100 protein-coding genes, 1 tRNA gene and 5 pseudogenes (2 of these 106 running past the window's edge) are annotated in these 114347 nt (G+C 70.5%); 40 read left to right on the top strand and 66 right to left on the bottom strand.

Annotation, left to right across the window (positions count from 1 at the left end; all coding sequences use genetic code 11):
- Positions 1-411: the 3' portion of a MarR family transcriptional regulator gene (locus GL259_RS26625; RefSeq protein ID WP_159535842.1), read on the top strand. It extends 66 nt beyond the left edge of the window; the window shows 411 of its 477 coding nt (coding positions 67-477); the start codon falls outside the window, past its left edge; the stop codon is at positions 409-411.
- Positions 412-460: 49 nt separating this feature from the next.
- On the opposite strand, the gene GL259_RS26620 is transcribed toward GL259_RS26625, so the two are convergent.
- Positions 461-1915, bottom strand: a complete 1455-nt coding sequence (locus GL259_RS26620; protein ID WP_159535841.1) for a HAMP domain-containing sensor histidine kinase — start codon at positions 1913-1915, stop codon at positions 461-463.
- Entirely contained in the window at positions 1912-2631 is a 720-nt protein-coding gene (locus GL259_RS26615) for a response regulator transcription factor (protein WP_159535840.1), read from the bottom strand. The genes GL259_RS26620 and GL259_RS26615 overlap by 4 nt, the downstream gene beginning before the upstream one ends.
- A gap of 116 nt (positions 2632-2747) precedes the next feature.
- On the opposite strand from GL259_RS26615, the gene GL259_RS26610 reads away from it, so the two are divergent.
- Positions 2748-3437, top strand: coding sequence for a PepSY domain-containing protein (locus tag GL259_RS26610; RefSeq protein WP_159535839.1), 690 nt, complete (start codon positions 2748-2750; stop codon positions 3435-3437).
- A gap of 162 nt (positions 3438-3599) precedes the next feature.
- Here GL259_RS26610 and meaB read toward each other — a convergent pair whose 3' ends face one another.
- Both meaB and GL259_RS26600 read right to left on the bottom strand, forming a co-directional pair.
- Entirely contained in the window at positions 3600-4556 is a 957-nt protein-coding gene (gene meaB / locus GL259_RS26605) for a methylmalonyl Co-A mutase-associated GTPase MeaB (protein WP_159535838.1), read from the bottom strand.
- A gap of 51 nt (positions 4557-4607) precedes the next feature.
- Entirely contained in the window at positions 4608-5822 is a 1215-nt protein-coding gene (locus GL259_RS26600; RefSeq protein ID WP_159535837.1) for an acetyl-CoA C-acetyltransferase, read from the bottom strand.
- A gap of 148 nt (positions 5823-5970) precedes the next feature.
- On the opposite strand from GL259_RS26600, the gene mce reads away from it, so the two are divergent.
- The 7 genes from mce (at position 5971) to GL259_RS26565 (ending at position 15720) form a co-directional block, all read left to right on the top strand.
- A complete protein-coding gene (mce, locus tag GL259_RS26595; protein WP_159535836.1) occupies positions 5971-6411 on the top strand; it encodes a methylmalonyl-CoA epimerase in 441 nt (146 codons plus the stop codon).
- Between the two features lie 232 nt (positions 6412-6643).
- Positions 6644-10525: a polarized growth protein Scy gene (gene scy / locus GL259_RS26590; protein WP_159535835.1), complete on the top strand. Its 3882-nt coding sequence runs from the start codon at positions 6644-6646 to the stop codon at positions 10523-10525.
- A 184-nt stretch (positions 10526-10709) separates the two neighbouring features.
- A complete protein-coding gene (locus GL259_RS26585; protein WP_159535834.1) occupies positions 10710-11648 on the top strand; it encodes a cellulose-binding protein in 939 nt (312 codons plus the stop codon).
- Between the two features lie 85 nt (positions 11649-11733).
- Positions 11734-12687 carry an ABC transporter ATP-binding protein gene (locus tag GL259_RS26580; protein WP_159535833.1) on the top strand — a complete coding sequence of 318 codons (954 nt, stop codon included), beginning with the start codon at positions 11734-11736 and terminating at the stop codon, positions 12685-12687.
- Positions 12688-12689: 2 nt separating this feature from the next.
- Positions 12690-13460 carry an ABC transporter permease subunit gene (locus GL259_RS26575; protein ID WP_208026526.1) on the top strand — a complete coding sequence of 257 codons (771 nt, stop codon included), beginning with the start codon at positions 12690-12692 and terminating at the stop codon, positions 13458-13460.
- A gap of 122 nt (positions 13461-13582) precedes the next feature.
- Complete coding sequence (locus tag GL259_RS26570) at positions 13583-14830, top strand: ABC transporter ATP-binding protein (RefSeq protein WP_159535832.1); 1248 nt, start codon at positions 13583-13585, stop codon at positions 14828-14830.
- On the top strand, positions 14827-15720 hold the full coding sequence (locus GL259_RS26565; protein WP_159535831.1) for an ABC transporter permease subunit: 894 nt from the start codon (positions 14827-14829) through the stop codon (positions 15718-15720). Before GL259_RS26570 ends, GL259_RS26565 begins: the two co-directional genes overlap by 4 nt.
- Positions 15721-15747: 27 nt before the next feature.
- Here the strand turns inward: GL259_RS26565 and GL259_RS26560 are convergent, their stop codons facing one another.
- The gene (locus GL259_RS26560) at positions 15748-16080 is read right to left on the bottom strand and encodes an ATP/GTP-binding protein (RefSeq protein WP_159535830.1); all 333 of its coding nucleotides are present in this window, start codon (positions 16078-16080) and stop codon (positions 15748-15750) included.
- 240 nt (positions 16081-16320) lie between these two features.
- Here GL259_RS26560 and GL259_RS26555 point away from each other — a divergent pair, with 240 nt between their 5' ends.
- Positions 16321-17349 (top strand): LLM class flavin-dependent oxidoreductase, encoded by a 1029-nt coding sequence (locus tag GL259_RS26555; protein WP_159535829.1) that lies wholly within the window; start codon positions 16321-16323, stop codon positions 17347-17349.
- An 83-nt stretch (positions 17350-17432) separates the two neighbouring features.
- Here GL259_RS26555 and GL259_RS26550 read toward each other — a convergent pair whose 3' ends face one another.
- A complete protein-coding gene (locus GL259_RS26550; protein ID WP_159535828.1) occupies positions 17433-17825 on the bottom strand; it encodes an SCO5389 family protein in 393 nt (130 codons plus the stop codon).
- Between the two features lie 288 nt (positions 17826-18113).
- On the opposite strand from GL259_RS26550, the gene nucS reads away from it, so the two are divergent.
- The gene (nucS, locus tag GL259_RS26545) at positions 18114-18785 is read left to right on the top strand and encodes an endonuclease NucS (RefSeq protein WP_159535827.1); all 672 of its coding nucleotides are present in this window, start codon (positions 18114-18116) and stop codon (positions 18783-18785) included.
- Between the two features lie 77 nt (positions 18786-18862).
- Here nucS and GL259_RS26540 read toward each other — a convergent pair whose 3' ends face one another.
- The 3 genes from GL259_RS26540 to GL259_RS26530 form a co-directional block, all read right to left on the bottom strand.
- The gene (locus GL259_RS26540; RefSeq protein ID WP_159535826.1) at positions 18863-21379 is read right to left on the bottom strand and encodes an ATP-binding protein; all 2517 of its coding nucleotides are present in this window, start codon (positions 21377-21379) and stop codon (positions 18863-18865) included.
- A gap of 309 nt (positions 21380-21688) precedes the next feature.
- On the bottom strand, positions 21689-22012 hold the full coding sequence (locus GL259_RS26535; protein ID WP_159535825.1) for an STAS domain-containing protein: 324 nt from the start codon (positions 22010-22012) through the stop codon (positions 21689-21691).
- A gap of 154 nt (positions 22013-22166) precedes the next feature.
- Positions 22167-23015: a 3-hydroxyacyl-CoA dehydrogenase family protein gene (locus GL259_RS26530; RefSeq protein WP_159535824.1), complete on the bottom strand. Its 849-nt coding sequence runs from the start codon at positions 23013-23015 to the stop codon at positions 22167-22169.
- A 260-nt stretch (positions 23016-23275) separates the two neighbouring features.
- Between GL259_RS26530 and GL259_RS26525 the strand changes: the two genes are divergently transcribed.
- The gene (locus tag GL259_RS26525) at positions 23276-23938 is read left to right on the top strand and encodes a 1,4-alpha-glucan branching protein (protein ID WP_159535823.1); all 663 of its coding nucleotides are present in this window, start codon (positions 23276-23278) and stop codon (positions 23936-23938) included.
- Between the two features lie 7 nt (positions 23939-23945).
- Here GL259_RS26525 and GL259_RS26520 read toward each other — a convergent pair whose 3' ends face one another.
- Positions 23946-24581 (bottom strand): TetR/AcrR family transcriptional regulator, encoded by a 636-nt coding sequence (locus GL259_RS26520; protein WP_159535822.1) that lies wholly within the window; start codon positions 24579-24581, stop codon positions 23946-23948.
- Positions 24582-24671: 90 nt separating this feature from the next.
- Between GL259_RS26520 and GL259_RS26515 the strand changes: the two genes are divergently transcribed.
- Genes GL259_RS26515 through GL259_RS26505 form a run of 3 tightly spaced genes read left to right on the top strand, consistent with a single transcriptional unit; the run spans position 24672 to position 26798 of the window.
- Positions 24672-25454, top strand: a complete 783-nt coding sequence (locus GL259_RS26515) for an ATP-binding cassette domain-containing protein (protein ID WP_159535821.1) — start codon at positions 24672-24674, stop codon at positions 25452-25454.
- Positions 25455-25462: 8 nt separating this feature from the next.
- Positions 25463-26212, top strand: a complete 750-nt coding sequence (locus GL259_RS26510) for an ABC transporter permease (protein WP_159535820.1) — start codon at positions 25463-25465, stop codon at positions 26210-26212.
- A 13-nt stretch (positions 26213-26225) separates the two neighbouring features.
- Positions 26226-26798, top strand: a complete 573-nt coding sequence (locus tag GL259_RS26505; RefSeq protein ID WP_159535819.1) for a cob(I)yrinic acid a,c-diamide adenosyltransferase — start codon at positions 26226-26228, stop codon at positions 26796-26798.
- Positions 26799-26862: 64 nt separating this feature from the next.
- Here the strand turns inward: GL259_RS26505 and GL259_RS26500 are convergent, their stop codons facing one another.
- On the bottom strand, positions 26863-27447 hold the full coding sequence (locus tag GL259_RS26500; RefSeq protein WP_159535818.1) for a hypothetical protein: 585 nt from the start codon (positions 27445-27447) through the stop codon (positions 26863-26865).
- A 152-nt stretch (positions 27448-27599) separates the two neighbouring features.
- Between GL259_RS26500 and GL259_RS26495 the strand changes: the two genes are divergently transcribed.
- The 3 genes from GL259_RS26495 (at position 27600) to GL259_RS26485 (ending at position 31406) form a co-directional block, all read left to right on the top strand.
- On the top strand, positions 27600-28817 hold the full coding sequence (locus GL259_RS26495) for a histidine kinase (RefSeq protein ID WP_159535817.1): 1218 nt from the start codon (positions 27600-27602) through the stop codon (positions 28815-28817).
- Entirely contained in the window at positions 28814-29455 is a 642-nt protein-coding gene (locus GL259_RS26490) for a response regulator transcription factor (RefSeq protein ID WP_159535816.1), read from the top strand. The genes GL259_RS26495 and GL259_RS26490 overlap by 4 nt, the downstream gene beginning before the upstream one ends.
- Before the next feature lie 124 nt (positions 29456-29579).
- Positions 29580-31406 (top strand): glycosyl hydrolase family 18 protein, encoded by a 1827-nt coding sequence (locus GL259_RS26485; protein WP_159535815.1) that lies wholly within the window; start codon positions 29580-29582, stop codon positions 31404-31406.
- Positions 31407-31533: 127 nt separating this feature from the next.
- Here the strand turns inward: GL259_RS26485 and GL259_RS26480 are convergent, their stop codons facing one another.
- The 26 genes and pseudogenes from GL259_RS26480 to GL259_RS26355 all read right to left on the bottom strand — a co-directional run bounded on the left by GL259_RS26480 (position 31534) and on the right by GL259_RS26355 (position 59901).
- Complete coding sequence (locus tag GL259_RS26480) at positions 31534-31980, bottom strand: DUF2550 domain-containing protein (protein ID WP_159535814.1); 447 nt, start codon at positions 31978-31980, stop codon at positions 31534-31536.
- A 161-nt stretch (positions 31981-32141) separates the two neighbouring features.
- Positions 32142-32519: a F0F1 ATP synthase subunit epsilon gene (locus tag GL259_RS26475; RefSeq protein ID WP_159535813.1), complete on the bottom strand. Its 378-nt coding sequence runs from the start codon at positions 32517-32519 to the stop codon at positions 32142-32144.
- 130 nt (positions 32520-32649) lie between these two features.
- Positions 32650-34086, bottom strand: a complete 1437-nt coding sequence (gene atpD, locus GL259_RS26470) for a F0F1 ATP synthase subunit beta (RefSeq protein WP_159535812.1) — start codon at positions 34084-34086, stop codon at positions 32650-32652.
- Positions 34086-35003, bottom strand: coding sequence for a F0F1 ATP synthase subunit gamma (locus GL259_RS26465; RefSeq protein ID WP_159535811.1), 918 nt, complete (start codon positions 35001-35003; stop codon positions 34086-34088). The genes atpD and GL259_RS26465 overlap by 1 nt, the downstream gene beginning before the upstream one ends.
- Positions 35004-35024: 21 nt before the next feature.
- Positions 35025-36632: a F0F1 ATP synthase subunit alpha gene (atpA, locus tag GL259_RS26460; protein WP_159535810.1), complete on the bottom strand. Its 1608-nt coding sequence runs from the start codon at positions 36630-36632 to the stop codon at positions 35025-35027.
- Positions 36633-36766: 134 nt separating this feature from the next.
- Positions 36767-37582, bottom strand: coding sequence for a F0F1 ATP synthase subunit delta (locus GL259_RS26455; RefSeq protein ID WP_159535809.1), 816 nt, complete (start codon positions 37580-37582; stop codon positions 36767-36769).
- A complete protein-coding gene (locus tag GL259_RS26450) occupies positions 37579-38127 on the bottom strand; it encodes a F0F1 ATP synthase subunit B (protein WP_159535808.1) in 549 nt (182 codons plus the stop codon). The genes GL259_RS26455 and GL259_RS26450 overlap by 4 nt, the downstream gene beginning before the upstream one ends.
- 41 nt (positions 38128-38168) lie before the next feature.
- Entirely contained in the window at positions 38169-38405 is a 237-nt protein-coding gene (gene atpE, locus GL259_RS26445) for an ATP synthase F0 subunit C (RefSeq protein ID WP_159535807.1), read from the bottom strand.
- A gap of 79 nt (positions 38406-38484) precedes the next feature.
- A complete protein-coding gene (gene atpB, locus GL259_RS26440; protein WP_159538994.1) occupies positions 38485-39255 on the bottom strand; it encodes a F0F1 ATP synthase subunit A in 771 nt (256 codons plus the stop codon).
- 273 nt (positions 39256-39528) lie between these two features.
- On the bottom strand, positions 39529-39966 hold the full coding sequence (locus tag GL259_RS26435) for a hypothetical protein (RefSeq protein WP_159535806.1): 438 nt from the start codon (positions 39964-39966) through the stop codon (positions 39529-39531).
- Between the two features lie 363 nt (positions 39967-40329).
- Positions 40330-41697 (bottom strand): MraY family glycosyltransferase, encoded by a 1368-nt coding sequence (locus GL259_RS26430; RefSeq protein WP_159535805.1) that lies wholly within the window; start codon positions 41695-41697, stop codon positions 40330-40332.
- A gap of 140 nt (positions 41698-41837) precedes the next feature.
- Positions 41838-43075, bottom strand: a pseudogene (locus tag GL259_RS26425) (serine hydroxymethyltransferase).
- A 116-nt stretch (positions 43076-43191) separates the two neighbouring features.
- Positions 43192-43869, bottom strand: a complete 678-nt coding sequence (locus GL259_RS26420) for a protein-tyrosine-phosphatase (RefSeq protein WP_159535804.1) — start codon at positions 43867-43869, stop codon at positions 43192-43194.
- Positions 43866-44513: an L-threonylcarbamoyladenylate synthase gene (locus GL259_RS26415; RefSeq protein ID WP_159535803.1), complete on the bottom strand. Its 648-nt coding sequence runs from the start codon at positions 44511-44513 to the stop codon at positions 43866-43868. The genes GL259_RS26420 and GL259_RS26415 overlap by 4 nt, the downstream gene beginning before the upstream one ends.
- Before the next feature lie 48 nt (positions 44514-44561).
- Positions 44562-45407 carry a peptide chain release factor N(5)-glutamine methyltransferase gene (gene prmC, locus GL259_RS26410; RefSeq protein ID WP_159535802.1) on the bottom strand — a complete coding sequence of 282 codons (846 nt, stop codon included), beginning with the start codon at positions 45405-45407 and terminating at the stop codon, positions 44562-44564.
- A gap of 37 nt (positions 45408-45444) precedes the next feature.
- The gene (gene prfA / locus GL259_RS26405; RefSeq protein WP_159535801.1) at positions 45445-46524 is read right to left on the bottom strand and encodes a peptide chain release factor 1; all 1080 of its coding nucleotides are present in this window, start codon (positions 46522-46524) and stop codon (positions 45445-45447) included.
- A gap of 104 nt (positions 46525-46628) precedes the next feature.
- Positions 46629-46850, bottom strand: a complete 222-nt coding sequence (gene rpmE / locus GL259_RS26400) for a 50S ribosomal protein L31 (RefSeq protein WP_093720256.1) — start codon at positions 46848-46850, stop codon at positions 46629-46631.
- 149 nt (positions 46851-46999) lie between these two features.
- Entirely contained in the window at positions 47000-48133 is a 1134-nt protein-coding gene (locus tag GL259_RS26395; RefSeq protein ID WP_159535800.1) for an LCP family protein, read from the bottom strand.
- A gap of 210 nt (positions 48134-48343) precedes the next feature.
- Positions 48344-50140: a trypsin-like serine protease gene (locus GL259_RS26390; RefSeq protein ID WP_159538992.1), complete on the bottom strand. Its 1797-nt coding sequence runs from the start codon at positions 50138-50140 to the stop codon at positions 48344-48346.
- Positions 50141-50300: 160 nt separating this feature from the next.
- The gene (gene rho / locus GL259_RS26385) at positions 50301-52367 is read right to left on the bottom strand and encodes a transcription termination factor Rho (RefSeq protein ID WP_159535799.1); all 2067 of its coding nucleotides are present in this window, start codon (positions 52365-52367) and stop codon (positions 50301-50303) included.
- A 402-nt stretch (positions 52368-52769) separates the two neighbouring features.
- Positions 52770-53687: a homoserine kinase gene (thrB, locus tag GL259_RS26380; protein WP_159535798.1), complete on the bottom strand. Its 918-nt coding sequence runs from the start codon at positions 53685-53687 to the stop codon at positions 52770-52772.
- Between the two features lie 606 nt (positions 53688-54293).
- Complete coding sequence (gene thrC / locus GL259_RS26375) at positions 54294-55352, bottom strand: threonine synthase (protein ID WP_159535797.1); 1059 nt, start codon at positions 55350-55352, stop codon at positions 54294-54296.
- A 6-nt stretch (positions 55353-55358) separates the two neighbouring features.
- Positions 55359-56651, bottom strand: a complete 1293-nt coding sequence (locus GL259_RS26370; RefSeq protein WP_166461561.1) for a homoserine dehydrogenase — start codon at positions 56649-56651, stop codon at positions 55359-55361.
- Between the two features lie 152 nt (positions 56652-56803).
- Entirely contained in the window at positions 56804-58195 is a 1392-nt protein-coding gene (gene lysA / locus GL259_RS26365; protein ID WP_159535796.1) for a diaminopimelate decarboxylase, read from the bottom strand.
- Between the two features lie 16 nt (positions 58196-58211).
- The gene (nrtL, locus tag GL259_RS26360; RefSeq protein ID WP_159535795.1) at positions 58212-59318 is read right to left on the bottom strand and encodes an ArgS-related anticodon-binding protein NrtL; all 1107 of its coding nucleotides are present in this window, start codon (positions 59316-59318) and stop codon (positions 58212-58214) included.
- Positions 59319-59412: 94 nt separating this feature from the next.
- Positions 59413-59901, bottom strand: a complete 489-nt coding sequence (locus GL259_RS26355) for a response regulator (protein WP_159535794.1) — start codon at positions 59899-59901, stop codon at positions 59413-59415.
- 146 nt (positions 59902-60047) lie between these two features.
- Here GL259_RS26355 and GL259_RS26350 point away from each other — a divergent pair.
- Positions 60048-60122, top strand: a tRNA-Arg gene (locus GL259_RS26350).
- Positions 60123-60629: 507 nt separating this feature from the next.
- Here the strand turns inward: GL259_RS26350 and GL259_RS26345 are convergent.
- Positions 60630-60812, bottom strand: coding sequence for a hypothetical protein (locus tag GL259_RS26345; RefSeq protein ID WP_101278034.1), 183 nt, complete (start codon positions 60810-60812; stop codon positions 60630-60632).
- Positions 60813-61229: 417 nt separating this feature from the next.
- Between GL259_RS26345 and GL259_RS26340 the strand changes: the two genes are divergently transcribed.
- Positions 61230-62039 (top strand): IS5 family transposase, encoded by an 810-nt coding sequence (locus tag GL259_RS26340; RefSeq protein ID WP_159535791.1) that lies wholly within the window; start codon positions 61230-61232, stop codon positions 62037-62039.
- Here the strand turns inward: GL259_RS26340 and GL259_RS26335 are convergent.
- Positions 61978-62487, bottom strand: a complete 510-nt coding sequence (locus GL259_RS26335) for a hypothetical protein (RefSeq protein WP_159538988.1) — start codon at positions 62485-62487, stop codon at positions 61978-61980. The genes GL259_RS26340 and GL259_RS26335 overlap by 62 nt on opposite strands.
- A gap of 285 nt (positions 62488-62772) precedes the next feature.
- Here GL259_RS26335 and GL259_RS26330 point away from each other — a divergent pair.
- From GL259_RS26330 to GL259_RS26320, 3 genes and pseudogenes are all read left to right on the top strand, one after another.
- A pseudogene (locus GL259_RS26330) lies at positions 62773-63450 on the top strand (replication initiator); the annotation flags it as partial.
- Positions 63423-63617 carry a helix-turn-helix domain-containing protein gene (locus tag GL259_RS26325; RefSeq protein ID WP_159535793.1) on the top strand — a complete coding sequence of 65 codons (195 nt, stop codon included), beginning with the start codon at positions 63423-63425 and terminating at the stop codon, positions 63615-63617. The pseudogene GL259_RS26330 and the gene GL259_RS26325, both read left to right, overlap by 28 nt.
- On the top strand, positions 63614-64987 hold the full coding sequence (locus GL259_RS26320) for a tyrosine-type recombinase/integrase (protein ID WP_159535792.1): 1374 nt from the start codon (positions 63614-63616) through the stop codon (positions 64985-64987). Before GL259_RS26325 ends, GL259_RS26320 begins: the two co-directional genes overlap by 4 nt.
- Before the next feature lie 189 nt (positions 64988-65176).
- Here GL259_RS26320 and GL259_RS26315 read toward each other — a convergent pair whose 3' ends face one another.
- A complete protein-coding gene (locus tag GL259_RS26315; protein WP_159528761.1) occupies positions 65177-66361 on the bottom strand; it encodes an IS701 family transposase in 1185 nt (394 codons plus the stop codon).
- Between the two features lie 94 nt (positions 66362-66455).
- On the opposite strand from GL259_RS26315, the pseudogene GL259_RS26310 reads away from it, so the two are divergent.
- Both GL259_RS26310 and GL259_RS26305 read left to right on the top strand, forming a co-directional pair.
- Positions 66456-67267 (top strand): annotated as a pseudogene (locus GL259_RS26310) (IS5 family transposase).
- A 265-nt stretch (positions 67268-67532) separates the two neighbouring features.
- Positions 67533-68042: a hypothetical protein gene (locus GL259_RS26305; protein WP_159538988.1), complete on the top strand. Its 510-nt coding sequence runs from the start codon at positions 67533-67535 to the stop codon at positions 68040-68042.
- On the opposite strand, the gene GL259_RS26300 is transcribed toward GL259_RS26305, so the two are convergent.
- The gene (locus GL259_RS26300) at positions 67981-68790 is read right to left on the bottom strand and encodes an IS5 family transposase (protein ID WP_159535791.1); all 810 of its coding nucleotides are present in this window, start codon (positions 68788-68790) and stop codon (positions 67981-67983) included. The two genes, GL259_RS26305 and GL259_RS26300, sit on opposite strands and share 62 nt — an antisense overlap.
- Before the next feature lie 596 nt (positions 68791-69386).
- Here GL259_RS26300 and GL259_RS26295 point away from each other — a divergent pair.
- Positions 69387-70589: an IS110 family transposase gene (locus GL259_RS26295; protein WP_159535790.1), complete on the top strand. Its 1203-nt coding sequence runs from the start codon at positions 69387-69389 to the stop codon at positions 70587-70589.
- 216 nt (positions 70590-70805) lie between these two features.
- On the opposite strand, the pseudogene GL259_RS26290 reads toward GL259_RS26295, so the two are convergent.
- From GL259_RS26290 to dndB, 11 genes and pseudogenes are all read right to left on the bottom strand, one after another.
- Positions 70806-71001 (bottom strand): annotated as a pseudogene (locus GL259_RS26290) (IS5/IS1182 family transposase); the annotation flags it as partial.
- Positions 71002-71207: 206 nt separating this feature from the next.
- Complete coding sequence (locus GL259_RS26285; RefSeq protein ID WP_159535789.1) at positions 71208-73058, bottom strand: DUF262 domain-containing protein; 1851 nt, start codon at positions 73056-73058, stop codon at positions 71208-71210.
- A gap of 256 nt (positions 73059-73314) precedes the next feature.
- Complete coding sequence (locus GL259_RS26280) at positions 73315-73782, bottom strand: DNA phosphorothioation-associated protein 4 (protein ID WP_159535788.1); 468 nt, start codon at positions 73780-73782, stop codon at positions 73315-73317.
- Positions 73782-75836: an AAA family ATPase gene (locus tag GL259_RS26275; protein ID WP_159535787.1), complete on the bottom strand. Its 2055-nt coding sequence runs from the start codon at positions 75834-75836 to the stop codon at positions 73782-73784. Before GL259_RS26275 ends, GL259_RS26280 begins: the two co-directional genes overlap by 1 nt.
- The gene (locus tag GL259_RS26270) at positions 75833-75997 is read right to left on the bottom strand and encodes a hypothetical protein (protein WP_159535786.1); all 165 of its coding nucleotides are present in this window, start codon (positions 75995-75997) and stop codon (positions 75833-75835) included. The genes GL259_RS26275 and GL259_RS26270 overlap by 4 nt, the downstream gene beginning before the upstream one ends.
- Positions 75998-76024: 27 nt before the next feature.
- The gene (locus GL259_RS26265) at positions 76025-78169 is read right to left on the bottom strand and encodes a DNA phosphorothioation system restriction enzyme (RefSeq protein WP_159535785.1); all 2145 of its coding nucleotides are present in this window, start codon (positions 78167-78169) and stop codon (positions 76025-76027) included.
- Positions 78169-80046 carry a histone-like nucleoid-structuring protein Lsr2 gene (locus GL259_RS26260; RefSeq protein WP_159535784.1) on the bottom strand — a complete coding sequence of 626 codons (1878 nt, stop codon included), beginning with the start codon at positions 80044-80046 and terminating at the stop codon, positions 78169-78171. Before GL259_RS26260 ends, GL259_RS26265 begins: the two co-directional genes overlap by 1 nt.
- A gap of 1475 nt (positions 80047-81521) precedes the next feature.
- Positions 81522-81902, bottom strand: a complete 381-nt coding sequence (gene dndE / locus GL259_RS26255; RefSeq protein ID WP_159535783.1) for a DNA sulfur modification protein DndE — start codon at positions 81900-81902, stop codon at positions 81522-81524.
- On the bottom strand, positions 81892-83919 hold the full coding sequence (gene dndD, locus GL259_RS26250) for a DNA sulfur modification protein DndD (RefSeq protein WP_159535782.1): 2028 nt from the start codon (positions 83917-83919) through the stop codon (positions 81892-81894). The genes dndE and dndD overlap by 11 nt, the downstream gene beginning before the upstream one ends.
- Positions 83906-85486 carry a DNA phosphorothioation system sulfurtransferase DndC gene (gene dndC, locus GL259_RS26245; protein ID WP_208026525.1) on the bottom strand — a complete coding sequence of 527 codons (1581 nt, stop codon included), beginning with the start codon at positions 85484-85486 and terminating at the stop codon, positions 83906-83908. The genes dndD and dndC overlap by 14 nt, the downstream gene beginning before the upstream one ends.
- On the bottom strand, positions 85483-86622 hold the full coding sequence (gene dndB / locus GL259_RS26240; RefSeq protein WP_159535781.1) for a DNA sulfur modification protein DndB: 1140 nt from the start codon (positions 86620-86622) through the stop codon (positions 85483-85485). The genes dndC and dndB overlap by 4 nt, the downstream gene beginning before the upstream one ends.
- A gap of 245 nt (positions 86623-86867) precedes the next feature.
- On the opposite strand from dndB, the gene dndA reads away from it, so the two are divergent.
- The gene (gene dndA, locus GL259_RS26235) at positions 86868-88022 is read left to right on the top strand and encodes a cysteine desulfurase DndA (protein ID WP_159535780.1); all 1155 of its coding nucleotides are present in this window, start codon (positions 86868-86870) and stop codon (positions 88020-88022) included.
- 6 nt (positions 88023-88028) lie between these two features.
- On the opposite strand, the gene GL259_RS26230 is transcribed toward dndA, so the two are convergent.
- The 5 genes from GL259_RS26230 to GL259_RS26210 form a co-directional block, all read right to left on the bottom strand.
- Complete coding sequence (locus tag GL259_RS26230) at positions 88029-89465, bottom strand: DNA phosphorothioation-associated putative methyltransferase (RefSeq protein WP_159535779.1); 1437 nt, start codon at positions 89463-89465, stop codon at positions 88029-88031.
- Between the two features lie 107 nt (positions 89466-89572).
- Entirely contained in the window at positions 89573-90202 is a 630-nt protein-coding gene (locus tag GL259_RS26225; protein WP_279578631.1) for a DUF6308 family protein, read from the bottom strand.
- A gap of 371 nt (positions 90203-90573) precedes the next feature.
- Positions 90574-90981, bottom strand: a complete 408-nt coding sequence (locus tag GL259_RS26220) for a hypothetical protein (protein ID WP_159535777.1) — start codon at positions 90979-90981, stop codon at positions 90574-90576.
- A gap of 162 nt (positions 90982-91143) precedes the next feature.
- A complete protein-coding gene (locus tag GL259_RS26215; RefSeq protein ID WP_208026524.1) occupies positions 91144-92454 on the bottom strand; it encodes an MFS transporter in 1311 nt (436 codons plus the stop codon).
- A gap of 278 nt (positions 92455-92732) precedes the next feature.
- On the bottom strand, positions 92733-93254 hold the full coding sequence (locus tag GL259_RS26210; protein ID WP_243762389.1) for a hypothetical protein: 522 nt from the start codon (positions 93252-93254) through the stop codon (positions 92733-92735).
- A gap of 280 nt (positions 93255-93534) precedes the next feature.
- Here GL259_RS26210 and GL259_RS26205 point away from each other — a divergent pair, with 280 nt between their 5' ends.
- A complete protein-coding gene (locus tag GL259_RS26205; protein ID WP_159535775.1) occupies positions 93535-93906 on the top strand; it encodes a hypothetical protein in 372 nt (123 codons plus the stop codon).
- Between the two features lie 176 nt (positions 93907-94082).
- Positions 94083-94967 (top strand): hypothetical protein, encoded by an 885-nt coding sequence (locus GL259_RS26200; protein WP_159535774.1) that lies wholly within the window; start codon positions 94083-94085, stop codon positions 94965-94967.
- Positions 94968-95137: 170 nt separating this feature from the next.
- On the opposite strand, the gene GL259_RS26195 is transcribed toward GL259_RS26200, so the two are convergent.
- The 3 genes from GL259_RS26195 to GL259_RS26185 form a co-directional block, all read right to left on the bottom strand.
- On the bottom strand, positions 95138-95434 hold the full coding sequence (locus tag GL259_RS26195; RefSeq protein ID WP_159535773.1) for a hypothetical protein: 297 nt from the start codon (positions 95432-95434) through the stop codon (positions 95138-95140).
- 251 nt (positions 95435-95685) lie between these two features.
- The gene (locus GL259_RS26190) at positions 95686-96534 is read right to left on the bottom strand and encodes a hypothetical protein (protein WP_208026523.1); all 849 of its coding nucleotides are present in this window, start codon (positions 96532-96534) and stop codon (positions 95686-95688) included.
- Positions 96524-97039 carry a SigE family RNA polymerase sigma factor gene (locus GL259_RS26185; RefSeq protein ID WP_159535772.1) on the bottom strand — a complete coding sequence of 172 codons (516 nt, stop codon included), beginning with the start codon at positions 97037-97039 and terminating at the stop codon, positions 96524-96526. The genes GL259_RS26190 and GL259_RS26185 overlap by 11 nt, the downstream gene beginning before the upstream one ends.
- Positions 97040-97143: 104 nt before the next feature.
- On the opposite strand from GL259_RS26185, the gene GL259_RS26180 reads away from it, so the two are divergent.
- Both GL259_RS26180 and GL259_RS26175 read left to right on the top strand, forming a co-directional pair.
- On the top strand, positions 97144-98325 hold the full coding sequence (locus tag GL259_RS26180; RefSeq protein ID WP_159535771.1) for a sigma factor-like helix-turn-helix DNA-binding protein: 1182 nt from the start codon (positions 97144-97146) through the stop codon (positions 98323-98325).
- Positions 98322-100049, top strand: coding sequence for a transglycosylase domain-containing protein (locus GL259_RS26175; RefSeq protein WP_159535770.1), 1728 nt, complete (start codon positions 98322-98324; stop codon positions 100047-100049). The genes GL259_RS26180 and GL259_RS26175 overlap by 4 nt, the downstream gene beginning before the upstream one ends.
- Positions 100050-100182: 133 nt before the next feature.
- Here GL259_RS26175 and GL259_RS26170 read toward each other — a convergent pair whose 3' ends face one another.
- Positions 100183-101217, bottom strand: a complete 1035-nt coding sequence (locus GL259_RS26170; protein WP_159535769.1) for a Ku protein — start codon at positions 101215-101217, stop codon at positions 100183-100185.
- A 96-nt stretch (positions 101218-101313) separates the two neighbouring features.
- The gene (locus GL259_RS26165; protein WP_159535768.1) at positions 101314-102117 is read right to left on the bottom strand and encodes a nuclease-related domain-containing protein; all 804 of its coding nucleotides are present in this window, start codon (positions 102115-102117) and stop codon (positions 101314-101316) included.
- Between the two features lie 119 nt (positions 102118-102236).
- On the opposite strand from GL259_RS26165, the gene GL259_RS26160 reads away from it, so the two are divergent.
- The 9 genes and pseudogenes from GL259_RS26160 (at position 102237) to GL259_RS26120 (ending at position 111579) form a co-directional block, all read left to right on the top strand.
- On the top strand, positions 102237-102743 hold the full coding sequence (locus GL259_RS26160) for a dual specificity protein phosphatase family protein (protein ID WP_159535767.1): 507 nt from the start codon (positions 102237-102239) through the stop codon (positions 102741-102743).
- Positions 102744-104177: 1434 nt separating this feature from the next.
- Positions 104178-104543: pseudogene (locus GL259_RS38940) on the top strand (SH3 domain-containing protein); the annotation flags it as partial.
- A 43-nt stretch (positions 104544-104586) separates the two neighbouring features.
- Positions 104587-105948, top strand: a complete 1362-nt coding sequence (locus GL259_RS26150) for an FtsW/RodA/SpoVE family cell cycle protein (protein ID WP_159535765.1) — start codon at positions 104587-104589, stop codon at positions 105946-105948.
- Positions 105945-107402, top strand: a complete 1458-nt coding sequence (locus GL259_RS26145) for a penicillin-binding transpeptidase domain-containing protein (protein WP_159535764.1) — start codon at positions 105945-105947, stop codon at positions 107400-107402. The genes GL259_RS26150 and GL259_RS26145 overlap by 4 nt, the downstream gene beginning before the upstream one ends.
- 77 nt (positions 107403-107479) lie before the next feature.
- Complete coding sequence (locus tag GL259_RS26140; RefSeq protein ID WP_159535763.1) at positions 107480-107989, top strand: DUF3291 domain-containing protein; 510 nt, start codon at positions 107480-107482, stop codon at positions 107987-107989.
- 232 nt (positions 107990-108221) lie between these two features.
- Positions 108222-109160 carry a diiron oxygenase gene (locus tag GL259_RS26135; RefSeq protein ID WP_159535762.1) on the top strand — a complete coding sequence of 313 codons (939 nt, stop codon included), beginning with the start codon at positions 108222-108224 and terminating at the stop codon, positions 109158-109160.
- Between the two features lie 110 nt (positions 109161-109270).
- The gene (locus GL259_RS26130) at positions 109271-109924 is read left to right on the top strand and encodes a TetR/AcrR family transcriptional regulator (RefSeq protein WP_159535761.1); all 654 of its coding nucleotides are present in this window, start codon (positions 109271-109273) and stop codon (positions 109922-109924) included.
- 64 nt (positions 109925-109988) lie between these two features.
- Positions 109989-110303 (top strand): hypothetical protein, encoded by a 315-nt coding sequence (locus GL259_RS26125; RefSeq protein ID WP_159535760.1) that lies wholly within the window; start codon positions 109989-109991, stop codon positions 110301-110303.
- 103 nt (positions 110304-110406) lie between these two features.
- Positions 110407-111579: a C40 family peptidase gene (locus GL259_RS26120; protein ID WP_166461559.1), complete on the top strand. Its 1173-nt coding sequence runs from the start codon at positions 110407-110409 to the stop codon at positions 111577-111579.
- 138 nt (positions 111580-111717) lie between these two features.
- Here the strand turns inward: GL259_RS26120 and GL259_RS26115 are convergent, their stop codons facing one another.
- The 4 genes in view from GL259_RS26115 to GL259_RS26100 are tightly spaced (at most 13 nt apart) and all read right to left on the bottom strand, a layout consistent with a single transcriptional unit that may run on beyond the window.
- The gene (locus tag GL259_RS26115) at positions 111718-112980 is read right to left on the bottom strand and encodes a styrene monooxygenase/indole monooxygenase family protein (RefSeq protein WP_159535759.1); all 1263 of its coding nucleotides are present in this window, start codon (positions 112978-112980) and stop codon (positions 111718-111720) included.
- 13 nt (positions 112981-112993) lie between these two features.
- A complete protein-coding gene (locus GL259_RS26110; protein ID WP_159535758.1) occupies positions 112994-113632 on the bottom strand; it encodes an ATP/GTP-binding protein in 639 nt (212 codons plus the stop codon).
- The gene (locus GL259_RS26105; RefSeq protein ID WP_159535757.1) at positions 113613-114032 is read right to left on the bottom strand and encodes a DUF742 domain-containing protein; all 420 of its coding nucleotides are present in this window, start codon (positions 114030-114032) and stop codon (positions 113613-113615) included. Before GL259_RS26105 ends, GL259_RS26110 begins: the two co-directional genes overlap by 20 nt.
- On the bottom strand, positions 114029-114347 hold the 3' portion of the coding sequence (locus tag GL259_RS26100) for a roadblock/LC7 domain-containing protein (RefSeq protein ID WP_159535756.1). 185 nt of this gene lie beyond the right edge of the window; 319 of the gene's 504 nt are visible here — the last part of the coding sequence; its start codon lies off the right edge, out of view; the stop codon is at positions 114029-114031. Before GL259_RS26100 ends, GL259_RS26105 begins: the two co-directional genes overlap by 4 nt.

The raw sequence follows: 114347 nt of genomic DNA, 5'->3' as shown, positions 1-114347 counted from the left end.
GAGGTCAACAGGCTGTTGACCTACCAGCTCGAGAAGGACCTGCAGCCGTTCGGCCTGACAATGAACGACTACGAGATCCTGGTGAACCTCTCCGAGTCGGAGGACCGGCGGATGCGGATGAGCGACCTCGCCTCCGCCACCCTGCAGTCCAAGAGCCGCCTCTCGCACCAGATCACCCGGATGGAGAACGCGGACCTGGTCCGGCGGGAGAACTGCGAGTCCGACCGCCGGGGACTCTACGCGGTCCTCACCGACCACGGCATGCAGACCATGCAGAAGGTCGCGCCGCACCACGTGGCGTCCGTGCGCCGGCACTTCATCGACCTGCTCGCCCCCGAGGCCCTCACCGAACTCGACAAGGCCCTCAAGCCCATCGCGGAACACCTGCGCGGGCAGCGCGGACGCCCCTGAGGACCCGCCCCCCTGACCGGACGGACCCCGACAACCCCGACGGGGCCCGTCACCCCCGCCCGGCGGGCGGCAGGCGGAGCTCGAACAGGGCTCCGCCCGTCGGCGCCGACCCGACCGTGAGCGTCCCGCCGTGCCGTACGGCGACGTCCCGCGCGATGGCGAGGCCCAGCCCGGCGCCGCCCTCGTCGCGGCTGCGGGCGGCGTCCAGCCGGACGAACCGCTCGAAGATCCGCTCCCGGTCGGCCTCCGCCACCCCCTCACCGTCGTCGGCCACGCCGAGCACCACCCGGTCCCCCTCCCGCCGGACGGTCACCGTGACCCTCTCCCGGGCGTGCCGCCGGGCGTTGTCCAGCAGATTGGCGAGCAGCCGTCCCAACTGCCCCCGTGATCCGGTCACTTCCGCCGGCTCCGTGTCCACCGTCACGCCCGTCCGGCCCGCGGCCTCCTCCCGGGCCAGCGCGGCCAGGTCGACGAGGGCGTCGGCGGGCCGCTCCCCCGCGTCCAGCCGGGCGAGCAGCAGCAGGTCGGCGGCGAGGTGCTGGAGCCGCACGGTGTCCTCGACGGCACCGTCCAGGTCGAGCAGCTCGGGGTGGGCCGCGGCCACCTCCAGCTGGGTGCGCAGGGAGGCGATCGGGCTGCGCAGCTCGTGCGAGGCGTCGGCGACGAACCGCCGCTGCCGCTCCACGGACGTCTCCAGCGCGGCGAGCGTCTCGTTGGTGGTGCGGGCGAGCCGGGCGATCTCGTCGTGCGTGCCGGGTTCCGGGACGCGGCGGGCGAGGTCCTCGGAGGCGGTGATCGCGGCCATCTCCCGGCGGATGCCCTCCACCGGCCGCAGCGCCCGCCCGGTGACCATCCAGGTCACGCCGGCCACCACGCCCAGCAGCAGCGGGAGGCCGAGGAGCATCGCGGTCTGCGCGGTGTCCACGGCGCTGTGCTCGGCGGCGAGCGGGGCGCCCGCGTAGACGGTGAGACGGCCCCGGTCGCGGGTCTCCACGCCGACGGCGGCGAACCGGTAGTCCTCGGTGTCGCCGTCGATCGTCGCGGAGCCGTTGCCGAAGGTGGTCTCGCGGGCGATCTCACCGGGGTCGAGGTCCTCGCCGGAGCCGTCGGAGCCGTCGGAGTCCCCGTCACCGGAATCGTCCGAGCCGTCGGAGTCGTCGTCCTCACCGCCCGGGACGGACGGCCGCGGCCTCACCTCGGCGGTCGCCGTGCCGCTGATCCGCTCCAGGTCCTCGCTGGCCGCGACCAGCCCGCCGTCCTCGTCGAGGATCTGCACCGGGCCGTCGTCGCCGTCCAGCCCCGACAGGCCGCCGTACGGCGTCCCGGCGGCCAGCTCGGAGGCGACCGCCCGCGCGGAGCGCTCCGCCTGGGTGCCCGCCTCGGCGGTCAGGTTGGAGCGCAGCGACAGCAGGACGGCGATCCCCGCCGTGACGAGGGCCACGGCGACCACCAGGGTCGCGCCGAGCGTCGCCCGCGACCGGACCGAGCCGAACAGCCGGCTCACGGCGCCGTCTCCAGCCGGTACCCGGCGCCGCGCACGGTCCGGATCAGCCCGGCGCGCAGCTTGCGGCGCAGGGCGCTGACGTAGACCTCGACGATGTTCGGGTCGCCCTCGTAGGCGAAGTCCCAGACGTGCTCCAGGATCTCCGGCTTGGAGACCACCTCGCCGGCCCTCAGCACCAGCTGCTCCAGGACGGAGAACTCCTTAGCGGTCAGCGCCACCTCGTCCTCGCCCAGGAAGACCCGGCGGGCGGCGGTGTCCACCTTGAGGTCGCCGTGCACGTGCACCGGGGAGGCGCCCGCGCCCCGGCGGCGGCGCAGCAGCGCCTTGATCCGGGCGACGAGGACGACGTACGAGAACGGCTTGGTGAGGTAGTCGTCGGCGCCCGTGTCCAGGCCCTCGGCCTCGTCGTACTCGCCGTCCTTGGCGGTGAGCATCAGGATCGGCACGTCGTGTCCGGCGGCGCGCAGGGCGGCGCAGACCCGGTAGCCGTTCAGGCCGGGCAGCATGATGTCGAGGACGACCAGGTCGTACGTCTCCTCCGTGGCCCGGTGCAGCCCCTCCCGGCCGTCGTGGACGACGTCCACGGCGTAGCCCTCGGCGGTCAGCCCCTTGGCGAGCGACAGGGCGAGGCGCTTCTCGTCCTCCACGATCAGGATCCGAAAGGGGCGGCGCGAAGCGCCTCCGGCGGGGTGGTGGTGGGTGACGGGTGGGCGCATGCCCCCAGGGTCGCAAAGGAAAGCTGAAGATCCCTTCAGGCGGTTTCAGGCTCCCCTCAGCGTCGGTCGGCGAGATTGGGAGGCGTCGAGAACGCAACGACCCGGGAGGAACCCGCATGAAGCGCAACATCGTGATCGCCGTCGTCACGGCCGCCGCCCTCGTCGGAGGAGGCACGGCGACGGCCCTCGCGGTCTCGGGGGACGACGCGCCGACGACACGGGCGACGCAGACGCGGGGCACGGACGACGACACGGCCCGCGACGACGACCGGGACGACGACCGCGACGACCGCGGGCGTGAGGACGCCGACGACCGGGACGGTGACGACGACGCCCGTGTCGCCGTCACCTCCGACGTGACCGCCGCCGACGCCATCGCCGCCGCGCTGAGGCACACGCCGGGCACGGCCGTCTCCGCCGAACTGGACGACGAGGACGACGACGGCAACGGCGGCAAGGCGGTCTGGGAGGTCGGCGTCCTCGCCGGCGGCGACACCCGGCACAGCGTGCGCGTCGACCCGGCCACCGGCGAGGTCCTGGGCGCCCAGAAGGACGGCGACGACGACGTCGCCGAGGTGCGGGCCGCACTGAAGGGCACGTCGGTGACGGCCGGGGAGGCCGCGAGGGCGGCGGCCGCCAAGGGGACGGTGACGTCGGTGGACCTGGACGACGACGGTGACCGGGGCTGGGAGGCCGAGACCCGCGCGACCGGCGGGGACGAGCGGGACTGGCGCGTCGGCCCGGACGACGCAAAGGTCACGGCGGACCGTGACGACGACGGGGGCGACGACTCGGACGACGACTGAGGGCGCGGATGAGCGGGGCCGGGGACGGACGGCGTCCGCCCCCGGCCCCCCTTCCCCTTCCGCCGGGGGCCGCCGCTCCCGGACCCCCGGTCCCGCCCCGGACGGGCCCCGTCCTCGAACGCCGGACCGGCCGGCGGACCGGGCCGGTGCCGGCCGGGGCCGTCAGCCCTGCGTCAGCCCCGCCACCAGTTCGTCCGCCGCGCGGTACGGGTCCAGTTCGCCGGCGATGATCCGTTCCGCCAGGGCGCCGAGCCGGCGGTCGCCGTGGAGGTCGCCGATGCGTTCGCGCAGGGCGGTGACGGCGATCGTCTCGACCTCGCGGGAGGCGCGGGCCAGCCGGCGTTCCGCCAGGACGCCCCGCTCCTCCATCCAGGCGCGGTGCTTCTCCAGCGCCTCGACGACCTCGTCGACGCCCTCCTGGCGCGCGGCGACCGTCTTGACGATCGGCGGGCGCCAGTCGCCGGGGGCCCGGGACTCGCCGAGGCCGAGCATGTGGTTCAGCTCGCGGGCGGTGGCGTCGGCGCCGTCGCGGTCGGCCTTGTTGACGACGTAGACGTCGCCGATCTCCAGGATCCCGGCCTTGGCGGCCTGGATGCCGTCGCCCATGCCGGGGGCCAGGAGGACGACGGAGGTGTCGGCCTGGGAGGCGATCTCCACCTCCGACTGGCCGACGCCGACCGTCTCGACCAGGACCACGTCGCAGCCGGCCGCGTCCAGCACGCGGATGGCCTGCGGCGCGGCCCAGGCGAGGCCGCCCAGATGGCCGCGGGTGGCCATGGAGCGGATGTAGACACCGGGGTCGGAGGCGTGCTCCGACATCCGGACGCGGTCACCGAGCAGGGCGCCGCCCGAGAACGGGGAGGACGGGTCGACGGCCAGGACGCCGACCCGCTTGCCCTGTTTGCGGTACGCGGTCACCAGCGCCGAGGTGGACGTCGACTTGCCGACGCCCGGCGAGCCGGTCAGACCGACCACGTACGCGTTGCCGGTGAGCGGCGCCAGGGCCGCCATGACCTCCCGCAGCTGCGGGGACGCCCCCTCCACCAGGGAGATCAACCGGGCCACGGCCCGCGGCCTGCCCTCCCTGGCCTGGGCCACCAGGGTGGAGACGTCCTGCATCACAGCTCCGTTCACGAGAGAAGACCCTGCACACCTGCGAAGAAAACCGGCTCAGGCCCTGGGGACCCGCACGATCAGCGCGTCGCCCTGGCCGCCGCCGCCGCACAGCGCCGCCGCGCCGACCCCGCCGCCGCGCCGCTTCAGCTCCAGCGCCAGGTGCAGCACGAGCCGCGCGCCGGACATGCCGATCGGGTGCCCCAGGGCGATGGCACCGCCGTTGACGTTCACCTTTTCGGCGGAAACCCCGAGGTCCTTCATTGACTGCACGGCGACCGCGGCGAACGCCTCGTTGATCTCGATGAGGTCGAGATCGGAAACCTCCAGGCCCTCCTTCTTGAGGGCGTGCAGGATCGCGTTGGACGGCTGCGACTGCAGGGAGTTGTCCGGGCCGGCCACGTTGCCGTGGGCGCCGATCTCGGCGATCCAGTCCAGTCCGAGCTCCTGCGCCTTGGCCTTGCTCATCACGACCACGGCCGCCGCACCGTCCGAGATCTGCGAGGAGGAGCCGGCGGTGATGGTGCCGTCCTTGGCGAAGGCGGGGCGCAGCTTGCCCAGCGACTCGGCGGTGGTGTCGCCGCGGATGCCCTCGTCCTTGCTGAACAGGACCGGGTCGCCCTTGCGCTGCGGGATCTCGACCGGGGTGATCTCGGCCTCGAAGACGCCGTTCTTCTGGGCGGCGGCGGCCCGCTGGTGGGACAGGGCGGCGATCTCGTCCTGCTCCTGTCGGCCGATGCCCAGGCGGGTGTTGTGCTTCTCGGTGGACTCGCCCATGGCGATGTTCTCGAAGGAGTCGGTCAGACCGTCGTGCGCCATGGCGTCGAGCATCTGGACCGCGCCGTACTTGAAGCCCTCGCGGGACTTCGGCAGCAGGTGGGGGGCGTTGGTCATGGACTCCTGGCCGCCGGCGACGACCACGTCGAACTCGCCGGCCCGGATCAGCTGGTCGGCCAGCGCGATGGCGTCGAGGCCGGAGAGGCACACCTTGTTGATCGTGAGCGCCGGGACGCTCATCGGGATGCCGGCCTTGACCGCGGCCTGGCGCGCCGGGATCTGCCCCGCCCCGGCCTGGAGCACCTGCCCCATGATCACGTACTGGACCTGGTCGCCGCCGATCCCCGCACGGTCGAGGGCGGCCTTGATCGCGAAGCCGCCGAGGTCGGCTCCGGAGAAGGACTTCAGCGAACCGAGCAGCCGCCCCATCGGGGTGCGGGCGCCCGCGACGATGACGGACGTCGTGCCGTTCGTTGCGGAAGATGCAGAAGACATGAGCTGCGATCCCCTTCCGGCCTGCACAGCCGAGGAGTGAACGAGGGTTTACTTCGAATGTACTGACGCCCGACGGACCGCGTCATCGGCCTTTCGGTGTGATCGCGCGCACGTTGCGTAACCACCGCGGGAGCGCTGCACTGAATTCATGCTGACGCGAATCGACCACATCGGAATCGCCTGTTTCGACCTCGACAGGACCGTCGAGTTCTACCGTGCCACCTACGGCTTCGAGGTGTTCCACTCCGAGGTCAACGAGGAGCAGGGCGTGCGCGAGGCCATGCTCAAGATCAACGACACCTCGGACGGCGGCGCCTCCTACCTCCAGCTGCTGGAACCGACCCGGGAGGACTCCACCGTCGCCAAATGGCTGGCGAAGAACGGCGAGGGCGTCCACCACATCGCCTTCGGTACGGCGGACGTGGACGCGGAGGCCGCCGGCATCCGCGACAAGGGCGTACGCGTCCTGTACGAGGAGCCCCGGCGCGGCTCCATGGGGTCGCGCATCACCTTCCTGCACCCCAAGGACTGCCACGGCGTACTGACGGAACTGGTCACTTCGGCACCGGTTGAGTCACCTGAGCACTGACCCACGTACATAGGGGCCGGTAGGGTTGGGTGTGGTCGCCGCTCGATCCAGGGTGACCGGGTCCTGCCGTCAACGGCGGCGGGACCGACCGGGGTCCGGGTTTCGGGGGGCGAGCGCCGGGGCAGCAGCCCATGCTCCGCCGTTGATCTGACACCATTCCCCGGTGAGCCCCGTTCGCCGGACGGACGGAGCTCGGCCAGACTTGTGACCAGGGGACGGATGGGACCGCGCAGTGCGGGGCTACGAGAGCCAGGAGCGAGAGCCGGCGGCTGACGTCGACCACCTCTCTCGGTTCGAAGCCGAGATGAAGCGGCTGAAGACCGAGCGGGAAAAGGCGATCCAGCACGCCGAGGACCTCGGCTACCAGGTCGAGGTGCTGCGCGCCAAGCTGCACGAGGCGCGGCGCACCATCATGTCCCGGCCCGCCTACGACGGCGGGGACATCGGCTACCAGGCCGAGCAGTTGCTGCGCAACGCGCAGATGCAGGCCGACCAGCTGCGGGCGGACGCCGAGCGGGAGCTGAGCCAGGCCCGGGCGCAGACCCAGCGGATCCTGCAGGAGCACGCGGAGCAGGCGGCCCGGCTCCAGGCCGAGCTGCACCAGGAGGCGGTGACCCGGCGCCAGCAGCTCGACCAGGAGCTGGCCGAGCGCCGGCAGACCGTCGAGTCGCACGTCAACGAGAACGTGGCCTGGGCGGAGCAACTGCGCGCCCGCACCGAGCAGCAGGCCCGCCGGCTCCTCGAGGAGTCCCGCGCGGAGGCGGAGCAGGCCATGGCCGCCGCGCGCGCGGAGGCGGAGCGGCTGACCGCCGAGGCGCGGCAGCGGCTGCAGAGCGAGGCCGAGTCGGCCCGCGCGGAGGCCGAGCAGCTCCTGCGCCGGGCCCGCGCGGACGCGGAGCGGCTGCTGAACGCCGCCTCCACGCAGGCGCAGGAGGCCACCGACCACGCCGAGCAGCTGCGGACGTCGACCGCCAGCGAGTCGGAGGCGGCGCGCCGTCAGGCGCAGGAGCTCGCCAGGGCCGCCGAACAGCGGATGTCCCAGGCCGAGACCGCGCTGCGCGAGGCGCGCGCCGAGGCGGAGAAGGTGCTCGCCGAGGCGAAGGAGGCCGCGTCCAAGGCGCTCGCCTCCGCCGAGTCCGCGAACGAGACCCGCACGCGCACCGCCAAGGAGCAGGTGGCCCGACTGGTCGAGGAGGCCACCAAGGAGGCCGAGCGGACCAGGTCCGAGGCCGAGCAGCTGGTCGCGGACGCCCGCGCGGAGGCCGAGAAGATCGTCGCCGAGGCCGCCGAGAAGGCCCGCGCGATCACCGCCGAGGAGTCGGCCACCCAGCTGTCCAAGGCGGCGCGGACCGCCGAGGAAGTGCTCAACAAGGCGTCGGAGGACGCCAAGAAGACCACCCGGGCCGCCGCCGAGGAGGCCGAGCGGATCCGCAAGGAGGCCGAGGCCGAGGCGGACCGGCTGCGGGCCGAGGCGCACGACATCGCCGAGCAGCTCAAGGGCGCGGCGAAGGACGACACCAAGGAGTACCGCGCCAAGACGGTCGAGCTGCAGGAGGAGGCCCGCCGGCTGCGCGGCGAGGCCGAGCAGCTGCGCACCGACGCGGTCGCCGAGGGCGAGAAGATCCGCGCGGAGGCCCGCAAGGAGGCCGTGGCGCAGATCGAGGAGGCGGCGAAGTCCGCCGAGGAGCTGCTCGCCAAGGCCAAGGCGGACGCGGACGAGCTGCGCTCCACCGCGCAGGCGGACAGCGAGAAGGTCCGCACCGAGGCCATCGAGCGCGCCACCACGCTGCGCCGGCAGGCCGAGGAGACGCTGGAGCGCACCCGCAAGGAGGCCGAGCGGCACCGCGCGGAGGCCGCCGAGCGGGCCGAGGCGCTCAGGGAGGACGGCGAACGGGCCGCGCGCGAGCTGCGCGAGGAGACCGAGCGGGCCGTCGAGGCCCGGCGCGCGGAGGCCGCCGAGGAACTGACGCGGCTGCACGCGGAGGCCGAGGAGCGGCTCGCCGCCGCCGAGCAGGCGCTGCGCGACGCCCGTGAGGAGGCCGCCCGGATCCGCCGGGAGGCGTCCGAGGAGAGCGAGCGGCTGCGCACCGAGGCCGCCGAGCGGATCCGTGCGCTCCAGCAGCAGGCGGAGACGGAGGCCGAGCGGCTGCGCGACGAGGCCGCCGCCGACGCGTCCGCGTTCCGCGCGGAGGGCGAGGCCGTCGCCGTGCGGCTGCGGTCGGAGGCCGCGGCCGAGGCGGAGCGGCTGAAGTCGGAGGCGCAGGACAGCGCCGACCGGGTGCGGGCCGAGGCGCAGGCCGCCGCCGAGCGGCTGGCCACGGAGGCGTCGGAGACGCTGGCCGCCGCGCAGGAGGAGGCCGCCCGGCGCCGCCGCGAGGCCGAGGAACTCCTCGGCTCGGCGCGGCAGGAGGCCGACCGGGAGCGCGAGCGGGCCCGCGAGCAGAGCGAGGAGCTGCTGGCCTCGGCGCGCACGCGCGTGGAGGAGGCGCAGGCGGAGGCCGTGCGCCTGGTCGAGGAGGCCGACCGGCGCGCCACCGAGATGATGGCGGCCGCCGAGCAGCACGCGGCGCAGGTGCGGGACTCCGTCGCGGGGCTGCACGAGCAGGCCCAGGAGGAGATCGCCGGGCTGCGCAGCGCCGCCGAGCACGCGGCGGAGCGCACCCGCCGCGAGGCCGAGGAGGAGGCGGACCGGGTCCGCGCCGACGCCTACGCGGAGCGGGAGCGGGCGTCCGAGGACGCGGGCCGGCTGCGGCGCGAGGCGCAGGAGGAGACCGAGGCCGCCAAGTCGCTGGCCGAGCGCACGGTGTCCGAGGCGATCACGGAGGCCGAGCGGATCCGCACGGAGGTCGCCGAGCACGCCCAGCGGGTGCGCACGGAGGCGTCGGACACCATCGCCGAGGCCGAGCAGAGCGCGGCGCGCACCCGGGCGGACGCCCGCGAGGACGCCAACCGGATCCGTTCGGACGCGGCGACGCAGGCGGACACCCTCATCACCGAGGCGCGCAGCGAGGCCGAGCGGCTCACCGCCGAGACGATCACCGACACCGACCGGCTGCGCACGGAGACGGTCGCCGAGGCCGAGCGGGTGCGGGCCGAGTCGGTCGCCAAGGCGGAGAAGCTGATCGCGGACGCCACGGGCGACGCGGAGCGGCTGCGGGCCGAGGCCGCGGAGGCGGTGGGGTCGGCGCAGCAGCACGCGGAGCGGACCCGCGCCGAGGCCGAGCGCGTCAGGGCCGACGCGGAGGCGGAGGCCGAGCGCCTGGTGTCGTCCGCGCGCGAGGAGGCCGAGCGGACGCTGGACGAGGCCCGCAAGGAGGCCAACAAGCGGCGCTCCGAGGCCGCCGAGCAGGTCGACAAGCTCATCACGGAGACCGCCGCCGAGGCGGACAAGCTGCTCGCCGAGGCGCAGCAGCAGGCGCTGAAGACGACCGCGGACGCCGAGGCGCAGGCGGACACGATGGTCGGCGCGGCCCGCAGCGAGGCCGAGCGGATCGTCTCCGAGGCGACCGTCGAGGGCAACACGCGCGTGGAGAAGGCCCGTACGGACGCGGACGAGCTGCTGGTCGGCGCGCGCCGGGACGCGACACAGATCCGCGAGCGCGCGGAGGAGCTGCGCGAGCGCGTCACGAGCGAGATCGAGGAGCTGCACGAGCGGGCCCGCCGGGAGGCGGCCGAGACGATGAAGTCCACGGGCGACCGCTGCGACGCGCTCATCAAGGCCGCCGAGGAGCAGCTCGCCAAGGCCGAGGCGAAGGCCAAGGAGATCGTCTCCGAGGCCAACTCCGAGGCGGGCAAGGTCCGCATCGCCGCCGTGAAGAAGGCCGAGGGCCTGCTGAAGGAGGCGGAGCAGAAGAAGGCCACGCTCGTCAAGGAGGCCGAGGAGCTGAAGGCCGAGGCGGTCCGCGAGGCGCGGCGCACGGTCGAGGAGGGCAAGCGGGAGCTGGAGGTCCTGGTGCGGCGCCGGGAGGACATCCAGGCCGAGATCTCCCGGGTCCAGGACGTCCTGGAGGCGCTCGAGTCGTTCGAGGCGCCGTCGTCGGGCAAGGACAACGGGGTCAGGGCGGGGGCCACCGCGGGCGCCGCCCGTTCGGGTGGCAAATCGTCGGATAACTAGCAAACCGGACGGGATTTCCGTGTCGCCGGAGGGCTTTGACCAAGGCTTTGGCAAGTCCTCCGGCGATCAGCCACTCAAAAGGGGTGTCATTCTCCGTATCAAACGTGCATCCGCTCGATGACACACCGCTTCGGCCCCTAGGATTCCACCTATCACCTCACCGGTCTCTTTCGACAGGAACCCCATGAGCGACACTTCCCCCTACGGCTTCGAGCTTGTGCGGCGTGGGTACGACCGCGCTCAGGTGGACGAACGTATCTCCAAGCTCGTCTCCGACCGTGACAGCGCTCTCGCCCGCATCACCGCTCTGGAAAAGCGCATCGAGGAGCTCCACCTCGAGACGCAGAACGCCCAGGCCCAGGTCAGCGACGCCGAGCCGTCGTACGCCGGCCTCGGCGCCCGGGTCGAGAAGATCCTGCGGCTCGCCGAGGAAGAGGCGAAGGACCTGCGCGAGGAGGCCCGGCGCGCGGCGGAGCAGCACCGCGAGCTCGCCGAGTCGGCCGCCCAGCAGGTGCGCAACGACGCCGAGTCGTACGCCGCCGAGCGCAAGGCGAAGGCCGAGGACGAGGGCGTACGGATCGTCGAGAAGGCCAAGAGCGACGCCTCCCAGCTGCGTGCCGAGGCGCAGAAGGACGCGCAGTCCAAGCGCGAGGAGGCGGACGCCCTCTTCGAGGAGACGCGCGCCAAGGCCGCGCAGGCCGCCGCCGACTTCGAGACGAACCTCGCCAAGCGCCGCGAGCAGTCCGAGCGCGACCTGGCGTCCCGTCAGGCCAAGGCCGAGAAGCGGCTCGCCGAGATCGAGCACCGCGCGGAGCAGCTGCGCCTGGAGGCCGAGAAGCTGCGCACCGACGCCGAGCGCCGCGCCCGCCAGACGGTGGAGACCGCGCAGCGCCAGGCCGAGGACATCGTGGCCGACGCCAACGCCAAGGCCGACCGGATCCGTTCGGAATCGGAGCGCGAGCTCGCCGCGCTGACCAACCGCCGCGACTCCATCAACGCCCAGCTGACGAACGTCCGCGAGATGCTCGCCACGCTCACCGGCGCCGCGGTGGCCGCGACCGGCACGCCCGCCACCGACGACGAGCCGATCTCCCGCGGGGTTCCGGCCCAGCAGTCCCGGTAACGTCCCGCCGTACGGCGGGCGAACATCGGCGAAGCCCTCTGCCACTGAGGTGGCAGAGGGCTTTGTCCCGTTTTAGCGTGGCCGCATGATCGAGCTCGAGGGGCTGACCAAGCGGTACGGCGAGAAGGTGGCGGTCAACAACCTGACCTTCGCGGTCAGACCGGGCATCGTCACGGGCTTCCTCGGTCCCAACGGCGCGGGCAAGTCGACCACCATGCGGATGATCCTGGGCCTGGACCGGCCCACCGCCGGGGACGTCCGGATCGACGGCACGCACTACGACCGGCTCGAGGACCCGCTGACGTGCATCGGCGCCCTGCTGGAGGCCAAGGGCGTGCACCCCGGCCGCAGCGCCTACCACCACCTGCTGTGCCTCGCCCAGAGCAACGGCATCCCCCGGCGGCGGGTGCACGAGGTGCTGGACACGGTCGGGCTGGCGGCGGTCGCGCGGAAGAAGGCCAAGGGGTTCTCGCTCGGCATGAGCCAGCGGCTCGGCATCGCGGCCGCGCTGCTCGGCGACCCGCGGATCCTGATGTTCGACGAGCCGGTCAACGGCCTCGACCCCGAGGGCATCCACTGGATCCGCACCCTGATGAAGTCGCTCGCCGCCCAGGGCCGCACCGTCTTCGTCTCCTCGCACCTGATGAGCGAGATGGCGCTCACCGCCGACCACCTCGTCGTCATCGGCCAGGGCCGGCTGCTCGCCGACACCTCCATGGCCGACTTCATCGAGCGCAACTCCCGCTCCTACGTCCGGGTCCGCAGCCCGCAGCGGGAACGGCTGCTGGACGTGCTGCACCGGGCCGGGATCACCGCCGTGGAGAGCGGGAACGGGGCGCTGGAGGTGGACGGCGGCAAGGCCGAGCACATCGGCGAGCTGGCGGCCCGGAACCAGCTGGTGCTGCACGAGCTGAGCCCGCAGCAGGCCTCCCTGGAGGAGGCGTTCATGCGGCTGACCGCGGAGTCGGTGGAGTACCACGCCCACTCCGACGCGCCCGTCACCGCACGGCAGTGGGGCGACGGCTGGAGGAGGAGCTGAGCATGGCGGCGGTGCAGGTCGTCCGGTCCGAGTGGACCAAGATCCGGTCGGTGGCGTCCACGGTGTGGACGCTCTCCCTGGCGGTGGTCGTCACCATCGCGCTCGGCATGCTGATCTCGGCGCTGTCGAGGAGCGAGTTCGACGGGATGAGCGCGCGGGACCGGCTCTCCTTCGACCCGACGTTCATCAGCTTCGCCGGGATGAGCCTCGGCCAGCTCGCGATGGTCGTGTTCGGGGTGCTGGTGGTGTCGAACGAGTACAGCACCGGGATGATCCGCACCTCGCTGGCGGCGGTGCCGCGGCGCGGCACGTTCCTGGCCGGCAAGCTGGCGGTCGCCACCGCGCTCGCGCTCGTGGTCTCCCTGGCCACCGCCTTCGCCGCGTTCTTCCTGGGCCAGGCGATGCTCGGCGAGCACCGGGCGTCCCTCGGGGACGAGGGGGTGCCGCGCGCGGTCATCGGCGGCGGCCTCTACATGACCCTGATCGCGGTGTTCTCGATGGGGGTCGCCACGATGCTGCGCTCGCCGATGCTGTCGCTGGGCGTCCTGGTGCCGTTCTTCTTCCTGATCTCCAGCGTCCTGGGCTACGTCGACGCGACGAAGGAGGTCGGCCGCTTCCTGCCCGACCAGGCCGGCAGCAGGATCATGCAGGTGGTGCCGCCGGTCGGCGACGACACCCCGTACGGGCCCTGGGGCGGCCTGGGGATCATGGTGCTGTGGGTGGTCGCCGCGCTCGTCGGCGGCTACGCGGTGCTGAAGCGGCGCGACGCGTAGGGGGCGACCGGTCGGGACCGGTTCTGCCTCGTCTTGAGCGGAACCGTCGGCGCCTGGATATCCTCCTAACCCTTACGGGGGCGTGTGCCCCGCTGTCCTGAACCTTTCGATGGGTGCGGAGCATGATCGAGGCAGTCGGCCTGACCAAGCGCTACGGCGACAAGACCGCTGTGTACAACCTGTCCTTCCAGGTGCGGCCCGGAGCCGTCACCGGCTTCCTGGGCCCCAACGGATCCGGCAAGTCGACGACGATGCGGATGATCCTCGGCCTGGACAACCCCACCGCGGGCCACGTCACGATCGGCGGCTACCCGTACCGCAGGCTGCCCAACGCCCCCCGCCAGGTCGGCGCGCTGCTGGACGCCAAGGCGGTGCACGGCGGCCGGTCCGCCCGCAACCACCTGCTGTCCCTGGCCCAGCTCTCCGGCATCCCGGCCCGGCGCGTGGACGAGGTGCTGGGTGTGGTCGGCCTGCACGACGTGGCCGGGCGGCGGTCGAAGGGCTTCTCGCTGGGCATGGGCCAGCGGCTCGGCATCGCCGCCGCGCTGCTCGGCGACCCGCAGGTGCTGCTGTTCGACGAGCCGGTCAACGGCCTCGACCCCGAGGGCATCCTCTGGGTGCGCAATCTGATGAAGGCGCTGGCCGCCGAGGGCCGTACGGTGTTCGTCTCCTCGCACCTGATGAGCGAGATGGCGCTCACCGCCGACCACCTCATCGTCATCGGGCGCGGACAGCTGCTCGCCGACATGAGCGTGAAGGACTTCATCTCCGCCAACTCCGCCGACTTCGCGCGCGTGCGCACGCCCGACACCGAGCCACAGCAGCGCGAGAAGCTGTCCGCCGCGATCACCGAGGCCGGCGGCCACGTCCTGCCCGAGCAGGACGGCGCGCTGCGGGTGACCGGACTGCCGCTGCCGCGCATCAGCGACATCGCGCACGACGCCGACGTACGGCTGTGGGAGCTGTCGCCGCACCAGGCCTCGCTGGAGGAGGCGTACATGCGGATGACGCAGGGCGCCGTCGACTACCGCTCGACCGCCGACCAGAAGGCGGGGCTCCAGCAGCCGCTGCCGCCCGGCGCGCAGCCGCCGATGCCGGTTCCGGGTCAGGGCCAGCCCGGCTGGTACGCCCCGCCGCCGCCCCAGCAGGGCGGGCAGCCCTTCGCGGTGCCGCCGGGCGCGCCGGGGGCTCCCGCGGGCCCCTACGGCGCCCCGGGCGCCGCTCCGGGTGCCCCCGCGTCCAACCCGTACGCGCAGCCGGCCCCGCAGGCGCCCGGGAGCCAGGCTCCGGCCGCTCCGGCCGCTCCGCCCGTCGCGCCCCCGACCGCCCCCACCGCCTCCGACGTGACCAAGCCCGAGGACGCCCGATGAGCACGCCCCAGCCCCCGATGCCGCAGACCGCCGCACCCGCATGGCAGGCGGCGCCCGGTTCCGCCTCTCCCGCCTCCGGCCCGGCGGGCCCCGGTTACACCTCGCCGATCCCGGTGGTGCGCACGCACCTCGGGCACGCGATCGCCTCCGAGTGGACGAAGATCAGGTCGGTGCGCTCCACGATGTGGACGCTGGGCGTGTTCGTGCTGCTCGTGGTCGGCATCGGCCTGCTGACCGGCCTGGTCGTGTCCGGCCAGGACGCCGACCTGGGCGGGGAGAGCCCGCTGGGACTGGGCTTCTTCGGGCTGCTGCTGGGCAGCATGTGCCTCATGACGCTGGGCGTGCTGACCACGGCCTCGGAGTACGGCACCGGCATGATCCGCACCACGACGGTCGCCTGTCCCTCGCGCGCGCGGGTCCTCGCGGCGAAGGCCGTGGTGTTCTTCCTGGTCGCCTTCGTGGTGACCCTGGTGTCCGCCACGCTCATCGGCTTCGCGCACGTGGCGCTGCTGGAGGGCAACGGCACGAAGGAGCCCTCGGGCGAGGAGTGGCTGAAGGGCACGGTCGGCATCTCGCTCTACCTCGCCCTGCTCGGCATGCTCTCGCTGGCCGTCGGCTCGATCATCCGGCACTCGGCGGGCGCCATCACCATCATGATCGGTGCCGTGCTCGCCCCGCTGGTGATCGCGCTGTTCATGTTCTCGTCCTCGCTGCAGGACGTTCAGCAGGCGCTGTTCGAGTACTCCATCCCGAACCAGATGAGCATCTTCTACGCCAACTCCCTGAGCGATTCCGGACCGTCCGGCTGGGACCCGCTGTGGATCATGCTCGGCGTCACCGCCGTGACGCTGGGCGCCGCCTTCGCCCTGCTGGAGAAGCGGGACGTCTGACGGACCCCGCCGGCCTCCCGGCCCCGGTCAGAACCTCGGCGCGTTACGGGACCGCTGCACCCGCGTGGTGCGGCGGTCCTTCGCGTTCCAGCACGCCTTGTGCCAGTGCCGGCGCTCGTCGACGCCCGAGTGCTCCGGCCAGGCCACCACGTGCGGCACCCCGTCCGGGATCAACTGGTCGCAGCCGGGGCAGCGGTAGGCCTTGCCCTGGGCGCTGGCCCCCGCCACGTGCCGTACGCTCCACTCCTCGCCCTGCCAGCTCTCCGTGGACTGCCAGCCGCCGTAGCGGCCGGAACGGTCCTCCTCGGCGCTGCGGCCGGACGAACCGGCTCCCTTGGGTCGGTTGCGACGCGGGGACACGGAACACCTCACGGGGCTGTACGGGATGCGGGGGCCGCTTCCAGCCTACGCGGCGCGTGCAGGGGCAGGCGTACGCCACCGAACCTCACAAGTCCCCTCCACGACGCGGCGGCACCCTTCCGAGCGGCGCATTCTGCAGACAATCCGCAAAGCCCTCCGCCCGGCCGTGTCCTCGGCACGTGTCGGACGGTTATGCCCTGTGGGGGAGCTCCGCGTCGGGGCCAAGGAAGCAGGAAAGCAATGCGCGTTGGAAGTTTCGTGTTGGCCGCCCAGTTCCCCGGGCAGGGCGAGGGGGAGGCGCTGCACCGCGCGGTCCGCTCGGCCGAGGTGGCCGAGGAGGCGGGGCTCGACACGGTCTGGCTGGCCGAGCACCACTTCGTGCCGTACGGCACCTGCCCGTCGGCCGTCACCCTGGCCGCGTTACTGCTCGGCCGCACCCGCCGCCTGCGGGTCGGCACGGCGGTGAGCGTGCTGCCCACCACCCATCCCGTGGCGCTCGGCGAGCAGGCCGCGCTGCTGCACATCACCAGCGGCGGACGGTTCTCGCTGGGCGTCGGGCGCGGCGGGCCGTGGGTCGACCTGGAGGTGTTCGGGGCCGGTCTGGAGGCGTACGAGAAGGGGTTCCCGGAATCACTCGATCTGCTGCTGCGCTGGCTGCGCGAGCCCTCCGTCGGGACCGCCGGCGAGCGCTTCGCCTTCCGTGAGGTCCCGGTCGTGCCGCGCCCGTCGGAGTCCCTCACCGAGACCGAGGGCCCCGAGGTCGTGGTCGCCTGCACCTCCCCGGCGAGCGTGCGGCTGGCCGCCGAGCGCGGGCTGCCGATGCTGCTCGGGATGCACGTCGGGGACGAGGAGAAGGCCGAGATGGTCGCCCTGTGGCAGCGGCACGCGCGCGCGTGCGGGCGGCCGGCCCCGGAGGTCCACCGTGCCGCACACGTCTCGGCCGGTGTCTGCCAGATCGCGGACCGGCGCACGGACGCGGTGGAGACGCTGACGAAGGTGATGCCGGGCTGGCTGCGCCAGGGGCTCGAGGCGCACGTCACGGTGGACGGCCGGAAACGGCAGATGCGCGACCCGCTGGCGTACACCGAACTGCTCTGCGAGCTGCACCCGGTGGGCACGCCGCGGCTGTGCGCCGACCGGCTCGCCGCGACCAGCGAGCGCACCGGCATCTCCCGTTTCGCCCTGCTCGTCGAGGGTTCCGGCGATCTGGCGGCGACCGAGGAGAACGTACGGCGGCTCGGGGCCGAGGTACTGTCCCAGCTCGGCTGAGCGAGCCGGGTCCCGCGGAAGGCTTGCCGCCCCGGTACGAACTGCACCTCCCGCGTACGGAGCGGCAAGCAAACGACAGAGCGTCAGCAGTCGCGCAGTTCCGGCGACTGGTTCAGCAGCTGACTGCGGACCGAGGTGAAGCGGGCCAGCGTCTCGTCGACCGAGGAGTCAAGCGGGAACACGGCCACCCGGTGGCAGTTCTGGAAGGCCAGCCGAACACCGAAGTGCCGTTGCAGCGCGCCGCGTATCGCGTCACTCGCTAGCGCACGCAGCAGCTGGCCGCGTGCCTGCTCGTCCGGCGGGGGCGTCTGGTTGTCGGCGAAGGGTCCGCCGTCCACCTTCAGCTGGGCCACCAGGGAGCTGATCATCTCCCACGCATAGGGCAGGGAGGTCCGGACGCAGTCGACGAATTCAGCTTCGTCGACCTCGCCTCGCTCGGCCTGTTCGAGTAGGGCCGGTGAGACGTCGAGCGACATGGGTTCTCCTCTCGCACCCCCGACGAGCAGGGGTTGCCTGACAGATAGGGGAGTCCGCGATATCGAACACGCTGCGTACACACCTCGCGACCTCCCGTTCAATACCGTAAGCAACGGACCGTGACGGCACCAGGAGAATGCGTGGATGCGGAACTTCCTGTGGGCCGGTAATCGGCCATCGCCGAACACGCGTTTTCCAGGAGATACAGGACGCGCCTCGTGGGGCCCACGAGGCCGTCATGAGGGCGAATCGCGCCGAGGCGGACCGGTCGAGTAGCGTTGCCGACCATGCGTCTCGTCATTGCCCGCTGCTCCGTGGACTACGCCGGACGGCTCACCGCCCACCTGCCCCCGGCCCCCCGTCTGATCCTGGTCAAGGCGGACGGCAGCGTCTCGATCCACGCCGACGACCGGGCCTACAAGCCCCTGAACTGGATGTCGCCGCCCTGCACCCTCAAGGAGGGCACCGGCGAGGAGGAGGGCGTCTGGACCGTCGTCAACAAGGCGGGCGAGAAACTCATCATCACGATGGAGGAGATCCTCCACGACTCCTCGCACGAACTGGGCGTCGATCCCGGCCTGATCAAGGACGGCGTGGAAGCGCACCTCCAGGAGCTGCTCGCCGACCGCATCGAGACCCTCGGCGAGGGCTACACCCTCATCCGCCGCGAGTACATGACCGCCATCGGCCCCGTCGACATCCTGTGCCGGGACGCCGAGGGACGGACCGTGGCAGTGGAGATCAAGCGACGCGGCGAGATCGACGGCGTGGAACAGCTCACCCGCTACCTGGAGCTGCTGAACCGCGATCCCCATCTCGCCCCGGTGCGCGGCATCTTCGCCGCCCAGGAGATCAAGCCGCAGGCCCGCGTGCTCGCCACGGACCGGGGCATCGGCTGCCAGGTCCTCGACTACGACGCGCTGCGGGGCATCGAGGACGACAAGCTGCGGCTGTTCTGACCCGCTCCGGGCGGCGCCGCGACAGGACACGAGGGCCGGGTTCCGTCGGGAACCCGGCCCTCACGTGTGCCGGTGTGTCAGATCACCGTCTCCGAACCGCCGGACGTACCCGCGTCGGAGCTCTGCGGGGCGCTCGCCGTGCTGCTCGTCGCCACGGGGGAGGACGAGGTGGGGCCGCCGGCGGTGTCGCTGGTGGACGGCGGCGGGGGCTCGCTGGAGGCGGGCGGCTCCGAGGACGTGGGCGGCTGGGACGTCGGAGGCTGGGACGTCGGGGGCTGGGACGTGGGCGGCTTGGACGTCGGAGGCTTGGTGGTGGGCGGTTCGGTGGTCTCCGTCGGCTTCGGCGTCTTCGTCGGACCGTCCGGTTCCTTCGTACCGCTCGGCCCGTCCGACGGCTCGTCCGACCCGGTGGCCGTCGGCGTCGGGTCGTCGGAGGTGCCCGGGGTGCCGTCCGGGCCCGGGTCGGTCGGCCGGCTGGTGGCCTCGCCGGTGTCGCCGCCCTCCTCGGCCGCCGGGTCGGCGCCCAGGCTGCCGTCGTCGACGCCCTGGCTCGCCGACGGGTTGACGCCGACGTTGTCCGACGGGCTGCCGGCGTCGTTGTCCGACGTGGCGCCGAGGGTGACCACGGTGCCCAGCACGGCGACGAGCAGCGCGCCCGCGCCGGCCGCCACGAGGTTGCGCCGGGCCAGGCTCTTCAGCCCGCCGCCCGTCCTGCCCCGCGGCGCGGACGCGGGCGCGGTGCGGTGGACGACCAGGGGGGTGTCGGTGGGCGGCTGGAGGTCCGGGAAGGCCGTCGGCACCCCGCGGGGCGGCGGGGCCGACTCCTCGACGTGGGCCTCGGGCACCTCCTCCCCCGCGGTCGGCGCGAGTGCCAGCGGGGTTCCGGAGCGGTCGGCGACCAGGGCCAGCGCGCGGCGGCCGGCGACGGTGCCGCGCTTGTCGGCGAGGGCGCCGCGCAGGCCGATGGACGCCTCCAGTTCGGCGCGCGACCGGTCGAGCTGTCCCGCGCACAGGGCGAGGACGCCGAGCTCGTGGTGGAAGTAGGCCTGTTCCGGCACGTCCCCGGCGAGCCGGGCGGCCTCCGCGCCGGCCCGCAGCGCCTTCTCCCAGGCGCTCCAGTGCAGGCCCGCGGCGAACGCGGGCGCGGCGGCACGGGCCAGCTGCACGACCGTGTTCGGCTCGTCCTCGGTGGTGGCCGTGGTGAGCGGCGACAGCACGGCGAGCGCGGTGAGCACCGCGTCGGCCTCGGCGCACACCCGCTCCGGGGTCACCGAGGGGTGCCCGGCCCACCAGGCGTAGTGCCGGGCGGCGGCACGGGCCTGGGCCTCGGCCTCGTCGGCGTATCCGGCGGCCTCCAGCTGGGCCGGCACACCGGCGGCGAGCCGGTAGCGGGAGCCGGCCGGGGAGACCAGTCCGCAGGCGGCCAGTTCGCCGAGCGCGGCGTCGGCGTGGGTGTCGCCCACCAGGGCGGGCAGATGCGCCTGGTGGGGCACCTCGCCGCCGAGCGCGACGGCGAACCGCAGGGTGGCGCGGGCGGAGGCGCTGAGCCGGGAGGCGAGCAGCGGAGCGGGGGCGGCGGCCTCGCCGAGCGAGGGCAGCGGCACCTCGACGGCGTCGACCGCGTCGTACGGCGGCGCGTCCGGCCGGACGTCCTCGAAGACGCCGAACTCGTCGACGGCGCCGGCGCCGGCCCGCAGCCGGTCGCGCTGCCGCAGCAGGGCACCGGCCTGGACGAAGCGCAGCGGCAGGCCCTCGGACTCGAACCAGAGGTCGCCGGCCCAGTTCCGCTCGTCCTCGGTGAGGCCGCGGCCGACGGCGTGCTCCAGCAGCTCCAGGCCGGCCGCCCGGTCGAGCCCGTCGAGGGTCACCTCCTCGACGCCGGAGTCGGCGGACGGGTCGGGCACGTCCGGGGTGGTGCCGAACAGGAAGGCGCACTCGGGGGTGGCGTCCAGCAGCTCGTCGAGGGCGGCGCCGCCGAACTCGAGGTCGTCGAGGACGACGACGGCGCCGATCTCACGGACGTGCTCGACCAGTTCGTCCCGGTCCGGGCGGTACAGCGGGGCGTCGTGGACGGCATAGAACAGGTCGTACAGCAGGTCGTCGGCCGAGCGGCGGTGGCCGTTCAGCCGGACGACGCCGTCGGGGGCGAGGTCCGCGCAGTCCCCGGCGACGACGTCGAGGAGCCGGGTGCGGCCGGAGCCGGCGGGGCCGGTGAGGCGCACGGAGCGGCCGCGGGCGAGCAGCCGGACCAGCTTCTCGCGCTCGTCCTCACGGGCCAGCAGCGGCAGCGTGGGCTGCGCCGGTCCGGGCGGGACGGCCGGCCTGGCGGCCCGCTCGACCTCGGCGCGCCCGGTCTCGTCGAGTTTGGCGGGGCGGGCGGGCCGTTCGGCGGGCGGGCAGGGCTCGATCTCGCTGCCGTCGACGGGGTTGACGGTGAGCAGGAAGTCGCCGGACACGAGTTGCACCGTGCGGGCGAGCGCCGGTGCGTGCTGTCCGAAGTCGGAAGTGAGGGATTCCCTGGGAGGGCGCTGGCGCGGCGCGTGACCGTCACCGTCCTGGCCGTACTCCTCGGGTCCCCGGCTGTTCGGGTCCATAGGTCCTAGCCCCCAAAAGCGTCGTGTGCCTGGGTCCTGTCGTCGGACTCCCGTCTGCCGCGAGTCCGACAGTTCCCAGAGCCCCTCCCGGCCTTGCTGCACACCGCGCTGTCGCTTCTGGTCCGGGCCCGCTCGAGGGTTGCGAGGCAGCGGGCAGCCGCACCCTAAACCTTCGCTCAGTATCCACGACAGTCCGGGGTACCGCGCCGTCCGAGACGTCACGGTCTCGTGAGGATTGTGCGCGCGTCACGCGGTCCGCCGGAGCCGGTCCGGACGGTGCCGCTCGTCCGGTTCCCACCCGTACGGACCTCACACGCGGGGCAGCGTGTCCACCCCGATGCCTCCCTCGATCGCCAGGATCCGGTGCAGCCGGGTGGCCACCAACAGGCGCTGCATCTGCGGCGGGACGCCGCGCAGCACCAGCCGCCGGCCGCAGCGGCCGGCCCGCCGGTGGGCCCCCATGATCACGCCGAGTCCGGTGGCGTCCCAGGAGTCCAGTTCGGACAGGTCCAGCACCAGGTCGCCGGCCCCGTCGTCGACGGCCGAGTGCAGGACCGTACGGGCGTCCGCCGCGCTGCGGACGTCGAGGCGGCCCCCGACGACCAGCTCGGCGTGGTCGCCCCTGATGTGCATATGCGCTCCCCGTGCGTGCGTCTGTCGTCTCCGCGTTGCTGATGCCGGTGATGCAACCTCTGACTGTGCGGAGGTGCCGGAGGTTGCCCGTTGTGAGCGAACCGATACCGAATTCACCCCGGCGGGTGATGCACGCCGGGGTGAGTGCACGGTGTCAGTGCTCGTAGAAGCCCTGCCCGCTCTTGCGGCCGATGTCACCGGCGTCAACCATCCGGCGCATCAGTTCCGGAGCGGCGAACTTCTCGTCCTGCGACTCGGTGTAGATGTTGCTCGTGGCGTGCAGCAGGATGTCCACGCCGGTGAGGTCGGCGGTGGCCAGCGGACCCATGGCGTGGCCGAAGCCCAGCTTGCACGCCAGGTCGATGTCCTCGGCGCTCGCCACGCCCGACTCGTACAGCTTCGCGGCCTCGACGACGAGGGCGCAGATGAGGCGGGTGGTCACGAAGCCGGCGACGTCGCGGTTGACGACGATGCAGGTCTTGCCGACCGACTCGGCGAACTCCCGGGCCCTGGCGAGGGTTTCGTCGCTGGTCTTGTAGCCGCGGACCAGTTCGCACAGCTGCATCATCGGCACCGGCGAGAAGAAGTGGGTGCCGACGACCCGCTCCGGGCGCTCCGTCACGGCCGCGATCTTGGTGATCGGGATGGCGGAGGTGTTGGAGGCGAGCACGGTGTCCTCGCGCACGATCTTGTCGAGGGCGCGGAAGATCTCGTGCTTCACCTCGAGCTTCTCGAACACGGCCTCGACCACGATGTCCGCGTCCGCGCAGGCGTCCAGGTCGGTGGTCGCGGTGATCCGGGCGAGGGCGGCGTCGGCGTCGTGCGCCTCCAGCTTGCCCTTGCTCACGAACTTGTCGTACGACGCCTTGATCCCGTCGGTGCCCCGCGCGAGCGCCTCGTCGGTCACGTCGCGCAGGACGACGTCCCAGCCCGCCTGAGCGGAGACCTGGGCGATGCCGGACCCCATGAGACCGGCCCCGATGACGGCGAGCTTGCGTGCCACTGTGCGACTCCCCTGATACGCGCTGTCGTTGTTCTCCAGGAGCGGACACTAGCGGGCGCCGGGGTTCCCGTGACCGACTTAGTAACGCGTTTCACGTCTCACGGAGTGAGACTCCTGTCACGTCCCGCACGCCGGGCCCGGCGCCCCTGCCGGGGGTGCCCGGCCCGGCGGGAGACGGCCCGGCGAGAAGTGGCCGCCGGGCCCGTGACGGATGGGAGGGTGGGGGGACCGGTGTCCGATCGACGGAGGAGAACCCCGGCATGGCCGTGATCCACCGCACCACCCTCGAGCCGACCAAGCTGGAGCTGCTGACCGCCTGGCTGCCCTCGCGCCCCTGGTACCACGGGGACGCGGAGGGACCGCGGCTGGCCAGGGCCGGCGGTTTCCGGCTCGACGATCCGCAGGGGGAGGTCGGCATCGAGTTCATGGTCGTCACCGACGCCTCGGGCCCCGAGCCGACCGCCTACCTGGTGCCGCTCACCTACCGGGGCGCTCCGCTCGACCGGGCGGAGCACGCCCTCATCGGCACCGCGGAGCACGGCGTCCTCGGGCGGCGCTGGGTCTACGACGGCTGCCACGACCCGGTGCTCGTCGCGGAGTTGGCGGCCCTGATCGAGGGCCGTGCGCAGGCCCAGGCCCAGAGCCTCACCGACACCCCCGACCGGGAGGTCACCCGCGCCCACGCGGGCGAGGGCCCGGTCCCGGCGGACTTCACCGCCGTCGACGACACCGAGGAGGACACCGAGCTGTCCGCACCGGACGGCACGACCCTCCGCGTCCTGCGCACCCTGCGGCCCGCCCCGGACGGCGCGCCGCTCCCCGAGCCGGGAGCGGCGGGTCATGTCGCCGGCGTGTGGGAACTGCCCGACGGCACCCGCGCGCAGGGCCTCTTCTTCGTCCTGCACACGACCCCCCGGGCGTAGGCCCGGTTCAGCCGCGCACCGCGTAGCCGAGGACCTTGCCGCTCAGCAGTTCCTCGATGTCGTCGACGAGCCCGAGGACCTCGCGCGACACCTCCGCCGGTGCGCGGCCCCTCATCATCTCCCGGCCGATCGTGACGAAGACCGTGCTGTGGATCCAGCAGATCTGACCGGCCACCAGACCCGGCAGCGGGTCGTCGGGGGCGGCGCCCGCCTCCTCGCGGAGCGTCGCCTCCAGGTGGTCCTGGATCTCCTGCTGGAGGCTCCACAGCCTCGAACGCAGCTGCGGCGACTCGTGGATGACGCGCATGAAGCGGTCGTAGCCCTCCATCAGGCCGACCCGGGGCGACACCGCCTCGATCTCGGCGCGCAGTTCGCGCAGCACGGCGTGGGCGGCCGACTCCCCCGCGTCCCGGCCCCGCACCCAGCGGGAGAGCTGGTCGACGACCCCCTTGGAGCGGTCGAAGAAGAGGTCCTCCTTGGCGGGGAAGTAGTTGTAGACCGTGTTCACGGACACGTCGGCGGCCTCCGCCACCTCCGCCATCGTCACGGTCACGAAGCCGTGCTCCAGGAAGAGTCCGGTGGCGATGTCCGAGATCCGCTGCCTGGTCTCGCGCTTCTTCCGCTCCCTGAGCCCTTCTGCCATGCCCTCATCGTAGGCACGCGGGATGATCACTGGAGTCTCTGAAAATTTGGGGCCGTTGCAAAATTTCAGAGACTCTGTTTTTCTGAGGGCATGACCCTCATCAGTACGGCCGCCCTGTCCCGTACCTTCCGGACGAAACGCGGCCCCGTGGAGGCCGTCCGCGGTATCGACCTGACCGTCCGCAAGGGGGAGATCCTCGGCCTCCTCGGCCCCAACGGGGCCGGCAAGACGACGACCCTGCGCATGCTCACCACCCTGCTCCCGCCGACCGGCGGCACGGCCACCGTCGCCGGCTGCGACCTGGCCACCGATCCGGCCGGGGTGCGGCGGGCCTGCGGGTACGTGGCGCAGTCCGGCGGAGTCGATCCGCAGATCACCGTGCGGGAGGAGCTCGTCACCCAGGGGCGGCTGTACCGGCTGACCGGGGACCGGGCCGCCGAGCGCGCCGAGGAGCTCGCCCGCGAGCTCGCACTGACGGACCTGCTCGACCGCAGGTGCGGCGCGCTGTCCGGCGGCCAGCGGCGCCGGCTGGACATCGCCATGGCGCTCACGCACCGGCCCGAGGTGCTGTTCCTCGACGAGCCGACCACCGGCCTCGACCCCGGCAGCCGCGCCGACCTGTGGGACCTGGTGCGCCGGCTGCGCGACGAGCACGGCACGACCGTGTTCCTCACCACCCACTACCTCGACGAGGCCGACGCCCTCGCCGACCGCCTGGTCGTCGTCGACCGGGGCGTGGTCGCCGCCGAGGGCACGCCGGGCGCCCTGAAGCTGGAGTACGGCGGCTCGATCGACGCCTCGCTCCAGGACGCCTTCCTCTCCATCACGGGCCGCGGCGCCGCTCCGGCCGACGCGACCCCCCTGGCCGTATAGGACCGACGATGCTGCTCCACGACACCGCGCTCCTCTACGGGCGCTGTCTGCGCCAGTCCCTGCGCTCCCGCTTCGCGCTGCTCTTCGGCGTGCTGATGCCGTTGCTGTACCTGCTGTTCTTCGGTCCGCTGCTGACCGGTCTGCCGCTCGGCGGGCGGGGCAGCTCCTGGCAGGTGCTGGTGCCCGGCCTGCTGCTGCAGCTCGGCCTGTTCGGGGCCTCGTTCGCGGGATTCAGCATCATCATCGAGAAGGGCCAGGGGGTGGTGGAACGGATGCGCGTCACCCCCGTGAGCCGCCTCGCCCTGCTGCTGGGCCGGGTGCTGCGGGACGCCACGGTGTTCGTCTTCCAGGCGGTGCTGCTGGTACTGGCGGCGCTGGTGATGGGCCTGCGGGCGCCGCTGGCCGGGGTGCTCATCGGCTTCGGCTTCGTCGCCCTGCTGACCGTGTCCCTGGCCGCGCTGTCCTACGCGCTCGCCATGAGGACGGAGACCCCGCAGACGTTCGGGCCGGCGGTCAACGCCCTGACCATGCCGTCGATGCTGCTGTCGGGTCTCATGCTCCCGATGACCCTGGGTCCCGCCTGGCTGGACGTCCTGTCCCACCTGATGCCGTTCCGCTACCTCGTCGACGCGGTGCGGGACGCCTACGTCGGCGCCTACGCGACGGCCCACATGCTGTACGGCGTGCTGGTGGCCGTCGGCTTCACGGTGCTCGCCGTGACGGTGGGCACACGGGTGTTCCGGACGGCCGGGGCGTAACTAGGCTGGCCGCATGGTCAATCTGACGCGCATCTACACCCGGACCGGCGACCGGGGCACCACCGCCCTCGGTGACATGAGCCGGGTCCCCAAGACCGACCTGCGGATCTCCGCCTACGCCGACGCCAACGAGGCGAACGCGGTGATCGGCACGGCGATCGCGCTGGGCGGTCTGGAGGACGAGGTCGTGCAGGTGCTCACCCGCGTGCAGAACGACCTGTTCGACGTGGGCGCGGACCTGTCCACGCCGGTGGTGCAGAACCCGGAGTTCCCGCCGCTCAGGGTCGAGCAGTTCTACGTCGACCGGCTGGAGGCGGACTGCGACCGGTTCAACGAGCGGCTGGAGAAGCTGCGCTCCTTCATCCTGCCGGGCGGGACGGCGGGGGCGGCCCTGCTGCACCAGGCGTGCACCGTCGTACGGCGGGCCGAGCGCTCCACCTGGGCCGCCCTGGAGGTGCACGGCGAGACCATGAACCCGCTCACCGCGACCTATCTCAACCGCCTCTCCGACCTCCTGTTCATCCTGGCCCGCACCGCGAACAAGGAGACCGGCGACGTGCTGTGGGTCCCGGGCGGGGAGCGCTGAGCCCTCCCCGCGGGGCCCGCCACCGGCGTGGCGGGCCCCGCGGGGAGGTTCCGGACCGCCCGCGTCACCGGCCGACACGCTCCTTCCCGGCGCTCGGCTCGGTCTCCGGCTCCCCCGCCGGGGCCTTCTTCGGCCAGATCCAGTACGCCAGGGTCACCAGTCCGTGGATGCCGGCCGCCCGCCAGGCCGTGTAGCGCCAGCTCTCCAGGGAGGTGGTGCGGCTCGCGTCGTCGACGTACCAGATGGCGATCTGGAGCAGCGCGGTCGCCACGGCGGCGCCCGTCAGCGTGCCCAGCCAGATCCTGGTCTCGTGCCGGGCGCGGGCCAGGCCGTGGCGCGGCGGGCCCGCGGGCTTCGGGGCGCCGCCCAGCCGGTGGGCCGCGTGGCCGTCGAGCCACTTCACCGTGCGGTGGCCGTGGCCCACGGTGTAGCCGATGTAGAGCGCTGCCAGGCCGTGCGTCCAGTTCGGCTCGGCGCCGTTCTTCAGGTCCAGCGCCGTGGCGACCAGCAGGACGACCTCCAGCAGCGGTTCGCACAGCAGCAGCGCCAGGCCGGTGCGCGGCATCCTCAGCAGGTAGCGGCAGGCCAGTCCGGCGGCCAGCAGCACCCAGAAGCCGATCTCGCAGGCGGCGATCAATGCGACGATCACGGTTCGCTCCTCTCGGTCACCCTTTCAGGCTCCCGTGCGGACCGGCCCGTTTCGTCGTCGCCGCCGACGAATCCGCGGTACATCGAAGGATGCAGTCCAGGACCGTTCCCGGGGATCAGGCGAGCGCGGCGGGTGCCGTGTTGGATGGGGTCATGGCCCTACGACTGCCCCGCCCCCACCGCTTCGACGTGTGGGCCGCGCTCGCCGGACTGCTCGGCGGGCTGCTGCTGTGGGGCATCGGGCTGGGCACCCGGCCGGCCGACGAGCCGATCGTGCTCTTCGACGGCCGCTGGCCGCTGCTGGTGCCGCTCGCCGTGACGGCGGGCTGCGAGCTGCTGCGCCGCGCCGCCCCGCGCACCGGGCTGCTCCTGGGCACCCTCGCGCTGGCCGCGGACACCCTGACCCGGGGCAGCATCGTCACCCTGCTGATGTACACCGACCTGATGTACGCCGCCGTCCTGTACGGCCCGCCCGCCTCCGCCCGCCGCATCCCGTGGATCACCGGGCTGCTCAGCATCGCCGCGTCGCTGGTGCCGTACGCCGTGTGGCGGGTGCCCGAGGCGCTGCTGATCGGGGTGGCCGTCGGCATCCTGTCCTTCGCGCCCGCCTCCACGGGGCTGATCGTGCGCAACCACCGCGACGCCGCCGAGGCCGCCCGGCTGCGCGCCGAGCAGACCGCGCTGCTCGCCGAGATGGACCGCACCCAGGCGGTGACCGCCGAACGCGCCCGGATGGCCCGGGAGTTGCACGACATGGTCGCCAACCACCTCTCCGCGATCGCCATCCACTCCACGGCCGCGCTCTCCCTGGACGACGGGAACACCTCCCGCGAGGCGCTCACCGTGATCCGGGAGAACAGCGTCCAGGGACTGGCCGAGATGCGCCGCCTGATCGGCATCCTGCGGGACGGCGCCGGCGACCGGGAACCGGCGGCGACCCCGACCCTCGACGGCCTCGGCGCCCTGGTGGAGGGCGCCCGCGCCAACGGCCTGGACGTCACCCTCGACGCCGCGTACGACTCCGTCCCCGCGCCGGTCGAGCTCGCCGCGTACAGGATCGTGCAGGAGTCGCTGACGAACGCGCTGAAGCATGCCGCGCGGGGGGAGGTCAGCGTGCGGCTGCGCCGGCGGGACGACGCCCTCGACATCCGCGTGACCAGCCCGTACGGCGACCGGGACACCCCGCGTGCCCCGGGGTCCGGGGCCGGACTCGTCGGCATGCGGGAGCGTGCCGCGCTGCTGCACGGCACCTTCGAGGCCGGACCGGAGAGCGGCCCGGACGGCACCGCGGACGGCAAGCTCTGGGTCGTACGCGCCCGTCTCCCCCTCACCGACACCGACACCGACACCGCCCGAGGAGGCACCCGATGATCCGCGTCCTGGTCGCCGAGGACCAGTCCGCCGTCCGCGCCGGACTGGTCCTCATCCTGCGCAGCGCGCCCGGCATCGAGGTGGTCGGCGAGGCGGCGGACGGCGAGCAGGCGGTGGCGCTCGCCCGCGAACTGCGTCCCGACCTGGTGCTGATGGACGTGCAGATGCCGCGCCTGGACGGGGTGTCGGCGACCCGGCGGGTGGTCGGGGAGCAACTCGCCGACGTGCTGGTGCTGACCACCTTCGACCTGGACGAGTACGTCTTCGGGGCGCTGCGGGCCGGGGCCGCCGGGTTCCTGCTGAAGCACACGGAGGCGCGGGACCTCGTCGAGGCCGTGCGCACGGTGGCGCGCGGGGAGGGGATCGTCGCCCCGGCCGTCACCCGGCGGCTGATCGCCGAGTTCGCCGCGAAGCCCGCCCGTGCGGTGCCGGCCGATCCGGCGGTGCTGGAGTCCCTCACCCGGCGTGAGCGCGAGGTGCTGTCCTGCCTCGGCGAGGGGTTGTCCAACGCCGCCATCGCGGACCGCCTGGACATGGCGGAGGCCACGGTGAAGACGCACGTCAGCCGCCTGCTGGGCAAGCTGGAGCTGCGCAGCCGGGTGCAAGCGGCGGTGCTCGCGCAGGAGTTGGGGATCTGAGCCGGAGACGACGTGGTGGTCCAGACCTATTGACCCGTGGTCCAGACCTTTCTATTCTCGCGGCACTGCGGGCGTGATGGCTCAGTCATGTCCTCAACAACATCCCCACATAAGGAGGCGCAGCATGCGCTTCAGGCACAGAGCCGCGGCCGGGATCGCGGCCCTGACACTCCCCCTGGCCGGCCTCGTGGCCCTCGCGAGCCCCGCCCAGGCGGCCACCTCCGCGACCGCCACCTACACCAAGACCCAGGACTGGGGTTCCGGCTTCGAGGGCAAGTGGACGGTGAAGAACACCGGCACCACGACCATCAACACCTGGACCGTCGAGTGGGACTTCCCCTCCGGCACCAAGGTCACCTCCGCCTGGGACGCCACGGTCACCAACTCCGGTGACCACTGGACCGCCAAGAACCTCGGCTGGAACGGCACCCTCGCCCCCGGGGCGTCGGTCTCCTTCGGCTTCAACGGCAGCGGCTCCGGCTCCCCGTCCGGCTGCAAGCTCAACGGCGGCAGCTGCGACGGCACCTCCGTCCCCGGCGACGCGGCCCCCTCCGCGCCCGGCACCCCCACCGCCTCGAACATCACCGACACCTCGGTGAAGCTCTCCTGGTCGGCCGCCACCGACGACAAGGGCGTCAAGAACTACGACGTCCTGCGCGACGGCGCCAGGGTCGCCACGGTGACCGGCACCTCCTACACGGACGCGGGGCTCGCCAAGGGCACCGACTACTCCTACTCCGTGCAGGCCCGCGACACCGCCGACCAGACCGGCCCGGTCAGCGGCTCGGTGAAGGTCCGCACCACCGGCGGCACCGAGGAGCCGCCGCCCACCACCGGCGGCAAGGTCAAGCTCGGCTACTTCACCGAGTGGGGCGTCTACGGCCGCAACTACCACGTCAAGAACCTCGTGACGTCCGGCTCCGCCGCCAAGATCACTCACATCAACTACTCGTTCGGCAACGTCAAGAACGGCCAGTGCACCGTCGACGACACCTTCGCCGCGTACGAGAAGGCCTACACCGCCGACCAGTCCGTCAGCGGCACCGCCGACACCTGGGACCAGCCGCTGCGCGGCAACTTCAACCAGCTGCGCCAGCTGAAGGCCAAGTACCCGCACATCAAGGTGCTGTACTCCTTCGGCGGCTGGACCTACTCGGGCGGCTTCGGCCAGGCCGCGGCCAACGCCGCCGCGTTCGCCAAGTCGTGCAAGCAGGTCGTGGAGGACCCGCGGTGGGCCGACGTCTTCGACGGCATCGACATCGACTGGGAGTACCCGAACGCCTGCGGCCTGACCTGTGACACCAGCGGCCCGGCCGCCTTCAAGACCCTCTCCCAGGCGCTGCGCGCCGAGTTCGGCAAGGACTACCTGGTCACCGCCGCGATCACCGCGGACGGCTCCGAGGGCGGCAAGATCGACGCGGCCGACTACGGCGGCGCCGCGCAGTACCTCGACTGGTACAACGTGATGACGTACGACTACTTCGGCGCCTGGGACAAGACCGGCCCGACCGCCCCGCACTCGCCGCTCACGTCGTACTCCGGCATCCCGAAGGAGGGCTTCAACTCGGCCGCCGCCATCGCCAAGCTCAAGGCGAAGGGCGTCCCGGCGAGCAAGCTCCTGCTCGGCATCGGCTTCTACGGCCGCGGCTGGACCGGCGTCACCCAGTCCGCCCCCGGCGGCACCGCCACCGGCCCGGCGACCGGCACCTACGAGGCCGGCATCGAGGACTACAAGGTCCTCAAGAACTCCTGTCCGGCCACCGGCACCGTCGCGGGCACGGCGTACGCCCACTGCGGCAGCAACTGGTGGTCCTACGACACGCCGGCCACCATCAACACCAAGATGGCCTGGGCCAAGAACCAGGGCCTGGGCGGCGCCTTCTTCTGGGAGTTCAGCGGCGACACCGGCAACGGCGAGCTGGTGAGCGCCATCGACAGCGGCCTGAAGTAAGGCCCGTCGGGCACCGGGCCCCGGCCCCCTCCCCCCGGACGAAGCCCGGGGGGAGGGGGCCGGGGCTACGCCGTGTTCACCCTCCCCCAACGGCTTCGCCGCCGGGGGAGGGACCCCGGACATCGCTCTACGCGACGTTCACCCGCTGTCCGGGCGGGGCCGCCTCGAGCCACGCGAGGAAACCGGTCAGCGCGTCCTCGCTCATGGCGAGCTCGACGCGCGTGCCCCGGTGCAGACAGGCGAGGATCACCGCGTCGGACAGCAGGGCCAGCTCCTCCTCGCCCTCCGGGAGGCGGCGGCCGGTCACCTCGATCGCGGAGCGCTCCAGGATGCGGCGCGGACGGGGCGCGTAGGAGAAGACGCGGAACCACTCGACCCGGTCGCCGTTGTAGCGGGCCACCCCGTAGGCCCAGCCCTTGCCGCCGGAGTCGCCCGCCTCGGGGACGTCCCAGCGCAGGCTGCAGTCGAAGGTTCCGCCGGAACGCTGGATGAGGCGGCGGCGCAGCCCGAAGACGAAGAGCCCCACCACCACGAGCGCCACGACGATTCCGCACACAGTCAGAGCGAGGACCATCGACACCGACCTCCTCGTCTCCTAGGTAACGGAACGGAAAAATCATCCAGATCTGCCTCAGCCGCGGCCGGCTCCGGATCGCTCCGGTGCCGGCCGCGGCTGAGTGACGTCATCGCACCGCTCCCCCGGTGCCTGGACGGCCCGGGCGGTGCCCCCACGGGTCAGCGCGTCGCCGTCGCCGCCCGCAGACGGACGTCCGCGCGGCGCTCGGCCACGGTGTCGTCCTCCGCCTTCGCGCGGGCCAGTTCCTGCTCCGCGCGCTGGACGTCGATCTCGTCGGCCAGCTCGGCGATCTCGGCCAGCAGCGACAGCTTGTTGTCCGCGAACGAGATGAAACCGCCGTGCACCGCGGCGACGACCGTCGCACCTTCACTCGTACGGATGGTCACCGGGCCCGACTCCAGCACACCGAGCAGCGGCTGGTGACCGGGCATGACGCCGATGTCGCCGGACGTGGTGCGCGCGACGACCAGGGTGGCCTCGCCGGACCAGACCTCTCGGTCGGCCGCGACCAGCGCGACGTGCAGCTCAGCAGCCAAGGTGGCTCCTCGGGTCACCACCCGGCGGGTCTGCCGGGTGTTGGTTACAAGTCTAGTGGGCGTGGGAGAGGGGGCGGGACGCACCCGCCCCCTCAGGAGTGGGCCGGAAGGCCCACGACGAGCACGGGGCTCAGGAGACGCCCAGCTCCTTCGCGTTCTTCTTCAGGTCCTCGATGCCACCGCACATGAAGAACGCCTGCTCCGGGAAGTGGTCGTACTCACCGTCGCAGATCGCGTTGAACGCGGCGATCGACTCGTCCAGCGGCACGTCCGAACCGTCCACGCCGGTGAACTGCTTGGCGACGTGGGTGTTCTGGGACAGGAAGCGCTCCACGCGACGGGCACGGTGGACGACGAGCTTGTCCTCCTCGCCGAGCTCGTCGATACCGAGGATCGCGATAATGTCCTGCAGGTCCTTGTACTTCTGCAGGATGTTCTTCACGCGCATGGCCGCGTTGTAGTGGTCCTGCGCGATGTAGCGCGGGTCCAGGATCCGGGACGTCGAGTCCAGCGGGTCCACGGCCGGGTAGATGCCCTTCTCCGAGATCGGACGGGACAGAACCGTCGTCGCGTCGAGGTGGGCGAAGGTGGTGGCCGGGGCCGGGTCGGTCAGGTCGTCCGCGGGGACGTAGATCGCCTGCATCGAGGTGATCGAGTGACCACGGGTCGAGGTGATGCGCTCCTGGAGGAGACCCATCTCGTCGGCCAGGTTCGGCTGGTAGCCCACCGCGGAGGGCATGCGGCCGAGCAGGGTCGACACCTCGGAGCCCGCCTGGGTGAAGCGGAAGATGTTGTCGATGAAGAACAGCACGTCCTGCTTCTGGACGTCACGGAAGTACTCGGCCATGGTGAGGCCGGCCAGCGCGACGCGCAGACGGGTGCCCGGGGGCTCGTCCATCTGACCGAAGACCAGCGCGGTCTTGTCGATGACACCGGACTCGCTCATCTCGTCGATGAGGTCGTTGCCCTCACGGGTGCGCTCACCGACACCGGCGAACACCGACACACCGTCGTGGTTGTTGGCGACGCGGTAGATCATCTCCTGGATGAGCACCGTCTTGCCGACGCCGGCGCCGCCGAACAGACCGATCTTGCCGCCCTTGACGTACGGGGTCAGCAGGTCGATGACCTTGACGCCGGTCTCGAACATCTCGGTCTTCGACTCGAGCTCGTCGAAGTTCGGCGCCTTGCGGTGGATCGGCCAGCGCTCGCCGTCGTAGGACTCGTTGACGTTCAGCACCTCACCGAGGGTGTTGAACACCTTGCCCTTGGTGAAGTCGCCGACCGGCACCGAGATGGAGGCGCCCGTGTCGGTCACCGGGGCCTGGCGGACCAGACCGTCGGTGGGCTGCATGGAGATGGTGCGGACCAGGCCGTCACCCAGGTGCTGGGCGACCTCCAGGGTCAGCGTCTTCTTCTGGCCCTCGTTCGCCGGGTCGGAGACCTCGACGTGCAGGGCGTTGTAGATGTCCGGCATCGCGTCGACGGGGAACTCCACGTCGACGACCGGGCCGATGACCCGCGCGACGCGGCCCGTCGCCGTGGCCGTCTCAACAGTGGTGGTCATTAGTTGTCACTCCCCGCGGTCGCGTCGGCCAGGGCGCTCGCGCCACCGACGATCTCGCTGATTTCCTGGGTGATTTCGGCCTGGCGGGCCGCGTTGGCAAGACGGGAGAGCGTGTTGATCAGCTCGCCCGCGTTGTCGGTGGCCGACTTCATCGCGCGCCGCGTGGCGGCGTGCTTCGAAGCGGCCGACTGGAGCAGCGCGTTGTAGATCCGGCTCTCCACGTAGCGCGGCAGCAGGGCGTCGAGGACGTCCTCCGCCGACGGCTCGAAGTCGTACAGCGGCAGGATCTCGCCCTTGGTGGCGGTCTCCTGCGCGACCTCTTCGAGGCGCAGCGGAAGCAGCCGGGAATCGACCGCCGTCTGCGTCATCATCGAGACGAACTCGGTGTAGACGATGTGGAGTTCGTCCACGCCGCCGTCCGCCGTCTCCTTCTCGATGGCCTCGATCAGCGGGGCCGCGACCTTCTTGGCGTCCGCGTACGAGGGCTCGTCGGTGAAGCCCGTGAACGACTCCGCGACCTTGCGCTCACGGAAGTTGTAGTGGGCGATGCCGCGCCGGCCGACGATGTACGTGTCGACCTGCTTGCCCTCGCGCTCCAGGCGCTCGGTCAGCTGTTCCGCCGCCTTGATGGCGTTGGAGTTGAAGGCGCCGGCCAGGCCGCGGTCGCTCGTGAGGAGCAGGACCGCGGCACGGGTCGGGTTCTCCGCCTCCGTGGTCAGCGGGTGCTTGGTGTTCGAACCGGTGCCGACCGCCGTGACCGCGCGGGTCAGTTCCCGCGCGTACGGCGTGGAGGCCGCCACCTTGCGCTGCGCCTTGACGACGCGCGAGGCGGCGATCATCTCCATCGCCTTCGTGATCTTCTTGGTCGCGGTGACGGATCGGATGCGACGCTTGTAGACCCGGAGCTGGGCTCCCATGAGTCAGGTCCCTTCCTTACGTCACTTGGAGGCGCTGGTCGCCTTCGGGGCAGCCGAGGCTTCCTCGCCGAGCAGCTTGCCGTCGCTCGTCTCGAACTGCTTCTTGAAGTCCGCGATCGCCTCGGCCACGGCCTGCAGGGTGTCGTCGGACATCTTGCCGCCCTCGCGGATGGAGGTCATGAGGCCCTGCTCCTTGCGGTGCAGGTACTCCAGCAGCTCCTTCTCGAAGCGGCGGATGTCGGCGACGGGGACGTCGTCCATCTTGCCGGTGGTGCCGGCCCAGACGGAGACGACCTGGTCCTCGGTGGACATCGGCTGGTACTGGTCCTGCTTCAGCAGCTCGACCATGCGCTGACCGCGCTCCAGCTGCGCCTTCGACGCGGCGTCCAGGTCGGAACCGAAGGCGGCGAACGCCTCCAGCTCACGGAACTGGGCGAGGTCCACGCGCAGACGGCCGGAGACCTGCTTCATCGCCTTGTGCTGGGCGGAGCCACCGACGCGGGAGACCGAGATACCGACGTTCAGGGCCGGGCGCTGACCGGCGTTGAACAGGTCGGACTCCAGGAAGCACTGGCCGTCGGTGATGGAGATGACGTTGGTCGGGATGAACGCCGAGACGTCGTTGGCCTTGGTCTCGACGATCGGCAGACCGGTCATCGAGCCGGCACCCATGTCGTCGGAGAGCTTGGCGCAGCGCTCCAGCAGACGGGAGTGCAGGTAGAAGACGTCACCCGGGTAGGCCTCGCGGCCCGGCGGGCGGCGCAGCAGCAGGGACACGGCGCGGTAGGCGTCGGCCTGCTTCGACAGGTCGTCGAAGATGATCAGGACGTGCTTGCCCTCGTACATCCACTGCTGACCGATGGCGGAACCGGTGTACGGCGCCAGGTACTTGAAGCCGGCCGGGTCGGACGCCGGGGCGGCGACGATGGTCGTGTACTCCAGCGCGCCGTTCTCCTCCAGCGCGCGGCGGACCGACGCGATGGTGGAGCCCTTCTGGCCGATGGCGACGTAGATGCAGCGGACCTGCTTCTTCGGGTCGCCGGTGCGCCAGTTGTCACGCTGGTTGATGATCGTGTCGACGGCCAGGGCGGTCTTGCCGGTCTGGCGGTCGCCGATGATCAGCTGACGCTGACCACGGCCGATCGGGGTCATGGCGTCGACGGCCTTGTAGCCCGTCTCCATCGGCTCGTGCACCGACTTGCGCTGCATGACCGTGGGGGCCTGCAGTTCGAGGGCACGGCGGCCCTCGGTCTCGATCTCGCCGAGGCCGTCGATCGGGTTGCCGAGCGGGTCGACCACACGGCCGAGGTAGCCCTCGCCCACGGCGACGGACAGGACCTCGCCGGTGCGGGTGACCGGCTGGCCTTCCTCGATGCCGCTGAACTCACCGAGGACGATGGCACCGATCTCGCGCTCCTCGAGGTTGAGGGCGAGGCCGAGGGTGCCGTCCTCGAACTTCAGCAGCTCGTTGGCCATGGCCGAGGGGAGACCCTCGACCTTCGCGATGCCGTCGCCGGCAAGGGTGACCGTACCGACCTCCTCGCGCGAGGCCGCGTCCGGCTTGTACGACTGGACGAAGTTCTCCAGCGCGTCCCGGATCTCCTCCGGCCGGATCGTGAGCTCCGCCATCTGAGTTCCCTGCTCTCCTTGTTGGGCCCGAAGTTTCACTTGGGGGGTATGGGGACTCCCCCCAATATGAGGTGAATCCTCTGCACGGCCCAACCAGGGCCGTAAGTACGTACTGCTTATTCAGAAATTGCTGCTCAGCTCGCCAGCCGGCGGCTCGCGTCCTCCAGCCGGTCCGCGAGGGAGCCGTTGATGACCTCGTCGCCGACCTGCACCCGGATTCCGCCGAGGACCGCGGGGTCCACGTCCAGGTTGAGGTGCATCTGGCGGCCGTAGAGCTTCGCGAGGGCGGCGCCCAGGCGCTGCTTCTGCGTGTCGCTCAGCGGCACCGCGGAGGTGACCACGGCCACCATGCGGTCGCGGCGCTCGGCGGCGAGCTTGGACAGGGACTCCAGTCCCGACTCCAGGCTACGTCCCCGGGGAACGGTCACGAGACGCGTCACCAGACGCCCGGTGGTCGCGTTCGCCCTGCCGCCGAGCAGGCTGCGCAGCAGCTCGCCCTTGGCGGAGGCGGTGGCGCTCCGGTTGGTCAGCGCGGCGCGCAGCTCGGTGTTCGAGGAGACGATCCGGCCGAACCGGAACAGCTCGTCCTCGACGTCGTCGAGCGCGCCCGCCTGCTGGGCGGCGGTGAGGTCGGCGGTGTCGGCCAGCTCCTCCAGCGCGTCCACCAGGTCGCGGGACTGCGACCAGCGGGAGCGCACCATGCCGGACACCAGGTCCGCGGCCGGGCCGCTGACCTGCGAGCCGAGCAGGCGCTGGGCCAGCTGGGCCTTGGCCTCACCGGCCTGCGCCGGGTCGGTGAGGACCCGACGCAGCGACACCTCGCGGTCGAGCAGCGCGGTGACGGCGGCCAGCTCGTCGGCGAGCGAGCCCGCGTTCACGGACGTGGAGTCCGTCAGCGCGTCGAGACGCTCACGTGCGGCTGCCAGGGCCTCGCGGCTCGCTCCGTTCATCGCGCGGCCTCGGCCTTCTGGTCGAGCTCGTCCAGGAAGCGGTCGATCACGCGGCTCTGGCGGGCGTGGTCCTCGAGGGACTCGCCGACGAGCTTGCCGGCCAGGTCGGTGGCCAGCTTGCCGACGTCCTGACGCAGCGAGGACGCGGCGGCCTTGCGGTCGGCCTCGATCTGGGCGTGACCCGCGGCGACGATCTCCTCGCGCTGCCGCTGGCCCTCGGCCCGCATCTCGGCGATGAGCGCGGCACCCTGCTCCTGCGCCTCCTGGCGCAGACGCGCGGCCTCGTGCCGGGCCTCGGCGAGCTGAGCCTTGTACTGCTCAAGGACGCTCTGGGCCTCGACCTTCATGGCCTCGGCCTCTTCGATACCGCCTTCGATCGCCGTGCGGCGCTCCTCCAGAACCTTGTTGATGTTCGGAAGCAGCTTCTTCCAGAAGAAGAAGAACACGATGGCGAAGGCGATGGTGCCGACGAGCAGCTCGGGGCCCGGAGGCAGGAGCGGGTTCTGCTCCTCCTCGGCCGCCAGCTGTACCAGGTTGGCGATCACATCAGTGCCTTTCGTCGAAACGTGTCGGTGAGCAGTGGTGATTACTGACCGAACACGAACGGCATAACGATGCCGATGAGGGCGAGCGCCTCACAGAAGGCGAAGCCGAGGATCTGGTTGGCGCGGATCAGACCGGCCGCCTCGGGCTGACGGGCGAGGGCCTGGGTGCCGTTGCCGAAGATGATGCCGATGCCGATGCCAGGGCCGATGGCGGCGAGGCCGTAACCGATGGAGCCGAGGGAGCCGGAGACAGCGGCGAGGGTCTCAGTGGCAGCCATGCTGGATCTTCCTTCTCTTTACATGGACCGGTGGGGGTTGGCCACCGGACGATTGGAGGTGCGGGGTGGTGGGGCGGGCTCAGTGGTGCTCGGCGAGAGCGCCCTGAACGTAGGAGCAGGCCAGCAGGACGAAGACGTACGCCTGGACGGCCTGGACGAAGAGCTCGAAGAGGATCATGACGACGGTCATGGCGAACGAGACGCCCGCGGCCGGGATCATCCAGCTGTTCAGCAGGTACCAGCTGGCGACGGTGAACATCACGAGCAGCAGGTGGCCGGCGAACATGTTCGCGAAGAGTCGGACCGCGTGCGTGAAGGGCCTCACGAGGACGTTCGAGAAGAACTCGATGACCACGACGAGCGGCAGCACCGCGCCGAGCGACTTGTCGTAACCGGTGAGGTTCTTGAACCCGCCCACGAAGCCGTGCTTCTTGAACGTGAGTCCGAGCCACACCACGTAGACGATCGCGGCGAGCACCGCCGGGAAGGCGATGATCGAGGCCACCGGGAACTGGGCCAGCGGGATCACGGACCAGACGTTCATGATCCAGATGAAGAAGAACAGCGAGACCATCAGGGGGACGTACTTCTCGCCCTCCTTCTTGCCGAGGGTCTCGTAGACGATGCCGCGGCGGACGAAGTCGTAGCCGGCCTCACCGACCATCTGCAGCTTGCCCGGCACCACCTTGGCCTTGCCGAAGGCCGCCCAGAAGAAGCCGACGACGAGGACGGTGGTGATGAGCGAGAGCAGCATCACCTTGTTGAACTCGAACCCGCCGACGGTGGCGATCGGCTTGAAGAGGAACGAGTGCAGGCCCGGAGCCGGAAAACCACACCCGTTGTCGGACATGATCCGACAGCTCCAGTCAAAGGCGAGCTGGGTCTGGTCAGCACTCACCGCGGGCTCCTTCGGCGTGACGCATAGGTACGGCAACCTCGTTGTGTCGGCGCGGCGCGAGGCCGCGGGTCGGCACCGGACAGGTGTTACGGATGTGGGGGCGGCTGGGGGGCATCGAGCCTCGCGATCGCTCAGGCGTCAGCTCGGATGCCCGCGCCCGCGATGCCGCAGTTGGCACCGGACGATAGCAGGAGTTCTCACCGGTCTTTATCGCGCCCCTACCCGTCACGACGACGGCCCCGTCTTCTCGGACTTGTCACTCTTCGCGGAGTCCGGATCGACGTAGAAGAGCTTGGCCTTCATGTGCGCACGGGCCTGCGCGGCCATCCACACGAGCGTCGCCACGACGAGCGAGATCGCGAACGTCTTCGGGTTGAAGAGCGACGTGTCCTTGAAGAGCGCGACGAAGATCATGAGCAGCAGGAGCTGGGCGACGTAGAGCATCAGCCCCATGGCCTGGAACAGCTGCGGGAGTGATTTCGCCGTCCACTGCAGGACGTACAGGCCGACCCCCATGAACAGGATGGCCAGTACGGCCCCGACGGCCGCGCCGAGCGCACCCTTGCCGCCGGCCACCGCACCGCTGACGGCGACGGCGACCGCACCGGCAGCGGCTGTGGGCACAGCGCACTGCAGAAGGTTCCGGGCGTCATGGGACGGCATGGCGGCAACTCCGCTTTCACAGGGGGCAGGGGTGTCGTCATGGACGAGCGTAGACCCCCGGGCCGAGTGTGAAGACCTCACGAGAATGGACCGTCGCACTACGGTCCTTCAGCTCTCTCCGGGGTTCTCGTGAACGGTATCACAAACTATTTGATGCAGTCTTTACCCAAAAGGTGTGCTGGCCGTCACACATGAGAGTGAACCTGCGCGCTTGAGCGCTTAGGGCGACCCTATGTCTGGTATTGGGGCGCTTCGTACCCCCAACACCATCCCATCGCACTCCCACGACTTGGTAATGCTCTAGTGAGATTCTTACCTTCGCCGTGAGCGGCCCCCGGCGGACCGGCGGGCCGCCGGGAACGGTCAGCGCGCGCTGTCGGCGTTCCGCCGGCCCGCCGGGCGTACGCGGGAGCCGACGGCGGTCGCGCCGTTGACGCCGGAGACCCCCGCGGCGACGGGGGTGCGGTGACCGGCGTCCTCCCCGTGCCCGTCCGCGGAGCCGGGGCCCTGCGGGGACCCGGGACCCGCCGGCGTCGACGCCTCCGGGGCGGTCGCCGACGCGCGGCGGCGGCGGTAGCGCGGCGGGACGAAGGCCTCCGCCCAGCGCGGGGCGCGGGGGGTGAAGCGCGGCAGCAGGAGCAGCACCAGGCCGATCGCGCTGAGGAAGACCACGCTCAGGACGATCCACATCGACGCCGAGTTGACGGAGTAGGCCAGCGCGCCGAAGGCGATCAGCGCCGACCAGAAGTACATGATCAGCACCGCCCGGCTGTGCGAGTGGCCGATCTCCAGCAGCCGGTGGTGCAGATGGCCCCGGTCCGCCGCGAACGGCGACTGACCGCGCCAGGTGCGCCGCACGATCGCCAGGATCAGGTCGGCGGCCGGCACCGCGATGATGGTGAGCGGCAGGATCAGCGGGATGTAGACCGGCACCGTCTGGTGCACGGCCTCCTTCTCCGAACCCGCGTACAGGTTCAGGGCGTCCGGGTCGACCTGCCCGGTGACGGAGATCGCGCCGGCCGCCAGGACCAGGCCGATGAGCATCGAGCCGGAGTCGCCCATGAAGATCCGCGCCGGGTGCATGTTGTGCGGCAGGAAGCCCAGGCACATGCCCATCAGGATCGCCGAGAAGAGCGTCGCCGGGGCGGCGGCCTCGATGCCGTACGAGTACCAGATGCGGTAGGCGTACAGGAAGAACGCCGCCGCCGCGATGCACACCATGCCGGCCGCGAGACCGTCCAGGCCGTCGACGAAGTTGACCGCGTTGATGGTGATGACGACCAGCGCGACCGTGAGCAGCGTGCCCTGCCACTGGGTGAGCGCGACCGAACCGACGCCCGGGACGGGCAGCCACAGGATCGTCAGGCCCTGCACGACCATCACGCCGGCGGCGATCATCTGGCCGCCCAGCTTGATCAGGGCGTCGATCTCGAACTTGTCGTCCAGGACGCCGATCAGCCAGATCAGCGCCGCCCCGGAGAGCAGCGCCCGGGGCTCGTTGGACTTCTCGAAGAGCTGGCCGAGGTTGGTGAGGTGGTCGGCGACCAGCAGGCCCGCGCACAGGCCGAAGAACATCGCGATACCGCCGAGCCGCGGAGTGGGTTCCCGGTGCACGTCACGCGCCCGGATCTCCGGCATCGCCCCGGCCACGATCGCGAACTTGCGGACCGGGCCGGTCAGCAGGTACGTCACCGCGGCCGTGACGCAGAGCGTCAGCAGGTATTCACGCACGGGCTTCCCCACAGGTCTCGCTGGCCATCACAGCCCCACACCCTAGCGAGGTGCGCATATGAGTGAGGACTTCCGGGTGGCGACGATGGTTGCACGGGAGGCCGTGCACCGCGGGCGCGCCCACCCCGGAACGGCCGTGCTCAGTGCGGATACGGCGGAAAGGCCGCGGTCAGTTCCCGTACGTCCTCCCGGACCCGCGCGGCCCGGGCGCCGCCCCTGAGGGCGCTCGCCATCAGCCCGGCGACGACCGGCATCTCCCGCTCCCCCATGCCCTGCGTGGTCACCGCCGCCGTGCCCAGGCGCAGGCCGCGGACGTCGGCGTGCGGCAGGGCGCAGCAGTCCATGACCAGACCGGCCGCCGCGAGCCGGCCGCGCGCGGCGCGTCCGTCGACGCCGAGGGGGCCGGGTCGGCGGTGATCAGGTGGGTGTCCGTGCCGCCGGTGGTGACGGCCAGCCCCTCGGCGGCCAGCGCGGCGGCCAGCGCCCGCGCGTTGGCGACCACCCGGTGCGCGTACGCGGCGAACGCCTCCGTCGCCGCCTCCCGGAACGCGACCGCCTTGGCGGCGACGGTGTGCATCTGGGCGCCGCCCTGGGTGAAGGGGAAGACGGCCCGGTCCACCCGCTCGGCCAGTTCCGCGCCGCACAGGATCATCCCGCCGCGCGGGCCGCGCAGCACCTTGTGCGTGGTGGCGCAGACGATGTCGGCGTACGGCACCGGGCTGGGCGCCGCTCCCCCGGCGACGAGCCCGATGGGGTGCGCGGCGTCGGCGATCAGGTACGCGCCCACCTCGTCGGCGACCTCGCGGAAGAACGCGTGGTCGAGGTGGCGGGGGTAGGCGGTGGAGCCGCAGACGATCGCCTTGGGGCGGTGGGTGCGGGCGAGGGTGCGGACCTGGTCGTGGTCGATCAGGCCGCTCTCGGCGTCCACGCCGTAGCCGACGAAGTCGAACCAGCGGCCGGAGAAGTTCGCGGGCGACCCGTGGGTGAGGTGACCGCCGTGGGGCAGGCCGAGGGCGAGGACGGTGTCGCCGGGGCGCAGCAGGGCGGCGTAGGCGGCCAGGACGGCCGAGGAGCCGGAGTGCGCCTGGACGTTGGCGTGCTCGGCGCCGAACAGGTCCTTGGCGCGCTCCACGGCGAGGCGCTCGGCGGCGTCGGCGAACTCGCAGCCGCCGTGGTGCCGGGCGCCCGGATAGCCTTCCGCGTACTTGTTGGCCAGCGGCGAGCCGAGGGCGGCCAGCACGGCGGGCGAGGTGAAGTTCTCCGCGGCGATCAGCTGGAGCGTGGTCGCCTGCCGCTCGCGCTCGCCGAGCAGGACGTCGGCGAGCTCGGGGTCCTGGCGGCGCAGGACATCGGCCTCGAGGGCAGGGGTGACCGTCATGGGGGGCTCCCGGACGTCGACGCGGACGTACGACCAATGTAGGCCGGGCGCCCGGGGAGCGCGCGGTTGCCGCACCCTCCCGGGCCATGCGGCCCGCACGGCCCGCCCGCGGGGGTTCAGGCCCGCGTCGGTACGCCCGTCAGGGCCGTGACCACCGGGTCCAGGGCCTGGTGTATCTCGTCGCCGATGGAGCGGAAGAAGGTCAGCGGCGCCCCGTACGGGTCGTGGACCTCGTCCGCCTCGGCCGTCGGGGCCAGGAGCCACCCGCGCAGGGCGGCGGCCGCGCGGACCAGGGCGCGGGCGCGCATGACCAGGCCGTCGTCCAGCGGGGGCAGGGTCGCCGGGTCGATGGCGTTCACCAGACGGGTGAACTCCTTCAGCGTGAAGGTGCGCAGGCCCGCCGAGTGGCCCATGGAGATGACCTGGGCGCGGTGGTCCCGGGTGGCGGTCAGGACGAGGTCGGCGCGGATCACGTGCTCGTCCAGGAGCTCGCGCCCCGTGAAGCCGGAGGCGTCCGCGCCGAAGTCGGCGAGCACGGTCTCCGCGTGGGCCTCCATGGGCGCGCCCTCGTGGCCCCAGGTGCCCGCGCTCTCCACGATCAGCCCGCCGCCCAGGATGCCCAGCCGCTGGCTCACGAAATGCCGGGTCAGCCGCTCGGTGATGGGCGAGCGGCACACGTTTCCGGTACTGACGTGGAGGATGCGGAAGGTGTCGCGCGGAAACCCGAAGGTGGTCGTCACCTCCGCGCTGGATTCCCCGTTGCCTATGCCACGCCCCGCTTCCGGGGCCGTCAATTCGCCACCTCGAGGTCGGGTACCACCTTGCGCAGCTCGTCCGGCGAGATCGCGCCCTCGCGCAGCAGCACCGGCACGGGCCGCGTGACGTCGACGATCGAGGAGGGGACGTTGCCGGGGGTCGGGCCGCCGTCGAGGTAGACGGAGACGGAGTCGCCGAGCATCTCCTGCGCGGCGTCGCAGTTCTCCGGCGCCGGGTGGCCGGTGAGGTTCGCGGACGAGACGGCCATGGGGCCGACCTCGGTGAGCAGCTCGATGGCGACCGGGTGCAGCGGCATCCGCACGGCCACCGTGCCGCGGGTGTCACCGAGGTCCCACTGGAGGGACGGCTGGTGCCTGGCGACGAGCGTCAGCGCGCCCGGCCAGAACGCGTCGACCAGTTCCCAGGCCATCTCGGAGAAGTCCGTGACGAGGCCGTGCAGGGTGTTCGGGGAGCCGATGAGGACGGGCGTGGGCATGTTGCGGCCGCGGCCCTTGGCCGCCAGCAGGTCGGCGACGGCCTCCGAGGTGAACGCGTCCGCGCCGATGCCGTACACCGTGTCCGTCGGCAGCACCACGAGCTCGCCACGGCGCACGGCGGACGCGGCCTCACGCAGACCGGTCGCGCGGTCGGTCGCGTCATTGGTGTCGTATCGCCGAGCCATCTGGCGGGCCTCCTCGTACGTGCTGGGGGGATGGGGTGGGCAGGGCGCTCACGGCAGCGCCTTGCGGGCGGTGGCGAACCGGGGGCGGTTGTTCAGGTCGGGGTGGTCGGCGGCGTCGGTCCAGCCGCGGTCCTCGGCGAAGATCCACGGCACCTGGCCGCCCTGGGTGTCGGCGTGCTCGACGACGACCACCCCGCCGGGGCGCAGCAGCCGGTGCGCGGTGCGCTCCAGGCCGCGGATGAGGTCGAGGCCGTCCTCGCCGGAGAACAGGGCCAGCTGGGGGTCGTAGTCGCGGGCCTCCGGGGCCACGTACTCCCACTCGGTGAGCGGGATGTACGGCGGGTTGGAGACGACCAGGTCGACCTGGCCGTCGAGGTCGGGGAAGGCCCTCAGGGCGTCGCCCTGGCGCAGTTCGACGCGGGAGCCCTCCATGTTCTTGCGGGTCCACACCAGGGCGTCCTCGGACAGCTCCACGGCGTACACGCGCGAGCGCGGCACCTCCTGGGCGAGGGCGAGGGCGATCGCACCGGAGCCGGTGCACAGGTCGACGATGCAGGGCTCGACGACGTCCATGGCGCGGACGGCGTCTATGGCCCACTCGACCACCGACTCGGTCTCCGGGCGCGGGACGAACACCCCGGGTCCCACCTGGAGCTCCAGGTAGCGGAAGTAGGCGCGCCCGGTGATGTGCTGGAGCGGTTCGCGGGCCTCGCGGCGGGCGATGACCTCCCAGTACCGGGCGTCGAAGTCGGAGTCCTTCACGGTGTGCAGCTCGCCGCGCTTGACGCCGTGCACGAACGCGGCGAGCTCCTCCGCGTCGGTGCGCGGCGAGGGCACGCCGGCGTCGGCGAGCCGCTGGGTGGCCTGGGCCACCTCGGCGAGCAGCAGGTTCACGCGATGCCTCCGGAAGTACTCGTACGGACCTCGTGCCTTACGCGGCGGCGAGCTTGGCGGCCGAGTCCGCGTCGACGCAGGCCTGGATCACCGCGTCGAGGTCGCCGTCCAGGACCTGGTCCAGGTTGTACGCCTTGAAGCCGACGCGGTGGTCCGAGATGCGGTTCTCCGGGAAGTTGTAGGTGCGGATCTTCTCGGAGCGGTCGACGGTGCGGACCTGGCTGCGGCGGGCGTCGGCGGCCTCCCTCTCCGCCTCCTCCTGCGCCATGGCGAGCAGCCTGGAGCGCAGGATACGCAGTGCCTGCTCCTTGTTCTGCAGCTGGCTCTTCTCGTTCTGGCAGGAGGCGACGACTCCGGTCGGCAGGTGCGTGATGCGCACGGCGGAGTCGGTGGTGTTGACGGACTGGCCGCCCGGGCCCGAGGACCGGTAGACGTCGATGCGCAGGTCGTTCGGGTTGATCTCGACGTCGACCTCCTCCGCCTCGGGGGTCACCAGGACGCCCGCCGCGGAGGTGTGGATGCGGCCCTGCGACTCGGTGGCCGGCACGCGCTGCACGCGGTGCACGCCGCCCTCGTACTTCAGCCGCGCCCACACGCCCTGGCCGGGCTCGATCTGCCCGCGGGCCTTCACGGCGACCTGGACGTCCTTGTAGCCGCCCAGCTCGGACTCGGTCGCGTCGATGATCTCGGTCTTCCAGCCGACGCGCTCGGCGTAGCGCAGGTACATGCGCAGCAGGTCGCCGGCGAACAGGGCGGACTCGTCGCCGCCCGCACCCGCCTTGATCTCCAGGATGACGTCCTTGTCGTCGCTGGGGTCGCGCGGGATCAGCAGCATGCGGAGCTTCTCGGTGAGCTCCTCGCGCTGCTTGTCCAGCTCCTTGACCTCCGAAGCGAACTCGGCAGCATAGTCGGGGTCGTCGGCGGCCAGTTCGCGCGCGGTGTCGATGTCGTCGCCCGTCTGCCTCCAGGAGCGGTACGTGGCGACGATCGGGGTGAGCTCGGCGTAGCGCTTGTTCAGCCTGCGCGCGTTGGCCTGGTCGGCGTGGACCGACGGATCGGCGAGCTTCTTCTCCAGGTCGGCGTGCTCGGCGACGAGTTCCTCGACGGCCTCGAACATCTTGGGCTCCTGCTGGTACGGGGTGAAGGGCGGACGACCAAAAACGCCGGTCCCGGTGAGTCCCCCGGGAGGGACACGACCGTGGACCGGCGGAATGGGGCTCGCTACTTCTTGGAGCCGGCGGCCTTGCCGAAGCGGGCCTCGAAGCGGGCCACACGGCCACCGGTGTCGAGGATCTTCTGCTTGCCCGTGTAGAACGGGTGGCACTCGGAGCAGACCTCGGCACGGATGGTGCCGCTGGAGATCGTGCTGCGGGTGGTGAACGACGCGCCACAGGTGCAGCTGACCTGCGTCTCGACGTACTCGGGGTGGATGTCGCGCTTCAAGGTGTCTCCTAGGTTCCGGGAGGGCGCCGGGTCGCCGCCGCGGGGTGCGGCAGGCGTGAACCGGAGCCGACGTACCAGTCTGCCAGGACTGGCGCCTTCCTCCCAAACCGGGGGTGGAGGCGATCTATTCCCGCCGGTGGGCCGCCCGGCTACGACGTGCTCACCACGTCCCCGGCCTGCCCGGCGGCGGTGCCCTCGGCGGCGGCCGCGGGGATCGGCTCGTCGTTCCTCAGGGCGTCCAGGACCAGCCGTGCCTCGTCCTTGTCGAGCAGGACCCGGTTGGCGTCGGCCGGGTCGTACCGCACCGGCATGGTCACCGTCTGCGTCCGCGCGGGGCTGATGTCCTTCAGGCCGCCCGCGAAGGACATCAGGGAGTTCACCGAGCCGAGGCCGGAGTCGGTGGTGACGGTCCTGGTGGCGGTGTCGGCGAGGTCGTACCGCTTCTCGGGGCCGGTGAGGACGCCGACCTCCCCGACCTGCCGCAGCAGCGCCTTGAGGAAGGCCTGCTGGAGCTGGATGCGGCCGAGGTCGGAGCCGTCGCCGACGCCGTGCCGGGTGCGCACCAGGCCGAGGGCCTGCGCACCGCTCAGCCGGTGGGTGCCGGCCTTCAGCTCGAGGTGGCTCTCGGGGTCCTCGATGTCCTCGGTGGTGGTGACCTGGACGCCGCCGAGTTCGTCGACGAGCTCTTGGGAGCCGGAGAAGTCGACCTCCAGGTAGTGGTCCATGCGCAGATCGGTGAGCGACTCGACGGTCTTCACCGCGCAGGCCGCCCCGCCCGTGGAGGAGGCGGAGTTGAACGTCACGCCGGTCGCGGCGGGGTGGGTGGCGCCCTCGGTGTCGGTGCACTCGGGGCGGTCGACGACGGTGTCGCGCGGGACGGAGTCCACGGCGGCCCTCCTGTGGCCCTCGTGGACGTGCACGATCACCGCGGTGTCGGAGCGGGCGGTGCCGTCGTCGGTGCCGCCGCCGAGCTCCCCGTTGCCGCCGGAGCGGGTGTCGGAGCCGAGCACGAGGATGTCCTCGGAGCCGTCGTCCGCCTTCTCGGGCCGGTCGGTGCCGAGGGCCTGGTCGATGTCGACGCTGTCGATGTCGCCGTTGAGCTTGAAGTACAGGTGTCCGGCGCCGGTGCCGCCCAGGGCGACGATGCCCGCGGCGGTCCAGACCGGCGGCCCTCGCGCCGCTTCCCGCGCCGTCCGCGGCGGCGTCCTCCGGCGCGGTGGTGCCGTCCCGCCGTGCCGGGCTCTCCCCGGTGCGCCGGGGTCCGGTGTGCCCTCGGCAGACATGTGCTCCTCGGCTCCCGTCCGGTCGCCGGCCTTCCGCGCGGTGCCGGACCCGGCCGGTCCGCTCCCTGTACGGCACCCGTCGTCCCGCCGTCCGGCCGGACGGGGAAACGCGGCACAGGGTGACACGGCCCCCTGTGCCCGGCCTGTGGACGGCCGGGCACGACGGGGTGGTTCCGCCGGGAGCGGTGCGCACACCGCTCACCTGCGGGTTCAGCCGAAGATGTCGTACTGCTCGAAACCGGTGCCGACGGAGATCCGTGTGGCGAAGATCTCGCTCGTGGCCTTTCCGGTGCCCTTGTACAGGTAGAGCGTGCCGCCGGGGGTGCGGGCCAGGAAGTCGGCCCTGCCGTCGCCGCTGACGTCGCCGACCGCGTCGAAGGCGTTGTAGGTGGTGCTCTTCCAGGTGCGCACCTTGATCCGGCCGGAGAAGGCGCCGGAGCCGGACTTGCCGGTGCCCTTGTACAGGTACACGTCGCCGGTGCTCTTGGACCGGGCGATTAGGTCGGTCTTCCCGTCGCCGGTGAAGTCGCCGTGGCCGCGCACGGAGTTGTACTGGTTCCAGCCGGAGCCCACCTGCACGCGGGAGGAGAAGGAGCCGTCGCCCCTGCCCGGGTAGATCCACAGCACGCCGGCGGAGTCCACGGACAGCAGGTCGGGCAGGTAGTCGCCGGTGACGTCGCCGGGGGTGACGATCCGGGTGCGGGTCTTCCAGTTGTCGGCGAGGCGCTTGGTGGACCAGCTGCCGCTGGAGATGACGTAGTGGGTCCAGAAGACGTCGCCGTCGCTGCTGCGCCGGTACACCAGGTCCTGGTAACCGTCGCGGTCGAGGTCGGTCTGCAGGACGAGGTTGACGCCGTTCCAGCTGCCCCAGGACTCGCGGGTGGCGAAGGCGGAGCCCGTGGAGTCCTTGGAGTAGCCGGTCGTCGTGGAGGCCCTGCGCACCCACAGGTCGGCCCGGTGGTCGCCGCTGATGTTGGTGTCGTCGACGCGCGGGTAGGCGGCGCCGACGTAGCCGCTCACCTTGGCGAAGACGCTGTAGGCGCCCTTCGCCACGCAGTCCTGCACGCCCCAGGAGACGACGCCGACGATCCGGTTGCTCACGACCAGCGGGCCGCCGGAGTCGCCGTTGCAGGCGGAGGTGGTGCCGGTGTCGCTGCCGCTGGCGGGCTGCCCGGCGCAGACCATGTGGCCCTTGACGAAGTCGGCGCCGTAGGCGCCGGCGCACGTGGTGTCGGACTGGATGGGCAGCGTGGCCGTCTTCAGCGTCTCGGAGATGTCCTGGCTGGTGGAGCTGGTGCGGCCCCAGCCGTAGACCTTGGCGCTGGTTCCGGCGGCGTAGGAGGCGGTGTCGCCGGAGGTCGTCATGCGGATCGGGGTGACCCGGACGGGGGCCGGCAGGGTGAGCACCGCGATGTCGTTGTCGATGGTGGTCGCGTTGTACGACGGGTGGTTCCACTGCCGCCAGACCCCGCTGACGGTGCCGCCGTGCAGGTCGCTGCCGCCGTCCGAGGGGAGCTGGGCGGTGCCGGTGACGACGGCGCCGTTGGCGTGCCAGTCGTAGCCCTTGACGCAGTGCGCGGCGGTGAGGACCTTCGTCGGCGCGACGACGGCGCCGCCGCAGAAGAAGCCGATGTCGTCGCTGGTGCCGCTGGTGCCCCGGTCGTCGTAGTAGTGGAGCTGGGCCATCCAGGGCGCCGTGCTGATGCCGGTCGTGGTGCCGCCGATGATCTTCGCGTCGACGGTGGAACCGGTGTCCGTGCCGCTGCTCAGCGACGACCTGGCCGTCTTGCCCGCGGTGTCGTCGCCCGCCATGGCGCCCGCGACGCGCCTGGTCAGCTCGGCGGTCGACGGCGAGCTGGTCGCCGGGTCGACGGTCGGCTGCGGCAGCGCGGTGGCGGCACCGGCCGACGAGGTCAGCAGTGCGGCGGCGACGGCCGCGGCGACACCCGCCGCGGCCACGGGCAGGGCGATCCTGGCCCGGCGTCTGTGCCGGCCGGCTCCGGACATGGATGTACTCACGCAGGTCCCCCTGGGGATCGGAAAGCCCGGGCCCGGATGCGGCGGAGAGAAGCGGAGATCGGCCCGAGGCAGCGTGATCGTACACCTGTCCGAGAACGCCCGAAGGGCCGCTCCCTTCGGGGAGCGGCCCTTCGGCGGGGGACGGACGTCAGTCGCCGTTGCCCGGCGTCGGCGTCGTCTTCTGGATCTGCATCAGGAACTCGACGTTCGACTTGGTCTGCTTCATCTTGTCGAGGAGCAGCTCGATCGCCTGTTGCTGGTCGAGCGCGTGCAGCACCCGGCGCAGCTTCCAGACGATGCCCAGCTCCTCGGCGCCGAGCAGGATCTCCTCCTTGCGGGTGCCGGACGCGTCCACGTCCACCGCGGGGAAGATGCGCTTGTCGGCGAGCTTCCGGTCGAGCTTGAGCTCCATGTTGCCGGTGCCCTTGAACTCCTCGAAGATCACCTCGTCCATGCGGGACCCGGTGTCCACCAGGGCGGTGGCGAGGATGGTCAGCGAGCCGCCGTCCTCGATGTTGCGGGCCGCACCGAAGAAGCGCTTCGGCGGGTACAGGGCGGTCGAGTCGACACCACCGGACAGGATGCGGCCGGAGGCCGGGGCGGCGAGGTTGTACGCACGGCCCAGGCGGGTGATCGAGTCGAGCAGCACGACGACGTCGTGACCCAGCTCCACCAGGCGCTTGGCGCGCTCGATGGCGAGCTCGGCGACCGTGGTGTGGTCCTCGGCCGGACGGTCGAAGGTCGAGGAGATGACCTCGCCCTTGACCGACCGCTGCATGTCGGTGACCTCTTCCGGACGCTCGTCGACGAGGACGACCATCAGGTGGCACTCGGGGTTGTTGTGGGTGATCGCGTTGGCGATCGCCTGCATGATCATGGTCTTGCCGGTCTTCGGCGGGGCCACGATCAGACCGCGCTGGCCCTTGCCGATCGGCGACACGAGGTCGATGATCCGGGTGGTCAGCACGCCCGGGTCCGTCTCCAGGCGGAGGCGGTCCTGCGGGTACAGCGGAGTGAGCTTGTTGAACTCCGGGCGGCCGCGGCCGTGTTCGGGCGCCATGCCGTTGACGGAGTCCAGGCGGACCAGCGCGTTGAACTTCTCGCGCCGCTCGCCTTCCTTGGGCTGGCGGACCGCACCGGTGATGTGGTCGCCCTTGCGCAGGCCGTTCTTGCGGACCTGGGCGAGGGAGACGTACACGTCGTTCGGGCCCGGCAGGTAGCCGGAGGTCCGGATGAACGCGTAGTTGTCGAGGATGTCGAGGATGCCCGCGACCGGGATCAGGACGTCGTCCTCGGCGATCTGCGGCTCCTGCACGTCCTCGCGGCCGCGGCGGCCACGGCGGTCGCGGTAGCGCCCGCGGCGGCCACGGCGGCCGCCGCCGTCCTCGTCGTAGCCGTCGTCCTGACGGCCGCCGCCCTGCTGGCTCTGCTGACGGCCCTGGCCGCCCTGGTTCTGCTGCTGGTCGTCGCCCTTGCCGCGACGCTCACCGCGCTCACCCCGGTCGCCGCGCTCACCGCGGTCGCCGCGCTCACCGCGGTCGCCACGGTCTCCGCGGTCACGGTCGCGGCCGCGCTCACGGCGGTCGCGGCGGCGGCCCTCGCCACCCTCGTGGTCGGACCTGGCCTCGCCCTGCTGCGGCTGGGCCGAGGTCTCGGCCTTCGCCTCGGCGGCGATCGTCTCGGTCGCGGCGGCCGGGGCACCGGCCTCGGCGGTGGCGCGACGGCGGCGGCGCTCGGCGGGGGCGGCGTCCTCGGCGGCGGCCTGCTCGGCCGGGGCGGAGGCCTTCGGGGAGGGCTGGCCCGGGATCTCGATCTGCTGCTGGGCCGCGGCCTTCTCGGCGGGGGCCTGCGCGTCCCCGGCGTCCGCCTTCTTCTCGGCGGCCTCGCCCGTACGGGCCCGGGAGGTGGCGCGGCGCTTGGGCTTGGTCTCGGCGGCCTCGGCCTTGGCCGGGGCGGCCTCCCCGGAGGGGGCGCCCCCACCAGCGGCCTGCGCCTCCTTGATGACCTCGATCAGCTGGCTCTTGCGCATGCGCGCGGTGCCCCTGATGCCGAGGCCGGATGCGACCTGCTGCAGCTCGGCCAGCACCATGCCCTCGAGGCCGGTACCGCGGCGCCGCCGGGAGCCGGCACCGGTGGCAGGCGCGGAAGCGTCCGTGGCGGGCGCGGCAGCGGTCTCCTCGACACGTGCGCCCATCAGATCGGTGGTGTCGCTCACGAAGGGTCCTTCCCTGGAGCGGACGTCGGCCTGTCTGGCTCGGCGACCGGTTGTGCTGTCCGGCGGCGGTCCTTGCTGTGCGAACCGTGCCGGGGCGGTTGTCCGCCTGAGCGGCGGAAGAGATATCTGGTGATGGCGCTTCCTCGAGCCGTGGCACCCAGTGTCACGTGGCGTGGTCGCACCGGTTCCGGAGCGTGCCCGGCGGGCCGTTCAGTGTCCGCGTACGACGTACTGCCCGCGTACGTAGCAGAGAACACAGTGCGGCTTGGGGAGCTCCCGGAAGAATGTCTGTCCCGGACGGGGACACGAGGCACCTCGCCATGGTGGGGTCGGGTGCAGACTTGAGATTAACACTACCGGATCCAACAAACATTCCCCCTCTCCAAATCCGGCAACCGTGTGTCAGGTCGCGAGCGGAAGCACGCTCGCTCCCCGCACGTCGAGGCTGAGCCGGTTGGCGGCCCAGTCGGTGCCGGCCAGTGCTTCGACCTTGTCGGCGGTGTCCGCGTCCGCCAGCGCCATGACCGTGGGTCCGGCGCCGGAGATCACCGCGGGGATGCCGTCCCTCCGCAGCCGCTCCACGAGGGCCGCGCTCTCGGGCATGGCCGGGGCGCGGTACTCCTGGTGCAGGCGGTCCTCGGTGGCGGGCAGCAGCAGCTCGGGGCGCCGGGTGAGGGCCTCGACGAGCAGGGCGGCACGGCCCGCGTTGGCGGCGGCGTCGACGTGCGGGACGGTGCGCGGGAGCAGGCCGCGCGCGGTCTCGGTGAGGACCGGCTTCCCGGGGACGAAAACCACCGGAACGATGGAATCGGCGGGATCCATCCTGATCGCCCGGGCCGCGCCGCCCTCCATCCAGGACAGGGTGAAGCCGCCCAGCAGACAGGCCGCGACGTTGTCGGGGTGGCCCTCGATCTCGGTGGCGAGCTCGAGCAGCGCGGTGTCGTCGAGCTTGGCCTCGGCCCCTATGGTCACGGCGCGGGCGGCGACGATCCCGGCGCAGATGGCGGCCGAGGAGGAGCCCAGGCCCCGGCCGTGCGGGATGCGGTTGGCGCAGACGATCTCCAGGCCGCGCGGCTGTCCGCCGAGCAGGTCGAAGGCGGTGCGCAGGGAGCGTACGAGCAGATGGCTCTCGTCGCGCGGGAGGGTCTCGCTGCCCTCACCTGCGATGTCGATGTGCAGCCCGGAGTCGGCCACCCGGACGACCACGTCGTCGTACAGGCCCAGCGCGAGGCCGAGGGCGTCGAAGCCCGGGCCGAGGTTGGCGCTGGTGGCGGGGACGCGCACCCGGACGGCGGCGGCGCGGAACGCGGGACCGGCCATCGCTCGAAGACTCTCCTTGGACTACGTGACTGTCGAACGGCCTTCGACGGACATTCGGGGACGGGACATTCGATGACGTACGAAAACCCCTTCGGGCAACCCCCGGGCCCGCCGCCGGCCGGGTGGGCCGGCCGCTTTCCGGGCCGCCCCGGGCCACTGTCCGGACCACGGGGACGACGCGGTGCCGCGGCATATGCAGCGGGCGGGTTCAGTACAGCCTATCGAAGGAAGGTTCTGTGGCGACATAGGGCGCACAGGAGGCGCACGATGCGTGTCGTAAGCCCCCTGTGCACCCGCTGTAGGGAAACTTCCCCAGGTGAGCGCCTTCATACGCCGGTCCTGCCGAACCGGGCCGAACGGCGCGCCCCGGCGCCACCGGGGCGGCACGGCCGGCGCGGCCGGTACGGCCCGACGCGGTCCGGCACCACCGGCCCGGTGCGGTGCGCGCGGGGCCGGTGGTGCCGGAGCGCCCGGCGACGACCGAACGCCCGGGCCGGGACCGGCCGGACGACCGGGTCAGGACCGGTCCCGGACCGGTCCCGGACCGGTCCCGGACCGGTCCCGGATCAGGGCCGTACCGGGATTCGAGCCGGACCGGGGCCGGGGTCAGACGAGGCCGAGCCGCTCGGCGGCGGTCGCGGCGTCGACGGGGACGGTGACCGGCTGCGGGGCGCCGGCGACGGCCCAGTCCGGGTCCTTCAGGCCGTTGCCCGTCACCGTGCAGACGATCCTCTGCCCCGGGTCGACCTTGCCCTGCTCGGCGGCCTTCAGCAGACCCGCGACCGACGCGGCCGACGCGGGCTCGACGAAGACGCCCTCCTGCGAGGCCAACAGTCGGTAGGCGCGCAGGATCTCACGGTCCGTCACCTCGTCGATGAGACCGCCCGACTCGTCCCGCGCCGCCAGCGCGCGGTCCCAGGAGGCCGGGTTGCCGATGCGGATGGCGGTGGCAATGGTCGACGGGTCCTTGACGACCTCGCCGCGCACGATCGGGGCGCTGCCGGAGGCCTGGAAGCCCCACATGCGGGGGGTCCTGGTGGAGACGCCGTCGGCGGCGTACTCGCGGTACCCCTTCCAATAGGCGGTGATGTTGCCCGCGTTGCCCACCGGCAGCACGTGGATGTCGGGCGCGTCGCCCAGCATGTCCACGATCTCGAAGGCGGCGGTCTTCTGCCCCTCTATCCGCACCGGATTGACCGAATTGACCAGCGCCACCGGGTAGTTGTCGCTCAGGGCGCGGGCGAGCGTGAGGCAGTCGTCGAAGTTGCCGTCGACCTGGAGGATCTTCGCCCCGTGGACCAGCGCCTGGCCCATCTTGCCGAGCGCGATCTTGCCCTGCGGCACGAGCACCGCGGACACCATCCCGGCGCGCACCCCGTACGCGGCGGCGGAGGCGGAGGTGTTGCCGGTGGAGGCGCAGATGACGGCCTTGGCACCCTCCTCCTTGGCCTTGGAGATGGCCATGGTCATGCCGCGGTCCTTGAAGGACCCGGTCGGGTTCGCGCCCTCCACCTTCAGGTGGACCTCGCAGCCCGTGCGCTCGGAGAGCACCTGCGCGGGCACGAGCGGCGTGCCGCCCTCCCGGAGCGTCACGACCGGCGTGGTGTCGGATACCGGCAGCCGGTCCCGGTACTCCTCGATGATTCCGCGCCACTGGTGGGTCATTGCTGGTTACTCTCCTTCAACCCGCATGATGCTGGCGACACCGCGCACGGTGTCGAGCTTGCGCAACGCCTCGACGGTCCCGCCGAGGGCCGCGTCGGACGCACGGTGGGTGACGACGACGAGGGAGGCCTCGCCGTCCTTGCCCTGCTGGCGGACCGTGTCGATCGAGACGCCGTGTTCGGCGAACACGGTCGCGACCTGGGCGAGAACGCCCGGTTTGTCGGCCACGTCGAGGCTGATGTGGTAGCGCGTGACGACCTCGCCCATCGACGAGACGGGCAGCGCCGCATACGCGGACTCGCCGGGTCCGGTCGTCCCGCCGAGCAGGTTGCGGCCCACGGCGACGAGGTCGCCGAGCACGGCGGAGGCGGTCGGCGCGCCGCCCGCGCCCGGCCCGTAGAACATCAGCTGCCCGGAGGCGTCCGACTCCACGAACACGGCGTTGTAGGCGCCGCGCACGGAGGCCAGCGGGTGGCTGAGCGGAATCATCGCCGGGTGCACCCGCGCGGTGACCGACGCCCCGTCCTCGGCCCGCTCGCAGATGGCGAGCAGCTTGATGGTGCAGCCCATCTCCTTGGCGGAGGCGAAGTCGCCGGCGGTGACCTCGGTCATGCCCTCGCGGTGGACGTCGTCGAGCCGCACGCGCGTGTGGAAGGCGATCCCGGCGAGGATGGCGGCCTTGGCGGCCGCGTCGAAGCCCTCGACGTCGGCGGTCGGGTCGGCCTCCGCGTACCCCAGGGCGGTGGCCTCGTCGAGCGCCTCCTGGTAGCCGGCGCCCGTGGTGTCCATCTTGTCGAGGATGAAGTTGGTGGTGCCGTTGACGATGCCCAGCACCCGGTTGACCTTGTCGCCGGCGAGCGACTCGCGCAGCGGCCGGATCAGCGGGATGGCGCCGGCGACGGCGGCCTCGTAGTAGAGGTCCCTGCCGTGCTCCTCGGCGGCGGCGTGCAGCGCGGCCCCGTCCTGGGCGAGCAGCGCCTTGTTCGCGGAGACGACGGAGGCGCCGTGCTCGAAGGCGGTGGTGATCAGCGTCCGGGCGGGCTCGATCCCGCCGATGACCTCGACGACGATGTCGAGGTCGCCGCGTTTGACGAGGGCGGTGGCGTCGGTGGTGACCAGGGCGGGGTCGATGCCCTCGCGCACCTTGTCGGGCCGCCGCACGGCGACCCCGGCGAGCTCCACCGGGGCCCCGATGCGTGCGGCGAGGTCGTCGGCGTGCGTCGTCATGATGCGCGCCACCTCTGAGCCGACCACTCCACAGCCCAGCAGCGCCACCTTCAGCGGACGCGTACGCATCATCCGACCTCGTTTCCTGGTTACCGTCTCGGTTGCACCAGTCTCACTCACCGGACGGGATTTCCTGCCCTTTGTCCGGATCGTGAGACATCTATTTCATTTTCTTGCCGGGGAAGACAGGAGATCTTCCAGCGGCGGGGGTTCGTCGTCGCGGGCTACCCGACGTCGAGGCGGAGGAGGTCCTCCTCGGTCTCGCGCCGGACGATCACCCGCGCCTCGCCGCCGTTGACGGCGACGACGGGCGGACGCAGGACGTGGTTGTAGTTGCTGGCCATCGACCGGCAGTACGCGCCGGTGGCCGGCACGGCGATGAGGTCGCCCGGCGCCAGGTCCCCCGGCAGGAAGGCGTCCCGCACCACGATGTCCCCGCTCTCGCAGTGCTTGCCGACGACCCGGCACAGCATCGGCTCGGCGTCGGAGCGGCGGGAGACGAGGGCGACGCTGTACTCGGCGTCGTACAGCGCGGTGCGGATGTTGTCCGACATCCCGCCGTCGACGGAGACGTACGTCCGCAGCCCCTGCAGCGGCTTGACGGTCCCCACCTCGTACAGCGTGAAGGCGGTCGGCCCGACGATGGCCCGCCCCGGCTCCACCGAGATGCGCGGCGTGCTCAGCCGGGCGGCCTCGCACTCCCGGGTGACGATCTCGGTCAGCGCCTTGGCGATCTCGTGCGGCTCGCGGGGGTCGTCGTCGCTGGTGTACGCGATCCCGAGCCCGCCGCCGAGGTCGATCTCGGGCAGCTCCACGCCGTGCTCGTCGCGGACGTCCTTGAGCAGTCCCACGACCCGGTGCGCGGCGACCTCGAACCCGGACATGTCGAAGATCTGCGACCCGATGTGGCTGTGGATGCCGATGAGCTCCAGCCCGTCGAGCTGCAGCGCCCGCCGCACGGCCTCCGCGGCCTGCCCGCCCGCGAGCGGGATCCCGAACTTCTGGTCCTCGTGGGCGGTGGCGATGAACTCGTGCGTGTGCGCCTCCACGCCGACGGTGATGCGGATCTGCACCCGCTGCCGCTTGCCGAGGGACTGCGCGATGTGGGCGACGCGCACGATCTCCTGGAACGAGTCGAGCACGATCCGCCCGACACCGGCGCGGACGGCGCGCTCGATCTCGGCCGGGGACTTGTTGTTGCCGTGGAAGGCGATGCGGTCGGCGGGCATGCCGGCGGACAGCGCGGTGGCGAGCTCGCCGCCGGAGCAGACGTCGAGGTTCAGCCCCTCCTCGTCCAGCCACCGCACGACGGCCCGGGACAGGAACGCCTTGCCGGCGTAGAAGACGTCGGCGTCGCTGCCGAAGGCGGTGCGCCAGGCACGCGCCCGGGCCCGGAAGTCGGCCTCGTCGAGGATGTAGGCGGGGGTGCCGAACTCCTCGGCGAGCCGCTTGACGTCGATCCCGCCGACGGTGACCACACCGTGCTCGTCGCGGGTGACGGTCTGCGCCCACACCTTCGGGTCGAGGGCGTTGAGGTCGGCCGGGGGTGCGGAGTAGTGGCCCTCGGGGAGGACGTCGGCGTGACGGGGCCCGGCGGGGTGTGCGGAACGGCTCATTCTTCGCAGTGCTCTCTCAGAGATGGTCGGGTGCGTCGATGCCGAGCAGGGACAGGCCGCCGGCCAGCACCGTCCCGGCGGCGTCGGCGAGCGCGAGCCGGGCCCGGTGGGCGGCCGAGGGTTTCTCCCCGCCGACGGGCAGCACGGCGGGAAGCAGGGGCAGCGCGGCATCGGCGACGGCGACGAGGTGCCGGGCGAGCCGATCGGGCGCGCGGTGCGCGGCGACCGCGGCGAGGATGCGGGGGTGGTCGGCGAGCGCCCGGAACAGCGGCTGGGCGCCGGCACCGGCCACGGGATCGGTCACCGGGCCGGGCTCGGGGGCGAATCCGAGATCGGCGGCGTTGCGCAGGAGGGCCCGGGTGCGGGCGTGGGCGTAACGGACGCGGAAGAGGGGGTTGCCCTCCCGCTGCACCAGGTGTTCGCCGCCGATCCGGGGCCGGTCGTGCGGGGCGGGGTGCAGCAGGGCCCAGCGGGCGGCGTCCCGGCCGAGGGGGAGCGGATCGGCGGGGGCGGGCACGGGCCGGACGACGACACGGCCGGAGTCGTCGCCACCGCCGGACGCATCGCCGCTGCCGGGGACATCGAGGCGGACCCCCAGGGCGGTGCGGACGGTGCGGGCGGTGGCCCACCCGGCCCCCTCACCCCCGGGCGGCGGAGCGGCACAGTCGGCACGGACGTCGGCGCCCTGGGAGCGAAGGACGCGGACCAGGACGTCGAGGTGGACCAGGGCGCGGACCTCGTGGGGAGCGTGCAGCCGGACGAGCCGCCCGCCCAGCGAGTCGCCGTGCCCGTACCGGAGACCGCGCCGCAGGACCTCCTCCACGAGGGCGACGGGCGCGGCGTTCCGCAGACTGATGTTGAGGAACCCGGGCCCGGTGACGACGACGTCGGCGATGCCGCCGGTGCGCAGCAGGTGGGGCCGGAGGATCTCGGCGACGCGCCGGGCCGGCCGTCCGGACGGACGGGCGAGCTGGAGGGCGACGTTGGTGGCGTAGTCCCCGCACCCCCCGGGCCGGGGAGGCGCGACGACGACCCGCTCGGGCACGGCCACGCTCAGCTCCCCCTCGTCGACGGCACGGCGCACCGCGTGCAGCACGGTGCGGGAGAGCTCGACGGGGGTCACGGGACAAGCGTATGGGAGGAGGGGGGTGGGTACGCGAACGGGTTAGGCCGCGATCCCGCGATGTGGACGGCCTCACGCGACGGAAGCCCGAGCCTCATCCCCCGGCGCGCCCCGGGTTCCCGGCGGGCGAGGCGGGACCGGTCTCCTCGGCCTCGAGGACACGCCCCTGGATCAGCTCCCGGACGAGCCGCACGAGCTCGCCGGGCTCGAAGGGCTTGGCGAGGAAGGCGTCGACACCGGCGTCGAGCCCGCTCTCCACCTCGTGCCGGGTGCAGGCACTGACGATGGCGAGCGGAAGATCCCGGGTACGGGGATCGGCACGCAGCCGGGCGGCGGTGCGCAGCCCGTCCAGCCGGGGCATCACGACATCGAGGGTGACGAGGTCGGGCCGCACCTGATGAACGACTTCCAGACACTCGGCACCATCGGCCGCGGTCACGACCTCGATGCCCTCCAGCTCGAGGTTGACCCTGATCAACTGCCGGATGACCTTGTTGTCGTCCACAACAAGAACCCGGCCAGAAGCGCCTGGCACAACTCGAGAGTAGGTCGACACCGGCCACCGCGTCCGGCGTTTCCCCACTTCCGCCCCGCACGGGCGACACCCCGCACTCCGGACCGACCCGACCTCCGACCCTCCCGTCCCGGCCGACTCCGCAAACGGGTTCATGACCACCCCACCGGAGCTGGTAATGTTCTACTCGTCGCCGCGATCACCGCGACCGACACGCCCCCGTAGCTCAGGGGATAGAGCAACGGCCTCCGGAGCCGTGTGCGCAGGTTCGAATCCTGCCGGGGGCACCACGGATTAGGTGCCCAAAGACCCCGTCACCAGCGGAAACGCTGAGAGCGGGGTCTTCGCGTATGTGCAGGCATGTGCCGCCCGGAGCGGCCGTATGTCGGGGTCTGTGGACGAGGCGTGGACGGGATCTTGGAGCATCGCCGCAGATTGCTGACCCTTTCTGTCGGCTGGGCCTGGCTTGCCTTCAAGGCAGGCAGCTGGCACGGTCCCAACCGTGAACTCCGCGCCACCCGAGTGCTTAGATCGCTGGCATGACGGACTGGCCCCAGCTCCACCACGCCTACGCCGCAGAAGCCCGGTGGGAACGGCAAGGCGAGGTGCTCGGCCGCCATCCGCGAGAGCACATCCAGCTTCTCTTCGAACATGTCGGCGATCACGCCAGGCACGCGCAGGCGTCCAAGAGCGATTCGCGCCCAATCGGTGGACCTATGCGGTCACAGCGTTAGAAAGGCTCCATGTGAATGAGTGAGGCTATCCGGCTGAGCGGCTGCCGCCTGAGCGGGGCAGAGCTACAGCGGCTCCCCGCAGCTGCGACAGGTGGACTCGCCATCCTCATAGATCATGCCGCAGCAGTACTTGGCGTCGCCGTCGGTCCCGTCGTCGCCCCACTCGCAGCCAAGCTCCTGATGGATGGCCAGGCCCTGCGGGTAGCCAAAGTCAACGTCACAACTGGGGCAGACATACGAGGTCACGAATAATCCTTACAAGAGGCGATCAACCCGTAACAGCGCGGCTGCTCGGGATTGCGAGGCCTGACAGTTACTCGGGGACGCCTTCATCGAAGTAGCCGCACTGGTCGTACTCGCATGTGGCCACATCGCAGTGGCCGTCCTTGTCCTCACTGGCTGTTCTCTATCCGTTCGTGGAGTCGATCAGGTTCGAACGAGGTCCTGATTCGGGTGAGTTGGCCGGTGCAGGCGCATGGAAGAAGGGCCTCTTGGTAGCTCGCGGTTGTCGAGTCCAGCGAGAGGCAAGAGGCCCTGGTGTCGAAGTGTTGCGTGGTCGTGGTCGCCGGGTCCAGTCCGTCCACTCCTGGGTGTGACTGTCTCGCCCATCGGTTCGGGAACGCGGCCGACCGGCCGGAGCGTCGGCCCCGGTATGCCTCGGACATGAGCGACACGGAGTGGGCCCTGGTGCGGGAGCTGCTGCCGGTGCCGTCGTGGTTGACGGGCCGGGGCGGCCGGCCGGAGGGCTACTGCCACCGGCAGATGGTCGATGCGGTGCGCTACCTCGTGGACAACGGCATCAAGTGGCGGGCCATGCCCGCCGACTTCCCACCCTGGCCGCGGGTGTATGCCTTCTTCGCCCGCTGGCGGGATGCAGGGCTGGTGGCCGAGCTGCACGACCGGCTGCGCGGGGTCATCCGCCGCTCGGAGGGCCGCAGGGAGGAACCGAGTGCGGGCGTGGTGGACTCGCAGTCGGTGAAGGCGGACGCCACCGTCCCTCATGTCTCGCGGGGGTTCGACGCCGGGAAGAGGATCAACGGGCGCAAGCGGCACCTGCTCACCGACACCCTCGGCCTGCTGCTCGCGGTGCTGGTCACGCCGGCCTCCACCACCGACCGGGACGCCGCCCGTCTCCTGCTGCCCGCGGCGAAAAGCCACTTTCGGCGGCTGGCACGGGTCTGGGCCGACGGCGGCTACACCGGCCACCTCACCGACTGGACCGACCAGCACCTCGGAGTCGTCCTCGACATCGTCCGCCGCAGCGACGACCTCCAGGGTTTCCAGGTCCTGCCCCGCCGCTGGGTGGTGGAAAGATCCTTCGCCTGGCTCCTGCGCAGCCGGCGCCTGGTCCGCGACTACGAACGGCGCACCGACACCAGCGAGGCCGTCGTCCTGTGGTCGATGACCATGCTCATGAGCCGCCGCCTGGCCGCCCGGCACCGGCAGCGTCCGGCTCCGGCGCGGGCGGCGTGAAGCGGCCCGGCTTGTCCTCCACCAGCCAGCCCCGTTCCACCAGCCGCTTCAGCCGGGCCCTGGCGCCTTCGACGCGCGAGGCCAACGCGCTGTCCCAGCCCAGCACCACCGCCGCCCGCCGGGCCCCCAGCCCGTCTCCTCCCGCCTCCCCGGCGGCGGCCATCAACGCCTGGTAGTCCACCGACAGCACCTCGGTGCCGACCGCGTCCTGGCGGTGCGGCACCGCCCGGCGCGGCCCCACCGGCTCCTTCCGCACCATCCCGTCGGCCGCCACGGCGGGCGCATCCGCCTCGGCCAGCGCCTCCAGATACTGCTCCAGGCCGATCACCCGGCACCGGAGCGTCTCCTCTGCCTCCGTCAGAGCCGCCCGCACCCGCTCCAGTTCGGCTTCGATTTCCTCCACCCGCACCGCCACGGCCTTCTGCCGCGCTTCCAAAACCGCTCGCATCGACGGCATCCGCCACCCCCACGACGTCTCGGCCAGCAACAGACCGAGACTTCCGCGACAGCCCTCAGCTCATGCCGGACCAGCGGAAACCGCACGTGAGGTTCGGATAGAGAACGACCTCTAAAGCCGTGGAGCCGACCGACCCAGCCACGACGTACTCCTTCTCTGACGTCAGGCGGCTGATTGCTGCGTGCGCGGCACGGGCGCCGGCCGGGCTGGAGCGGGACGGAGGCAGGAGCGCAGGCCCGGCCGGGGGCCGGGCCGCGCGCGGCGAGCGGAGCGAGCCGACTTGACGGTCCCGAGGGCGGTGAGACCACGCCCCCGGCCTGGGCGACGGCCGAGCTGCTGACCGACGCCATCCGCGCTGCCGCCGCTGCCGCTCGCGTCGACGGCCCAGAGGTTGACGGTCGGCCGCACACCTTCGTCTTCGGCCGACAGCTCGACGTCCGCCCGATCCGCTCTGCCGACTTCGACGACGATCAGGACCTGACCGAGCGTGCCGTAGCGGCGTACGTCGCCAAGTACGCCACCAAGGGCGCCGAGACGGCGACGGGCACCCTCGACCGGCCGATCCGCTTCCTTGCCGAGCTGGCCCAAGCGAGGATCACCGACCACGCCCGGCGCATGATCCGGACCGCCTGGACCCTGGGCGCACGCACCGAGCTGGCAGACCTCCGCCTGCGGGCCTGGGCCCACATGCTCGGCTTCCGCGGCCACTTCTCCACCAAGTCCCGCCGCTACTCCACCACCCTCGGCGCCCTCCGTGACGCCCGCGCCGCATGGCGCCGAGCCCAAGCTGATGCGGCCGTCGACACCGGCCAGGAAACGACTCTCGTCCTCGCGCACTGGGTCTTCGCCGGAACCGGCCTCTCCAGCGCTGAAAGCTGGCTCGCCGCCACCCTCGAACCCGCTCCCGGAACGGAAGGAGAACCGACATGGACCGCCGACGCGACGAACTCATGACCGTTCCGCAGATCCTTGCCGAGCTGGGTGGGGTGTCCCGGCGTACCTTCTACCGCTGGCGCGAATTGGGCCAGGGCCCCGCCGCGTTCAAGTTGCCCAATGGAGAGCTCCGGGTGTGGCGGAGTGACTTCATCACATGGCTGCGGCAGTTGGAGGCGGCGGCGTGAAGTCCCTCGACGTGAAGGTCTGGAGCGTCCGTAAGCGGGACACCAAGACGCCCTCGTACGGGGTCCGCTGGTCTGTTGCGGGCAACGTCTTCTCGGAGTCCTTCCGGACCAAGGCGCTTGCCGACCACTACCGTACGAAGCTCATGCGCGCGATGCGCGACGGCGAGGAGTTCGACACGGAGTCGGGCCTTCCGGCCTCGATGGAAGAGAAGAAGTCGGCCGTGTCGTGGTACGCCTTCGCTCTCAGGTACCTCGCCATGAAGTGGCCCCATGCCGCCCCCAACACACGGGACGGCATCAACGAAGCCCTTACCAGCGTGATGCTGGGGCTCCTCGACGAGCGCGCCGGACGGCCGTCCGACGAGGTGATTCGCAGAGCATTGCGCAACTGGGCCTTCGTGCTGCCGGGGCCTGATGACCGGGAAGTCCCGGACGACGTGCGGAACGTTCTCCACTGGGTGTCCAAGGCGTCCCGGCCGCTCGCTGATCTTGCTGAACCGGCCACGGCTCGCGCGGTCCTCGATTCGCTGAAGCTCAAGCTCGACGGCACGGCGGCAGCGGCGGAGACCGTGCGGCGCAAGCGTCGGACGCTCGTCAATGCCGCGAATTACGCCGTCGACCTGGGGGAGCTGCGTGAGAACCCGATTACGGCTGTCCGCTGGCAGAAGCCGAAGGTGTCCAACCAGGTCGATCCGCGGGTCGTCGCCAACCCGGAGCAGGCGCGGAACCTCCTGGCGGCGGTTTCCTACGTGGGCGGGTACCGGCGTGCCCGTGGTCGTCGCCTTGTGGGTCTGTTCGCCGCCATGTACTTCGGTGGTCTCCGGCTGGCGGAAGCGGTCGGCCTCGTCGAGACGGACCTGAACCTTCCCGGGCAGGGCTGGGGCTCGGCGCTGCTCCACCGGACCCGTCCGTCCGTCGGCAAGCAGTGGACCGACTCGGGGGAGACCCATGACGACCGCGGGCTGAAGAACCGGCCGACCGAGGACGTCAGGAGGGTGCCCATCCCGCCGCACCTCGTCGCCGTGCTCCGTGAGCACCTGGCCACCTTCGGCACGGCGGACGACGGGCGGCTGTTCTTCAGTGAGAAGGGCTCGGTCGTCCCGTCCTCGACCTACTACCGCGTGTGGCAGGAGGCCCGGCTCCTCGCGCTTCCGCCGGCCGTCGCGGCCTCGCCGCTCGCGAGTCGGCCGTACGACCTCCGGCACTCGGCGCTGTCGACGTGGCTCAACGCCGGGGTCGACCCGACCGAGGTGGCCGAGCGCGCCGGCAACAGCGTCGAGGTCCTGCTGACTCGCTACGCGAAGTGCCTCGACGGACGGCAGGACGTCGCCAACCGCCGCATCGAGAACCTGCTCCGCGAGTACGCGTGAGACAACCCGTACCCATACTGAGGCCCTAGTACTGCAACGGTGTTTGTGTTGATTGCTGACCAGTTCAGGGACTGTGTCCGCGTCGCTTGTAGTGACTGACGCGGGCTTGGTGCTGGCGTCGTCGTCGCCAGGTCGACCAGTGCAGGATGTGATCGACCGGGGTGGGCCGGCGATTGGTGAGGCGGGTGATCAGGCGTCGGATCTCGGCGAGGCTGAGGTGGATGAGCTGGGAGGATCCGTTTCTGCTTTCTCCGCATCCAGCTGGCGGGCGCGCAGGACGGTCAGGCAGGCGTGGGCGGCCATGGCCAGGGTCATGTGGCGGTGCCAGCCGGGATAACGGCGGACCTGGTAGTCGTCCAGGCCGCACTCCTGCTTCGCGCTCTGGAAGCACTCCTCGATCGCCCAGCGGCTGCCCGCGATGCGGATCAGCTCGTCCAGGGTCGTGCCGGCCGGGCAGTAGGCGATGTAGTAGGAGATCTCCTCGGGGCGGCTGACGCTGCGGCGGGCCAGCACCCAGTGCCGGCGGTCCTCGCGGTGCCAGGGCCTCACCTCGACGCGGGCCCAGTCGTAGATCCGCCGGCCGTGGGCGCCCTCGCCGCAGGAACGGCGCTTCCACTTCTGCCGCGGCAGGCCGGGAAACAACTCGTGGACGGAGTGATCGATGGACCACCGGGTGACGACGGTGTCGTGGCGGGTGGTGGCCATGACGTGGAAGACGTCCGCCTGCTCCAGCTCGGAGCGCCAGCCCTTGGAGAAGCCGTAGGCGGCGTCCGCGGTCACCCACCGGAACGGGATGCGATCGGCGATCGCGCGGCGGACCATCGCCTTGGCCATGGCCACCTTGGTGGCGAAGGCCACCTCGTCGCCGATGCCGGCCCGCCGGCACCGTTCCCGGTCCTCCGTCCAGGACGTGGGCAGATACAACCGGCGGTCGATCAACGTCCTGCCGCGAGCGGTCGCATAGCCGAGGAAGACGCCGACCTGGCAGTTCTCCGTCCGCCCGGCCGCGCCGGAGTACTGCCGCTGGACCCCGGCCGAGCGCGTCCCCTTCTTCAGGAAGCCGGTGTCGTCCACGATCAGCACCGCGTCCTGGTCGCCGAGATGCTCGACGACGTAGTCCCGCACGTCGTCGAGGACCTCATCGGCGTCCCACTCGATCCGGTTCAGCATCCGCTGGATACGGTCCGGACCCTCATGACCGGCCTCCTCCGCCAGCGTCCAGCCGTTCTTGCGCTGCAGCGGAGCGATCAGCCCCCGCATATAGGCCAGCGCCGACTCCCGCGGCTCCGACCTGCTGAACCGGTGCACGAACCGCTCATGCAGAGCATCCAGCTCACCTGCCCACAACCTGACATCAGCAAGGTCCCCACCCATAACCACACCAACGACCCACCTGGCCAACAGTCACGGCAAGCACCGTTGCAGTACTAGGGAGTGTCTTTCCGATCATCCGATCGTTGGACTGATCGTGAGGGATGGGGAGATATCTGAGGCCGCGTGGGTGGTGATCGAGCCGTTACTGCCGCCGGCGGGCCGTGCCCGGGGCAGGTGGCGCGATCACCGCCAGGTGCTGGAAGGCATCGTGTTCAAGTTCCGCACCGGTGTGCCCTGGAGGGACCTGCCCGAGCGGTTCGGACCCTGGCAGACCGTTCACGGGCGCTTCGCCCGCTGGGCCGCCGACGGCACCTTCGACAGGCTCCTGGCTGCGGCCCAGGGCCAGGCCGAGGTGGACTGGTTGGTCGCACTGGACTCCACGATCGTGCGGGCCCACCAGCACACCGCCGCCAAAGGGGGCTCGAGGAACGAGGACTCGGACGCTCCCGCGGCGGGCTGACCAGCAAAATCCACCTCGCCTGCGACGGACGGGGACGGCCGCTGGCCTTTGTCGTCACGGCCGGCACCCGCAACGACTGCACCCAGGCCGAGGCCGTCATCGACGCCATCCGCGTTGCCGGGCCCGGGCCGGGACGCCCCCGTCGACGGCCCGAACGAGTCGTGGCCGACAAGGGCTACTCAGCCCGCACCTTCCGCGCCTACCTGCGCAGACGAGGAATCAAAGCGACCATCCCCGAGCGCGTCGACCAACTCGCAGGCCGGGCACGACGCCGCGAACGGCCCTGCGGCTTCGACAGGGCCGTCCACCGGCGTCGTAACGTCGTCGAACGCTGCTTCCACCGCCTCAAGCAGTGGCGCGGCATCGCCACCCGCTACGACAAACAACCCGGCCGCTACCGCGCCGCGATCACCCTGGCCAGCACACTCATCTGGCTCGACACATGATCGGCAAGACGTTCCCTAGGCATGCCGCCTGGGGCCTCCGCCTTGACCGCTTCCCCAAACACCGAGCCCACGCCGAGATATGGTGGGCTACGTGAGCGACTACTGGGGCTGCCCAGAGTGTGGGAACTTGACCCTCCGTCTTGAGAGGTCGTTCTCTATCCGAACCTCACGTGCGGTTTCCGCTGGTCCGGCATGAGCTGAGGGCTGTCGCGGAAGTCTCGGTCTGTTGCTGGCCGAGACGTCGTGGGGGTGGCGGATGCCGTCGATGCGAGCGGTTTTGGAAGCGCGGCAGAAGGCCGTGGCGGTGCGGGTGGAGGAAATCGAAGCCGAACTGGAGCGGGTGCGGGCGGCTCTGACGGAGGCAGAGGAGACGCTCCGGTGCCGGGTGATCGGCCTGGAGCAGTATCTGGAGGCGCTGGCCGAGGCGGATGCGCCCGCCGTGGCGGCCGACGGGATGGTGCGGAAGGAGCCGGTGGGGCCGCGCCGGGCGGTGCCGCACCGCCAGGACGCGGTCGGCACCGAGGTGCTGTCGGTGGACTACCAGGCGTTGATGGCCGCCGCCGGGGAGGCGGGAGGAGACGGGCTGGGGGCCCGGCGGGCGGCGGTGGTGCTGGGCTGGGACAGCGCGTTGGCCTCGCGCGTCGAAGGCGCCAGGGCCCGGCTGAAGCGGCTGGTGGAACGGGGCTGGCTGGTGGAGGACAAGCCGGGCCGCTTCACGCCGCCCGCGCCGGAGCCGGACGCTGCCGGTGCCGGGCGGCCAGGCGGCGGCTCATGAGCATGGTCATCGACCACAGGACGACGGCCTCGCTGGTGTCGGTGCGCCGTTCGTAGTCGCGGACCAGGCGCCGGCTGCGCAGGAGCCAGGCGAAGGATCTTTCCACCACCCAGCGGCGGGGCAGGACCTGGAAACCCTGGAGGTCGTCGCTGCGGCGGACGATGTCGAGGACGACTCCGAGGTGCTGGTCGGTCCAGTCGGTGAGGTGGCCGGTGTAGCCGCCGTCGGCCCAGACCCGTGCCAGCCGCCGAAAGTGGCTTTTCGCCGCGGGCAGCAGGAGACGGGCGGCGTCCCGGTCGGTGGTGGAGGCCGGCGTGACCAGCACCGCGAGCAGCAGGCCGAGGGTGTCGGTGAGCAGGTGCCGCTTGCGCCCGTTGATCCTCTTCCCGGCGTCGAACCCCCGCGAGACATGAGGGACGGTGGCGTCCGCCTTCACCGACTGCGAGTCCACCACGCCCGCACTCGGTTCCTCCCTGCGGCCCTCCGAGCGGCGGATGACCCCGCGCAGCCGGTCGTGCAGCTCGGCCACCAGCCCTGCATCCCGCCAGCGGGCGAAGAAGGCATACACCCGCGGCCAGGGTGGGAAGTCGGCGGGCATGGCCCGCCACTTGATGCCGTTGTCCACGAGGTAGCGCACCGCATCGACCATCTGCCGGTGGCAGTAGCCCTCCGGCCGGCCGCCCCGGCCCGTCAACCACGACGGCACCGGCAGCAGCTCCCGCACCAGGGCCCACTCCGTGTCGCTCATGTCCGAGGCATACCGGGGCCGACGCTCCGGCCGGTCGGCCGCGTTCCCGAACCGATGGGCGAGACAGTCACACCCAGGAGTGGACGGACTGGACCCGGCGACCACGACCACGCAACACTTCGACACCAGGGCCTCTTGCCTCTCGCTGGACTCGACAACCGCGAGCTACCAAGAGGCCCTTCTTCCATGCGCCTGCACCGGCCAACTCACCCGAATCAGGACCTCGTTCGAACCTGATCGACTCCACGAACGGATAGAGAACAGCCAGTGAGGCAGCCACTTTGGCGCGAGCCTCGAAGATCACGGCCCCAACGTCGTGCTTCACCGGGCAGGTCCACAGACTGCCCGACGCGCCGGAAGCTTACGGGACCATGATCACTCGCGCCAAAGCAGCTCCGTAAGTTGTTCGGTGGCCCGGGAGGGCCGGATGTGGCTTCAAAGCAGCTTGCCGACCGTGGCTCGGCTGGAGTGGCCGTCCGGCCCTTCGGGGCGCCCTGGTCGCTGATTGAAATACGCGGAACGCGTCGCTGTTTACGGAGCTGACGACGGGGTGTCCTACGGGCCGACGGAAAGCAACTCGGCTGCGGGAGGGACGCGTGAGCGAACGACGGGCCCGGATATGGGTTGGTATCGACGCGGGCAAGGCCCATCACTGGGCCGCGGTGGTCGACGAGACCGGCGCGACTCTCTGGTCGGAGAAGATCGAAAATGACGAGTCGGCGATCCTGACCGCACTCGGCGGGATCCTGGACCTGGCCGAAGAGGTGCACTGGGCGGTGGACATCTCCAGCAGGTCCTCCGCACTGCTGCTGGCGCTGCTGGCAGCCCACGGGCAGCAGCCTGTCTACGTGCCCGGCCGGACGGTCAACCGCATGGCCGGCGCCTACCGGGGCGAGGCCAAGACGGATGCCCGCGACGCCTATGTCATCGCCGAAACCGCCCGCCACCGCCGGGACTTCGCCACCATCGGCGTCCCCGCACAGCTGGCCGCCGACCTCGCGCTCCTGACCGCTCACCGCACCGACCTGGTCACCGACCGAGTGCGAACGGTCAACCGGCTCCGCGACGTGCTCACCGGCATGTTCCCCGCCCTGGAGCGAGCCTTCGACTACTCGGCCCGCAAGGGCGCACTGGTGCTGCTGACCGGCTACCAGACCCCGGCCGCCCTGCGCCGGCGCGGCCTGGCCCGCCTGACCTCCTGGCTGGCCAATCGAGGGGTTCGCGACGCGGGCAGCGTGGCCGCCACGGCCATGGAAGCCGCCCAGGCCCAGCAGACCGCCCTGCCCGGCGAAGACGCCGCCGCACAGATCGTCGCCGACCTGGCCACGCAGATCCTGGCCCTGGACGACCGACTCAAGCGCCTCGACCGGCAGATCCGTGACGCCTTCCGCACCCACGCACAAGCCGAGATCATCGAGTCGCTGCCCGGCATGGGCCCCATCCTCGGAGCCGAGTTCATCGTCGCCGCGGGCGACATGACCGCCCACACCGACGCAGGCTACCTCGCCTCAGCCGCCGGACTGGTCCCCGTCCCACGCGACTCCGGCCGCCGCACCGGCAACCTGCACCGCCCCAAGCGATACAGCCGCCGCCTGCGCAGAGTCTTCTACCTCTCCGCGCAGACCAGCATCATCCGCGACGGCCCCAACCGGGACTACTACCTCAAGAAACGCGGCGAGGGCTGCAAACACGTCCAAGCCGTCATCGCCCTCGCACGACGCCGCACCAGTGTGTTGTGGGCCCTCCTGCGCGACGACCGGGCCTTCACCCCCACACCGCCCATCGCGCAGACGGCCTGAGCAAGGCCACAGAGCCGGCAGCGTGGCTGAGGCCGGTGGGGCTGCAGCGAGACACACGCGCACCTGATCGGTCGGCATGCCCGCCGTCGTGGCTGACTTTCGTCGGCTGAGGCACAGACGATCTCCGGGACGAGGTGCCGTCCTCACGGGTGGAGGGCGACCGCAGCCTTGACTCGGTCATTGAAACTCCAGCCCAAAGCCGCTACGCCGACCTTGAGCAGTACCGACGGATATCCCGAAGCCGACTGCGCGTGCAAGGGTGTCGTGCCGGCGCAGGTGCACCAGCGCGACCAGCGCATGCTGGTCCGGCGGAAACCTTGCCTCGGCAGCCACCGTCACGGGCGACGCTAAGCATCGTGACCCACTCGACCAAGGCGTGCGGGCGGTCGAGTGCGGCAGAATAGGTAACCACTGAGGCTCCTGTGCCGGTCAGTTGGGTCTTGAACATCTCCCCTAAAGGGCACGGGAGCCTCGTGCGTGGCGGTCCCTCGCTCACAGTATCAAGGTCACCCGCTCAGTGGCGCACTGAAAATACTCACTGCTCCGCCACCGTATCCCCTATCAGTGCCTACAGCGCTACTGCCGACTAGGCACAGATCGAAGAGAATAGAGTCCCGGTCAGAGAAGTCGGAAGACTTTGCACGCGTCCGCCTGTAGGTCATGCAGGCGCTCTTTGTATTCAGTTTCTGTCCACTGTGAAAACTTGATCATACTGCGAGTCAAGCCCACCTGACTCTGCGCATAGTACTGCTTGCACTTCACTGAGAATGATTTGTTTCCCGCATCGGAGTTTTCACGGGGCCCAAAGAATGTCAGGTTCCCCAGTCGGTTCAGGAGCTCGCGCATCTCGGGCTGCTCATCGCCCGGGAGTGGGTTCTGAGGGTAGATGTGCTCGATCGTCACCTGTTGAAGGTCGAAGACGGACATCATGTTCGGCTTAGGCTGACCCGGGGCGCCTTTTTCTAGCCATTCACGATGATCTTCAAGGGTGGTGAGGAATTCACGCAGGTTAGCTTTTTGTGCGCTCCCTCGATCGTATCGCAGATGATTGTCCAGACTGACTTTAAAATGCTCGTCGGACGCCGACTTGTCGAGAAGCCCTTGCAGCTTGATCCGAAGGTCATTCCACCGCACCTCTTTGCCAGCCGCAGTCGCTTCTCGAATCCGCTTCGCTTCGGCGTAATAGATTGCTTGAGCGGGACTTGCGTGTCCACTGCACACATTTTTGTAGCGGAAGGCGAAAATTTCAAGCATGAAAACAAGCTCTGCGAATCTCTTCTCTGTCGCACACTGCGATGCGGCTAGCAACAGAGGAAGGGCCAATTCATGCTTCAGTGTCCGCACCAGGCGGGCAAGTCGATCTTTCTGCCATGCAGAGGCTTCCGGCGTAAAACCGGGAACAACAGCAGTTTCAAAAGGCCACTCGCCTTCGGCGATCTTGAGATAAGTATCCTTCTCTTTGAGGAAGGACGAGATCTGCTGAGATACGCGGGAGGGGGCGGTAGGGGGTTTTTGGGGAAAGTAAGCGTCACAGAGCTTCTGAAAGAGTGGAGTACCAGCGCGCGTACCGGTCGTCGACGGATAATAAGCCTTCAGGAAGGAACTGACCTTTGCGGCGGGAGTCTTCAGCAATTCATCCCACGTCGCTGCCGCCACTCGCTGCTCATGCGGATGCTGCTCAAGCTGCTCAAGCGTGTAACTGCGCAGTAGATCGGCGTCCTCCAAAGAGCGCCCTCGATCGTTGAGGACGCTAAAAAGCTGATACGCTCTTTCTCGGTCCAGGCAGACGATCTGAATGACATGCGACTGAACAGTCAGGGCATGACGGAGACGGTCCAGTGCTTCTACCTTTTCCATCCAAGAAGGAGCAGCCTCAACGATGGGCTTAATCAACTTGCCCTGGAGAGCTTTCTGCGCAGCAATCAGAAGCTCATGGCTCTCCCGAGAGGCGGTGACATCCCGGCCCTTAAGCAGATCTTGGAAAATTTTGTTGTCAGCCGTGGAAAGCTTCAGCCGAGGACGTTCCTCAACTCGCCCTTCAGTGACGTTGAAGTGTTTCCAGTAGATGAAGCGACTGCGCATGTCCTCAGAGAGAATGCTTGCAGAATTGGCAGCTCGGTCATCACCTGCGCGCCGAGCCTTCTCTGAAACATCCTCTGCTGCAGCAGCAATTTCTGACAACGTCAGAACAAAGGTAGTTAGGCGCTGCTGGCCATCGACAATCTGGTAGGTATGGGGCCTCGATTGGGAGTGATCCGTGTGCTCGATACACACAAAACCGCCGAAGAAGTGGCCGCGCTGGCTGCTGGTGTCTGCCAGGAGCTCTTTAACGTCCGTGATGAAAGCTGACGTCTGCTCATCCCAGGCGTATGCCCGCTGATACACGGGGACCCAGAAAGGGTGATGCTCCTCCAGGAGCGCTCCCATGCCCACGCTGCGGGGGGAGACAGATGCAGCACCGAACGTCATGGAGCCTCTTTCAGGTGATGAGGGACTCGACACCTCTCATGTGACCCCGATGTCCGGGAAGTTGGGTCGCGCCCCCTACGCGTCTATGACTGGAAGTCAGATTAGTCGAGAGACGGGGCAGGTGGCCAGAGAGATGCTCAAGCATCTGCGCGGACGCGCGGGGACATCACTGACACCGTGAGACAGAGGGCGGCTCGGCTAGCAGTACGCGCCTGGCACAGCAGCGGCCTCGCTGTGTCAGGCGCCGATGTGGTTGCTACCAGTCTAGATCTGCGGCTTGCATTAGTGCGGAGACGTCGTTCTGCCGCTCGTCGGGTTCGGTGAGAGCATCCATGACTAGGGTGCTGATGATGGAGACGTAGTCGTGCCCACCGGTGGCGTTGACCTCGCCTTGTATATAGTTCAGTCCGCCGTTGGCGTACTCCTCAAAGATTTCAACCCGGTCGGGCTGGCGCTCGTCGGCGAGGATCTTCGGATCGTTGGGCTCCTCGGCCACTGCGATCATGTCGATGAGTACATCGCCGTACTGGCGGCCTTCGATCAGCGCCAGGCGAATGGGCTCGCCAGCTTTATCGAAGGGCTCTCGCTTGCCCTTGTTGCGGCCTAGCACGGCCGCGAACATGAGCACGTCCACCATCGCGTTGAAAGGGCCCTCTTTGCCGGCCAGCGCCGAGATAAGGTCCTCATGGGCGGCTGGCCTGCGGAAACGATCTTCGTATGCCATCAGAAGGCCACCTCTTCCAAGATGGTGTGCTCGAAATCGCCGTGCGTGACGTAGGCGACGGCCCGGTTGTTGATCTCGATCGTCTCTTGCGCGGCGTCCGTGTTGGGGGTAACCGTGCGCAGCACGTACATGCGAGTGGCCGCTCCTTGAAGGTTGTCCATCACCTTGCCACTCGCCTGGGAGTTGGAAAGCAGGGTAACGATCTGCGAGGTGAGCTTCGGCAGTGCTTGGGAGATTTCTTCTTGATAGGTGAAGTCCAGGCTGCCGAAGGGGGCATCCATGACGACGGGGTAGATGCCTCCTTCGCCGATGATGTCTTCGCTGTCTTTGGCCTTGCGCTGGTGGATCTGCTTGGCGATCTCCGAGACTGCGCCGACGAAGGACAAGCCCAGGACCTGGTTTTCGCCCGTGCTGCGGATAGCGATGCCGGCGGGTGACTTCAGCAACAGTTCAAAGGAGTCTGTTAGTTCGGGCTCGTAGGACTTGATGAAGATCCTTGAGAAGACCTCCTTGAGCTTCGCATCGAGCTGTTCGCGGACCTCTTCGGTCTTCAGTTCCAGTGCCTCGCGGAAGGTGTCCAGTACCTCGTTGACGAGATTGACCTGTCGCTGCACCTTTCGGGACGCTTCGTCCGCTGCCTGCGCGGACCTGAAGAGTCTCTTCATCTTGTCGATCTCGGCTTCGAACTCGACCCGGCGCTCTTCCAGCCGGCGGTGCTCGGCCAGTCCGTCGATGCGTTTTTCGTCGTACTCCTTGCGTCGCTGCTCGAGGCGCTGTACGTCTTCGATGTTGACGCCCTGCAGCTGGCGGTCGATCTCGCTCTTCTCTTCCTCCAGGCTCTTGATCTCGTCCTGGCAGTTCTGGATCTCGAATGTGGCCTGTCGCAAGTCGTCTAGGAGCTTTTGGCGTGCCTCGCCGAGGTGTTTCATCTGCCCACTGACATACATCCAGCGGGCTTCCACATCGGCAAGACCGGCGTTGTAGCGGCGCTTGTCCAGCTCTTGATATGCCGCGCTCCCCTGGGGAACGGGCGTTCCGCACATGCACTTGCCTTCGTCGAGGAGGCCCTCGATGAAGTCCCGTTGGATGCCGGCAGGCAGTTGGCGGCGCTCGCGCATGGCTTCTGCCAACCCGATCACCGTTTCGTCGATGTGCGACGTGAAGGCGAGAAAGCCCCCCTTGGAGAGGATCTCACGCTTGCGTGCGTACCGGTCCTGTAGCTGCCCCCCCATCTCGTTGATTTTCCATTCGAGCTTCTTGCGAGCGTTTTGCAGAGGCTTGGACTCCGAGTGGCTACGCAGCGCTCGTTCCATCTCCCGGACTTCCCTCTCGTAGCTGCTAATGTCGCGGGAGACTTTCTGCGCACGCCGGGTGGCGTCGTCACGCTGCTGTTCGAGGCTTTCCTGTTGATCGCGCAGCTGCTGGAGGCGACTGTCGCCGCCCTTGTCGATCTCTTTTGCGAGGCGTCGTGCGGCTGCGGGAAGGTGCTCGGTGATCGCCCGCTCCATTGGTTCAAGATCCATCAAGGTCTTGATGGCGCGTTTGACCTCGTCGTTGTTCTCCTCGCCGGTGAACATCTTCTCCATGCGCTCACCGTTGAAGAAGAAGAAGCGACGGAGGCCTTCGGGAAGGATCTTTTCGATGCGATCCTGACCGTTGGCTACGGGCTTGCTCTCGCCGTTTTTGATCTCGTTGAGGGTGAGCTTGGCTGCGACGGCTATCTGCTCGTCAGTGTTCTTGACGGTGGCCACCTCACGCAGCGCAGTGAAGATCACCCCTGCGTGTTCGAATTTCAGTTCCACCGACGCGCTGACGGGCGTGCCGTGCGGGGTCTCCGCCCATTTGTGGTCATGGATGACGCGGTGCTGCTGCTCGACGTCGGCGGAGAACTTGCCGTACAACGCCCAGGCGAAGGCATTGAGGAGGGTGGTCTTGCCTGCACCGTTGTTGCCGAAGATCAGCACCGCCGGCTTGGAGTCGTCGACGGCGAGATCCAGCGTCTGGCGGCCGTAGAACGCACGAAAGTTGTCCAGGGTCAGCCTCAGCAGCTTCACTTGATCAGTCCCTTCACGGCCGCCACGATCTCGTTGACCACGGTGGTTGAACTTCTGATGTGCAAGTTCTCACGCTCCAACTCGATGACGCGTCTGGCAAGTTTGACGCCCTCAGGCGACAGCTGACTCAGCACATCCTGCGCAGTCTTCTTCTTGCTCACGTCTACTCCGTTTGGTGATGCCGTGGATCAGGTGTCGAGCAGGCCATATCGCAGGCGTAGTGGACGAAGGAGGTCGAGGGTCTCGGCTTCGTTGTCCGCCAGTTGTGCGAACTCCGTCACGCGGGCCAGCTCGCGAGCCACCATGCTGCGTTCGGTGCGGTCCTGCAGGTCGGGCATATTAGGCGGGGGGACCACGATGAAGTCGACGATGTCGGCCGTGGTCTTGCCCGGTGCCTGTCGCAGCACTCGGCCGCGGCGTTGAATGAACTGCCGGGGGTTGGAGGAGCTGGCCAGCAGGTATGCGGTACGGGCGGCGGGCACGTCGACGCCTTCGTCCAGGCAGCGCATAGAGGCGATCACTTGCAGCTTGCGGTCGGCGAAGCGCTGCAGGACCTGCTGACGTTCGGGGCGTTTGGTCTCGGCGGTGTAGCGAGCGGCGGGCATATGCAGTTGATTGCCGACGAGGTCGAGTACTTGATCAATCTGCGCTGGTTCCGGCGCGGCGCCGTCTTCGTACGACAGGGGGTGCTGTCCTTCTGCGCAGTACAGCAGCTGATACCACTCCTCGCTGCGTTGGCTGATCTCCCGTCGCAGCGCTGGGAGTTTCGCGCGGGCGTGGCCGAGGAGGTTGGCTCGTTTGCGCAGCAGGTGGCCCAGGGGGCTGTTCTCGTCGGCTTGTTCGGAGAACTGTTGCATCGCGAACAGCCTGCCGATCTTTTCGGTGATCTCTATGTAGAGGTCAGTCTCGTCGGCATCCAGTTCCACGATCACGGGCTTATAGGTGTAGCGGCACAGTGCTCCTGCTTTGATGGCGTCACCGAGGCCCAGCTCGAAGACCACCGGGCCGAAGTAGTCGGTGAGTGCGGTGGTGCCTTCGTCGTCGAACCAGCGTTCCGGGGTGGCCGACAGTCCGAGGCGAAACTGTGCGCTGTCGGGCAGCTTGGAGCGGATGTGCCGGGCCCCGAGGTTATGTGCCTCGTCGGCGATGAGGAGGAGCTGGCCGCGGTAGCGCTGGAGGATGCTTTGGAAGGCGGTCTCGCCGAAGGTCTTGTTCGTGGTGATGATGACGCCGCCGCGGGTGGTGTGCAGCGCCAGCGAATCCAACATTTGGGAGGCGCGGGGGAACCATGAGGCGGTCGACTCGTAGGCGCGTAGGGGGTGCACGCCGAACCACTCGATGTCTTTCCCCCACTGGTCGACCAGGTGCTGGTAGGGGGCGATCACGACGGTGAGCAGTGGTTCGCCGGCCTTGCGGAGCATCTTGGTCACTTGGGCAGCGGCGGACAGGGCGGTGAGGGTCTTGCCGGTGCCGGTTGCCATGCGCAGGATGCCGCGGCCCTGCTGGGCAAACCACTGGGCGACGGCCCTCTTCTGGTAGTCGCGCACTTGCAGCTGCGGAGGGATGGTCAGCATACCGGTGCGGTCTTCGCGGATGACAGTGATCGGTGCGCCGGACGGGGGGATCACTGTGTCGTCGTTGGGGTCAGGTGCAGCGCAGCTGCTGCGCTCGATGATCTGCTTGGCGGCGTCGGTGAAGGGCATCACACGAAGCAGGGGGGTCTTGTCATGCCACAGGTCGTCGAAGTCTTTGCTGATACGCAAAGCCCGTTCGCGGTCTCGCTCCTCCCAGCTACGGAACACCTCGATGGACTCGAAGTTCCCCACCAGGCCCGACAGCGTCTCATTCGCGCTGCCCTTGAACGCGACGAGGTCGTGGTCATCGCGGAAGACGCCGATCTTTTCGTGATACATGCCGACCCGGCTGCCGGCCGTGACGTAGGCGAGCTTCATGTCCAGTCGCCCCTCGGCGATGAGCGCGCCGAGCTTGCCAAGTCCGCGCACCGCCCTGACGTCTTCCGTCGCACGCTCCAGGTCGCGTAGGGCAGCCTTCTCCATGACGGCGCGGAGCTCGTAGCCCGCTTCGATCTCGGCGATGTCTTCGGCGAGGAGATAGGGCGAGGCCACGATGCGCATCGTCCCGGCGCGCCGAGTGAATTCTTCTATGCCCTCGCCGATGACGGCCAGGACAGAGGCCGTGAAATAGCCGACAGCACGATCGTAGGCGGTCGATGCCCGCAGAGCCGGTACGTAGAACTCATCGACAACGTTGCCGCGGTCGCTACGGTACTCTCCCCCAAGACCGGCATCCCGGAGAGCCTCAAGAGCGTGCACTAGAAGTCCAATCCGAGATCCCGGGCGAGCTGAACACCCGCAGTGTTATCGGCGGGCTCGTCGGCCCGATGCGTGTCGCCTTGGCCCCTCCCGCTCTCAAGGTCGGTGAGGCGTTGCACTCGTCCCCCGCGAGCAGTGAAAGGTGCAGAGGAGATTACCTGTCGCAGGGTGGATTCTTTGATGGAAAAAGCTTGCGTCAATACCTTCACGAGCTCGGCACTTTCTATACTGCCGCCCGCCTTATCGACTTCTTCTTCCACTAGTTCACGCACGCTGGTGTAAGGGCGCAATTGCCATTCTGTCAGCGCCCAGGCGTCAATATCGCTGCGCGTGAAACGCAGGTCAGCGGCAATCTGCGCCTTCAAATACCGCTCATTTACGATGTCGCCCATGCGTGAGGCGAGTTCGCCGATTGAAAGCGGATGATCCGCTTCCTGGAGTACCTCCCGAGCGCGCTGCTTAAGTGTTTTCCAGACAGGGGCACCCGCGCTAGCCTGTGTAACTTCCTCTCTGTCTACAATCCAGCCGCTTTCCCCCAGGGTGGCGTTCAGGATGCGATGGACGATGTTCTGCGCCTGCGGCGGTAGTTCTTCTCCGAGCCGCAAGAGAGAACCGAATGTTATGCCCTGCTCATCGGGGTTCATCAGAGCAGCGAGCGTCGCGAACTCCTCGGCAAGCGCGCTATCCGGCGAGCCGGAGGGATCATCACGGGTGAGAGACAGTGGTGGCGCTTCTCGCGGGGAGGCAGCATGCGACGTGTCGCCGAGTGCCGCAGCATAGGCTTCTTGAACAACTCGCGAAATACGTCCACGCTCTCCTATGGCAAATCCGTTGCTGCGTGCCCATGCGCGAATAGCGATGGCATCTGCCTGGTCTGGTGTGCCACCAGCCGAAGAAGGCGACTCCGAATCCATGTCGTGATCGTGCATGCCCGACTGTGGCGCACCGTCGAGATTCTTCGCAGGCGGGCGATTGATTGGTGCCGGCTGGGCATCCTGTCGCGAAAGATCATCGAGTTCGGGGGTGGACATGCCACTGAAGTGCAGCTGACCCGATCGGGAAGAAATTCCGCAAAAATCGAGCCAGGAATCAATGTATGCTGCAACCCATCCCTGTTGACTCAATAGCCTCCGAGCAACGGGAAGCGCCATAACCTCATCCTCTTCAAAACTAAGGATGCTCAGAGTTTTTTGCACTTGCTCGCGCACAGAGGGGCGGCATATCCATTGTTCCTGCACTTCGACGTGACGCAGGGAGGACAGCAGCGACATAAAACTCACATCACTGCCCGGCAAAAAGCCGCCTAGCCACGGACGCCGGTGCTGGAGCTGCGCCAAAGGTGTCGGCGCATGGGTGACATGGTCGAAATCCGCCACGGCTGCCCGCAAAGCAGGGGATGTGGCCATGGCAGCGTTGAGGCGATGGGATAGCTCGTCACAGAGTTCCTGCAAGCGTTCCAAAGGCATGTGGTGCTGCATCGCCAGCGTGGACAATTCCTGGCGTTTTGGGGCACATCGCTGCAAGAGCAGGATGCTTTGTTCTTCGCTGTCCAGCTCACTGAACCACTGTGTTACCGCTACAGCGTGCAAGGTCTCGTCCGGCAGGGCGACCGCACGCATTACAGCACTCAAGAAGGTGGCCACCTCACCCCGTGTCAGGGGAAGGTGCAAACTGAGATGATGCGGTGTCATGCCCCGCAAATCATCTAGCTCAAGAATTCCGAACTCCGCCAATGCTGCAGTAGCACCGTTTTTCATATCGAGGTCTTCGATGACAGTGGTGGCATGCAAAGCCGGAAAGAGTATTGCGCAGTCTTCGTCCACGAGGTTCCCGCTCGACAGCAGAATACCGCTGAGCAGGTCAAAGACTTCTTCCATGGAAGCCCGTCTCATGGCCGTCTGCGCCGGACTTTCCTTACCCCACCACTGAGCAGGTCCCCCGAGTCGTTGAAGGTCGATAAGGTCTGGGGCGTTGAGATATTCGACCCACGGGAAAACATCAATCCACGTGTCAACATGCTCCGACGACTCCATTGAGGATGCTGACACTTTATGCTCCCACCATGGTTACTTCACTACCATATCGGATGTGTATTTCACCCGTACAGAAGGGCAGCGGCCCGAGAAGCCGGCCTTCATTGATGACCCAGCGGTATGTCTCGCGGCTTCGCATCCGGCAAACCCCCCGCCCCCGATAGTCCGTTACATCGCCGAGCCCCTCAACGGGGCAAGGGCCAGCCCCCGGTCGGCCCGAGTATGCGGGGTGGGTTGTCGCCTGCTTCGGGGCAACGGCGTAAGTGCGATGGAGGTCGACCGTACTTGCCGCACCTCCCCATCATGTGCCGGCCGCGTTCGAAGCTGGGGATGGGCAGCGGGGTTGCTGCAGCACAGGCGGAGGCCAGACCACACCCGCGAGGCAGCGCACAATCTGAGGGCGCCCTGCTGGCCGGCCAGTGCCGCCCCTATAGGGCCGCCGTCATCACCGGGTACAGAGTGTGCGGTAGTCGGCGCGCACATTCCCTCGGCGGCCTGAACCGATCGTGTGCGGTGCAGAAGGTCCTGCAGCATGGAGAGTTGAGTCCTGCCCTTTCGCGCGTGCCAATCACCGAAGGCGACGCATCGTCACGGTGCGACGAGCCAGTGCGGGCGCTGCCACGCTCTGCCTCGTACTTTGCGTCTCGGCAAGCGGAACGTGGCGGTGGGGGCGTCCACTTTCCGCCCGGCATCGTAGCGGAACGGCAGGTAGGCGTCTTCTCTTCGATGTATCACGATTCAACCGCTATCCCCCTCGGAGGCTTGCTGCACACCTGGCGCTTGGTGGTGTGAACGGCTCGCGGCTGGATCGCCCTCAATGACATACGTTTCCAAAGCATGGCATACCGTCATGTTCTGCGTGAGGGGCTGCCGCCGTCCCGTCGCATGGATGGCTTCTGCGGGCCAACTGGTGGCACGGAACGGAGCGTCCTGTGCGCACACCCCCTCGTTGCCTGTAGGGAGCCGACGTCGCGCTCGGGGGCCCGGAAAGGAGCTAAGCGCCCGGTATTGACGTGGAAGCTTGGCCGCCTGCGTGAGCTGCCGACTGGAGCATGCTCACGGCGAAGCAGAGCGGTCTCGGTGGCGTCGCAGCCGTGTCCATGACTCGTGCAAGGCTTCCCCCGCGGTGACTGCGCAGGGCGCAGGGATGGCGTGGAGGCTGCGGGGAACGTGCGGTGCTTCGTACATGAAATTGTCGGGCACACGAGGGCTTGCATGCCCGACAGAAGGGGGAAGGGTGTGTCTTGTCTTGGCGGACGGGTGGGGGGTGCCAGGGCGGGCGAATGTGTGCCCTCGGTAGTCGCTCGGAGAAAGGAACGTCAGGAGGGCACGACGGAGCCGATCATTCCTTCGATGGTGGCCATCGCCTTGTCCGCGCCCAGATATCCGATGCCGCGGTGCAGGTGCACGGTCAGCATGCGAGCGACGTTCTCATCGGAGACTTCCTGCCCAATCGCCGCGCATCGCTGCTTGAGCAGGGCCAGATAGACATCACCGTGCTGGCCGGCGAAGGTCTTCCAGGTCATCTCCACGTTGGAGTCGGTGACGATATCCTTGACCAGCGGAGTCGAGGGGTCTTTGAGGGACAGCAGCAACGCCCAGCGGCACAGTACGTTCCACTGGGTGATGCCGGTGGTGCGCTTGAGGTAAACCAGCCGGTCCTTAGCTGGTTGGGACAGGCGGACGTTGTCAACCGGCATGCTGTGCTCCTGCGTTCCACCAGTAGCCTTCGACGACAGCGGTGGTGAACTCAGTGTCGTCGTGGACGAGGGTGTAGGTCTGGGCGACGGACTTCTTCAAGCGACCCAGCAGGTACTCGTCGATCTCCTCGTCGGTGGACAGCAGGAGGACCTGGTCGCTGGCGTTGGGAAAGTAGCGGTCGACGAGGTGCTCGCGATGACGACTGTCGAGGCGGCCCAACGGGGTGTCGATAACGCTGGGCAGGCGGTTGCCAGCGACCCGCATCAGGCCCCACAGCAGGGAGACGGCCAGGAGCTGGCGCTCGCCAGCGCTCAGGCGCGCGGGGTCGATAGGCTCCCCTTCGGCATCGGCGAGGGTGAGGGTGAACTTGTCGGTGTCGATGCGCAGATCGTGCACGAGTCCTTGCTTGCGCATGAGAACCTTGAAGCTCTGCAGGACGGCCACTTCGAGTCGGCTGATGTGCCGCTTGAGGAGTGCGGAGCCGAAGCGTTCGAGAGTGTCGCGGGCCTTTTCGGAGTATTTGATAATCCGCTCGACTTCTTCTGCCTTGACCTTGGTGCGGACGAACTCCTTGTGGGCCCGTTCGAGCAGGGTGGTGACGTGCTCGCGGCGACGCTTGAGGTCCTCCAGCTTGGCCATGGCGCGGTCGCAGGCGGCTTGGTTTCGGGCGACTTCCACGATCTGCTCGTCCCGGGCGACTTGCAGGGCTTGGACCTTGTCCTGGGCTGGGACGCCGGCGAGCTGCCGGTCCAGTTGGTCGAGTTGTTCTGTCAGTTCTGCGGCGCTGTGCAGTAGTTGCTGGGAGCGCTCCTGGTCCCGCTGCAGGAGTTCGTTCAAGACGGTGAGCTGGGCTAGTGCGTCGTGCGGCAGACGTAGGTCCACCGGCAGCTGCGTCTTGTCGGCACGCTCGGCGCGGTCGGCGTCCAGTTGCTTGAGCACATCGGCGCGGACGGTGTCGGGCACCAGATCCAGCAACCACTGGTCGCGCGCTTCGAGTACCTGCAGAACCTGTGCCGATTGCTGGGCTTCCTGCTCCATTTCGGCCTGCCTGCGCACGTCCTGCAGGAGCGGTTGAGCCATCAGCAGGGGTAGCGGGCCCGCGGCAAGCTGGATCAGCTCGCCGCGCACCTGGGCCAGCCGGGCGGCGGTCTGCTTCTTGTTGTTCTCCAGCTCGATGCGCCTAGTGAACAGGTCGCCGCCCTCGTCGGCGAACGCCTTTTCCAGACTGTCTAGCTTGCGCTGCGCCTTACCGAGCTCGGTGCGGGAGTGGGCGAGTTCCTGATGGGCGATGTCGTACTGGGAGACCACCGCCTCGCGTTCGACTTCCTGGGCCCGAATGTTGTCCAGCAGATGCTGTTCTTCGTCGGAGAGCTTCTGGCGACGCTGCAGGGCCAGCAGGTCGTTGCGCAGCTGCTGGACGGTGCTCACGCCCAGGAGGGAGTGGACGGCGGACTCGATGACGGAGGCGGCCCGTTCGGGGTCGGCCAGTGATTCGATTTTCTCACCGTCGAAGAAGGCCAGGGAGGCGATCTCCAAGGGGAGGAGGGATTCGACGTGGTCAGCCCAGCCCTCGCTCAACAGCCGATTGAACTTGCCTTCGGGCGTGACGTCGCGCTGCGTCTTTGCGCGTGCGCCGTAGGTGTCGTCGACGTAGACGTTGAGGAATTCTTTGAGGGTTTTGCCGCTGATGTGCCAGCTGCGGACGACGCGGTAGTAGTGCTCGTGCCCGCCGGTCATGACGGTGAACTCGAGAGTGATGGCAGAGCCGCGGGTGGGGTCGGCCTTGCGGTTGATGCTTTCGCGCAGGTAGGCGTCGTAAGCCTTGGTGCCGCGGCCGCTGCAGCGGGCGCGGTTCCCGTAGAGTGCCAGCTGGATGGCGTCGAGCAGAGTCGTCTTGCCGCACCCGTTCAACCCGCCGATCAGGATGATCGGCTTGTTCTTCTTGGGGGTAAGGTCGAGAGACTGCTTGCCGCGGTAGGCCCCGAATTCTTCGAGGGTGATCTTACGCAGGAGCATCGAGTTCGTTTTCGTCGTCGAAGGTCAGGTTCTCGGCGATGTCGTCACGCCACTTTTTCTTGCGCGTAGCGAATTCCACGGCGTCTTCGTGGTTGTCGTAGTAGCCCTTTTGCACGGCTTGCTCAAGTGCCTGGAAGAGGCCGGACCGGCGAGCCATGGTGCGGTACTTCCGCTCGACGGCAAGGAGTTCGCGGACCATGTTGTAGTGCAGGTCGTCGCCGTCGCAGACCTGCTTGAGGACATCCATCTCGTCGGAGCCCATGACAAGCTGCTCATCCAGCGGACCGCCCGGGAACGGCTCGCCGGTGGCGTCCTGGTAGATCTGCGGCAGGCTGTCCTCGACCTCATGCTTGTCGAACACCCAGATCCGGCGGATCTCATGGAGTTCGTCGAGCGTGATGAGTTCGATGTTCTGCACGTGCTCGGGGGCGTGGGCACGGATCCATGTTTGCGCCTGGAGCAGCTCCTTGAGCCACTCTTCGCGGTAGGACTGCAGATAAGGGCCGTGGATGGCGCCGTCGTTGAACAGCATCACCTTGCCGTTCATCCGGCGGAAGTCACGGGCCGGCTTGTCCGGGCGCGGGAAGGGTGCCTTGCGGCCGGGCGGGAGGTCGGGGTCGCCCTCCTGGTAGTAGCCGAAGGGTGCATCGAGCTTGTTGCGCAGATCCAGCAGGGGGAGCATCCACTCCTTTTCCTCGTCGTTCTGGATCATGGCGGACATGGACTTGTCCTGCTCGACGAGGGTGCAGGTCCAGCAGCCGAAGCGACTGGAGCCGCAGGAGGGGGTGGTGGAGTCGACCACGAGGGGGCATTCGCCGTCCCCGGAGGCTCCCTGGTACATGGTGAGCAGGTCCTGATTGTTGTAGCCCCAGGGGTTGGGCTTCTGCATCAGGAACTCCCACACATCGTCGTTGGTCCAGTCCTCGACGGGGCTGTAGACGAGGGAGTTGGGGAGGTTGGCGTTGGGTGAGAGGCGGTCGCGTACGCGTCGCTTCTCGTGCTTTTCCATGGCGCGGGCGCGGGCTTGGCTTTCTGCTTTGCGGATACCCAGCACCATGATCGCTTCGCCGTGGGCAGCCACCACGCTGCGGATGAAGGTGTTCGACGGTTTGATTTTCAGTCGTTCGGTGCACCAGCGGAACTTCGGGCGCGGGGCCGGATAGCCGCGGCCGATCAGGTTCACCCAGAAGGTGTCCTTTATCTCCGGCGTGAGGCGGTGCGGCTCGATCGGCAGGTTCTGCGCCTGTGCCGCATCCTGCATGGTGCCCAGCGAGGCGGAGACCCAGGCGGCGACGACGGGGTTCTCCACGAGGGTGTCGGTGGAGATGACGTGCACGGTCTTGGTGCGTTGCTCGGCGGGCAGGTCTGCGAGGGCCATCCACACCAGTTGCAGGACGGCGGTGGAGTCCTTGCCGCCGCTGTAGCCGATGACCCAGGGCACCTGGTCGGCGGTGTAGAGCTCGCGGATCTCCTCGGTGAGCTCGGTGACGACCTCGTCCAGCGAACGCCCGTTAAAGGGCTTACGGCGTACGGGGGTGAGCCCGAGGTTGAGGGGGATGGTGGTCATGCCTCGCCTCGCAGGTATGCGTCTTCCACGCGTTGTTCTTCCGGGCTCAGCTCCAGGCCCAGATGCTTACGCAGGTAATTAACGGTAAGTGTCACGTTTTGGTGGCTTTTGGAGACGCGGCCGCCGACGATGGCGCGCCCCTCCCAGTCGGTGTTGGCCCGGCTCCAGTCCACGTGCTTCAACGGAACCAGACGCTTCTTCCACACAGTCGCCTTGGTGGACTCTCGTAGCAGCGAGTTGCCGATACGGCCCAGCGCATGCAGGGCGATGCCGTGACTGTGAATGAAGTCCCGGCGCATCTCTTGCGCGGACAGCTGCTTGTCACGCACCATCGCCCATTCTGGCAGCGCCGCGTCCATGGCCTCCCAGAACGACTGCGCCAGCCCAGTCGCCTCGTCCTGCTTCAGCTCGAGGCCTTGAAGCAGGGATTGGTTGCCGAAGTACAAGGCGCTGAGGGTGAACAGCTTGCGGGAGCGGGCGGACAGGGTGCTTTTTTCCATCTCCACAAAGCCTTTGAAGATGGCCGAGCGTTCGGTGAGGGTCCGGGTGATCTGTGCGTTGACGTCCCGGTGGTCGTACAGGACACCGATCGAGCGCGCCGGACGGACGGCGTGCCGGTTGAGGTCGGCGAACATCTGCTGAGAGCGCGCGAGTCCCGTGTCGTGGAAGAAGACCACAGCGATGGTCTCGTCCCCCAGGTCGGGGTTTTCCTTCAACGCCAGCTCGATGGCGGCGCGGCGATGCTGCCCGTCGTTGATGAGGAAGCGTGCGTCCATTGGGATGCGCAGCTGCCCGGTACGGTGCGCGGCTCCTTGGGCTCCCTGGCTTTCGAAGACCATGTCCCCGTCCACGGAGGCGGTCAGGGCGCTGAAGACATAGTCCTCGGGGTTGTCCAGGATGTAGCGGGCGAGCGCCGGCAGGCGTCCCTTGTTCAGGACGCGCTGGGCTCTCAGTTCGGCGGAGAGATCTTCTTCGTCGAAGAGGAAGATCTTCGGGATGAGCCGCAGCGGGCACATCGACGCATAAAACTCCCGCCCCGCCTGCACCCCTCGGATCGCAGGGAAGGTGTACTCAAAGCCATCAGACGCTCGCGAGACAGCCCGCCCCGCAGCTTTGCTCGCCGCTTCAGTCTGCACCCGTGCACTCTAGCGTGCGCGTACGTGTCCTGAGAAACGTACGTCGCTTTCGTCTCGACGTACCCAGGTGCACAAGATGACGTACCACTCCTTCGACCATGCGTCTGCAGTCGGCGAAGCGACACAGGAACAAGCGCCACGAAGACGATGTTGACGTACTGGGGTGATGGCTTCGTGCGCTGCGGTCCCAGCGTGTACGTTAACCACTTGACGTACGACCGTTATGCAAGCGTGCAAAGAGGCGGGTGAGCGCCGTGGTGGCGTATCTGGATGTGGCGGCGACGACACGGGTGGAACCGCGGGTTGCCGAGGTGGTGCTGCACTGGATGACCGAAGACTTCGGCAACGCCGGCAGCCGCACTCACGAGTACGGTGCACGCGCCAAGAAGGCGGTGCAGCAGGCGCGTTCCTTCATCGCCAGCACCGTGGGCGCCAAGACGGAAGAAGTGATCTTCACCAGCGGGGCGACGGAGTCCAACAACATCGCTCTGCTCGGGTTGGCGCCGCACGGCGAGCTCACGGGTCGCAAGCACATCATCACCTCCGCCATCGAGCACAAGGCGGTATTGGAGCCGCTGACGCACCTACGCGATACCCGTGGCTTTGAGGTCGACTTCCTCTCCCCCGGCTCCAACGGCCGCATCTCCGCCGACGCCGTGCTGGAGCGGCTGCGTCCGGACACCCTGGTGGTGTCGCTGATGCACGTCAACAACGAAACTGGCGTCATCCAACCGGTCGCCGAACTCGCCGAGAAGCTGCGCGTCACGCCCACCTATCTGCATGTCGACGCCGCTCAGGGCTACGGCAAGGTCCCCGCCGACCTGATGGCGCCCATCGACCTGATCAGCATCTCGGGTCACAAGATCGGCGCCCCGAAGGGCGTCGGCGCTCTTATCACCCGCCGGCGGGGATGGGACAAGGTGCCGCTGCAGCCGATCATGTTCGGCGGTGGGCAGGAGCGCAAACTGCGCCCTGGCACCCTCGCGGTGCCATTGATCATGGGCCTGTGCGAGGCCGCCAAGATCTTCGCCGAGAACCGGGAGACATGGGAGCGGGAGGCGAAGGCGATGCGCGAACGGATCCTTGCTGCGCTCAGCACGACACGCTTCCACCTCAACGGAGACCCCGAGCACAGCGTCCCCCACATCCTCAACGTCAGCTTCGATGAGCTGAATGCCGAAGCACTCATCGTCCGCCTCAAAGACCAGGTCGCCATCGCCACCGGCTCGGCCTGCACCAGCGCCTCCTACACGCCCAGCCACGTCCTCCAGGCGATGGGCCTGCGCGACGCCGTGGCTGCCAACGGGCTGCGTCTTTCCTGGTTCCCTTCCCAGGCAGCCGATTTCGATCCCCTCCCGCTCGCCGAGACCATCGCCAGCATGCAGCCTCAGGAAGGTTGACCAGCCCTACGCCTCGGAGCGACGCACCAGCCGGTGCCCGCGCAGCTGCCGGCCGCACCTGACTAGCTCGGCCTTCCAGCCGTTCTCGGTCCCGATCAGGTGCGGCCGTTCATACAGCCCCGCCCGCATCTCAGACTCGGTCAACCGGCGGTATCGCGGCACGTCCGGATCATCCGGTGCCAGAAACTCGTGCTTGCGGTGCAGCAGCGGCCTGTTGGCCGAGCTTTCATAGGAGAGATGGGACGCCTCCAACGTCTGCAGGTCCACCATGTAGGAGGACCGGATCCGTGGATGCGGGTTTTTGTCAAAGTCCGGGTAGTCCAGCCACGACACCGCTCGCCCTTGGTGCTTGAGCTTGACCACGGTCCACTGCTCAGGGCGACCGGCAGCGATCGATGCGCAGTGCTCGTACAAGCGCAATACCGTCGGGATCCGCTCCAGCGCGCGTCGATGCACGTACAGCGCCGTCGGTGTCACCTTGCCAGCGACGGAGGCGTTCATAGCATTGCGCACATAGATGTCGTCGCGCAGCTTCAACAACAGTCGGTCAGCCCGCTGACAAGCCTCCTTGTAGGAGCTGAAGAACGTGCGCACGTCCTGTTGCAAGCCCACTGGCAGACTCCCGAACGGCCCGCGACCGTTGAACAGCTCCACCGCCAGGTAGAGCAACGTGTTCAACGTCGATCGTTTAGCCCCCGCAGTGGCCCGTTCAGGATCAGCACCATCCCGCACCAGGCGCTTGACGTCGCCGGGCCGCAGGTGAGCCAAGAGCTCCGCAACGGTCCGCGGCATCTCCTCAATCCGCGGCGGACGTCCCCTGCGCTCGAAGAAGTCCACCACCGCACTCACCGCTGAGGCAGTGTCCTCGGAAGCAAGCCACTCAGCATCCGGGATCACCCGCTGCGCCAGATAGCTCAGACGGGCGCCCTCGTCCCGGAACGCGTAGACGACTCCGGGCGCGGCGGCCACCACCCGCCCGCCGGTCACCTGCTCCACGTACGCCCGAAGCTCACTCGCGGCATATAGATGCTGAAACGTCTGCCGACTCGTCAGTAGACCATCACCGAACTGCTGACCTTGGACCTTTGACTTCTCCCAGGTCAGCCGGGCTGAGACAACCAGCAGCGTCGAGGTCAGCTCCCACGCCCGCTTTAAGGTCTGCCGACGCTCGACCGGGTCCTCGATCACGTTCAGCACGTAGGTCAGCAACACGACGTCGCTGGCGACCAGCTGGGTGTCGGAGCGGTAATACGGATCCCACCCAGCCACCTGGCAGTCCAATTGCTCCAAGGCCCTGACATCGTCACCACGGCCACAGCCGTAGTCGAGGATCGTCCGCTCAGGTAGCAACTGGCGGTCCGCCAGCGCCTGACGCGCGGGCATGGACAACGCCATCCGCCCGATCGCCGTTCGGCGACGCTTACTACCCCACATCTGCTGCATCACAGGCACCTGCATCCAGGTAACGACACGAACAGCAGGGTAGAAGACAGGCGTCCGGCCTGCTCACGCAACGGCGAACTTGCCCCTCAAGTGTCAGCAAGGCACCGTCACGCGGCGCATCCGCTGGCCGTGTGTTCCCAAATTACGATGTCTGCCGCTCGAAGAAAGCTGAGAGGCCTCTCGTCAGGCGTACGAATGGGGACGATGAGGTCTTGGATCCAACCCCGGTGACGGCGTAGGTCTGATTGCAGGAGCGGCCACAAGCGCCAGGGGGTGTCCTTATAGGCTCCGGGAACTGGCTTTTGGCCGAGGTAGAACTGGTAGATGCTGCTGTCGGAAATCGGCACTAGGTTAGGCCGCTTGCGGTGGAGGATCTTGGTGACAGCAACGGCCTTGAAGTCGGACAGCCCCGTGCCGCCGGCTTCACCTGTAGCCACTAGTGCTCGATCAACCAGAGACCAGGGTCCCGTCGACGGATCCAGCGTTACGTCCAAGAAGTCAGCTGTCGCACATCCCTTGTTCGCAAGCACCACTTCCATGGCTTGCAGGACTTCAGCTCCCGGGCCATCAGGGTGGAACAACGGCGCTACCTGCTTGTAGCCCATGCGAACGCTCAGCAGGGCCGGGGCCAGACAGTCTAACGGGCTCAATCGGTCCGGACCGCCCTGCCAGTCATACGTGCGGAAGGCTCTGGGCCCCGGGGATCTGTGTAGGTCTGCAGGTGCTTCTCCGCACAACCATGCAGTGCTCCAATGGTCCTCACGCAGCCCCCCGCAGCCTCGACGTTTCGCATGGCAGCGCCGCCGCTCTCATCAGAGCAATGCTCATGCTACGAGCTGTGGACTATGCGTGGACCCATACTCGTGGAACAGCCGCCTGCAGGCCTGTGGCCTGCGACGGTGCCCGACAGTCAATTCCCCTCCGGAGCCGTGTGCGCAGGTTCGAATCCTGCCGGGGGCACCCAATGTGAGGTGCCCAAAGACCCCGTCACCAGCGGAAACGCTGAGGCCGGGGTCTTCGCGTATGTGCAGGCGGGTGTCGCCCGGAGCGGGCGTACGGCGAGGGCTGGGGGCTATTCGTGGACAGGACCTTGAGGTGTTTCCCCAAGTCAGCCCTGGTGGGCGCGAAGGCCTTCGGACGGGTCCGGGGGCCTTGGGTGTGGCTCGTCGGGTCGAGCTCGGATCTCGCGGACCGGGGTGCCGTCCTCGTCGTAGAGCTCGAGGGAGTACGTCAGCCCGAGGCGGCGGAGAAGGTCGGCGAGGTCATCGAGTCGCTGCGGGTCGACGACTCCGTTCAGCAGGACGTCCGGCCCCTCGGCGGGGTCGAGCTCCACCTCGCACCAACGGGTTCCTACCTCGTAGCCGTGCCAGGAGGACGACCTCGACCTCCAGCCGGCCCGGACGAAGCGTTCGGCGACGGGCGAGGCGTCCCGGCAGCCGTGCAGGATGCCGTTCACGTTGTTGCCCGCCTCGGCCCATTCAGGAGCGAGCGCTTCGCCTTCCTCGGACATGTCCACCGTCGGAGTATGGAGGTTCCTGGGCTGCGTGATCGCTCGGGACTCCCGCGGCAACTCCTCGGTCCTGCGGTTGGTGACGCGAGAAGCCGACCGGGACCGGCCGGTGGGGCGTACAGGGCGTTCTGTCGCTTCGTGTGGTCGTGTCGGAGTGGTGGTGCGAAGTCAGGGGTGGGTGGTCGTCGGTGGTGCGTCGTGTGGGGGTGGGAGCTTTCGGCCCAGGCGGGCGAGTGGGGACAGGGCCATGACCAGCGGGGACAGCATCATGCCTGCGGTCGTCACCAGGAGGGTGGTGCGCAGGCCCCACTCCTCGGCGAGGAGTCCGCCGGTCAGGGAACCGAGCGGGGTCAGTCCCATGCCGACGAACGTGATGGTCGCGGCCGCGCGGCCCTGCATCCCGTCCGGGGTGACGGCCTGCCGGACGGCCATGACGGTGACGTTCACCAACTGGCCGCAGAGCCCGAACACGAAGCCGGTCGCGAGGAGCGCGGGAACCGTCACCGGGGAGGTGCCGTGCAGCGCGGGCACGCACAGGAAGACGCCGTCGCCGAGTACCGCCGCGCACACGAGCACCGGGCCGTGGCCGAACCGGCCCGGCAGGCGGGCGGCGAGCAGTGAGCCCAGGAGCGCGCCCGGTCCCGCCGCCGTGAGCGCCAGCCCGACGACGGTGCCCGACAGGTGCAGTTCCCGCGGCAGGAAGAGCAGGTAGACGGTCATCACGGCCGCGAAGGAGAACTGGAAGGCGGCCGAGGCCAGGCACACGGCCCGAAGCAGGGTGTCGCCGGCGACGAAGCGCAGGCCCTCGTGGATCCGCCGCCAGACCCGAGGGGGGTGTTCCGGGCGTTCCGGGATCACTTCGGCTCGGCGGATCCGCCGGATCGACAGGAACGACAGCGCGAAGAACAGCGCGCCGGAGGCGGCGGCGACCGGTGCCGACAGCAGGGACACCAACGCACCGCCGAGAGCGGGGCCGCCGATCTGCGCCGCGGACCGGCTGCTCTCGAGCGCGCTGTTGCCCCGCACCAGTTGGTCGCGTTCCACCAGCCGTACGAGAGACGCCTGGTAGGCCACGTCGAAGAACACGGACAGGGCCCCGACGGCGACGGCAAGCGCCAGCAGACCGGGCAGGCCGAGGAGGCCGAGGAGGCCGGCCGTGGCGGCGGCGCCCAGGGCCAGGGCCCGGCCGGCGTCCGTGAGCACCATCGTCGTGCGGGTCCGCCACCGGTCCACCCACGCGCCGGCGAAGAGCGAGAGCAACAGGATCGGCGCCTGCCCCACCGCGCGGAGGACGCCCAGCCGGCCGGCGTCGGCGTGGAGGGTCAGGACGGCGAAGAGCGGCAGGACCACCAGAGTCGCGTGTTCACCGAGCTGGGAGGCCGTCTGGCCCGTCCAGAGTCTGCGGAAGTCGGTGTTCCGCCACAGGCTTGTCGGAACAGGTCGACCGGGATCGGATGCAGCGGAGGAAGCGGACGGCACGGGAGTCCCCCGGGTGGCCGACGAGGCCCGCCACCGGGCACACGGAAGGTGCGCCGGCGGTTCGGGCGGGGAAGGGCTCGCTGTGCCGCGACGTCGAGGGCAGCACGCGATGACAGGCCGGTCACGGCCGACGGCGTCAACGCGCGCTCGGAAGACCGACCATGTCTCAGCTCCTCGTGGGTGACTCGCTGTGGCCGGAGCCTAGCCGCCGGCGGTCCGGCGCGAAAGGCGGTTTCGCTCGCCTCGCGTGCGACCGGGCAGGCTGCACCACGTCGCCCTCAGTCCGTCCCGTCCTGCTGCTGCCAGACACGGGGCCAGTTGCCGGACGGCGGGGGCGGGCCCGAGATGCCCAGGTCACGCCGTGCGAGGGCGTAGAAGGCGTCACGCGCTCGGCTCATCCGCCGCACCGCACTCTCCCAGCCGGCCGGGTCGTCCTTCAGGCCGCGTGCGTAGAGTTCGACGTTCCACACGGCTTCGTGCCACTCACGAGCCGCCCCTATGGTCTCGGCGTCCCCGACGAGCAGCACCGATTCCCACTCGGCTGCGCGCCGCGCCTCGGCCTCGGCGAGTTGCGTGAGGCCCTGCTCCGGGTCCAGGGGGTCCACAGCGTGCTGGAATCCCCTTGCCGCTCCCATGCGCTGGGCGATGTTGATCTGGTGCTTCAGGGCGTTCGCGTAGGACGCGTAGGTGTCCAGTCTCCTCTGGTCCCAGCGTTCGGCTCTGGCCCGGCGCCACCGGCTCCGTTCCGTGAGGCTGGTCGCCACGTAGGAACCGGCGGCTCCCACGATGACACCGGCCAAGGCGGGCAGTTGGTCCCACAACGTCGATCCCCCCTGTGGCTGACGTGGTCGGTCGGAGACACAGTGCCGTACTCGGTGGCTTCGGGACAGGTGCCGGGTCCGTGACGGCGTGCCGTCCCGGGAGCCGTTGTGATGCGCGCGTCGTGCTCCGAGCTTCGGTGCGCACGCGTCCTGCCCGGGTCGGGCCGCGGCGGTGTCCGTCCTCGGCCCCTGGTCGCCGGCCGGTTCCGGCGTGCATACGGAACCGTCTACTCCGTGAGGCGGTGGGCACGCGGTGCCCATGACACTGGCGCGCTCCTTTCCCGACGACGCCACCGAGTGGTGGATCTTCCTGGGTTCGTTCGCCCTGTACGTACTCGGCCGTTGGTTCTTCGCCTGGCGGCAGGCCCGGCGGGAGGGCGACGACCACCCCGTGCGCGCCGCGTTCGCCGAGGAGGACGATTCCGACGCGATGACCGCGGCGACAGGCGGCTTCCGCTCCTACCGGCAGTTCTCCGGCTTCGTCGTCGGCGCCGTCACCGTGGTCCTGGTCGTCGCCCTGACGGACGGCCGGCTCCGCGTCTCACTGCTGTGGGTCGTCGTTCCGCTGCTGGTCGTGGCGTTGTCGTACCTCGACTTCCGGGAGGCCCGGAAAGCACGCTCGCGTGTTTGACGGCACGTCAGGCGTGAGGTGGGAGGCGTGCCGTTCGGCGGCCGGTGCGGCGTCGCCGACCGCAGGAGTGACAACTTCCCACCCAGAAAGGCATCTTCACGAAGATAAGGGGCATTCGGGACGGCAGACGGGCGGCTGGTCAAAGGCAGCCGACACTCGTGAGAGGAGAGCAATTCGTGCGTGGCAGGGGAACGAAGGCCGGTGCGATCGCGTTAGCGGCCGTCACGGGGAGCGTCGTGCTGACCGGCTGCGGCGGTGACGACACCCCCGAGTCCAAGGGGAACGGCGCCTCGTCGAGCGCGAGCGGCAGTGCCGGCGCCCGGGAGGAGGGCACGACGGCCGTGCGCACCGCGTACGACAAGACGGCCGAGGCCGAGACGGCGCGGATGGAGATCAGGGTGAAGGCCGCCGCGGGCGGCGAGACGGTCACGTCCACCGGCCAGGGGGCGCTCGACATGACGGAGGGCGACAGCGTCATGACCGTCACCGCCCAGGGCAAGCGCGTCGAGCAGCGCGTGGTCGACCAGATCCTCTACCAGAAGATGGACGGCCAGAAGGCGCCGGGCGGCAAGTCCTGGGTCAAGATCGACTTGGCGAAGGCCGCCGAGAAGCAGGGCGTGAACCCCCAGCAGATCGGTGACCCGGCCCAGTCCGCCGCCTACGCCAAGGCGATCACCGACAAGGACGTCACCGAGGTCGGCACCGAGAAGGTCGACGGCGTCGACACCACCCGGTACAAGGTCACGGTCGACGTCGCCGAGCTGCCGGGCGGCGACCAGCTGCGCCGGCAGATCGGCCCGACGCTGCCCATGGAGGTCTGGCTCGACGACCAGGGCCGGCTCCGTCGCCAGCAGGTCGACATGACCGTCAAGGCCTCGGCCGCCAGTGGGCAGCCGGAGAGCGGCACCTCGCCCCAGCAGGTCAAGGTCAGCACGGTGATGGAGTTCTCGGACTTCGGTGCCGAGGTCGACGCCGAGGCTCCGCCCGCGCAGCAGGTCGCGGACATGACCGACGAGGCGCTCCGGGGCGGCCAGGGGCAGGGCGGCCAGGGTCAGAGCTGACAAGGGCAGCGCTGGCATCCGGGGGTGTCACCGGGGCGGCGGTGTCCGGCGCGGAGGCGGGCTGAGGCTCGTCCGGCCGAGCCGGGCGCAAAGGAGCGGCGGCCGCCGGCCCCACGGTGCTCCGGCCGGTGCTCGGGCCGCCGGGCTCCGGCCCGGGTGGAGACCTCGGGTCAGTGCTCGTCCCAGTGTCCGGCGTGGTCGGCGTGGCGGTGGCCGTCGTGCACGTAGTCGACGTGGTCGCCGTGGGGGACCGCGACGTGGCCGCAGCCCTCGCCGTGCCGGTGGTCGTGGCCGTCGTGGGTGGTGTGCGCGGCGGTCTCGCACTCGTCGACGTGGCCCTCGTGGGCCCGGTGCAGATGGCCGTCGTGGGCGTAGTCCACGTGGTCCGCGTGGGGGACGGCGACATGGCCGCAGCCCGCCCCGTGCCGGTGCGTGTGGTCCTGGTGGGTGGCGTGTGCCGTGGTCATGCCGTACCTCCGGTCGGCGGGAGGCCAGCCGGCGTTCGCTGTGCCGGCACCGCTGCTTCCATCGTGCTCCCGAACCGGCCGCACCGCAGCCTCGCCCCGGCCTGTCCCCGGGCCGCCGCCGGACGCCCGGGGCCTCCCCCGGAGACGTGCCGGGGCCGGGTGCGCTGTCGCCGCACGGCCTCCCCGGCGGCCGGGGAGGCCGTGCGGCGGCGTGAGCCGTGCGGCCGGGTCCACCGCGGCGGGAGGCGCGGTCAGCCGGTGACCCCCGGGGTCCGCCGGGGGGCGGCGTCGGCACCGCTCGGCGTCCCGGGGCCGGGTTCCGTCTCCGTGCCCGTCCCTGCCCCTGCCCCTGTCTCCGTCGTCGGCGTCGTCTCCGTCGCCCGCTCCGGTTCCGTCGGGGTCGGGGTCGTCGCCCCGGTGTCCGGGGCGGCCGTCGTGAGCTCGATGTGGTCGCCCGTCCGGGCGCGGTGGTGGAACCACTCCGCGTCCGCGAGGCTCATGCCCAGCCAGCCCGTCCTGGCGGGGAGGGCGGCGAGGGACTTGAGGTCGAAGGTGAGGGCGCCCGCGTAGACCGGTTCGCCGTCGGGGGTGCGCAGTTCCACCAGGTACGGGACCTTGACCTCGTACCTGGCCCCGCCGGCCCCGTCGAGCCCGCCGGCCTCCGCCTCGAGCGACAGCACCTTCAGTTCGGACGTGGCGGTCACCGTCAGCCGGGTGCCGGGCGGGAAGCGGCGGAAGGAGTGCGAGTCGACGCGCAGGACGCGGTCGCCGACCGTGAGGGTGTGGCGGCCGAGGTCCAGGTGGCCGACCGGGGTGGCGGTGGGGAGCGGGGTCGTCCGGCCCGGGGACGGGGCCCGGTCCGGGGTGTCCGACGCGGTGGCCGGAATCCGATGGTGCTCGCCCGGGTCCCCGGTGTGCAGCGCGAACGCGACGGCGGTCAGCGCGCAGGCCGCCGTGGCCGCCGCGCCGAGTGCGACGGCCGTTCTGCGACGGCGGGAGCGGCGCCCCGCGCGGGCGCGGATCCCGGCGGCGTCCACACGCGGCGGGGTTTCGTGCCGTTCCGCCAACCCGCGCAGTGCTGCGGCGAGTTCATCCGACACGGCCGCTCTCCCTCCAGGCCGGCTCCTCGGCCTCGTCCACCGCCAGGTGTCTGGCCAGTGCCGCCCTTCCGCGGGACAGCCGGGCCTTGACCGTCCCCACCGGTGCGCCGGTCTCGGAGGCTACCTGCTCGACACTGAGGTCGCACAGGTGGTGCAGGACGATCGCCATGCGCTGTGCCTCGGGCAGTTGGCGCAACGCTGCCACCAGGGCGGTGCGTTCGGGGCCGGGGCCGGGGGCCGGCTCCGGGGGCGGGGTGCGGCGCACCAGTTCCAGCCAGCGCCTGGCGCGTCTCCAGCGGCTCACCGCCAGGCGCATCGCGACCGTGCGGACCCACGCCTCGGGCGCCTCGTCGGCCAGGAGCCTCCGGCGCCGGTCCCAGGCCCGTACGAACGCCTCCTGGACCACGTCCTGGGCCTCGCCGAGGTCCCCGGTGAAGGCGTAGAGCTGGCCGGTCAGGCGGGGGAACGCGGCCGCGTAGAAAGCGTCGAACTCGTCCTCGGTCATGCCCTCCACCGGTGTCTCGGATTTCCCGTGCAACCCGGCCGCCCCCGCCATGCGTACAGGTTCCGCAGGTCGCGCACATCGAAGCACACCCCTGGAGGAAGACGATGAACACGGGCACCGGGATCCATCGACCCGTCGTACGGGTGGGTGCGCACCGCAGAGGGGCGGCCGCCGGGGAGGTGACCTACTCCCCTCTCCGCCCGGTGCGTTCGTCCCGGGGGCGGGCCGAAGTGCCGTCCGCCGGGGGTGACTTCGACGAGTACGCGCGCGACCGCTGGCCGGGGCTGGTCGCCACCGCCCTGCTCCTCACCGAGGACGCGCGCGCGGCGGAGGAGCTGGCGCGGCTCACCCTGGTGCGGGTGTGCGCGCGGTGGCGGCGGATTCCGCGCAACGACGTCGACTTCCACGTGCGGCGCTGCCTGGTGCGGAGCCATCTGCGGGGGTGGGGCCGCCGCACGGGCGGGCGACGGCGGGTGATGCTGGTGCTGCGGTACCGGGAGGGTCTGGGCGAGGCCGAGATCGCCCAGGTGCTGGGGTGTTCGACGGGGGCCGTGCGCGCGGTGCTGCGGCGCGAGGGGAAACGGGTCCGGCCCCGGGACAGGCGTGCGGGGTTCGCCGCGGCGCTCGCCCGGTTCGTGCCGCCGGCCGTCCCGCTCGACGCCGTCCGGCGGGACGGTGCGCTGCGGCGCCGGCGCCGGGCGGGGATGGTCGCGGCCGGGTGTGCCCTGCTGCTCGCTCCCCCGGCCGCCCTCGGTCTCGGCTCCGTCGTGGGCGGTGACGGCACCGGGGCCGCGGAGGCACCCGACATCCCGGTGCCCGGGTCCGTGCGCATCGTCGCTCCCGGGGAGCGGGTGGCCGCCGCGCCGGGGGTGGAGCTCTGGCTGACGCAGGACGGCAAGCACTGGTCCTCCCCGCACGCGCCGAACCAGTTCCGCGCGGTGGACGACGGGAACCTGGACCGCACCGGGGCGGGCGTCTCCGTCCAGGGGGAGCCGCTGGACGGCGCGTACTTCCATTCCGGCGTGTACCACGGCCTGACCGCCGAACCGGCCCGCGTCGAGATCCGTACCGGCGGCAGGACGGTGACCGCGAACGTCCTGACGCTGGCGGGCAGCCCGGGGTGGGGCGTGTGGTACGCGCGGACGCCCCTGGAGGAGGGCGGTGGGGGCCGGACCGGGGGCCGGCCGGTCGTCACCGTGTACGACGCGGCCGGTGAGGTCCTGGTGCGGTCGGACCTCGGGTCCCCGGTCGCGGAGCCGGTGCGCGTCGGGGCGTGGCGCCCGTGAAACCGTCCCCTGCCGTCGGCCGGTTCCGGCACCGGTTCCCGGTCCGGCACCCGCGAAGGGCCTCGGGCCGTTCCCGCGCGCCCGTCCGCGTCCCCCTCCGCGTCCGTCTGCGCCGGTCCCGCGGGCGGTGGCTGCGGCGGCTGTTCGTCGCCCTCCTCGCGCTCGTCGCCGTCCTGTGCGGGGCGGTCGTCGTCGCCTACCGGCTCACCGACATCCCCGAACCGCACCCCGAGACGGTGGTGCAGAGCACGGTCTTCCTGGACGCCGAGGGCTCCTACCTGGGCCGGCGCGGTCCGGTCGACCGGCAGGAGGTGCCCCTGTCCCAGGTCCCCCGGCACGTCCAGGACGCGGTGATCGCCGCGGAGAACCGCTCCTTCCGCACGGACACGGGGGTGTCGCCGCGCGCCCTCACCCGCGCGGTGTGGGCCACGGTGTCCGGCGGTGCGCCGCAGGGCGGTTCCACCATCACCCAGCAGTACGTGAAGAACGCGCTGCTCAGCCCGGAGCGGTCGCTGGCGCGCAAGGCGCGTGAGGCGTTGATCGCCGTCAAGCTCGACCGGACGCGCAGCAAGGACGAGATCCTGGAGGGCTACCTCAACACGGTGTACTTCGGCCGGGGCGCCGCCGGGATCCAGGCCGCCGCCCGCAACTACTTCGACGTGGCGCCGCAGGACCTCACCGTCTCCCAGGGCGCGGCGCTGGCGGCGATCGTCAACATCCCCTCGTACTACGAGAAGGCGGGCTCCGACCCGAAGGTGACCGCGACGCTGCGGGACCGCTGGGAGTGGGTGCTCGACGCGATGGAGGCCGGGGGCGGCATCACGGGCGAGCAGCGCGCCGCCGCCCGTTTCCCGGCGTTCCGGTTCTATCCGCCGGGCGGGACCGAGGGGCAGCGGCAGTACCTGATCGACGTGGCCGCGAAGGAGGCCGCCGACCGGCTCGGCATCACCGGGGACGAGCTGGCGCGCGGCGGCTACACCGTGCACACCACCTTCGACCTGGCGCTGCAGGACGCGACGGCCGAGCTGGTGAAGGACCGTGCGGCCGGGCCGGACGGCGGCGGCGTCCGGGTGCACACGGCCGTCGTGGGGATCGAGCCCGGCGACGGGGCGGTGCGGGTGCTGTACGGCGGGGCGGACTACGCCCGGCAGCCGTTCAACGACGCGGTGAGCGGGGCGGTGGAGGCCGGCTCGGTGCTGGATCCGTTCCAGGGCGTGCGGCTCGGCGGTCCGCTGAGCGGGCTGCGCGGGTCCACGGCGCCGACTCCGCTGCGGCTGGCGTCGGCGTACGCGGCGGTGGCGGCGGACGGCGTGTACGCGACTCCCCGTACCGTGGCCCGGATCACCCGGGAGGGACGGACCGTGCACACCGCGCGCCCCGAGAGGCGGCGGGTGCTGGACGAGAAGGGCGTCCTCGCGGTGACGGCCCGGACGGACCCGCGGCAGGACGGCGGCCCCGGCGCCCCCGGTGCCGCCGTCGCCGCCCGGCGGGACGGCACCGGCGCGTTCCTCACCGCCGGGGCCGGTGGCGGCATCACCCGGCGCACCGTGTGGTCCACCGGTCACGACTCCCGGCTGGCGCTGACCGTCGCCCTGTTCGCCGACCGGCCCGGCGAGAAGAAGAACACCACCGTGCCCGCACAGCTGCCGAACGACCCGCCTCCGACCGACCGCGCGGAGCTGTTGGCCGCGCGGATATGGCAGGTGGCGAAGGACCGGGCGTGACCTTTCCCAGGGAGGGGGACGGGCCGGGACGGACGGAGGAGACGGACGGGGAGGGACCGGCGGGCGGGACGGACGGGCGGGCGTTGCGGGTCGTCCCGGCGTCCGCCGTCCGACGGGGGTGGTCCGCGGCGGGTCAGGCGGAGTGCTTGCGGGAGGCCGTCTTCTTCGCCGGGGCCTTCTTCGCCGCGGTCTTCGCCGGAGTCCTGGCGGTGGTCTTCCGCGCGTCCTGTTCCGCCGCCCCGCCGCGCTCCGTCCTCGCGGTCGGCTTCCCGGCCGGCGTCCTGCCCGCCGCGGACGTCGACTTCCTGGCTCCGGTCTCCTTGGGGGCGGCGCGGGACGTCCCGCGCCGCGGCAACCGCTCGCCCCCGGTCCCCGCCTCCTCGCCGCGGGACTCGCGGAGGGCGCGGACGCTCCTCTCCAGGGCCGTCGTCAGGTCCAGGACCCTGACGCCGCGCTCCGGCTCGGGTGCCTCGGGCAGGGGCTCACCGGAGATCTTGGCGGCGACGACCTCCTCCACCGCCTCGCGGTACTCGTCGCGCAGGTCCTCCATGCCGACCTCGCTGAGGGCGTCCATCAGCTCGTCCGCGAGGTCCAGCTCCCTGTCGTGGACGGTGACGTCCGCGGCGGGGGCGAGTCCTTCCGGGGCGCGCACCTCGTCCGGCCAGAGCAGGCCGTGCAGGGCGATCGTGTCGCCGACCAGGCGGAGCATGCCCAGGCGCTCGCGGCCCCGCAGCGCGAACTTCGCGATGGCCACCCTGTTGCTGCGCTTCAGGGCCTCCCGCAGGAGCGCGTACGGCCTGGCGGCCGGCGCCCTGCCCGCCGCCAGGTAGTACGCGGCGCCCATCTGGAGCGGGTCGATCCGGTCCTCGGGGACGAAGGTGACGATCTCGATGGTCTTGGCGGTGGGGAGCGGCAGGTGGGTCAGGTCCTCGTCGGTGATGGGGATGATCGTGCCGTCCGCCTCCTCGTAGCCCCTGCTGATCTCCTGGACGGTGACCTCGCGGTCCTCCAGCTCGCAGAACTTGCGGTGGCGGATCCGCCCGCCGTCCTCCGTGTGGATCTCGCGGAAGGGGATCGCGTGGCTCTCGGTGGCGTTCACGAGCTTGATCGGGATTCTGACCAGGCCGAACGAGATCACGCCGTTCCAGATGGATCTCACGTGCAGCACCCTTCCGGTCGTCCGCCGGCCACTTCCGATGTTTTGTCCCGTTTTGCATGGACTCTCATCGTATAGCGCCCGCCGTCGCGGCGGAGGGGCGGGGGATCATCCCCGCGTCCAGGTGTTCCGGTCCCGCGCCAGTGCGTACAGGGCTTCCGCGTCGGCCGGTTTCAGCACTCCGCCGAGGCCGGCCAGGCCCGCCACCTCCGCGTCCGTCAGGACGCGCACCCCGCGCGTCGGGGCGGAGACCGACACCTGCGACGCGCCGACCAGGACGAGCACCGGGCGGACCTCGGCCGTCAGGACGTGGGAGGCCCGGTCGGCGTCGGCCCGGACGCGGCGCAGGAGCGGCTGCGGTTCGTGGCGGCCCAGGGCGACCCCGGGGCCGACGACCGTCACCCGCTGTTTGTGGGCGTACAGGGCGTGGACGGCGTACAGGCCGCCGGGGCCGACGAGCAGGTGGTGGATGCGGTCGCCGCCGGGGAGCGGGACGGAGTGCAGGACGTGCCAGCCGGCGCCGTCCATGCGGTCCAGGGCCTCGCCGACCGTCCGCTCCGCCGTGAGCGCCCTGCGGCGCGGGTCGGGGCGGAAGCGGCGGGCGGGGCCGGGGTCGCGGTCGAGGGCGATCAGCAGCGCCTCGCCGGGCCGGTTCGGCGCGAGGTCGTCGTCGGGGTGCAGACAGAGACGTACCAGCTCGGCGGGGGTGGGGACCGGGGGCGGGCCGACCGAGACCGGGCCGGTGACGAAGGGGCCCAGGGCTTCGAGGACGTCCTCCTCGTAGTCCGCGCCGAGCAGGTTGACCCGGGCCGCCTCGCGGTCGTACCAGGCGATGTTCCTGCCGTCCGGGAGGCAGACGTACAGCCGTTCCCGGCCGTGCCGCCAGGTCGGTATGACGCGCAGTCCGTCCATGCATCATCACCCCACGACCATGGGAACAGGCGGTCGCGCCCGGGGCAAGAACAGGGATAACCCGGTTACCTTGGAGAGGAGTTGGGCACGCCCACGGACGGATGGGTGGGGAGGCGCCGTTGCGTACCCGCAGGAAGCACCCCGACGTACCGGCCCCGGACAGCCCGTGGAACGAGATCGTGCCCGGCCTGTGGATGGGCGGGCACGAGTTCCGGGGCCTCTCCGGGCAGCTGGAGCTCGCGGAGGTGGGCCAGGAGTTCGATCTCGTGCAGACGCTGCTGCGGCGGCCCGGGCACGGGCCCGATCCGGGGGTGGAGCACCATGTGTGGCCGATCCCCGACGGGCCCCTGGACGGGACGCAGCTCGCGGGCGTCATCCGGCTGGCCGAGGCGGCGTGCGAGGCGCTGGACGACGGCCGCTCGGTCCTCATCCGCTGTTACCACGGGTACAACCGCTCCGGCCTGGTCGTCGCGCACGCGCTGATGCGCCGCGGCAGCACCGCCGAGGCGGCGATCCGGCTGATCCGGGCCCGGCGCTCGCCCTGGGCCCTGCACAACGAGCTGTTCGTCGACTACCTGCGGGCGGGGCTCGCCACGGCCCGGCTGCTGGAGGAGCTGACGGACTGAGGCGCTCCCCTCCCCGCGCGAGCCCCGAGGGGGGTCCCGCCCACCTTGCCGGGGGCCCGACACCGCACGGGCCCGACACCGTGCGGGCACCCGACGGCCGCCCTTCCCACGGGCGGGCCGGCCGTGGTCCCGGTGGCCGCCGGCGGAGGCGGGTCCCGAGTACCGCCCGGGCGGCCCGTGCGGGCGGGGCGGCGCACCGGGTGTGCGGGCGGTTCCCCACGGCGCGGGCCGCGTGCGCCCGGGGGCCGGCGAGCCGGGCCCGCGCAGGCTCCGGTGCCGCGCCCGGCCGGCCCCGGCGCCGGCCGGGCGCGGCACCCGAACCGCCGCTCCGCCTGCGCACGCTCCGTGACCCCCCGATCACCGCTGCGTCCGGTTGGCGCCGCCCCGCCGGAATCCGGACCGACGCACGAGCGGGCCGTCGTCCGCGGGGGTGGGGGCTTGTGCTCCGGTCGGCGGGGCGGCCCGCTCGCGGCGCGGACGGGTGCCGGTGGCACCGGCCGCGAACGGCCCGCTCGTCTCCGCGCGGGACACGGGGGACGGCCGTCCGGAGTAACTTCGCGCACGGTCCGCAGCGGTTCCGTACGGAGAGCGGAGCGGGACGGAGGGACACAGGCCCGGCCCGGCGGAGGCACCCGGCGGCCGTCCGGCCCCCACCCTTACCCCGGAGGGCGGAACGTCACCTGCCTGACGCGCCCTCAACACGGACCTCTCACCAGGGACGACGCGGAACGGGACGGGAGCACCGTCCCCGATGGCGCACCAACGCGGGCGAGCGCCGGGGGCCGCTCCTACTGTGGCGATTAGTCACCTTCGACCTGATATCCCCCACATGGAGGTACTGCGATGTCCCTGCATTCTCCCCGCTCTCCCCGCTTCGCCCTCAACCGCCGTCTGTCCATAGCCCTCGCCGCCGGCACCCTCGCCGTCGCGGCCGCCGTCACCCCCGCCGTCGCGAACGACGGCGGGGGCCAGGGCGGCGGCAACGGGAACTGGAGCCAGCAGGGCGGCAACGGCGACTACGACAACGGCGCGAACCAGCAAGGCGGAGGCAACGGCAACGGCAACTGGAACCAGCAGGGCGGCAACGGGAACGCCGGCCAGCAAGGCGGAAACGGAAACTACGACCAGCTGGGCGGAAACGGAAACCAGCTGGGCGGCAACGGCGGCTACGACGACGGCCCGAACCAGCAGGGCGGCGGAAACGGCTACCCGCAGGGCGGCGGGAACGGAAACCAGCAGGGCGGCAACGGCGGCTACGACGGAAACCAGCAGGGCGGAAACGGAAACCAGCAAGGCGGCAACGGCGGCTACAACGGAAACCAGCAGGGCGGAAACGGAAACCAGCAAGGCGGCAACGGCGGCTACAACGGAAACCAGCAGGGCGGAAACGGAAACCAGCAAGGCGGCAACGGCGGCTACAACGGAAACCAGCAGGGCGGAAACGGAAACCAGCAAGGCGGCAACGGCGGCTACAACGGAAACCAGCAGGGCGGAAACGGAAACCAGCAAGGCGGCAACGGCGGCTACGACGGAAACCAGCAGGCCGGCGGCAACCGCGGCGACCAGGGCCGGTACAGGGGCGTCGTCACGGCGGACCGGCTGGCCCTGCGCAGCGCCCCGAACCGGGGTTCGCGGATCATCCGGTACGCCCACAGGGGCGAGGTCGTCTCGATCTTCTGCAAGGTCCCCGGCGAGAACGTGCACGGCAACCCCCTCTGGTACCTGCTCACGGACGGCACCTGGGCCTGGGGTCCCGCCCGCTACATCAACAACATCGGTCCCGCGCCACGCTGGTGCTGACGAACGAAGCGCGCAAGACGCACCATTTGGGTAAGTTCCGGACATGAGCAAGGCCGGAATCACCCTGGCGACGGCGGACCCGCCCGCGCCCACCGTCCGCCTCCCCCGGCGTCGTGGCATCGAACTCACCCTGATCGTCCTGGCCGTCCTGCTGTCGGTGTACGGATACTGCGCCGTCGGCCTGGCCAGGAACGGCTCCGTCCCGCCCGGCGCCGCCGGTTACGGCGCCGGGCTCGGGGTGCTCGCGCTGGTCGCGCATCTGGCGGTGCGCTGGCGGGCACCGCACGCCGACCCGCTGCCGCTCCCCATCGGCGTCCTGCTCAACGGCCTCGGCCTGGTGCTGATCTACCGGCTCGACCTGGAGACGCCGGGCGACCCCGCGGCCCCCACCCAGCTGATCTGGTCGACGCTGGGCGTGGCGCTGTTCACCGTGGTGGTGCTGGTGCTGCGCGACCACCGGGTCCTCCAGCGCTACACCTACGTCTGCGTCGCCGCCGCGCTGATCCTGCTGACGGTCCCGATCCTCTTCCCCGCGGTGAACGGGGCCCGCATCTGGATCCGGGTCGCCGGCTTCTCCATCCAGCCCGGGGAGTTCGCGAAGGTGCTGCTGGCGGTCTTCTTCGCCGCGTACCTCGCCGCGAACCGGAGCGCCCTCACCTACGCCGGCCGCCGCGTCTGGCGGCTGCAGCTGCCCACCGGGCGGGTGCTCGGCCCGATCGTCGCCGTCTGGCTGGTCAGCGTGGGCGTCCTGGTGCTGGAGCGGGACCTCGGCACCTCGCTGCTGTTCTTCGGCCTGTTCGTGGTCCTGCTGTACGTCGCCACCGGCCGCACCGGCTGGATCGCCGTCGGCCTGCTGCTGGCCTCGCTGGGGGCGGTGGCCGTGGGCCGGCTGGAGCCGCACGTGCACGGAAGGATCGACACCTGGCTGCACCCGTTCGCCTCCATCGAGGCGGGCGAGGGCCCGAACCAGCTCGCCCAGTCCCTGTTCGCCTTCGCGGAGGGCGGGACGCTCGGCACCGGGCTCGGGCGCGGGCACTCCGTGCTCATCGGCTTCGCGGTCAAGTCTGACTTCATCCTGGCGACGGCCGGTGAGGAGCTGGGCCTGGCCGGGCTGTCCGCGATCTTCCTGCTCTACGGGCTGCTGGTGGAGCGCGGTTACCGGGCGGGGCTCGCCCTGCGCGACCCGTTCGGCCGGCTGCTCGCCGTGGGCCTCGCCTCCCTCGTGGCGCTCCAGGTGTTCGTGATCGCGGGCGGGGTGACCGGGCTGATCCCGCTGACCGGGATGGCGATGCCGTTCCTGGCGCAGGGCGGCTCGTCGGTGGTGACCAACTGGACGATCGTGGCGCTGCTGGTCCGGCTGAGCGACTCGGCGCGCCGGCAGGGGGACGGGGGTGCGGCCCGGTGACGCGGCACATCCGACGGGCCGGCCTCTTCTGCGCCCTGCTGCTGGTGGCCCTGATGGTGAACGCGGCCCGCGTCCAGGTCCTGCGGGCCGACGCCTACGACGACAACCCGGCCGACCGCCGCAACGCCATCGCCCGCTACCAGCAGCCGCGCGGCGACATCCTGGTCGCCGGCCGGCCGGTCACCGGCTCCCGGGACACCGGGGAGCACCTGCGCCACGAGCGGACGTACACCGACGGGCCGCTGTACGCGCCGGTGACCGGCTTCGCCTCGCAGGAGTACGGGACGACGCTGCTGGAGCACGCGGAGGACCGCCTGCTGTCCGGCGCCGACCCGGTACTCGCGCCGCTGCCGCTGTGGAACGACTTCACGCGCTCCCGCAACGCCGGCGGCGACGTCGTGACCACGATCGACCCGGCGGCGCAGCGCGCGGCGTACGAGGGGCTGCGTTCGCGCAAGGGGGCGGTGGCGGCGGTGGAGCCGTCGACCGGCAGGATCCTGGCCCTGGTGTCGGTCCCCTCGTACGACCCCGGGCTGCTCTCGGGGAACGGCAGGGAGGCGCGGGACGCCTGGGCGCGGCTGAACGCCGACCCGGACCGGCCGATGCTGAACCGGGCGGTGCAGCGGACGTATCCGCCGGGATCGACGTTCAAGGTGGTCACGGCGGCGGCGGCGCTGGACGCGGGCGTGGTGACCGACCTGGACGAGCCGACCCGCTCCCCCGACCCGTACCGCCTGCCGGGCACGACGACGCGGCTGACCAACGGGTCCCGGGGCTGCGCGGACGCCTCGGTGCGGGAGGCGTTCACCTGGTCCTGCAACACGGTGTTCGCCAAGCTGGGCGTGGAGACGGGCGTGGCGGACATGACGGCCACCGCGCAGGCCTTCGGCTTCAACGACGGGGAGGTGCGGATCCCCTTCCGGGTGGCGCGGAGCACCTTCGACACCACGGTGGACCGGGCGCAGCTCGCGCTGGCGTCGATCGGGCAGTACAACACCCGGGCCACGCCGCTGCAGATGGCGATGGTGGCGGCGGCCGTCGCGGGCGGGGGGCAGGTGCGGGAGCCGTACCTGGTGGAGCGGACGACGCGGGCGGGCGGCGGCACGGTGTCGACGGCCGGTCCCCGTCCGGTGCGACGGGCCATGCACCCGTCGACGGCGCTGCGGATGCGGGAGCTGATGCGGGACGTGGTGGAGAAGGGCACCGGCGCGAACGCCGCCATCCGCGGTGCCGTGGTCGGCGGCAAGACCGGCACCGCCCAGCACGGTCTGGGCAATTCCGGGACGCCCTACGCCTGGTTCGTCTCCTGGGCGCAGGGCCGCGAGGACATGGAGGCGAAGGTGGCGGTCGCCGTGGTGGTCGAGGACGCGGCGGCGAACCGGCGGGAGATCAGCGGGGGCGGGACGGCGGCACCGATCGCCCGGGCGGTGATGGAGGCGGTGCTGAAGCCGTAGGCACGGCGGTCCACTCGCTGTCCACGCCCTGGGACGGGGGCTGCCGAACCTCCGGTTCCCTACCTACCGTTCGGTCCATGACCGCATCCGCTGCCGCGCACGAACTCGCCCAGGTGAACATCGCCCGCCTCAAGGCGCCGCTGGACTCCCCGCAGCTGAAGGACTTCGTCGACCACCTCGACCCGGTGAACGCGGACGCCGACGCCGCCGACGGCTTCGTCTGGCGCCTGGTGGGCGAGGGGGACGACGCGACCGACGTGCCGGTCTTCGGCGACTCCTGGCTGATCGTCAACATGTCGGTGTGGCGGGACGCCGACGCCCTGACCGCGTACGTGTACCGGGGCCGCCACCGGGAGATGCTGGCACGCCGCAGGGAGTGGTTCGAGCGGATCCAGGAGGCGGTCACGGCGCTGTGGTGGGTTCCGGCGGGCCACCGCCCGACGGTCGCCGAGGCGGAGGCGCGGCTGCTGCACCTGCGCGCCAACGGCCCGACGCCGTACGCCTTCACGCTGCGGACGCCCTTCCCGCCGGGGGCGTCGGCGCCGGTGGCCGGCGAGGTACCGGAGGGGCTGGGCTGCTCGGCCTGACGGCGGCGGCCGACGGCGGTGAGGCCGGCATCGACGTCGACGGGGACCACGAGGCGGTCCGAGGGGTGCGCCGTCGGCCCTCCCGCCAGGTAGATCGTTCGTCAACAAGTCGTGCGCGGGGGATTGACGGCCTTGCTGACAGGCAGTCTCATAAGTGAAGTGAACCGCCGGTAACCCAGATCTCCCCGGACGCGTCCCCGAGACGTCCCCCGCACCACGAGGTGGAACCGCCATGACGACCCTGACGGAAGCCGACGCGCTCGACGGCCTGCGTGACGCGCTCGGCCCGCTCAAGGACCGCGAGCAGGTGGCCCAGCGGCTGCTCGACTCTTCCGCCAAGCACTCCTTCGACCCGGACAAGGAGCTGGACTGGGACGCGCCCTTCGAGGAGGGCAAGTGGTTCTGGCCGCCCGAGCTGGTGTCGCTGTACGACACCCCGCTGTGGAAGCGGATGAGCGAGGAGCAGCGCATCCTGCTCTCCCAGCACGAGGCCGCCGCGCTCGCCTCGCTCGGCATCTGGTTCGAGATCATCCTCATGCAGCTGCTGGTGCGGCACATCTACGACAAGTCCGCCACGAGCGCGCACGTCCGCTACGCGCTCACCGAGATCGAGGACGAGTGCCGGCACTCCAAGATGTTCGCCCGGCTGATCACCCACGGCGGCACCCCCTGGTACCCGGTGAGCCGGGTCCACCAGCACCTCGGCCGGCTGTTCAAGACGATCTCCACCACCCCGGGCTCCTTCACGGCGACCCTGCTCGGCGAGGAGGTCCTGGACTGGATGCAGCGGCTGACCTTCCCCGACGAGCGGGTCCAGCCGCTGATCCGGGGCGTCACGCGCATCCACGTCATCGAGGAGGCGCGGCACGTGCGCTACGCCCGCGAGGAGCTGCGCCGCCAGATGGTGACCGCGCCGAAGTGGTCGCAGGAGTTCACCCGCATCACCTCGGGCGAGTTCGCCCGCGTCTTCTCCGTGGCGTTCGTGAACCCCGACGTCTACGCCAACGTCGGCCTGGACAGGCGCGAGGCCATGGCCCAGGTCAGGGCCAGCGGCCACCGCCGGGACGTGATGCAGCAGGGCTCCAAGCGGCTGACCGACTTCCTGGACGACATCGGGGTGCTGCGGGGCGTCGGACGGAAGCTGTGGAAGTCGTCCGGACTGCTGGCGTAGCCGGTCGCCGGGCGACGCCGCCGTGCCGCGGGGCGCCGGACGGGAGCGCGGCGGCCGCCGGGACCGCCGGCGCGGGCGCCCGCCCGGGGCGGGCGGTTACGCTGCGGGGCATGACCCCGCAGGCCCCCACCCCCGCCTACCGGCGGCTCAGCGTCGAGGAACGCCGCAGCCAGCTGCTCGACGCCGCGCTGTCCCTCTTCGCCCACCGCGCCCCGGAAGAGGTGTCCCTGGACGACGTGGCGGAGGCGGCCGGGGTGTCACGCCCCCTGGTGTACCGGTACTTCCCGGGCGGCAAGCAGCAACTGTACGAGGCCGCCCTGAGGTCGGCCGCCGACGAGCTGCGGCACTGCTTCGACGAGCCGCACGAGGGCCCGCTGCTGCCCCGGCTGTCCCGGGCCCTCGACCGCTACCTGGCCTTCGTCGACCAGCACGGCACCGGGTTCAGCGCGCTGCTGCAGGGCGGGAGCGTCGTGGAGACCTCCCGCACGACCGCGATCGTCGACGGGGTGCGGCGGGCCGCCGCCGAGCACATCGTCAGCCATCTCGGGGTGGCCGAGCCCGGGCCCCGGCTGCGGATGACCGTCCGGATGTGGATCACGGCCGTCGAGGCGGCCTCGCTGATCTGGCTCGACGAGGACAAGCGGCCGCCGGTGGACGAACTGCGGGACTGGCTCGTGGAGCAGTTCGTGGCGGTGCTGGAGGTGACCGCGCGACGCGACGCGCAGACCGAGGAGCTGGTCCGGGAGCTGGCCGCGGACCTCTGACCGGGGGGACGGCGGCGGTGACGGCGGACGGCCGCGGCCCGGGCGCATGGCCGACACTGGGAGCGTGAAGAGCGAAGACACCCCGTTCGAGGGCGGGCCCATGGACGGGCGCGTCCTGCCCGTGCTGCTGGGCATCACCGGGCACCCGCCCAAGACGTACCGCATTCCCGTCCCGGCCCCGGACGGCGGGCCGCCCACGGTGCTGGTCTACCGGCGCGTGCCCCGCGGGCGGAGCGGACGGACCGGGCTGACGCGGGGGTGGAAGTACCTCCACGACCCCGCGGGGGGTGCGGGCGGCCGGCCGAGGTGGCCGTGGTCGAAGCCCGCACCCGGCCCGGACGCCACGCCGGAGGGCAAGCCGGACGACACCGACGGGTGACCCCGTTGCGCCGAACCGCGCACACTCGGCGAGCGGGCCCCCGGAGCACGTCCGATGCTCGCGATGCGGAGCGGACGAGCCGCTCCGCGTCGGAGGTGATGACGTGTCAGGAATGCTTCTGCGTCTGGCGTGTACGGCGGCGGTGGCGGCCGGGACCGTTCTCGCACCCGTGCCCGCGGCGGCCGTTCCCGGACCGGGCGGCCCCGGCGACCGCTCCGCCGCCGAGTTGCTGACGGAGCTTCAGACCCTGTACCGGGAGGCCGAGAAGGCCACCGAGGCCTACAACGCCACCGAGGAGCGGCTGGAGAAGCAGCGCGCCGAGACCGAACGGCTGGAGGACGCTCTCGCCCGGGCCCGGCTCTCCCTGTACGACAGCCGGGGCGAGGCCGGGCGACTGGCCCGGCAGCAGTACCAGAGCAGTACCGGGATCTCCCCCTACGTGCGCCTGCTGCTCGCGCGCGATCCGCAGGGCGCCCTCGACCAGGGCCATCTGATCGGGCAGTTGGCGCGGGAGCGGGCCCAGACGGTGGACCGGCTGACCGGCGACGAGCGGAAGGCCGGTGAACTGGCCCGCCGGGCCCGCGCGGCGCTCGACGCCCGGCTCGCCCTCACCGAGCGGCACCGGGAGGAACGGGACGAGGTGCGCGAGCGGCTCCGCGAGGTCGAGGAGCTGCTCGCCTCGCTCACCCGCGAGGAGCTGGCCGCGCTGGCCGAGCTGGAGCGGGCCGAGGTGGCCCGGGACCAGGAGGAGCTGCTCGCCTCCGGCGCGCTCGGCGGCGCGCGCACGCCCTCCGGGGCGGGCGACCGGGCCGTGCGGTACGCCGTGGAGCAGCTCGGGAAGCCGTACGAGTGGGGTGCGGAGGGGCCGGAGACCTACGACTGCTCGGGGCTGACCTCCGAGGCGTGGGGCGCCGCCGGGACGCCCATCCCCCGGACCAGCCAGGAGCAGTGGGCGCGGCTGGAACGCGTCCCGCTCCGGGAGCTGCGGCCGGGGGACCTCGTCGTGTACTTCCCCGAGGCCACGCACGTCGCCCTCTACCTCGGCGACGGCAAGGTGGTGCACGCCCCCCGGCCCGGCGCGCGGATCAAGGTCTCCCCCATCGCGGCCAACCCGGTCCTGGGCGCCGTGCGCCCCGACCCGGACGGGGAGCCCCTGCGCCGGTACGTGCCGCCCGAGCTCCCCGAGGGGGCGGCGGACGGTTCCGACGAGGGGTACGCGGGGTCCGCGGCGCCCACGGCGGAACCGGCCGGGTGGGCGGGGACCCCCGTCCTGTAGGCCCGCCCGTCCGTCCGCTCATCCGTCTGCCCGCACGTCCGTCCGCGCGCCCGCACGGGGAAGCGGCCGCGGAGGCCGACGGCGCACCCGGCGCCCGCGGGACCGGCGCCCGCGGGGCCGGCCGGGCCGTCCGGAGGGTTACGCGCCCGTGGCGCCCGAGGCCTCCATCAGGTAGGCCTCCGTCTTCTTCGGGTCGTAGAAGAAGTTCTCGAAGTCGGCCGGGTTGTTGAAGCCGTTGGCGAAGCGGTCGGCGACCGGCTGGATCTGGCCGGCGGCGCCGATGAGGTTCAGGACGTGCTCGGGGGGCGGGGCGAGCATGGTGTTCGTCCACTTGGTGACGTGCTGCGCCGTCTCCCAGTAGCGGTCGAAGGTCTGCTGCATCCACTCCTCGTCGAACGGCTTGTCGCCGTGCTCGATGATCGAGGCGAGGTAGGCGGCGGCGCACTTGGACGCCGAGTTGGAGCCCTGTCCGGTGATCGGGTCGTTGGCGACGACCACGTCGGCGACGCCGAGGACCGCCCCGCCGCCGGGCAGCCGGCCGATGGGGTTGCGGACGGTGGGGGCGTAGCGGCCGGCCAGGGTGCCGCCGGCGTCGGTCAGTTCGACCTTGGTGGCCCGCGCGTACTCCCAGGGGAGGAACTTCTCCATGAGTTCCAGGGTCAGGGAGAGGTGCTCCGACGGGTCCTTGACGTCCTTGAAGACGTCCAGCGGGCCGCCGGGTATGCCCTCCCAGAACAGGATGTCGGCGCGGCCCGAGGTGGTGAACGTCGGCATGATGAACATCTCGCCGACCCCGGGGACCAGGTTGCAGCGGACCGCCTCCGTGTCCGGGTGCTCCGGGCGCGGGCCCAGCCCGTGGACGTAGGCCACCGCGAGGGCGCGCTGCGGCTCGCTGTACGGGGAGCGGGACGCGTCGCGGCCGAACATCTGCACGAGTTCGCCCTTGCCCGCCGAGACGAGCACGAGGTCGTACGTACGCGAGAAGTAGTCGAGGTCGCCGACCGCCGCGCCGTGGATGACCAGCTGGCCGCCGCGCTGGGCGAACGTCTCCATCCAGCCGGCCATCTTCACCCGCTGGTCGACCGACTGCGCGAACCCGTCGAGCCTGCCCAGCCAGTCGATCGCCCGCTGCGTCGGGCCCGGGTCGTGCGAGCCGGGGGCCGCGACCGAGACGCCGAGCCCCTGGATCTTCGGGGCCTGGGACTCCCAGAAGTTCAGCTGGAGATCACGCTCGTGCTGCAGGGCGGTGTGGAACATGCACTGCGTCGACATCACCCGTCCGGTGCGGATCTCGTCCGCCGTCCGGTTGGACATCAGGGTGACCTCGTACCCGTGCGACTGGAGGCCGAGGGCGAGCTGGAGGCCGGACTGGCCGGCTCCGACGACGAGTATCTTCCGCATACGGGGGTGTCTCCTACTCGGGGGTTTCGTCGAGCGCGTGGCCCACCAGGGCCAGGAGGGTCTCGATCACGGTGATCCGGCTGCGCGCATCCATGATCATGACAGGTATGTGGCGCGGGATGGTCAGGGCCTCCCGCACGTCCTCCGGCTCGAACAGGTCGCTGCCGTCGAAGTGGTTGACCGCGACGACGTACGGCAGCCCGCAGCTCTCGAAGTAGTCCAGCGCCGGGAAGCAGTCCTTCAGGCGCCGGGTGTCGGCCAGGACGACGGCGCCGATCGCGCCGCGCACCAGGTCGTCCCACATGAACCAGAACCGCTGCTGACCGGGGGTGCCGAAGAGGTAGAGCACCAGGTCGTCGTCGAGCGTGATGCGGCCGAAGTCCATGGCCACGGTGGTGGTGAGCTTGCCCGGCGTGGCGGTGAGGTCGTCGGTCTCCTCGCTCGCCTCGGTCATCAGCGCCTCGGTCTGCAGCGGCGTGATCTCCGAGACGGAGGTGACCAGCGTGGTCTTTCCGACGCCGAAGCCGCCCGCCACGACTATCTTCGTGGCGATCGGGGCGCGGGTGCGGTCCGTCTGCCAGGGCAGCAACGGCTCGTCGCCCTCGACGAGCGGGGAGACGCCTCGAGCGGCGTCAGAGACGACGGAGTCCACTCAGCACCCTTTCCAGCAGCGCGCGGTCCGGGCGGCCCGTGCCGTGGCCGGTCCCCGTTCCGTAGACACGGATCTTTCCCTGGTCCGCGAGGTCGCTCAGGAGCACGCGGACCACGCCGAGCGGCATCTTCAGCAGCGCGGCGATCTCGGCCACCGTACGCATACGGCGGCACAGTTCGACGATGGCCCGCATCTCCGGCATGATCGCCGAGAGCCCGCCGCTCGTCAGTTCCCTGCGCTCCTCGGCGGCCTCCAGCGCGGCCGTGCTGCCGACGAAGGTCTCCACGAGCAGGACGTGGCCGAAGCGGGTGCGGCCGCCGGTGAGCGAGTAGGGGCGGACCCGGGCGGGTTTGCGGTCACCGCCGCGGACCGGCAGTCGCTTCCTGGACGTACTGCTCATCGGGGGCTCCCGGTGGACTCGGTCTCCAGGGACTTGCGCAGCTCGCTGCGGAGTTCGGGGGTGAGGACGTGGCCGGCCCGGCCGACGAACAGGGCCATGTGGTACGCCACCACGCTCATGTCGCAGTCCGCGGAGCCGTGCACGCCGAGCAGCGACCCGTCGCTGATCGACATCACGAACAGGCTGCCCTCGTCCATCGCGACCATCGTGTGCTTGACCGGGCCGAACTCCATCAGCTTCGAGGCGCCGACGGTGAGGCTGCCGATGCCGGAGACGACGGTGGCCAGGTCGGCGGCGGAGCCGCGCGGTCCGGTA

The organism is Streptomyces sp. Tu 3180, assembly GCF_009852415.1.
Lineage (GTDB): Bacteria > Actinomycetota > Actinomycetes > Streptomycetales > Streptomycetaceae > Streptomyces.
Note: the sequence above shows the minus strand (reverse complement) of the source record. Positions and strands in the feature narration are given on the sequence as shown.

Coding starts and splice junctions, on each gene's coding strand:
- GL259_RS26490 (WP_159535816.1), top strand. CDS start 28,814: ATGATCCGCGTCCTGGTCGCCGAGGACCAGTCCGCCGTCCGCGCCGGA.
- GL259_RS26480 (WP_159535814.1), bottom strand. CDS start 31,980: ATGGTCCTCGCTCTGACTGTGTGCGGAATCGTCGTGGCGCTCGTGGTG.
- thrB (WP_159535798.1), bottom strand. CDS start 53,687: ATGGCCGGTCCCGCGTTCCGCGCCGCCGCCGTCCGGGTGCGCGTCCCC.
- GL259_RS26150 (WP_159535765.1), top strand. CDS start 104,587: ATGAGCAAGGCCGGAATCACCCTGGCGACGGCGGACCCGCCCGCGCCC.
- GL259_RS26495 (WP_159535817.1), top strand. CDS start 27,600: ATGGCCCTACGACTGCCCCGCCCCCACCGCTTCGACGTGTGGGCCGCG.
- GL259_RS26300 (WP_159535791.1), bottom strand. CDS start 68,790: ATGAGCGACACGGAGTGGGCCCTGGTGCGGGAGCTGCTGCCGGTGCCG.
- prfA (WP_159535801.1), bottom strand. CDS start 46,524: ATGTTCGAGGCCGTCGAGGAACTCGTCGCCGAGCACGCCGACCTGGAG.
- atpD (WP_159535812.1), bottom strand. CDS start 34,086: ATGACCACCACTGTTGAGACGGCCACGGCGACGGGCCGCGTCGCGCGG.
- lysA (WP_159535796.1), bottom strand. CDS start 58,195: ATGAGCCGTTCCGCACACCCCGCCGGGCCCCGTCACGCCGACGTCCTC.
- atpB (WP_159538994.1), bottom strand. CDS start 39,255: ATGTCCGACAACGGGTGTGGTTTTCCGGCTCCGGGCCTGCACTCGTTC.
- GL259_RS26280 (WP_159535788.1), bottom strand. CDS start 73,782: ATGGCATACGAAGATCGTTTCCGCAGGCCAGCCGCCCATGAGGACCTT.
- GL259_RS26130 (WP_159535761.1), top strand. CDS start 109,271: ATGACCCCGCAGGCCCCCACCCCCGCCTACCGGCGGCTCAGCGTCGAG.
- GL259_RS26305 (WP_159538988.1), top strand. CDS start 67,533: ATGCGAGCGGTTTTGGAAGCGCGGCAGAAGGCCGTGGCGGTGCGGGTG.
- GL259_RS26205 (WP_159535775.1), top strand. CDS start 93,535: ATGACACTGGCGCGCTCCTTTCCCGACGACGCCACCGAGTGGTGGATC.
- GL259_RS26415 (WP_159535803.1), bottom strand. CDS start 44,513: ATGGCTCGGCGATACGACACCAATGACGCGACCGACCGCGCGACCGGT.
- GL259_RS26455 (WP_159535809.1), bottom strand. CDS start 37,582: ATGAACGGAGCGAGCCGCGAGGCCCTGGCAGCCGCACGTGAGCGTCTC.
- GL259_RS26370 (WP_166461561.1), bottom strand. CDS start 56,651: ATGATGCGTACGCGTCCGCTGAAGGTGGCGCTGCTGGGCTGTGGAGTG.
- GL259_RS26335 (WP_159538988.1), bottom strand. CDS start 62,487: ATGCGAGCGGTTTTGGAAGCGCGGCAGAAGGCCGTGGCGGTGCGGGTG.
- GL259_RS26520 (WP_159535822.1), bottom strand. CDS start 24,581: ATGGCAGAAGGGCTCAGGGAGCGGAAGAAGCGCGAGACCAGGCAGCGG.
- dndD (WP_159535782.1), bottom strand. CDS start 83,919: ATGCTCCTGCGTAAGATCACCCTCGAAGAATTCGGGGCCTACCGCGGC.
- atpE (WP_159535807.1), bottom strand. CDS start 38,405: ATGGCTGCCACTGAGACCCTCGCCGCTGTCTCCGGCTCCCTCGGCTCC.
- GL259_RS26285 (WP_159535789.1), bottom strand. CDS start 73,058: ATGACGTTCGGTGCTGCATCTGTCTCCCCCCGCAGCGTGGGCATGGGA.
- GL259_RS26485 (WP_159535815.1), top strand. CDS start 29,580: ATGCGCTTCAGGCACAGAGCCGCGGCCGGGATCGCGGCCCTGACACTC.
- meaB (WP_159535838.1), bottom strand. CDS start 4,556: ATGCAGGACGTCTCCACCCTGGTGGCCCAGGCCAGGGAGGGCAGGCCG.
- GL259_RS26340 (WP_159535791.1), top strand. CDS start 61,230: ATGAGCGACACGGAGTGGGCCCTGGTGCGGGAGCTGCTGCCGGTGCCG.
- GL259_RS26510 (WP_159535820.1), top strand. CDS start 25,463: ATGCTGCTCCACGACACCGCGCTCCTCTACGGGCGCTGTCTGCGCCAG.
- GL259_RS26105 (WP_159535757.1), bottom strand. CDS start 114,032: ATGAGCAGTACGTCCAGGAAGCGACTGCCGGTCCGCGGCGGTGACCGC.
- atpA (WP_159535810.1), bottom strand. CDS start 36,632: ATGGCGGAGCTCACGATCCGGCCGGAGGAGATCCGGGACGCGCTGGAG.
- GL259_RS26325 (WP_159535793.1), top strand. CDS start 63,423: ATGGACCGCCGACGCGACGAACTCATGACCGTTCCGCAGATCCTTGCC.
- GL259_RS26525 (WP_159535823.1), top strand. CDS start 23,276: ATGGCCGTGATCCACCGCACCACCCTCGAGCCGACCAAGCTGGAGCTG.
- GL259_RS26535 (WP_159535825.1), bottom strand. CDS start 22,012: ATGCACATCAGGGGCGACCACGCCGAGCTGGTCGTCGGGGGCCGCCTC.
- GL259_RS26315 (WP_159528761.1), bottom strand. CDS start 66,361: ATGGGTGGGGACCTTGCTGATGTCAGGTTGTGGGCAGGTGAGCTGGAT.
- GL259_RS26465 (WP_159535811.1), bottom strand. CDS start 35,003: ATGGGAGCCCAGCTCCGGGTCTACAAGCGTCGCATCCGATCCGTCACC.
- GL259_RS26570 (WP_159535832.1), top strand. CDS start 13,583: ATGATCGAGGCAGTCGGCCTGACCAAGCGCTACGGCGACAAGACCGCT.
- GL259_RS26135 (WP_159535762.1), top strand. CDS start 108,222: ATGACGACCCTGACGGAAGCCGACGCGCTCGACGGCCTGCGTGACGCG.
- GL259_RS26230 (WP_159535779.1), bottom strand. CDS start 89,465: ATGCAGCAGATGTGGGGTAGTAAGCGTCGCCGAACGGCGATCGGGCGG.
- GL259_RS26580 (WP_159535833.1), top strand. CDS start 11,734: ATGATCGAGCTCGAGGGGCTGACCAAGCGGTACGGCGAGAAGGTGGCG.
- GL259_RS26610 (WP_159535839.1), top strand. CDS start 2,748: ATGAAGCGCAACATCGTGATCGCCGTCGTCACGGCCGCCGCCCTCGTC.
- GL259_RS26165 (WP_159535768.1), bottom strand. CDS start 102,117: ATGGACGGACTGCGCGTCATACCGACCTGGCGGCACGGCCGGGAACGG.
- thrC (WP_159535797.1), bottom strand. CDS start 55,352: ATGACCCACCAGTGGCGCGGAATCATCGAGGAGTACCGGGACCGGCTG.
- GL259_RS26585 (WP_159535834.1), top strand. CDS start 10,710: ATGAGCGACACTTCCCCCTACGGCTTCGAGCTTGTGCGGCGTGGGTAC.
- GL259_RS26555 (WP_159535829.1), top strand. CDS start 16,321: ATGCGCGTTGGAAGTTTCGTGTTGGCCGCCCAGTTCCCCGGGCAGGGC.
- GL259_RS26115 (WP_159535759.1), bottom strand. CDS start 112,980: ATGCGGAAGATACTCGTCGTCGGAGCCGGCCAGTCCGGCCTCCAGCTC.
- GL259_RS26390 (WP_159538992.1), bottom strand. CDS start 50,140: ATGTCCGGAGCCGGCCGGCACAGACGCCGGGCCAGGATCGCCCTGCCC.
- GL259_RS26140 (WP_159535763.1), top strand. CDS start 107,480: ATGACCGCATCCGCTGCCGCGCACGAACTCGCCCAGGTGAACATCGCC.
- mce (WP_159535836.1), top strand. CDS start 5,971: ATGCTGACGCGAATCGACCACATCGGAATCGCCTGTTTCGACCTCGAC.
- GL259_RS26600 (WP_159535837.1), bottom strand. CDS start 5,822: ATGTCTTCTGCATCTTCCGCAACGAACGGCACGACGTCCGTCATCGTC.
- GL259_RS26540 (WP_159535826.1), bottom strand. CDS start 21,379: ATGGACCCGAACAGCCGGGGACCCGAGGAGTACGGCCAGGACGGTGAC.
- nucS (WP_159535827.1), top strand. CDS start 18,114: ATGCGTCTCGTCATTGCCCGCTGCTCCGTGGACTACGCCGGACGGCTC.
- GL259_RS26395 (WP_159535800.1), bottom strand. CDS start 48,133: ATGTCTGCCGAGGGCACACCGGACCCCGGCGCACCGGGGAGAGCCCGG.
- GL259_RS26515 (WP_159535821.1), top strand. CDS start 24,672: ATGACCCTCATCAGTACGGCCGCCCTGTCCCGTACCTTCCGGACGAAA.
- GL259_RS26195 (WP_159535773.1), bottom strand. CDS start 95,434: ATGACCACGGCACACGCCACCCACCAGGACCACACGCACCGGCACGGG.
- dndC (WP_208026525.1), bottom strand. CDS start 85,486: ATGACCACCATCCCCCTCAACCTCGGGCTCACCCCCGTACGCCGTAAG.
- GL259_RS26615 (WP_159535840.1), bottom strand. CDS start 2,631: ATGCGCCCACCCGTCACCCACCACCACCCCGCCGGAGGCGCTTCGCGC.
- dndE (WP_159535783.1), bottom strand. CDS start 81,902: ATGCCGGTTGACAACGTCCGCCTGTCCCAACCAGCTAAGGACCGGCTG.
- GL259_RS26565 (WP_159535831.1), top strand. CDS start 14,827: ATGAGCACGCCCCAGCCCCCGATGCCGCAGACCGCCGCACCCGCATGG.
- GL259_RS26505 (WP_159535819.1), top strand. CDS start 26,226: ATGGTCAATCTGACGCGCATCTACACCCGGACCGGCGACCGGGGCACC.
- GL259_RS26575 (WP_208026526.1), top strand. CDS start 12,690: ATGGCGGCGGTGCAGGTCGTCCGGTCCGAGTGGACCAAGATCCGGTCG.
- GL259_RS26435 (WP_159535806.1), bottom strand. CDS start 39,966: ATGCCGTCCCATGACGCCCGGAACCTTCTGCAGTGCGCTGTGCCCACA.
- GL259_RS26260 (WP_159535784.1), bottom strand. CDS start 80,046: ATGGAAGAAGTCTTTGACCTGCTCAGCGGTATTCTGCTGTCGAGCGGG.
- GL259_RS26180 (WP_159535771.1), top strand. CDS start 97,144: ATGAACACGGGCACCGGGATCCATCGACCCGTCGTACGGGTGGGTGCG.
- GL259_RS26550 (WP_159535828.1), bottom strand. CDS start 17,825: ATGTCGCTCGACGTCTCACCGGCCCTACTCGAACAGGCCGAGCGAGGC.
- GL259_RS26185 (WP_159535772.1), bottom strand. CDS start 97,039: ATGACCGAGGACGAGTTCGACGCTTTCTACGCGGCCGCGTTCCCCCGC.